Origin of the sequence: Bacteroides sp. BFG-637, assembly GCF_024793605.1 — a bacterium.
GTDB classification, from domain to species: Bacteria; Bacteroidota; Bacteroidia; order Bacteroidales; family Bacteroidaceae; genus Bacteroides; species Bacteroides vicugnae.
This window is the reverse complement of sequence record NZ_JANUPD010000002.1, coordinates 6,632,220-6,725,414: the sequence shown is the minus strand read 5'-3', so window position 1 is coordinate 6,725,414 and position 93,195 is coordinate 6,632,220. Positions and strand designations below refer to the sequence as shown.

The window sequence follows — 93,195 nt, the reverse complement described above, 5'->3', positions numbered from 1 at the left end:
AGTAACTTTTAATACATTTATTAATTAAGCAAAACTTCTACGTTTGCAAAATTGGGAATCTTATTCGGAAAAAACAAATCTATTTTTTCTTGTTTTTTTCATGCGAACAATAATGTGTTTACTTTCAATGACTTATGTATTTGTTGTCGGACACAGTCTGCTTACCCTCTCTTGCAATTTTATAAGTATTTGTATATTAATGTTTTACGTGCTTGAAATTAGCAATTTTCTCATCTTTGTACGTTTGTACGGGAATATTATTTCGGTTTATAGATAGACATTTGAAGAGCAATCTACTTTCTTTTGAAAGCTCCTTGTTATTTAGATAAAATCTATATAACAAGAATTTGCTACTTATCTTTCTTGCCGAATAATGAGAAGTGAACGTATCGTTTCGGATGCTCTTTCAGGTCCTCTAATAAGCTGGCTGCATTTTCTGTTGTAGCGTTCAGATTATTGTATAAAGTCGGGTCGTTGAAGAGCAGACCGAGCGTGTTATCTTTGCTGTTTAATTTTTCTGTAAGTATTTTTACGTTAGCCAGTGTTTCGTCTATTTTTTTGAAAGTGGCTGCATAATCTATCTCTTTCAAATTTCCGCTGATGACCACAAAGTTGTCTCCGATGGTATTCAGTTTACTTGTGAGTTGGGGAATATCGTTGCTCATTAGTCCTTTCACCTGTGAACTGACTACTGCCAGGTTGGCGGTTGTTTTTTCTATTGAGTGCAGTGTAGCAGGAATGCTTTTGTCACCTAAGATATTGTTCAGGGAGATGAGGATAGAGTCCAGCTTAGGCAGCATCTCTTCCACTTTCGGTATCAGTTGTGCTGCGCTTTCCATCATTCCGTTGTTTAGTGTGCCGGGAATGGTATCTCCTATGGCATATTTTTCACGTGGGTTGTTTGCCAGGAGAATATTCATACGTACGCCTCCCATAAGTTCGGATACGAGTTCGGCGGTACTTCCTTTAGGAATTCGCAGCTCGGTGTCCAGTTCTACTTCAACAATCACATTTCCGGGTTTGACATAATCATAATAGATGTCACGTACAATACCTACACGGACACCGTCGGCAAATACCGGGCTTGATTTAGTGAGTCCGTTTACGTTTTCAAATTTGGCATAGAAATAGCTGGAAGGCTGAAACATGTGTATACCTTTCAGCCAGTTGATTCCATATATAAGCACACATAGTGCAACGATACCTGCAATACCTATTCTGACTTCTTTTGTAATGTACTTCATTTTATCTTTTTATTTATTTTTTCTTTTCTTGAATTCGGCAATCGCTTCATTGATGTTCATTTTCTCTCCATTTCGGAAAGCGATGATGAAGGCATCCTTGAATTGTGCCGTAATGGTGCGCTTCGTACGCAACACCTTGTTGTAATCGGCGGAGGATCCATACGTGTATTTGTATATTCCCCCTTCCTTATAATAATCTACGTCTTTCAGTCCTTTCAGCCGTTTGTCGTTTTTGGCGAGAGGCTTGGAAGAAGTGAGTATCTGTATCTTGAACGTAATTTCACTGTCATTGGTTGCGCTTTCTGCTACAATTGGGCGCTTCGGTGCTGTTTTTGCTGTTGCGGCAGGTTTGGTTTTTGCTTCGGCTAGTAATTCTTGCTGTTGAGGAGCTGTGTTTAAGCTTTCAGTATCCTTTTGGGCAATTTCCGGGGCGTTGTCTTCTTCCTGCTCGGTTGGGATAATCGTTTTGCTGACTCCCGTAAGGCGTAACTCATGTTCTCGTTTGTAATTCAGGAAAGCCCGGTAAATACCTTTGGCCATACTTCCGGCCCCTTCTTCGGAATTCAGATAGCGTTCTTCTTCCGGAGTAGAAATAAATCCCAATTCTATTAGAATGCTTGGCATCGCACTTGCTTTTAAGACGAGGAATCCTGCTTGATGCACTCCCCGGTCTGCCCGTTTACAGGTTTGGCGGAACTGTTTTTGCATCAGCGAGGCCAAGTGTACGCTCTGTTCCATATATTTGTCCTGCATGAACTCAAATATAATATATGATTCGGCAGAGTTCGGATTGAAACCGGCATATCTTGTTTTATAATCACTTTCGTAGAGGATAACGGAGTTCTCCCGCTTGGCAACTTCCAGGTTAGCGTCTGATTTGGCCAAACCCAGCGTCCAGGTTGAAGCCCCTTTGGCTGTACGGTTGTTTGCCAGTGCGTTGGTGTGAATGGAAATAAAGAGATCCGCCTTTGCGTTGTTTGCAATTTCTGCCCGCCGGTCCAAAGGAATAAATACATCTTTGCTACGGGTGTAGATCACTTTGACGTCGTCGCAGTTTCTCTTGATTAGATTTCCCACTTTCAGGGCAACGTTCAGATTGATATTTTTCTCTTTCGAGATTTTGCCTATAGCACCAGGGTCATGTCCACCATGTCCGGCATCGATAACTACTACGAAATCTTTCCCCCATAAGTGGTTGGTACATGAGGGTAGAAAAAGTAGCCAGAGGCAAATGAATATGTATAATATGTACGGTCTATTCAGTTTCATATCTATAATACGGTGCAAATGTAGTAGAAATTTGTAGAAAACTCATGATTTGCCATTAAGTTTTGTGTTTTTTTCGGTTTAATGATAGCTTTTTTCCCGAAATCTCCGTTACTTTGTGCTTCGAAGTTAAAATGTACGACGATGCTTAAGTTTTTGAAGAATTGGACGTTACCTATTGCTATGCTGGTAGGTGCTGCAGGTTATCCGCTGTTTATCAGTCTTTCTTTTCTGACTCCCTATCTTATTTTTACAATGTTGCTATTGACCTTCTGCAAGGTATCTCCTCGTGATTTGAAGCCTAAACCTCTCCATATGTGGTTGTTGTTGATTCAGATTGGCGGGGCGTTGGCTGCTTATCTTTTGCTTTATCGCTTTGATAAAATAGTAGCAGAGGGAGTGATGGTTTGTATAATTTGTCCTACGGCTACAGCTGCTGCGGTGATTACTTCCAAGTTGGGAGGGAGTGCAGCCAGTCTGACCACTTATACATTGATAGCAAATATTGGAGCGGCTATTGCTGTGCCTATTCTATTTCCTTTGGTGGAGGTGCATCCTGATGTCACTTTTGGGGAGGCGTTTCTTGTTATTTTAGGTAAGGTATTTCCGTTGTTGATTTGTCCTTTTTTGGCTGCCTGGTTGTTGAGCAAGTGTTTGCCGAAAGTACATCAGAAGTTATTGGGTTATCATGAACTTGCTTTTTATTTGTGGGCTGTATCTTTAGCTATCGTAACTGCGCAAACATTGTATTCCTTGCTCAATGACCCGGCGGATGGTTTTACGGAAATCATGATTGCTGTCGGTGCACTGATTGCCTGTTGTTTGCAGTTCTTTTTGGGGAAGACAATCGGCTCGATTTATAATGACCGTATCAGTGGTGGGCAAGCACTTGGGCAAAAGAATACGATTCTGGCTATTTGGATGGCGCATACATATTTGAATCCATTGTCTTCTGTGGCTCCCGGTTCGTATGTGTTATGGCAGAATATAATCAATTCGTGGCAGTTGTGGAAAAAGAGAAAGAAAGAGATAAAATAGTGAATAATTAGGGATTATATGATTACTATAAGGATAGCTTTAAATACGGATATAGAGGAAATTCAGTCTCTATATCGAAACACAGTGTTAGTGATAAACAGGCGTGACTATTCACAGGCAGAGGTTGAAGATTGGGCATCGTGCGGAGATGATCTTTCTAAAATAGAGGATATGATAAAGACTCACTATTTTATTGTAGCTGTTAATCAACGGTCACAAATCGTTGGTTTTTCATCTATTACGTCTCAAGGCTATTTACATTCTATGTTTGTTCACAAGGATTTTCAAGGTAAGGGTATTGCCACGATGCTTTTGGAAGAAATAGAACGGTATGCAATTACAGCCGGCATTGTGCGGATTACATCCGAAGTGAGTTTAACAGCTCGTCCTTTCTTTGAAAAAAAAGGTTATGTAGTAGAGGGAGAACAAAAGCGCAAAGCGAATCAGCTTTCTCTTACTAATTTTAGAATGGCAAGGGAGGTGGCTAAAATTAAGTTATGATGGTCGTATTCCTGCTTGTGGTGTCTTTTGTGGGGGGCCATATATACGAGGGAAAAAAGACTTTGCAGAGGAGTCGAGCTAAATAGTTCTCGCTGTGAAAAATGCAAAACATTTATAATAAAAAGATTACAGATTGAGTTTAGTACGTTCCTTTGTTTATATATCCAAAACGGACTAAACTTCTTTGTCCTGACAGCAAGATAGGTGCTGGTGAAAAGAAAAAAATACCTTTGTTTTCTTTTCGCCAGCATTATTTTTGTACTTTTGTCGCATATAACAAAGCGCAAATGGGTATAAATCAGAATTATAGAGAAGCAGTAAAGACCATAAAAGAAGCTATCCTACGCAGCCAGTACCGTGCAGCCGCATCGGTGAACAAGGAACAGCTATCTCTTTATTACGGCATCGGACGTTACGTGTCGGAAAATTCTCGTACAGGCTTCTGGGGGAAAGGTGCGATTGAACAAATATCTTCTCTGTTGCAAAAAGAATTGCCGGGGCTAAGGGGATTTTCAGCAACAAGCATAAGAAATATGCGTATTTTTTATGAGGAGTGGGATAAGGTTTTAAATCATCCGCCGTTGGCTGATGATTTGGTGTTGAATGAAAAATTGCTTCTTGTAGAAATTCATCAGCCACTGGCTGATGAATTTAACTGGTCAGACTTCCTTTCAATCGGCTTTAGTCATCATACCGAAATAATATCCAAAGCTAAGACTTTGGAAGCAAGGCTGTTTTATATACATGAGTGCGCCACTCGCTATTGGAGTAAGTACACTTTAAGGGATTACTTAAAAGCAGACCTGTACAGCCATCGGGGAACTTTGCCTAACAATTTCGCACAAACATTGCCTGATACTAAGCAAGCTTTAAAAGCTGTTTGTTCATTTAAAGATGAATACTTGCTTGATTTCATCAATGTGGAGGAACTGAATGAGCAAGAAGAGGATTTGGACGAAAAGATAGTGGAAAAGGCAATTGTTGCCAATGTGAAGAAGTTCATCATGACCTTTGGGCAAGATTTCAGTTTTATAGGCAATCAATATCGCATGGAGGTTGCAGGTGAAGAAATGTTCATTGATTTGCTCTTTTTCAATCGGGAGCTTAATTCCCTGGTCGCGGTCGAACTTAAATCCGGAAAATTCCGTACATCTTATTTGGGGCAGTTGAATACTTATCTATCCGCCTTAGATACATATATCAGAAAGCCGCATGAAAATCCCTCTATAGGAATAATTCTTTGCAGGGAAATGAATCAAACCTTTGTAGAGTTTGCAGTTCGTGATTATAACAAACCGATGGGAGTTGCTACATACCGTGCGTCCAAGGATATGCCGGAGCGACTTCGTAACGCTCTGCCGGACATTGAGGATTTGAAAAAGCTATTGTAAGGAAAAAGTCTTATTTATTTTTTGAGCAGGTAATTGCCTTTTGTTACTTTTGCACACGAAGCCCACCACTAAACGAATTTCTTCGTTTTTTTGTTATTATTTTGTTACCCACTGTTAGTAATAGGTGGGCTTTTATTTTGATAATCAGGTTTGTATGCTATTATATATAATGTGGCAGAATATTATTAATTCGTGGCAGTTGTGGAAAAAGAGAAAGAAAGAGACTGAGATTTGTCTGTATAATACTAAAAAAACTGGGATTGAAATTAAGGGCAAATGTGATGGAGCAAAGGATATTTGAAATAGAAGACTTAAAAGAACTGGAAGAATTTTTGCAATCCCAATCAGAAATAGAACAGTTGCGCGAACGCTTGTTTGCCGAGTTTCTGAAATATGCGGATTATAAAAATGCCGGAGAATGGAATAAAGCCGTTCGTCTTTGCGAGAGCCTGGCTATTATCGGCTGGGGAAATCACGAACCTGTCGAAGCATTGAGAGGGCAATTCTTTAATGGAAACCCCGCGACTTGTTTTCAAAATAAATTTGGAGAAACTCGTTTTGTCGATGCCATTTGGTCGAAAAGAGTCAACGGTTTTACTATGGAGCAGGGAAGAACAAGCTATTGTTCGAGTCCTGACGACCCGAATCAAAAGCAATCTGTGTCTTGGAAATATGAGATAAAGGAAGATATACAAGATATAAGACTTGAAAGCCAGCGAAACTGGATTCCTAAAAATCCGGTTTGGATAAGGAGGACAATTGATAACTGTTATGAAAACTCCAAAGCAGTAATCGAGAGTGTTGATAAAGAATTGAAACCGGAGTTGGATAGAAGGATGCGCCCAGAGATGTACGGACGTACTATTAATCGAATTATAATTAATTGTTCGTATAGCTATTATGATCATGACCATTGTAAAACAAACTATATCATTGCTGATGAAAAGTTGAAATTGAAACAAAAAGATTTCTATCGGACATTGCTCACTATGTTTACCAGGCAAGAAATAGAGAAGAATGGATATTATCTTCGCAATCGTTTTGAATTTGGACCATTCAGGGCAGATACCGGGAAAATTAGAATCGGACTATGCCTTGAGAAAGAATTCAGTGAATTGAGTCATGCCAAACAGAAATCGAAGCTAAGTGAATATATTCTACTTGCTCTGAACCATGTTACCAACAAGCTGAAAAAGAAGAAGCTGGATTATGACTTTGACTTGATGCTTGAAGATTTTAATTCAATACTGGCTGAGTGGAAAGCATGAAAGATATTATAGAGTTATTATGCTTTGATGATATTATAATAACATGGAAGTAATCTTTTGTGTCAGTTATATTTTAGAATTGGTTTTGTTATCTTTGCGCCGAAATATTGTAACATACAAGAAAACAAAACATGAAAAAATAAAGCTGTTGTAGTCGTTGTTTTCTGCAAGAAAAATATGACGAACAAGGTCGGTCAATTGACAAGCGACCGGGATTTGAAATACTCTATAAAGATTTTCAGGACTACGAATATGATGCGAATGGCAACTGGATTGAAACAAAGAATTTCAAAGATTATGTTGATTCAGGCACAGGACTCGGACATATACTGAAACCTTATGTGGAGCGTGTCTTTACTTATTACGAAGAATAAAAACTTTAAATAGTTAGAGTTAAGGATTACCCCTAGAGTAGAAAACAACTATCATAACTCTCATTCTTTTTGCTAATATAGTTATTATCTGATGAATAAGAATGATAGATGTTTCTGAAATTTTGTATCTATCATATTTTCTTCATGAAATATGGGTATCTATCATTCTTATTCCACTGTTTTTGCTGTTTAATCTTTCATGGCATTAACCCGCACATAAATTTTATGACTGCCGCTTCCAATGGTGTCAAGTACTCCTTCCTTCACCCATCCGTTCAATTCATTCAGTGCTTTGTTCTTTAGTAGTCCCGTTAGTTGCGTATACTCTTTGCGTCGTATCATCGGTCGTTCATCCAGAAATTTCTCCAGCCTGCGCCGGCGTTCTTCCACCGGAACTTCGGCGGAATGTGCAAATCCCGACTTCGCTTTTTCCACAAATCCGCGAACCTTCTTTCGGAAAGAAGATGATGGACGAAAATTTACATTATCGAAATAAATGGACTGTGCATGTATCTCTTTGGCATCCATCACCGGGCGTGCTTTTAACTTGGCTGAAAAATATCCAAGGTTCCCCAACTGGACGTGGTGTCCGCTGACTAAATATTCGGATATTTTATTTTCAATAGCTAGCTGAACTCCTTCAATGTCTGCCGGTGTAAAACTGGAAGCTTGAGCGATCTCTTTTACAATTTGTTGAAAGTCGATGGTTCCGTTCGATACGATGCGGGGATATAACGGCTGTTCGTCTTCGTCTTCTTTCGAAGACGGCTTTTTGCGAAAATCATACTTTGCGTACATGTCTTTTCTATTATGGGTTAATGTAGCTAAAATGCCTTTTAAAAGGCATTTTAAATCTTGTTTTGCAGCAAGATAACCTACAATTGCAGCTTGGATAATCAACTTGAATCAGTCGCTTTTCTTGGGCACACATTCGTGGGCTGTAGAGCCCACAGATGTAAACTATACAGCCCGCATAGGTGGGCTGTACGGCACACTTATGCGGGCTGAAGTCTTACTGCCTGCAAAGATACATTATCCTGCCTTTATTCGCAAATTTAGTAAGCATTATTTCTATAAAATAAAGTCGTGTGGCGTGGCAAATAAAAGCGGTGAAATTTGTTTGGGCGAAGAGCATGTTGTATCTTTGTATGGCTGTAGTGCAGCTTTCCTTTACTGGAAATAATAATAAAAAAAGATGAGAATAACATTAGTCAGAGACGATGGCAAGGTAAAAACCTTACGGACGTTGAAAATGGAGCTCCTTTTGGAGCAGATGAAAACGGAAGTCAAGGCGCAGCCCGTCTCAAAGATGAGGGAAATATTGCGGTATACTCTTCCGGGAAATTCGATTGAAGAGGTGCGTAAAGTTCCCAAAGTGATGCCTGCCGCAGCTTTTGTCCGTAAAGAAGGGGTAATGACCCTGAATGAATATAACGGCATAGTGATGATGGAGGTCAATGATCTTTCGGGAAGAGCGGAAGCAGACGAAATAAAGGAACTGGTCAAAGAGTTTCCGCAAACATATCTTGCTTTCACCGGCTCTTCTGGCAAATCAGTAAAGATATGGGTACGGTTTACCTATCCGGACGACTGCTTGCCGACTTTACGTGAGCAAGCGGAACTTTTTCACGCGCATGCTTATCAGACGGCTGTGAAATATTATCAGCCACAACTTCCTTTTGATATCGAACTGAAAGAACCGTCGCTCGAGCAATATTGTCGGTTGACATACGATCCCGGACTTTATTTCAATCCGAAAGCAATGCCTATTTATATGGAAGCAGCCCGTCGGTCTTCCGTCCGAAGCGACTTTTATCAAACGAACGCGAGAAACCGATTCTCCTTTGCAGCGAATGGCACCCGGATATGAAAATTATGAAGCATTATCAGTACTTTTCTCCGCTGCATTCAACAGGGCGCTCGAAGAACTGAACGGATATCGGGAGGGAGACGATCTGCAACCGTTACTGGTGTGTTTGGCAGAGCATTGTTTTCGGGCAGGTATTCCCGAAGAAGATACTGTGCGGTGGACAAGGGCGCATTATCGGCTCCCCTCGGATGAGTTGCTGATTCGCGAAACTGTGAAAAGTGTCTATCGTTCCGCAAAGGGATTCGGCAAGAAGAGTAGTCTGACGACCGAACAGCTCTTCGCCATGCAGATGGACGAGTTTATGAAGCGTCGTTATGAATTTCGATACAATACGCTGACCACGGAAGTGGAATATCGCGAACGAAATAGTTTTAATTTCTATTTTCGTCCGGTAGACAAGCGGGTGCTGGCGAGTATCACGATGAATGCCATGTATGAAGGGGTGAAAATGTGGGATAGGGACGTAATCCGCTATTTGGATTCCGATCATGTGCCTGTTTATCAGCCGGTGGAGGATTTTTTGTATCATCTGCCTCACTGGGATGGTAAAGACCGGATTTTGGAACTGGCTAACCGCGTTCCCTGTGATAATCCGCATTGGGCGCCGTTGTTCCGTCGGTGGTTTTTGAATATGGTTGCCCATTGGAGGGGAATGGATAAGAAACACGCCAACAGTACGTCACCTTTGCTGATTGGCCCGCAGGCATATCGGAAATCGACTTTTTGCAGAATGCTTCTTCCTCCTGCTTTACAGGCGTACTATACGGATAGCATTGATTTCAGTCGGAAGCGGGACGCGGAGTTGTATCTGAATCGCTTTCTACTTATTAATATGGATGAATTCGACCAGATTAGTCCTACCCAGCAGGCTTTTCTGAAACATATTCTGCAAAAACCGGTGGTGAACACACGTCGTCCGAATGCTTCGGCGGTGGAAGAGCTTCGCCGGTATGCATCGTTCATTGCTACGAGCAATCATCGGGATCTGTTGACGGATACTTCCGGTAGTCGTCGTTTCATCGGTATTTATATGACGGGAGCTATAGATGTGTCGCGTCCTATTGATTATGAACAGCTTTATGCACAGGCGTTGGAGCTGCTTTATCATAATGAACGTTATTGGTTTGACTCCGAAGAAGAGGCTATCATGACGGAAAACAACCGGGAGTTTGAACAATCACCTGCCATCGAACAATTATTTATGGTTTATTATCGCGGGGCGGAAGAAGAGGAGGAAGGAGAATGGCTGCTGGCTATCGACATTCTGCGGCGGATTCAGAAAGCGAGTAAGATGACATTTTCTGCCAGGCAGGCTTCTTATTTCGGGCGTATCTTGCAGCGGCTCGGAGTGAAATCTAAACGGAAAACGTATGGTACGTATTATCATGTTATACCTTTGGAGGTAGAATAATCAAGTATGATAGATACCTCGTTTTTGATGGTCTAAGTATGATAGATACCGGAAATAATAGTTGTCTATCATACTTATTTTTTTAATTATAAGTGGTTTATAAAAATGAATGAGAGTATGATATTAGTTTTTTTACTTATAGAGAAGATATTTTTTTCTAATCTCTTTGTAATCCTGTAACTCTTTTTGCCAACTATTCCGGATAGCCTCTTCCGATTCCCCTTTGAGGATAGCCTTGCGTACGCTGTCAGTTCCCATCAGCAAATCAAACCATCGGGCACGGGAGAAGAAGGCTGCGTTTTCACCGGATAAGCGATAAAAGTTCAAGAAGTAGCGAAGCGTAAATCCATTCACATCGGTTACATTCCGGAGATCTTCCCCATAACAGGTGATACCTTTGTGCATTGGATTTTTGTCAAAACCGGGTAAGGAGCGGGGAGTAAAAGTGAAACTTCCGTATTTCTTATTAGGTGCGCCCAATACCTGGAAAGGAAAAGTTGTTCCTCGTCCCACGCTGATACGGGTGGCTTCAAAAGGACAGAGTGAGGCGTACAATCGGATAGACTGGTCGTTCGGGAGGTTGGGTGACGGTTTGATGGGAGGTGAATAAGGTTCTCCATGTTTCCACCCGATCATTGGAATTACCTTTAATGAACAAGGATTTTTCTTGTTGGCAATCCATCCTTCTCCGTTTATCATCTGTGCCAGTTCGCCGATAGTACATCCGTGAAGTACAGGAATGGGAAGCATGCCGACAAAGCTCCGGTAGGCAGGTTTGAGTATCGGACCATCCACATAGTCGCACGGATTAGGGCGATCCAGTACAATCATTTCTTTCTTGTTCTCTGCGCAAGCTTCCATCACGTAATACATCGTGCTTATATAGGTATAAAAGCGTGCTCCTACATCCTGAATGTCGAATAAGATCACGTCAACATCTTTTAGTTGGGTGGCAGACGGCTTTTTGTTATCACCATAAAGCGATACGATAGGAATACCGGTGCGGGAATCTTTTCCGTCTTTCACCGTTTCACCCGCATCTGCATTACCTCGGAAACCATGTTCGGGGGCAAATACTTTGATGATTTGAACATTTCTTTTTAATAAGGCGTCGAGAAGATGAGTTTGCTTTGCCCCTACAACGGAAGTATGGTTGACTACCATTCCGACGCGTTTTCCTTTCAACAACGGTAGGTATTGATCCATCTGTTCTGCTCCCGTGACAATTTGACTGTTTACACGCATTGGAAACAGCATAATGAACAGAAATATAAGAATGAAGAAAACTCTAGTTTGCATATCGGTGATTTTTTTTGTAATATTGCACAAAAATATTAATTTCTCGTCAAGAGAGCAAAAAATAAAGCACATGAATCCATACGAAATCATTGATAAATATTATCCGGAGAATACGCAGCAGAGACAAATATTAGTAATACACAGTTTGGCAGTGTCCGGAAAAGCAATGAAAATGCTGGATGCTCATCCCGAGCTACGTTTGAACCGGAGCTTTGTGAAAGAAGCTGCTCTGTTGCATGATATTGGTATTTTTCAGACCGATGCTCCAACCATTCAGTGTTTTGGTCCCAATCCTTATATCGCTCACGGATATTTGGGAGCAGAAATCTTGCGGGCGGAAGGTTTCCCCCAACACGCATTGGTGTGTGAACGTCATACGGGAGCCGGACTTTCGTTGGAAGATATCATTGCCCAGCAACTTCCCGTTCCTCATCGTGAGATGTTACCCGTCACTTTGGAAGAACAATTAATTTGTTTTGCGGATAAATTCTTTTCTAAAACCCATCTGGATGAAGAGAAAACAGTGGAGAAAGCCCGGCAAAGTATTGCAAAATATGGTGAAGAGGGTCTAAGTCGCTTTGATAGATGGTGTTCTCTCTTTTTATAGCACTAAAAAATAATTAAATAACGAAGATTCTGACTCATATTTGATGAAGTTTGCGTACTTTTGCCACTTCAAGCGTAAACTATTAGTTAATGGCGCCATTGAAAGCAAAAATACTTATATCATTCATACTGCTGATTGTCTTACTGATGCTTCCCGATGAGGCTACGTCTCAGCGTCGAAGAAGAGGAATGATTGCCTCCAATACCGCACAAACGGATTCCCTTCAAGGAAATGATTCGTTGAGAGCAGATACGGTAACGGTACGCATTGATTCCATCGCACCGGTAAAGAAGAAACAACCACTCGATGCACCGGTTGTTTATGAATCCAACGACTCCACTGTCTTTACTTTGGGAGGAGCTGCTACACTTTATGGTAGCGGAAAAGTTAATTATCAGAACATCGAACTCGCTGCGGAAGTTATTTCGATGAATCTGGATAGTAGTACTGTGCATGCATACGGTATCAAGGATACTACCGGAGTGGAAAAAGGTAAACCGGTATTTAAAGAAGGAGATACCTCCTATGATACGGAAACCATCCGATATAATTTCAAAACCAAGAAAGCGGGAATTACCGATATCGTCACCCAGCAGGGAGAAGGATATGTGACCGGAAGCAAGGCGAAGAAAGGAGCTAATGATGAAATTTTCATGGAGCATGGGCGTTATACAACCTGCGATCATCATGACCATCCTCACTTCTATATGCAGTTGACGAGAGCTAAAGTGCGTCCTAAAAAGAATGTGGTGACAGGACCTGCCTATCTGGTAGTGGAAGATGTGCCTTTGCCGTTGGCCGTACCGTTCTTTTTCTTCCCATTCTCCAGCAGTTATTCTTCCGGTTTCATTATGCCGACTTATATGGACGACTCCAGTCGTGGTTTCGGTCTGGCAGAAGGAGGATATTATTTTGCCATCAGTGATATTATGGACTTGAAGATGACGGGTGATATCTTCACGAAAGGCTCATGGAGATTATCCGGATTGACAAATTATAATAAACGCTATAAATATTCCGGTACGCTGCAAGCGGACTATCAGGTCACTAAGACGGGAGATAAGGGTATGCCGGACTATACAGTTGCTAAGGACTTTAAGGTAGTATGGAATCATCGCCAGGATGCTAAAGCCAGTCCGAACAGCACATTCTCCGCTAGTGTAAACTTCTCAACCAGTAGTTACGAACGTTCCAATATCAACAACCTTTATAATTCGCAGTTGTTGACTCAAAATACCAAAACATCAAGTATCAGTTATTCTCGTAGTTTCCCTGATATCGGTCTGACCTTATCCGGAACCACCAATATCGCACAGACGATGCGTGACTCTTCGGTTGCAGTCACTTTGCCTGACTTGAATATTACATTAAGCCGTCTGTTTCCGTTCAAACGCAAGAAGGCGGCAGGAGCTGAACGCTGGTACGAAAAGATTTCCATTAGTTATACGGGACGTCTGACAAACAGTATCCGTACAAATGATAATCATCTGTTTAAAGCCGGAATAAGTTCATGGGAAAATGCGATGAATCATAACATTCCTATCAGTGCTACTTTTACGTTATTCAAATATTTGCAGGTTTCTCCTTCGGTCAATTATACAGAGCGTTGGTATACTCGTAAGATCAATCAGCAATATAATGAGGTCGATCATAAGTTGGAGGCATTGCCGGGTGATACCCTGAACGGTTTCTACCGGGTATCCAATTACTCGGCAAGTTTGAGCTTGAGTACGAAAGTGTATGGTATGTACAAACCTCTTTTTGCTAAAAAGAAAGAGATACAGATTCGTCATGTAGTTACGCCGCAAGTAAGTCTTAGCGGTGCTCCGGGATTCAGCAAGTATTGGGAAGAGTATACCGATTATAATGGCAATACGCAATATTATTCTCCTTTCACCGGTCAACCTTATGGTGTACCTTCGCGGGAAGGATCGGGAACAGTCAGCTTCTCTATTTCTAATAACTTAGAGATGAAGTACTACGATGCAAAGAAAGATACACTTAAAAAGGTTAGTCTGATTGATGAATTGGGAGCAAGTATGTCTTATAATATGGCTGCCAAAGAGAGGCCTTGGAGTGATTTAAGCATGAACCTACGTTTGAAACTGACTAAGAATTATACGTTCAACATGAACGCATCGTTCGCTACGTATGCTTATACATTCGATAAAAGTGGTAATGTAGTAACCAGTAACCGTACAGAATGGTCGTATGGTCGTTTTGGACGTTTCCAGGGATATGGTTCTTCTTTCAATTATACCTTCAATAATGACACATGGAAGAAATGGTTCGGTCCGAAAGAGGGGGATGAAAAAGGGAAAGATAAGAATAAGTCGGAGGATAGCGATGATGAGGAATCCGATGGAACGGAAGGAGATGGCACTACGCCTAAGAAAGTAGAGAAAGCACAGGCTGACCCGGATGGTTATCAGGTATTTAAGATGCCTTGGTCATTGAGTCTTAGCTATTCGTTTAATATCCGTGAAGACAGATCGAAGCCTATCAACCGTTATTCCATGCGATATCCTTATACGTATACGCATAATATCAATGCAAACGGAAATATAAAGATTTCTAATAACTGGTCGCTCTCGTTCAACTCGGGCTATGATTTTCAAGCTAAAGAGATTACCCAGACTTCTTGTACAATATCCCGTGACTTGCACTGTTTCAACTTGTCCGCCAGTCTTTCTCCTTTCGGACGTTGGAAATATTACAATGTAACAATCCGTGCGAATGCAAGTATTCTGCAAGACTTGAAGTATGAGCAGAGAAGTCAGACGCAAAGTAACATTCAGTGGTACTAGGATAAATTGAGAGTTGAGAATTGAGAATTAAAAAATAAGAATAAAGTGCAGGGTATTAAATTCGGGTGCTTTAATGAGATTGAAAAAGGGACTGTCTGGCAAGTTGAAGACAGTCCCTTTTTTATGTTTGAGCCTCAATGTTTATTTACCAATTGATTTCCGTTTCTCCGTGTGCTTTCAGATAATCGTTTGTACGGCTGAAATGTTTGTTTCCAAAGAAGCCGTTGTAAGCAGAAAGAGGAGAGGGATGAGCGGAAGTGAGTACCAGGTGTTTGTTACGGTCGATAAACGCTCCTTTCTTTTGAGCGTATGATCCCCACAGGATAAATACCAGATTTTCTTTTTCTTCTGCCAAAGCACGGATTGCAGCATCAGTAAATGTTTCCCAGCCACGGTTCTGGTGTGAACCAGCTTGGTGAGCACGTACGGTCAGCGTAGCGTTGAGCAACAATACTCCCTGTTCTGCCCAGCGAGTCAGATTTCCCGTAGCAGGGGCATCAGTGCCAATGTCGGCTTTAATTTCTTTAAATATGTTCACTAATGAAGGAGGGAAAGGCACCCCGTCGTTTACAGAGAAACAAAGGCCATGTGCTTGTCCCGGTCCATGATAGGGATCCTGCCCTATAATCACAACTTTCACTTTATCAAAAGGACAAAGGTTGAAAGCATTGAAGATCAGTTTTCCCGGAGGGAAAATCTGATACTGGCTATATTCGCTTTTGACGAAATCGGTCAGCGTGCGAAAGTAGTCTTTGTCGAATTCTGGTTCTAAATGAGCTTTCCAGCTTTCTTCAATCTGTACGTTCATAGTCTATTATATAAGGTGTATATCAAGTTCTTCACATTCTTTGCGCATATCTTCGGGCCAGATACTGGCTTGTATTTCTCCGATGTGAGCTTTGCGAAGGTAGAACATACACAAGCGGGACTGTCCGATACCTCCTCCGATAGATAGAGGGAGAGTGTCATTCATCAATCGCTTGTGAAAATAAAGTTCCAGCCTTTTTTCTTCTTTTTCTTCTTTCAACTGACGTTGCAAAGCTTCTTTATCTACACGGATTCCCATGGATGACAATTCGATGGAGCGTTGTAGTACATCGTCCCACAGCAAAAGGTCGCCGTTCAGTCCGGGCAGATCGTTCAGTCCTTTGGTGGTGTAGTCATCGTAGTCTGGTGCACGTCCGTCGTGCTTCTTGCCATCACCAAGTTGACAGCCTATTCCTATGATAAACACAGCTCCGTATTTCTGACAGATGGCGTGCTCGCGGCATTTAGGTTCCAGGTTCGGATAAAGCTGGCGCAATTCCTCTGAATGAATGAAATGTAGCTTTTGTGGCAGGCAAGGTTTGATTTGCGGATACATTTCATATACCATATATTCTGTGCGGATCATAGCCGCATAAATACGGTTGACGATTTCCTTTAGGAAGTTCACAGTCCGGTCTTCATTGGTGATGACACGTTCCCAGTCCCACTGGTCTACGTAGAGAGAATGCAGGTTGCCCAGTTCTTCGTCCGATCGGATTGCATTCATATCCGTATAAATACCATATCCCGGTTCAATGTGATAGTCAGCTAAGGTCAACCTTTTCCATTTAGCCAATGAATGAACCACTTCGGCTTGCGCATCGCCCAGATCTTTGATCGGGAAAGAAACAGGTCGTTCTATTCCGTTCAAATCATCATTGATACCCATTCCTTTCAATACGAAAAGAGGGGCAGTCACACGTCTAAGGCGCAGTTCGGATGACAAGTTTAATTGGAAGAACTCTTTTATTTGCTTGATTCCCAGCTCGGTCTGTTTGAGGTCGAGTAGCGGCTTATAGTTCTTAGGTTTTATCAAGTAACTCATAGGTTTGTTAAATGTTAATTGTCGGCAAAGATAGGAATAAAATTGATATATGTAATGGGTATTGTCTAAAAGATTGTCAATTTGATAAAGTAAATGCTCTAAAGCATTTCAAAATAACAGTCTCCTAATATAGGGAAGTACCTTAAGAACTATAAAAAAAGGAGAATCATTAGGAAGATGAGAAGATTTTTTATACTTTTGTCCTCGCATTTAGAAAGAATGGCCCCGTAGCTTAGTGAATAGAGCGTCAGATTCCGGTTCTGAAGGTCGTGCGTTTGAATCGCACCGGGGTCACAGAAAAATCCCTTGATAATCAGTTGATTATTGAGGGATTTCTGTTTCTACTCCTGTGTGAATAAGGCTGGAAAACTAGCTTAAAGTCCATTGAAATGGATCGTTGTTGGCTAATTGTTGGTGTAAATGAAGACCTAACATGCTGACATTCAGGCTGGAAAATAGAAAGAGTAAAATGAAAAGCTTAGTACACATATCTGTATAACTTTTGAGGGCATTTCATTCTTAGTATTCTTTCTTTTATCTCGTAAGAGGTTCTGTTATTAGTCTTTCTTTGTATAAGAGTTACAAACTAATCGTCTATTTGGGGCATCCGGAAAATCCGGATTAGTTATTTGATTATAAAATTCCCAGTTTCTTTCAAGTCTTTGGGCTACATCTATATTGGCCGTATGGCAGATGTATTTTTTATTTGCTACATCCAGAATACCATAGGTAAGAATATCCTTTTCCTTTCCCTCCTTATTTTTATATACGCTTTTGCCCAATAATATCTTATATTTTCCGTCTTCCCGAGTACAGTATTCTTTATTGGTTTCAAGAGTATATGTACCGGAGACATCTGTAAAATCATTGGAGGCCATTTCTACGATAATCTGTTTGGGCTCTCCTGTTTCCGGAGTGTCTGTTGAGTCATCGTTGCATGCGGATAGCAAGATGACGGATAAGAATAATAGTTTAAGTAATTTCATCTTTATATTTTATTTGTTTTTGATCCTTTTTTTAGTCCAGTATATTCAATTGAGATTATTTATAGTGCAAATGTACAGTTTTTGTATGATATAAAAGCGGTAATGGATAAAATAAATATGTTTCATATTCTTGATATTTAGATTAATAATCCTTGGATAGTCAGTTGTGTATTTTACTTTGCATTTTCTCAAACACAGTTAGTTATTATTGTATGTAGTTGTATAATTTAGCCTAAATAGAAAGAAAAAGTTGATTTAAATAAAATATTTCTTGTGAGAAATGCTAACTTTGTAGATATGAAAAAGTAAAGAACGATATTCTGTAGTAGTATGTTCATAGCTTTCCAGATGTAGACATTTGACGATAAATTATATTAATCCCAATAAATATAAATAAGAATGGAAGAAGCTAGAAAAAAGAAATGGGCTAGTATTGCACTGGTTATCGGAGCTATTGGTTTTATCATTATTGTGATTTACTTTACAGTTATTTCAAGTCTCAACATGTAAAACAGATCATTATGGCATTGAAAAATTAAAGCTTGGACATTTCGTTTGAATCTGTCCAAGCTTATTTTTTATGATTCCGGATGATTGACCTGCCTTATGGTAACGCTTTCTCTTTAGCTTCTTGAAACCTGAAGTCCCTTATCAGAAAGAGTCATTTCTACAAAACGAGCACGGGAATTAGGGGCTTGTTCCGTTAGTATCCGTCGGATTTGTCCGGCTGCCTGCGGGTCTTTTGCTACCATATATAGATACCCCCCGCCACCTGCACCGGGGAGTTTGTATCCCAGGGTATAATCCTTGATTTTCTCAATAATGGCTGCTACTGCCGGTGGATTGGTTCCGCAATCTAATGCCTGATTCTGTATCCAGGTTTTGCCGACCAAACGACCGAAACTTTCGAAATTACTCCGTAAAATAGCTTCACTCATATCCATTGCATGAGCTTTCATTTCGGCCAGCAAACTTAGATGCGGACCGGAATTGAGGAACATGGAACTGACAATCTCTGCCAAAATACTTTTAGCAGTACGAGTAATTCCCGTATAATATAACAGATGACAGTCGCGGTAATCAGGATGAACAAAGAGCTGATCGGGTAACCAGCGTACTAACGGATTCTGTTCGAAACCTGCTTCAGATTGAAGCAACTTAATACCGGAAAAGACACCGCCATATTGGTCTTGCCAACCTCCCCCTGTGGTCAGGAGCTGTTCTAATACTAATGTGTAACTGCATATATCATTTTTATCCCAAGCCAGTCCGCAGAAATCATTGATTGCTCCGAGCACGGTAGATGCCAGTATGGAACTGGTTCCCAAGCCAGAGCCTGCGGGAATAGCAGCCAGTAGAGTAATTTCGATTCCTGAACCGAAATCTTCCAGCTGTTTAGCTAAAGAAGGATAAGATTCCGTAGAGAATGCCGGTGCAAAGCCCGCCAATGTAAGGGCGGCTTTCGGGATAGAGAATGGAGAACCTACCTTTTTATAATCTTGCAGTTCCTCGTAATTCCTTATCACTTCCATTGCACCCATGTCGATAGAGCGAAGAGTGATGTGATATTCCTTGCAAGGTTTCACATATACTTGTAGCGGCGGTTGGCCGTTCAGCTCGATAGCAAGATTTACAACACTTCCTCCTGAATAAAGAGAGTAGGGAGGTGTGTCTGTCCATCCTCCGGCCACATCAATACGCACAGGACTGCGTCCCCATACGATTTGGTCGGAATAAACATTGAGTATGGGATGACTTTTACGTTCGCTCATTATCCCCAATAAACCGTCGCGAAGCAGTTGAAAAGCTGCCTGTTCCTCTTTGGCACAATCCTTGTTTTCACGTAGTTTCATGATACGTGCACGAAGCATCCGGTTGTGTATCCGTAACATGGGGGCGGCATCTTCTTTCAATACGTCAGGCATATCTAAATTGAAACGTACAAATTCATTTGCGGCATCCAGCAAATCGAGTTGATAGAACACACTCTTCTCATAATTGGCTGCCAGTCCTTTCCAGTTCTCCTTGCGGAAAGCATTGCGTTGTTCGTAAAGACGCTTGAGGTTGGCGCTTGCGGATATTTCGTCTGCAGAAACTTTCTCTGCTTTCAACCAAAGTTTTTTCCCTTCTTCCAGTCGTGGTTCCGAGGTCATCCAGCGTACTAATATGCCTAAATCTTCCACAGAAGCTACTTTAGGGAAGATGGATGCCGATTGTAAATCATCTGTACGCCCTTTTATATCCTCCCAGGTAATTCCTCTATCTTCCATCCAACGGGTAAAAGGAATATTAAGATAAGTAGTCGTTATTTTGTCCAACGCTCCTTTGAATACATCATCCAATCCATACGGACGCGCAACAAACTCATTCTCACCGATAGGAATAATGTCGATGCAAACCCCATCCGGCAAATTGATGCTCCACTGATTTTCAGGAACTCCTGTAATAATCTGGCGGGAACCTAATTTCCATTCCTTTCCCACATGGCTATTCTCAATCCATAAATTGGCGTTGTCGGCAGAAAGAGAAATTTGTGTGATGGAATTCTGTATAAAGATAGCCGGATTCGGCTTTACTTTCCGGTGCATGATTCTTCTTTGGTCCCGTACCTTATCCTGTATGGCTAAAGTAGAAGAAATCAGTTCGTGACTTGTGCCGTAATGATAGAATTCTCCACCCGGCAACGGCAATATAGCTACGGACAACTGATTGATTTCTTCATCTTCCGTTTTAGGATGCTCTCCCAAAGCCAAACCATAGTCCGAGTATAAGTCATAATAAGTAATATCCTTCGTACCTTCTTTCAACGACCGTTTCATCAATACTTCTATGGCGCGGTCACTCAAAATCCAGATACCGATATCCATCAGGAAAAGATGAGTTTTCGACAATCCTTCCAACTCTTCCAGAGAAGGTTTCTGCAACATGAAGTCGAGCACCTCCGGTTTTTTCCGGTCGGAAACAAACACGCCATGATGAGTTGCCAATGACGGATTCACCCACAGCCCGTAGCATACTACGTCTGCGTTCGGAATATCCTGAAGCGGTTTTTCCGAACGGATATATACATCTCCGCTAGCAATCAGCGTATTCAGACCGGCCGGAGCCTGATTCATAATCCTTTCATAGAGCGGGAGCTGCAATGACAACAGATTCTGTCCCAGCTTTTGTCCTCTTTCCCAACTGAAGATCGGGATAGGAGTTAATATTTTGCCGGAAGGGCCGTAGCTGGGTAGCCGACGGCTTTGTCCGCCTGCATGGAGCAATATTCTTTTTTTATGTCCTATCCAGTTGCTGAAAGACTCTTGTGGAGCGAATGCCTGATGGCAAGCTTGCAATAACCATGTAGTTCCGCCGCCGGAGCCTAGTTTGCTCCCTATGGGGTCTGATGTACAAAACCAATCGGTATGGTTAACTTCTTCCAGTTCGTGGAAGCAATGGATCAAATTGGGTGGTAAAGATAATAACTTTTGCATAGTAGAATCTGCGTTGGCTTAGATAGAATCTAAGCGAATTAAACTCCCGTAAAAATACTATTTATATTCCTGCTTTTCAATATTTCTCTCCTGTTTTGAAGAATAAATTTTCTTTTCAGCTTTTAGATGTCATTTTCAGTCATCATGTCCCAGGTGTCATTAAGTGCCTGCATGGATGGAAATAATAAATCAGCCCCGGCATCCAGCAGCACTTGTCCGTTCAAAGGACCCGTATTGACTGCTATGGTGAAAATACCCGCATTGTGTCCGGCTTCCACTCCTAACGGAGCGTTTTCTACAACAACCGCTTCATCCGCTTTAATCCCTCCTTTTTTCAAAGCCATCAGATACGGCTCGGGATTGGGTTTGCCATATTTTACATCGAACGCTGTAACCATCAGTTCTTTGTGAAACATTCCCGGATAGTGGTGTTCCAGCCGTTCGAGCAGGGATAACTGACCGGAACCGGTGACCACCATCGGAATCAGACCGTCCTTCTTCACTTTTTGCAGCAACTCCCATGCACCGGGCATAGGCTTTGCTTCAGGATATGAATTGAACAAAACACTTTTCTCCTGATAGATACTTTCTATTTCCTCTTGTGTGGCTTCTCTACCCAATTCACGTTGAAAAACAATATTGATTGTTGAGGCTCCTGTCCGTCCTTCATGCATATATGCTTCTTCGCGACTAAGAGTGAGCCCATGAGATTTCATTACTTTATGCCAGGCTTCCGAATGGTAAGGCATAGAGTCAAAAAGTACGCCGTCCATGTCAAACAGGACGGCTTTCAGTTTCTTTTTCATACTTTGTACGTTGCGGAATCTTTTTAAGATAATATTTTATTTTTCTATAATCATTTTCTTTAGATCGGACTGGGGGATAATCACATCATATTGTTTTCCGGAATCCTTACCGATATATCTGTAAGCAATGTTTTTATTGTTCTCCACACAGGTTTTTATGAATATCTGGGTGGCAGGATCGGTCTGACTTGCCAGCGTGGACACAATACCCTCTTTCACTTCTGCTGCGTTTTCTTCAATCTGGCTGATAGGACACAACTTTTCGTCCACACTGCATATATAAACAACCGATTCACCTATGACTTCGATCTTTTCGACAATGACCTCTTCACTGGCCTGCATTGGAAATTGCAGATTCGCCATTTTCAGTTGCGCTTCAAGCTTTGTCTGTCCGCTTTGTGCCGGGGCGGCATTTGTATTGATCACCTCTTTCAATTCTTCGGCAGTAAGTTCGCAAACCGCTTGCTCGCCCGACTTATTCCCTACAAATATCATGTGTAATCCGGAATTACACTTAGCCATCAGCTTCAACATTTCCTTTACATCAGCAGCCGGATTTTGAAACATCATTTTGATAGATGATTTCATGCTTTCCGGATTATCTTTCAATATCTTAATATTGGTAATTTCCTCGTTCATGTTGAGAGTGTACACTACGTTATCTCCGTCGTAGATGATGCTGGTAATCTTGCCGACTTCCCCCATGTCCAGCGGGCACTGTTTGTTGGCTATCCCGATCACAGTTTTGAGTTTGGCTTCCTGACAACCGGTCATGACTATCATTAGCAATGATATGCTACATAGTAGCATGAGTCCATTGGACTTCTTTAATAAATTTCCTGCCATTCTATTTGTTTTTTAAGTTTGATTCGCTTCATCTACAACTGTATACGAGGCAAAGATAACGATAAAAAATGAGAGATAAGTTAGAAAAGGAAGATAGTTGTAAATGATGCTCCCAAGCGATTAACTATATAATTATTTGCTGTTTAGAGGAATATGTGTATTTTTGTAACGTTATAAACTCGACGATAGCATGAAAAAGAGAGTATTATTGTTGCTACCATTGTTTTTAGGTGCCTGCTCTGATAGTGGAGAAAGTCCTGTTATCAAGATAGAAAAGCTTTATGCAAAGATCGAATCGGACGGTGAAAATACCAGTTCCGGTGAAAAGGACTATGCGAATCAGAGGGAGGAGTTGCCGGCCTTGAAAGTGGGAGATGAAGTGAAAGCCTTTCTGCTTTTGGATGGAAATGGGGCAGAACTGAAAACCTTTAAACTTCAGAATGACGATGAAGTGGATACTAAACTCTTTTATGAGCAAACAGAAGTATCTACGGAGGGAAACTTGACGGATGTGGAGAAAGGACAGCTCCGTTTTAAGGATGGGGTGTCAAAGGCCAGAATTATGGTTATGGCGACCATTAAACAAGTCGATAAGAACGGTGATGTAAAATTAGAGTTCTATCTTTCTTCCAAAGCCGAATGTGAAGGAGCACAGGAAGAAATCGGCTTGAAGACGAAAGCCGAAGATGATAAATAAGAGTAATAATAAATAATGAACGGTGAACAAATCCATGCATATAGCATAGTTGTTCACCGTTCATTGTTTATAGTTTACCGTTTATAAAACGTTCTTGATTTATAGTTTTGCACGGATTGCTTTGGATTCCTCTTCATAACCCGGTTTGTCCAGCAAGGCAAACATATTCTTTTTGTATGCTTCTACACCCGGTTGGTTGAATGGGTTCACGCCCAGCAAATAACCGCTGATACCACAAGCCTTTTCGAAGAAATAGAGCAGACCACCGATGTTGTATTCGCTCAATTCTGGAAGTACGATGCGCATATTAGGTACACCACCATCTACGTGAGCCAGTTGTGTTCCCAGTTCGGCCATCTTGTTTACTTCGTCCACACGTTTGCCGGCTAAGAAATTCAAGCCGTCCAGATTTGCTTCGTCAGAAGGAACTTCCAGTTTGTGGTTAACCTTCTCTACTGAAATCACAGTTTCGAAGATAGAACGTTCGCCTTCCTGAATCCATTGACCCATAGAATGAAGATCTGTCGAGAAATCTACCGATGCGGGGAAGATACCCTTATTATCTTTTCCTTCCGATTCTCCGTAAAGCTGTTTCCACCATTCGCTTACATAGTGCAGTTTCGGGCAGAAGTTAACGAGGATTTCGATCTTCTTGCCATTTCTGTACAACTCATTGCGGGTAGCAGCATAAATAGCAGCCGGGTTTTCAGCAAATGCAACGTCCGATCCGCATACTTTTTCCATATCGGCAGCACCGGCAACCAGTTTGTCGATATCGAATCCGGCTACTGCGATAGGCAGCAAACCAACCGGAGTCAGTACAGAGAAACGTCCGCCTACGTTGTCAGGGATGATAAATGTTTTATATCCTTCTTTGTCAGCTGTAACACGGGCAGCACCTTTCTTTGCATCCGTCACTGCAACGATTACTTTCTTTGCAGTTTCTTTGCCGCGCTGATCTTCGCATTGCTTTTTCAGTAAACGGAAAGCAAGAGCAGTTTCCGTAGTAGTTCCTGATTTAGAAATATTGATGACACCGAATTTCTTATCTTTCAGATATTCAGTCAGTTCATACAGATAATCTTCGCTGATATTGTGTCCTGCATAGATCATGACAGGAGCCGTTTTCTTTTCCTGTAGCCAAGTGAAGCTGTTAGACAAAGCTTCGATTACGGCACGGGCACCCAGATAGCTGCCACCGATACCGGCAACGATTACTACTTCACAGTTATCTCTTAATACTTTTGCTGTAGCGTTCAGGTCGGCCAAGTGTTCTTTAGTGATAGAAGAAGGCAAATGCAACCATCCTAAAAAGTCATTACCTTTGCCTGTACCTTTTTCAAGCATTTCCTGTGCGGCTTTTACTTCAGCTTCGTAAGCAAAAACCTTTTCTTTGGAGATAAATCCAAATGTCTTTTCAATGTTTAAACTAATCATATCGTTCTTGTTTAAAGATTATCTAAAAGAGTCAGTCAGCAATTTAATCTCGATCATTGGTGAGATGCGTTCGTACAGGATGTTGTACACGGCGTCCAGTATCGGCATATTGACATGATGATGCTTATTGATTTCTTTGATACATTTCGTACCATAGTAACCTTCCGCAATCATTTCCATTTCAATTTGCGCACTCTTCACGGAATACCCTTTACCTATCATCGTTCCGAAAGTCCGGTTACGGCTGAAGTTGGAGTAACCGGTCACCAATAAATCCCCCAGATAAACAGATTCATCCACGTTTCTGTTCAACGGATGCACCGTGTTCAGGAAACGGTTCATCTCCTGAATGGCGTTAGAGATCAATACAGCTTGGAAGTTATCGCCATATTTCAGTCCGCTACAGATACCGGCAGCAATGGCATACACGTTTTTGAGTACCGAACTGTATTCGATACCCGCCACGTCATCACTGACAGATGTTTTGATGAAGCTGCTTCCCAGACGGCGTGCGAAGATACGTGCTTTGTCTTTATCAGGGCAGGCGATAGTCAGGTAGGAGAGGCGTTCCAAAGCCACTTCTTCTGCGTGGCAGGGACCTGCAAGGACTGCTATGTTTTCTGGTGGCACACCATATTCTTTTGTGAAGTATTCCGATACAATAACGTTGTCATCGGGTACGATTCCTTTGATAGCGGTGATAATGAACTTATCCTTAATCTTCATTTTCAGCTTTTTCAGATGTGCTTTCAGATAAGGAGAGGGGGTGACAAAAATCAGTGTATCGGATTCTTTCACAATATCATTGATATTGGAACTGAAGTTGATACGCTTTGTGTCGAATTTCACCCCTGTCAAATAGGCCGGATTATGTCCTAATCGTTTGAAATCGGCAATGCGGTCGTCTCGTCGCATATACCAATTAATAGAATCTTCCTGCGCCAGACACATCTTTGCGATGGCTGTGGCCCAGCTTCCTCCGCCCATTATCGCTATCTTACCGGGTAGTTTCATTTGTTTAATTAAAAATTAAGAATGAAGAATGAAGAATTATGAATGAAAAGCCGAAACGATTCTCCATTCTTAATTCTTCATTCTTAATTTATTTAAGTTTATTTATCCACTCGGTCACGTCGTTTACGGACGGATTGGTCAGTTCTAATTTATATTTCTTGTTAATGCCGCAGATATCCTGGTGTAGCTTCTGCGGATTGACATCTTTCATGTCGGCAACTGTGTTGTAACCGGCTTTTTGAATCACCGGAACCCAGTCTTCTGCGATTCCCAATTCCACATATTTGGCAGCAGCGTCTTTTTTCACTACTTTTTCCGGGCGCATTTGCGGGAAGAACAATACTTCCTGAATGGTAGTCTGTCCGGTCATTAACATCACCAGACGGTCGATACCGATACCGATACCCGATGTAGGAGGCATACCATATTGTAAAGCGCGCAGGAAGTCCTGATCGATAATCATCGCTTCGTCGTCTCCCTTGTCGGCCAAACGCATTTGTTCTTTGAAACGTTCTTCCTGATCCAGCGGATCGTTCAATTCCGAGTAGGCATTAGCCAGCTCTTTACCGTTCACCATCAGTTCGAAACGTTCGGTCAGTCCCGGTTTAGAGCGGTGCATCTTGGTCAGCGGAGACATTTCAACCGGATAATCGGTGATGAAAGTCGGCTGTATATATGTGCCTTCGCAGAATTCTCCGAAGATTTCATCAATCAGCTTGCCTTTACCCATCGTCTCGTCGATTTCTTCCATTTTCAGTTCCTTGCAGACTTGGCGGATTTCCTCTTCGCTCTTGCCGTTCAGGTCATATCCTGTCTTCTCTTTGATAGCGTCCAGAATAGGCAGACGGCGGTAAGGAGCTTTGAAGTTGATGGTTTTTCCGTCAACCACTGTTTCTGTGCTACCGTTCACTGCGATACAAATACGTTCCAACAACTTTTCGGTGAAATTCATCATCCAGTTGTAATCCTTATATTGTACGTAGAGTTCCATACAAGTGAACTCCGGGTTATGGGTTTTGTCCATACCCTCGTTACGGAAGTTTTTACCTATTTCATATACACCTTCAAAACCACCTACGATCAGTCTCTTCAGATAAAGTTCTGTTGCGATACGCAGGTAAAGATCCATATCCAGTGAGTTATGGTGAGTGATGAACGGGCGTGCGCTTGCTCCACCGGCAATAGATTGCAGGATCGGAGTTTCCACTTCCGTGTAACCGGCTTCGTCCAAAGCATTGCGCAATGTTTTCACCACAGTGGCACGTTTCAGGAATGTTTCTTTGATACCGTCGTTCACTACCAGGTCCACATAGCGTTGGCGATAACGGAGTTCGGGATCTTCAAAAGAGTCATAAGCTACCCCGTCTTTGTACTTAACGATAGGCAACGGTTTGATAGACTTTGCAAGTACAGTCAGCTTCTTAGCATGGATACTGATTTCACCCATCTGCGTGCGGAACACGAAACCTTCGATACCGATAAAGTCACCTAAGTCGAGCAGGCGTTTGAATACAGAGTTGTACAGTTCCTTGTCTTCTCCCGGGCAGATATCATCACGGGTGATGTACACCTGAATGCGACCTTTAGAGTCTTGCAATTCAACGAAAGATGCTTTACCCATCACGCGGCGGCTCATGATACGACCGGCTACGGAAACTTGGCGTGGCTCCTCATCGTCTTTAAATTCAGCTTTAATATCTGTAGAGAAAGCATTGGTTACATACTCTGCTGCTGGGTACGGATCAATACCCATCGCACGAAGCTCATTCAGGCTGTTGCGTCGAATGATTTCCTGTTCACTTAGTTCTAATATATTCATTTCGTTACGTATTAACTCAATTTTGGAGGCAAAAATACGAAACTTTTCTCATATATCCTGTAATCCATCTCTTTTTTGTATCTTTGCCGCCTCAAACTAATAGGTATGACAGGACAAAAGACACCCACTGCGTTGGGTACGGAAAAGATTGGGAAGCTTTTAATGCAGTATGCCATTCCGGCAATTATCGCCATGACGGCGTCTTCTCTTTACAATATGGTAGATAGTATTTTCATCGGTCACGGGGTGGGTGCGATGGCTATTTCCGGGTTGGCGTTAACTTTCCCGCTAATGAATCTTGCCGCGGCTTTCGGCTCACTGGTCGGTGTCGGTGCGGCTACATTGATTTCGGTGAAGCTGGGACAGAAAGATTATGATACCGCACAGCGGGTTTTGGGAAATGTGTTTGTATTAAACCTTATTATAGGTATTTCTTTTACGGTAATTGTTCTTCCTTTCCTTGATCCGATACTTTACTTTTTCGGGGGAAGCGATGAAACGGTGAAATATGCCCGTGAATTTATGCAGGTTATCTTGCTCGGAAATGTGGTTACTCATTTATATCTGGGACTGAATGCAGTGCTCCGTGCTTCGGGCCATCCGCAGAAAGCGATGATGGCAACAATAACGACAGTGATAATCAATATATTGCTTGCGCCATTGTTTATTTTTGTATTTGACTGGGGAATCCGTGGGGCGGCTACGGCTACGGTTTGTGCACAGTTGATCGCATTGGTCTGGCAGCTTCATTTGTTCTGCCGTAAAGACGAGCTGATACGGTTGAAAAAAGGTATTTTCCGTTTGAAACGGAAAATCGTGCTGGATTCATTGGCTATCGGTATGTCTCCCTTCCTGATGAATATGGCTTCTTGTTTTATTGTGATTCTGATTAATCAGGGATTGAAAGAATATGGAGGTGATTTGGCAATCGGGGCATTCGGTATTGTCAATCGCATCGTCTTTGTCTTTATTATGATTGTGTTGGGATTGAATCAGGGGATGCAGCCTATTGCGGGATATAATTTTGGTGCGAAGCTCTATCCCCGTGTGACGAAAGTGCTGAAAGCAACCATTTGCTGTGCTACTGTAGTGACGACGATTGGTTTCCTGATAGGTATGTTCATTCCGGAAATCGTATCTTCCATCTTTACTTCGGACGAAGAATTAATCAGCATTGCTTCTAAAGGTTTTCGTATTGTGGTATTTTTCTACCCGATTGTTGGTTTTCAGATGGTAGCTTCCAACTTCTTCCAGAGTATCGGAATGGCAAGTAAAGCCATTTTCTTGTCGTTGACGCGGCAGATGTTATTTCTGGTTCCCTGTTTGTTGATTTTGCCTCATTATTATGGACAAATAGGCGTTTGGGCCAGTATGCCTGTGGCAGATTTGGCGGCTAGTCTTATATCCGGAGGTATGTTGTGGTGGCAGTTCCGGCAGTTTAAGAAAGTAGCTTAATACATAGGATAGTAAAAGCCGGTTATTGAAAAAATCACTCAATAACCGGCTTTTACTATTGATACATTGTTCACATTTAGTAAGCACCTGACAATTTATATAATTCGCTTCCTGCCAATAAGAAAGCACCTACGCCATATACATCTGTTGCATCGAATCCGGCAGCTTTGGGTGCGGCACCAACAGGTTGTATATATCCCAACTTTCCATCAGAATGAACAGCTTTTACCAATGATTGCCAACCTTTTTCAAGTACAGGTTTGTAGGTTCGTTGGGGCAGGTAGCCATTACGGATTCCCCAGGCAATGCCAAAACACATAAAGGCAGAGCAACTATTTTCGGGCATATTATACGAATCAGGATCTAGTAAGCTGGTACGCCAGTCCCCGTCTTTGCATTGAGTTTTACGAACTGCTTCCGCCATTTCAGTAAATAGCCGGATATAGTAGTCACGTGAAGAACAGTTGAGAGGCAAATTGTCAACAATAAGAGGAAGTCCGGCAAATACCCAACCGTTACCTCTTCCCCAGAATTGTTTACTACCATTTTTCTCACGGAGGGGAATTCGTTTATTATCTCTATAAAAAAGATGTTCTTTCTTGTCATATAGTGAGTCTACACACTCTCTATATTCACTGTCCATATAATTCAGAAAGATTTTATCTCCGGTTATCGTGTATAGAGCCGCATAAACCGGAGGCGCCATAAACAAGGCGTCCGACCATGACCAACGTTCCGTTGTTCCCACGGCATCTGTCTTTTGTAGCGGAGCTTTCGAAGGATGGGAAGCCACATAATAAGCGCGTTCCATTACCGGTTGTAGCATACGCTTATCATCAAATCTGCGATACATCTCGATGAAAGCCTGCCCTACACAAATGTCGTCGGCATGATATACACGGTTCCACATATCCCAGTTATGTCTTTCACCAATAGTGCGGACAAAATCATAGCAGGACTGATTTCCGGAGACTTTTCCCCATTCAGTCATTCCGCGATATAAAGCGCCGTTTGTCCAGTCTAGTGGATTATGCTTTACTTCGTTGTGATGGCTAATTTGCCACTCGGATACGGCATTACAAACTTTAGTAATATCTTCTTTTTCCATCTTTGATGAAAAAAGCTGTTGAGCATTCAGGGTGCAATTTATTGATACTAAAAATAAGGCAAGAATCTTTTTCATTTATCATCTATTTTATCGGGGTTCTATAATTTTATTGCTTTATCCAATTTTACATCCGGATTACCTGACCAAATCTTTTTCCCTGTCCATTCCGCATAAGGGGCACTCCAGAATTCATCAGTGGCGGGAAGTCCCAATGCTGTGAATACAGTAGAGCATAAATACAGGCTACCAGTAGAAATGTATCTTTCAGCGATTGAAGGTTGATGTCCGGCAAACCCTAAAGTCAGCCATCCATGTTCGTCGAAATTTCCTTTTATAGCCAGATGTCTTTTTATGACAGCTGTTAGTCCGCATCGGACTTGTGCTTTAGTAATGGTAGTTGGCAGCAAATCATTTAGGGCTGCCAGTGAAAGTACATGGAAAGTTCCAAAACGATATGCTATAGAGCGTCCGGTTACAGGATATGCTCCATCCGGAGAGATCATTCTTTCCTGTTGTTCCGCATATCGGGAGAAACGTTGCCGTTCTTTTCTATAGAAGTCGACTTCGCCTTTACTGTGTTTTTGCATGATTTCCAGAACGTCTAAAAGCATTGGATGAATGACAAAACTATTATAGTAGTCTATATGTAGATTTGCTCCGTCACCATACCAGGCATCGCCTTTGTACCATTCCTTGAATCGCATGACAGCATACTCAATAGGATGCATATTGCATTTACCTGTTAATTCCAGCAAAGTAGCTTCGACCATAGCAGAAAAGAGTAACCAGTTGCTTTCTACCGGTTTAATCTTACTTACCTGTTGTAAGGCGTTTAGGATATTCTTTTGGGTTTCAGATGATAGTTTACTCCATATTTGTTTCGAGAGAACGCAATAGTCCCTGACAAAAGAATGCAGTATCTACCAGAGGTTGCCGAGTGACTGTAAAATTCAGATAATCCGGAGATTGGGGATTGAATCCGTGATTGATGGACTCAGTCATCAGGCGGATATATTTCTCACGTATTTGTCCTTCTTGTGTATTGTCCGGGCCGAGTTCCAGCCAAGGGGCCATTCCTACAAATAAGCGTCCTAAAGCTTCCAAATGAGTGGTACGCGCATTGGATGGATTAGGCATACCGGAGATAGTCTCTACAGGCATGTTCTTTTTTAGTTCTCCTTTACTCATATTATTTAATAATGGGTCTGCAATTTGAGATAACATGTTGACCCAATATGCCCTGTCTTCCTGTCCTGAAGTTGTTTGTGAATAACCTGTGAAGTTAAACATCAGAAAGGCAATAATCAAAATACTATATCTCATGATTTTATTTTATGGTTTAATAAACTTGTCTATTGGAAAATCTATACCGCCAAATGCTTTTATACTTGTCCATGGTTCAACCGGGTTACACCAAAAAGGGTTATTGGCAGGGAGTCCTAAGGGCAGGAAACCTAATGCACATAGATAAACACAAGGAGTAGACAGATAAATATCTCCTAGTTCTGGTTGTTCGCCACAAACTCCGATCGTCAGCCAACCTTCTTTATCGAAAGTTCCCGGCTGCTCAAAAAGACGCTTAAGCATGGCTGTCATGGCTCCACGTACTTGTCCGGGCTTCAATGATTCCGGGAGTTTTTCGAATAAGGCACATGCCCCCAACACTTGGAATGCTGCTGAACGGTAACTGACTGAACGGCCTAGTATCGGATAGCTGCCGTCGGGAGCTATCATGCGCTCTTGAATTTCGGCGTAACGAATAAATCGTATCCATTCTTCATTCAGAAATGACTGGAAAGATGGCCTCTGTTTTACTGTCACTTTCAGGATTTGCAGTAACAAAGGATGGATAACATAGCTATTATAATAATCTAAATGAAAATCTGCTCCATCTCCATAAACTCCATCTCCTTTATACCATTCTCTATGAGAAGTCAAGGCTCTTTCTACTGTCGGAAAATTCCATTCTCCGGAAAATTCTTTTAATCCGCACTCCACCATAGCAGAAAATAACAACCAATTATTATTTCCCGGTTTCATGGTGCGGGTCGATTTCCACTGTTCAATGAGTCTCTTGCGGGTGGTATCATCCAGATTTCCCCATAACTGTGTAGGTGCTTGTAATAAACCCTGTATTAAGAATGCGCTGTTTACTAATATCTGACGGGTAGCTGTGCTGTTGAAATAATCATTTGATTTCGGGTTTACAGAGTTTGCCAGAGCCTTGCACGTCATTTTAATATATTTTTCACGTAGCTTGCCTTCTGGAGTATTGTCTGGTCCAAGTTCCAACCAAGGTGCTATTCCTGCGATGGTTCTGCCTACAGCCTCCATATGAGTGATAAACTCCCGACTGCTGGCTAAAGCTGATGACGAACGCCCGACAGGAATATTTTTTTCAGTTGGTCTTTGCTAAGATTGCTTATCACCGGATCAGCTATTTTAACGAGTGTCTGAATCCAATATTGTCTGTCATCATTAAGCGTATCACGTACTTGTGCATATGGCATAGTAGAAGTTGATTGATACTTTTTCATCACTTCCTGCAGCTCTTTCACTTTGTCCGGATACTGTAGATGAAGATTATTCGATTCTCCGATATCCTGTTTTAGATTAAACAATTCGGGAACATCTCCTTTTTTAAACTTACTATTACCTGTTTTAGGCAAATAGACCCAATCACCTTTGCGTATACCGTGAACTTCACCACCTTTTACATAAACATATTCGTCACGTAATCGTAGAGAAGGATTTTTGAGAAAAGATGAAATATTTATACCATCAATCTTTTGTTTGAAGGATTGGCAACCTGCATAGTGCATGATTGTAGGGAAAAGGTCGATGCTGGCAATTATTGCGTCACTAGTTACACCGGTAGGTATACTCCCTTTCCAACGGATGATACAAGGAACTCTGACGCCTCCTTCATAATAAGAGAACTTACCGCCTCGTAACGGCTCAGCGGAACCTCCGTCTTCTTTGAAAGACAACCACGGTCCGTTATCCGATGCGAAAATAACTAAAGTGTTTTCTGCTAATTTCTTTTTGTCCAAGTAATCGAGTAAACGACCTACATTCCAATCAATTTCTTCTACAACATCACCGTAGAGTCCCCGTTTGCTTTTACCTTTAAATTGCTCGGAGGCAAATAACGGCACATGAGGCATTGATGGGGTGATATAGACGAAGAAAGGTTGCTCCGGATTATTTTCTATAAAATCTATGGCATGATCAAAATAACGTCGGGTGGTAGTAGACTGGTCGCAGGGATACTCAATAATTTTATCTCCTTCAAATAGTGGAGAAGCGTTGTTCAACCTTTTTTTTATATCTGCTCTACTGGAAGTCCTCACAAATTCTTGGTCTTCTTTAGCTTTTGACAGATTATAACCTTCCCTGAAAGTAACATTGGAGGCGAACTGCTGGGAGGGACCGATATACATATCATTGCTGTATGGGATGCCATAGTAGTAATCAAATCCTTGATCTGTAGGTAGATGCCCTTTCAAATCGCCTAAATGCCATTTACCGAAGCAACCGGTTGCATAGCCTTGCTCTTTCAACGCTTCGGCCAAAGTGATTTCCTCTGCAGGCATCCCTTCAGATTCGGGGAAAAATACCCCTTTTACTCCATTCCGTGTATTTAATCTGCCGGTCAGAAGTCCTGCACGCGAAGCACTTGATACGGAAGACGATACATAAAAGTCGGTCAACTTTATGCCTTCCTTTGCCATGCGGTCAATAGAGGGAGTCTGTATCAATGGCGAATCATAACAACCAAGGTCCTGGTAACCCTGATCGTCTGTAAAGATAATCACAACATTAGGTTTCTGCCGGGCTTGCAATAGCCCGGCAGAAAAGAGAGAGGATAAATAAGCAGTCTTTTGTTCATATCTTTTTATTCAGAGATAACGATGCCTTCTGTAATTCCACTGTCATTATAGCTGTCAACGCGGTAATGATACTGTACGCCTTTGGTAAGGATATGGAGCAGTAAACCGGTTGTCTCTTTATCTTTGACCTGGATACATTGATTAAGAAAATCAGGCTGATAACCAAAACGGACAAGATAACCATCAGCATTGGATACTTTATTCCAGCTAAGCGAAGCATATCTTTCATCGTCTTTGTTTCTTTTTACTGACAGTTCTTTAACAATTTCCGGTTTGTCCGAATAGCCAAAACCGAACACACGCAAATCCAATAAGGCAAACTTGCCTTTTTTGGGAGTATGGACATTTTCTATTTTAACAAAAGAAGTTTCCTATCGGTTTCGGAAATTCTACATATTCATGTGGTATGGCAACCATGTTCCTTGATTTATCCACTATTAGTTTCCAATCCCTTCCATTGTCGGATACGTACAGTTTATAAGCGTGATAATCCGTTTCTTTGGGAGCATCAGGGTTAATGTCTTGTTCTGCAAAGTTTATCTGAATGGAATTCATACGTACTTTTTTACCTAAGTTTATTACGAAATATTCACCTACTTTGCCACTTGTAGCCGACCACCAGGTGCGAACATTTTCATCCACTGCCTTTTCCGGTTCGAAACCCGGTAATGAAGAAGACGCTGTACTCTTTTTATGATATGATTGGAGCATCCAGCCAAAAGCGGAAATATCTTGAGGATTGAATTTCTTTTGCGGTAGTGATATGGGATAATCCCCTAATACAGTATGGGTTCTCATTCTTCCTTTATCATCAAAAGAAACAGGAAATAAACCAATTCTTCTTTCAAATTCGTCATGATTACCCACCCACATGGAGGTGACTTGCCACCAATTTTCGTATTTGTCTTTAAATACACAACTATGTCCGGCTCCTCCGATAAAACCACCGACTTTTAGAGATACAGGATTATAAGGTTGTTCTACAAAACCACCATTTACACTATCACTCTCCAGAACCACATCACAATACCAATTGCAGATAGTACCTGGAGTGGCATATTGCAGGTAATATTTATTTTTGTTCTTCACAATCCATGCACCTTCAGGACATGGTACTTTGGAAAAATTTCCCTGCCAGGCAGAGGCATCAATTTCATCATACAATTCTCTACGTCCAAAATGATAGCCTGATTTACACTGATTGATGTCTGTTACATATTCTCTCAAGACCTTTTTTGAGCCTTCTATTTCTTTGAATGTGGCAGGATCTACTTCGAAGAAAGTAGTAGATTGAGTTCCACCTAAACCATAATAGAAAAAGAAGCGTCCATTGTCAATAAATAAACAAGGATCGGCCATACGTCTTACTTCACCACATTTTTCCCATTTTCCATTTTCCGGATCGGATGAGCGAATGACATCTACCGTTTTCTTGGTACGGTCTCTGGTGAAATTAATGAAGTATACATAGTTTTCATCGGCTGCCACAGCGGGTGCCACATAATGATCGACATCAAGGGCGGATGTCTCTACTTCCGGATTGAAATATACATTTTTCCATGTAATTAAATCATCGGATACTCGATAGCCGCCAATGTCCATTGTGGTAAATAAATAGTATTTGTTTTTAAATAATACGATAACAGGGTCGGCTGCGGAACGGGCTTTCTTTTCTCTTATTTGAAAGTTTCCCCAACCATAATCCAGATTCATTGGATTACAAAAAGTCGTCTGTTTTTCAACAGCTTTGTTCTCCGAACAGGAAAACAAAGTTAGTGAAGCGAATAAAATAAATAGTATATTTTTCATGAGCATACTTCTTTCATTCTATTTTTTCAAGGCTTTATCCACATTCAAATCAACACCTGCCCAACCTTTTTTACAAGTCCAATCAGCAGAAGGAGAAGACCAAAACTCATCAGAATCCGGTAAACCAAGCGCGATAAATACGGCTGTACACAGATACAGACTACCTGTTGATATATATGTCTCACCGATATGAGGTTGATAACCGGCAAAACCTACTCGTAGCCAGCCTTCAGGGTTAAACGTTCCGGGCGCATTAATCTGACGATTGATTATAGCGGATAGAGCGGACCTTACTTGAGCAGGTTTTACTCTGTCCGGAAGTAATTTTCGATAAGCAACATCAGATAATGCATGAAATGCACCGAATCGATAAGCCAATGAACGGCCCACTATCGGGAATGTACCTTCAGGTGATATCAGTCTTTCTTGTTGTTCGGCATAGCGTGCATATCGTTCGACTTCAAGATCATAGGGTATGGAACTCTCTATACCGTTTTTCTTCATTATTTCCAGCACCTCGACCATCATAGGATGTATGACGAAGCTATTGTAATAATCCAGATGAAAATCAGCACCGTCACCATACCATCCGTCACCTTTATACCATTGTGCAAAACGATCGCAAGCGTACTTTACACGTTCATATTCCCATTCGCCGGTAAACTCTTTCAAGGCGGCCTCTACCATTGCTGCGAAAAACAGCCAATTGGTTTCAGAAGGTTTTATTGCTCTTGATGATTTAAGTTCCTTGATTACCCGTTCTTGAGTTGTCTTATCAAGCTTGTCCCATAATTGCGTGCGTGCTCTTAATAGGCCGTGAGCAAGGAAGGCGGCATCAACTAATGGCTGGCGTCCGTTATTGAAGTTTAGATAATCAGGAGATTGGGGATTTACTCCATTAGAAATAGATTTCAAGGCTAAATTAATATATTCGGCACGTAGTTTGCCTTCTATCGTATTGTCGGGTCCTAGTTCCAACCAAGTTGAGATACCGGTAATTAGCCTTCCTAAAGCTTCCAGGTGTGTGACTTCTTTTCTTTTTTGCATATCAGCGGCGATAGACTCAACAGGCATATTCTTTCGCAGTTCTCCTTTTGCCATATTCGTTAACAGCGGATAGGAAATTCGATGGAGCGAACTTAGCCAAAGAGAACGATCCGAATTTTCCGAGAAGGCTGTTATTGTTTCAACTACCGGACGATTTTCCAGTAGTTTTTTATATCTGATTAATGCCTCTATAAAATAGTAGTCTGCGTATGTCAGAGGAGCATCAATCTCGTATTGTTTTGCCATGAAACCTGTACTATGTTTGATAATGTAATGATTATTATCACCCACTTTCTTTGCGCGATAACCTGGAGAAGCTAACGACTTTATTTGTTGTTCACCTATCGCGAGGAATTGTTTGCTTAGTTCTCCTTCCACATAAGTGCTTAATTCCACATAGGCTGATGCCATGATAGCACCTGCAGAGGCATCACGGTCTTCTTTGGGAATATTGGGAGCATCAAAGTCCCAATAAGGAATCTTATCCTTGGGCAGGCGCGGATGATTCATAATGAACTTACCAATCTTAATAGCATGGTCCAAATATTCTTTTTTACCAGTTTGCCGATACATCATTGTAAAGCCATATAGTCCCCATGCTTGTCCACGTGACCAGGAGGATTGATCGTTTACCCCTTGATGCGTCACTTGATTCAATACTTTTCCCGTAATCGTGTCATAACTTACCACATGGTATGAACTTCCATCAGGGCGGAAATGATTAATCATTGTCCGGTCTGCATGCGACTTGGCCATATTATAGTAGGTGTTGTCTCCCGTTAGGGAAGAGGCTACATTGAGTAGTTCCAAATTCATCATATTATCAATGATAACAGAGAATTGCCATTTTTTGCTGTTCCAAGAACGGGTGCATCCCGTCACCGGATGAAAACGGGTAGACAAAGATTTTGCGGCAGTCTCTATTACTTCCCTGTATGTTTCATTATGAGTGAGGCGATAACCATTACCAAAACTGCAATTGATAATAAAACCAACATCATGGTTACTGGTTGTGTATTTCTGTTTTTCCACTCGTGAGGTCATCTCTTCTGCGGCGGCTCTTACTTGCGGGTCATTACTATACTCGTAACAGTACCAAAGGGAACCCGGATAAAAACCACTTGTCCACCAGGCAGATTCGCAAGTAATCATCTTGCTATCTTTCGCTGTTCTCGGAAGTATGCCTTTCTGATCTTTCATTTCATTGAACATGGACATTGACTGTTTGACCGAAAATTCAAGAGCTTCATCAACGACTTTCTTCATGTCTTTTGTTACTGCTCCTGCTGAATAGGTAAAACCGGTCAGCAGAGTCAGACCTATAATTAAAACTTTCTTTCCGTTATTCATTATCATCATTTTAAAGAATTGATACTTATGTCTTTTATTATGACCTATTCTAGTTGTCAAAGTATTCAATTAAATTATAGACATTGTAATTTACTTCCTGCATAAATTTGCTTAGGTAAGGATACATTTCATAATGATTATCATACACGCCTTTATTAGCCGGTTTCCCGCTGTTATCCGTCCCATCGTCATCCTGATATTTGAACCAGTGCCATCCCACACAGTTCTTTGCTTCAAGCAGCCCCAGTGTAAAATGCTGATAAGCATATGCACGGTCATTCTGGGTCGGAACCGTGAATCCGGCTCCTGATAAGTTATTCAAATCGGAATCCTGACCTTTTGTATAAAATTCGGTAACCAGAAACGGAGTATCTGCCCATTCTCCCCAATTTTTAACATAGGAGTCCAACTCCGGGCTCCAACGGCTATAGTAATTGATGGAAATGATGTCACAGTATTTGCCTGCAGCAGCCACTACATCCTTCATATATTTGGGAGTGCCATGCAGGCGTGTGCCCAGATACATCATGCCCGGGTCGGCTTCCTTAATGGCATCCTTCACTCCTTTATAATAAATCTCGGCTAGCCGGCCTGCAAATTCACTATTCAGGTTATCTGTCACACTTGTTGCCCCTTTTTCATCCATAAATTTCTTTGCCGCTAGATAGGCCACATTTGTTTTATCCGTAAGTGCCAGAAAACGGTCTAAAATTTTGGAGTTCTGTGATGAGAAGTTGATTTCATTGTCCGAGAAGAAGCCTAATACGTTGGCATCATTCAAATAAGGTGCCAAAGAGGTGTTTATATATGTTTTACAGAAATCTGCCCAGTCATCATAAAGTACCAACCCCAATTCATTGTCCGATGTATTACCTGGATAGGCATGGCCATTTTGTGTTCTGAATTGTCCCAAAAATCCGAATGAAGGAGTCAACGTTAACGGAGAATTGGGAATGGCAGAGTTGTGAGTCTGAATCTTTCCGTATGTATCCGTACAAAAGGCTCCCGTACCATGGAAACCAATACTAGCCAATTCTGCTTGTGATGTTGCTATCCATTTGGCGTCAGTGCCAAAGCGCTTGTTCCATGCTTCCTTATTGCGTGCCGAAGAACCGTAACGCATGGAAGTGACGCTCCTCTCATAATGCGGATAGCCTTCAGGATCGATAATCCACCAACGGCCGTTTATTTTTTTACGTAAAAACGCCCTGTGGCTTGTTGTTTGGCTCCTGAAGTGAAACTACCATACTTATTTGTTATGGCCTTGTAGTCACTTTCCGACTTGATAGCAGGTTTGTACTCTCCCATGTAAGCGACAATACGGGTATTACTCTCCGTCCATTTGGTCACTGGTGGAAACTCATTGGAATACTTAACTTTTATCGGACGATAAGGCTTACCTAAAAGTGAGGGGCTATAAGGCTGCATTTCTCCGGGAGTCGGTAGCCCTTCGATGATGTCATTATTACCTGTATCGTCATTAATGACAACATCCGGTGGCATAAAATTAGGATCTTTCACTACATAATCCGTACACGAAGCGAGTGCGATATTGCATATCAACAATGCTATGATATAGAATGAATTAACTTTCATGATTGTCTTCTTTAAAGGGTTTTATTTGGAAATTTTTCGGATACAACGTACATACCGTGCAGGCGATTTGGCATATTTGGCACCAGTTAAACCGGGGTTCCACTGTCCGAAACGCACATAGAATACTTTCGAAGCATCATCCGCTTCCGTACTGGTGAAATAGCTGTCACCAGCGGTATTGTCAGCTTTTTCGTTCATAACATCCCCTCCATTATCAGTGAGAATTTTATCCCAAGCTGCGCGAGCATCTTTTTCTTCCTGCTTAATAGCATCAGGTTTTACCCCGATACTTTGGGAAGGTCCGCCGTTGTATGCAGTAAAGACCGCTTCCATTTCATTTCTAGCAGGTAAATACCAGCCATCTTTACAATATTCCAGAATCGGAATATTAGCAGCTATGGCACTCTCTCTCATCTTTTGAGTATTAGCTTCACCATCTTCCTGATCTGTTAAACCTAATGCATCTATAAATCCTTCGTTAGCCCAATTTATGGCAGTGGCACTACGCTTTAAAGACAGAATTTTAGCATTGTTGCCCTCTACCCAAAATACGATACCGCCTTCAGCCAGTTCTGTATCACCATCCATCTTTACAAAATCTCCTATCTGGAAAGCAGGAGCTTCCGTCTGTCCTTTCTGTTGTCTTATGGTTATTGTCACTGTGGCTTGAGCATCACCGCTGCCAGCTGTTATCGTTACAATGGCTGTACGAACTTCGTCACCGTCATTCTTAGATAAAGCAGTAAATTTGATTTTATCTTCATTCTGTACAGCAGAAAGCCACGTATTACTGTTACCTTCAATGACATATGCAAATGACAGTTTATTTGTGCTAACTGTGACATCTGCTGTAGCCCCTTCTTCACTTGTCAGTTCTACCTGCGTTGGTGAAACAGATAAGGTAGCGGGCTCCTCGGGGAATTTATAGTCACCGATTGCTTTCATGGCACGTACAAAACGGCTCGTACCTGTCTTGGCACCAAAATCCATTCCATATTTCCCGAAACGTACATAGCGTGCTTTCTGGCCGTCTTCATTTTCCGTGCTCGACCAGTAACTTTCTCCGTTACCATTTTCAGCAGCTGCATTTATTACTGCCCCTCCGAGATCGGTTAATTTTTTATCAAATGTAGAACGGGAAGCTTTTTCTGCATCACTGATTTGATCTGGTGTAGCATTGGTAAATCCGTTATCGCGTGCTATGCCATTATAGATATCAAATAAATTCCCTAATTCTTCAGAGGCAGGCAGATACCATCCCTCTCCTAAATTTGTACATAGAGCAGCTGCGTCATTGGTACCGGCATCAGTATACAGAGCTGTATTTTCCATACCATTTACCATCGAGAAAGCATTGTGTAATTTAATGGATGCTTCAAACGGATTACCACCCCAACGCTCTAGTGAAATAGCCTTACCTACTTCTTGATTATCCGGATCAACCCAGAATATCATTCCGAGTCCGTCTTCTGTTAATTGTCCGACTTTTAATGTCTTTACTTCTGACTCGTCCTTCGCCAACTGCTTCACTGTCACTTCCATTGAAAAATCTCCGGCATTTAACTTGACGATGGCAGAGCGCACCTCACCGGTTTCATTAGTAGTAAGGGTTGTATAGATAATCCGTTGCTTGTTAGCATCTACCGAAAGCCAACTGGCATTATAATCTGCAGTAATTTCGTTCGCTGTAGTGGATATTACCACTGTTTTTGAGGAACCTTCATTTTTATAGAGTTCAATCTCTGTTTCACTATGATTAAATTCCGGCATAATTCTTACTTCACCATACTCTTTACAGGAAGTCAATATCATACTCAGAATCAATGATATCAATGTTAGTCTTTTCATACTATGATTCTTTTACAGATTTATAAATTAAAATCAGTCTCTTTTTATTTCCATGGATCACTTTGCGGAAAGACATTTGTTCCCATCAAGTCAATCTGCGTTTGTGGAATAGGCCATGTTTCATGTTTGCCTATTACGAAGTTCTGGCGGCATTCGGCATAGTCTTTATCCAGATAGGGGTCTTCCAGTACAAGGTCGCCTCCATGTTGACGAACACGTTCGCCCAAGATGCCAAGGCGTTTCAATAACGACCAGCGCACTCCTTCGAAGTGTAGTTCGCGGGCATATTCATCCAAGAGCATATTGAGGGTTAAAGGACCATTTTCATGAGTGTTACCTGCCCTTTCCCAAGTTTTGTTGTAGTATTCTATAGCTTTAGGACTGTCTCCACCATCACGGTGGAAATAAGCTTCACTACACATTAAGTAAGTTTCAGCCAAGCGATAAACAATCAGATCTTTGAAACTGCTGGTACGGTCAGGTTGCGTAGCATTGGTCCATTGGTCAAAGTGTTTTTTTGACATCGGGTGTAATCTTTCCATATAGCCGGCTGCTTTACCATATAAGTCTTTAGGGATTTCCTGCCCATAATTAGCCTTACTTTGGTCATTGTAGTAAAAAGTGTGGATGAAAAGATCCTTATAACGATTGTCTTTTTCTTGATCATATAGGCTGAATAAATAGGTGTTTGGATAAACACGTCCCCATCCATATCCCCCTTGGGCAGCTTCAAATGTACAATCGGGATTAGCTTGGGAGCGGGTCGTTGTAATGATGGCAGCACGATGTCCCATTAATGGAGTACCGGTTCCGCCTCCACCCATATTTTCAGAGAATTGATAAGACCATAAAACTTCGGTGGAACGCATGTCTGCACTGTTGAATACGTCCCCTGTTTTGGCCATCATAGAGTACATTGTTCCATCTCTAAATATATCCTCGCATTCTTCAATCGCCTTATCATAATCCTTCTCCCACATGGCAACCTGTGCTCTCACGTGCTTGGCAGTCGCTTTGGTAACACGGCCATAGTCATTATTGGGTATTCCCCAATCGAGTGCATTGATAGCATCATCCAAATCGTTTTTGACTTGAGTGAATATCTGTTCTGAAGTAACAGGATGGAAATCACGTTCCAGATTATTTACTGTAGTAGGAATCGTATTCAGATAAAGACGTTCAAAACGTTTCCATAGTTCAAAATATGCACGTCCACGGAAAAATTTAGCTTCACCCCATGCGCGGGTAGTTACAGGATCGTCAAATCCCAGTTGCTCCGCTCCGGTAATAATCTCATTAGCTTTACCGATAATGAAATAATAGTGTTGCCAGAATGATTCCACATCACTATTATTGGGCATGAAATTCTGTAGTTTCGCAATGGCAGTACTTGTTCCTGCACGGAAAGCCATAATATCAGTGCTGTAATCACACATCGTCACAATATAGAGGTTGCTACCACCACTTCCGTCTCCTTTTGCGAGTTCTCTGTCCAAACTGTATAATCCTATCGCTGCACGATACAATCCGTCAGGGGAAGTGGTCAGATAATCTGTAGTAATATCCGTTTTTGATTTGAGGTTCAGAAAATCTTCACAAGAAGATAAGAACGCAATGGAAGATATTGCCAGAGCTGTTATATATAATTTATTTTTCATATTCTGTGGGATTTTATTAGAATGAAACATTAATTCCAAATACATACTGTTTTGATTCAGGATATGCACCCGGTGTCAACTCCGGACTATAAGACAAAAAGTCTGTAAATGTCAGAAGATTGGTTGCTGTAGCGTATACTCTAAGTTTTTGAAGTTGAAGTTTCTTTATCCAAGTTACGGGGAAGGTGTAACCCAGTTGCAAAGTGCGCAAGCGAATGTAAGAAGCGTCTTGAATCGCTAAAGAACCATGATAAGTCACATTTGTGTTATGACTAGGTCGCGGGAATTCATTAGAGGGGTTGAATGGAGTCCAATAATTTACCTTCACGCCATTTAGTTTCCCTTGTAAAGAACCGCCACTATTGGATTCGGAGAGATATCCATTTCTAATTTTACGACCGGATACACCATACCAATCCATATATAAATCAAAACCTTTCCATTTGAGAGTTGTATTTAGGGAAAGTGTGAAATCTGGATCTCTTGAGATAGGTGTACGGTCATCGGCATTTATTTTTCCATCGCCATTTACATCCTTTATTTTAACAGATCCCGGAGCGACATTATCCTCGCGTGTCAATGCTTTATCAGCTATACCATCGCCGTCAGTATCAATTGTCGGTTTCAATGTGTATTCCAATTTGCCGTAAGCATTTCTTTTTATATCGAAATCTTCATACTGGTAGATGCCATCCGGTAAATAGTCATAATAAACATTTATGGGTTTACCTACAAACCAGCTATTACCCGGTTGACTCAATGGCTTGCCGTTTTCATCGACTTGATTGTCAATTTTTACGATCTCATTAGCATACTGGCTGAAATTGGCTCCCAGACTCCATGTAAAATTCCTTGTACGGAAGACGTCGCCGTTGATACTGATATCAATGCCGTGTGATTTAGTTTCTCCCAAATTATCAAGCATTTGTTCATAGCCTAAAACTGAGTTTAATTCGCGCTTGACGATCAGATCTGTTGTTCTAGTATTATAGTACTCGATCGTACCTGACAAACGATTGTTGAAGAAACCAAAGTCAACACCAACATTGGCTGTACGTGATTGCTCCCACTTTAAATTGGGGTTTGAGAGTTCTTTTCCGGGGAGATACCCCATATAGGAGTTGTCACCAAACTCATAACGTTCCTGATCTGTCAAGCCAAGCGTTGTATAGTTACCAATTCCATTCTGGTTACCTACAATGCCATAACTCAAACGGAGTTTTAAATTATCAATCCAGGACACATTGCGCAGGAAACTTTCTTCGTTTGCACGCCATGCCAGAGCCACAGAAGGGAATGTACCCCATTTGTTGTTTTTTCCGAATCGGCTTGAACCATCCCGTCTGATAGCCACATTCATAATATATCTATCCATAAATATATAAGAAGCGCGGCCCATGAATGATACCAGATTATTTTCAGAGAATGTTCTAGTAGGTGTGCCGGAGAATTGGCCATTGGATATAAAATCCCAGTCCATATCTACAGGTAAGTCACTGGTCGAATATCCTAGTCCTTTAGTTTGAGAGTGGTCTACTGACTGTACGGCAGTAAGGGTCAGTTTATGTTGCTGTTTTTTGATTGGAACTTCATAAGTGAAGATGTTTTCTATCAGATAATTTCTCTGTTCATTATTTGTCAATTTGGCGGTAGCTCCTCCACCGGGATAATTGACACCTTTCACTTCTCCATCTTCTTGTTGTCTGTTATAGAAAGAAGTATTTAAACGATAATTAAACCCTTTGAAAGGTTTTAATTCCAGAAAAATATTGACGCGGTAACTGTTGTTCGTTATTTCGCGTGCATAATTTTGTGCTCTATAAAGCGGATTAACATCGTTGGCAGTGTCGATATATTTAGTATAACTACCATCCGCATTGTATACTTTAGCTAACGGAGTGCGGGTAATGAACTCCGTAAAATTTCCATCTTCACGTTCACTTTTGGATAATGCGTAGGAAGTATTCACACCAAAACTTGCCCATTTGTTTACTTTGTAGTCCACGTTCAGACGGAAAGCTGCTTTTTTATATCCCGAACCGGTAGTCACCATACCGTCTTGATCAAAGTAATTGAGACCTGCTGATACACGGAGTTTGTCAGTTCCGCCACGTACAGTTAAATCATGGTTTTGGTAAAGAGCATTCTTTAACATTAGATCTTCCCAGTTGACAAACTGACCGTTTGCCCAGACTTCACTCATAATTTCGTCACTCAAAGCTTCTGCAACAGAGATTTCGCGGGCGTCAATAATGCCTTTGTCGTTTGCCATTGCTTCACGTCGCAGCATCATATACTCTTGTGGAGAGTAAAAATCGAAGTTACGCCACAAGGACTGAATACCTACATAGCCGTTATAACTCACTTCCATTTTACCTTGCATACCACGTTTGGTAGTTACAAGAATTACACCGTCACTGGCACGTGCGCCATAAATGGCTTGAGAAGCTGCATCTTTCAGGATTTCGATAGACTCAATGCTTTCTGCGCTTAAAGTACTGAATTCCTCACTGCTTGATACAGAACCGTCAATAACGTACAACGGAGTATTTTGCGCACTGATAGAACGGTTTCCACGGATGGTAATGGTAGGAGCGGCCCCTGGTCTGCCGGATGAGCTTGTTACATTAACTCCCGCTACACGTCCACGGAGCATGTCACCCACATTTCCTGCCGGAAAACTTTTCATTTCATCAGTTTTGACGGAAGCAACGGAAGTAGCGATATCGCTTTTCTTTTGATAACCATAGCCTACTACCACAATTTCTTCCAGCAATTTGGAATCTTCGGACATGGTTACATCAATAACTTTCCGATTCCCGACTTTATGCTCCTGATCTGCATAACCTATATAAGAGAATACGAGTGTAGTATTAGAAGATACCTCGATGGAATATTTACCATTCATATCGGTAATCACACCGGTTGTACCTCCTTTCACATGAACGTTCACTCCAATCAATGGGCCTTGTGTATCAGACACAATACCTGTCACTCGTACATTTTGCGCATGTATGCCTACCATAATCATTAGAAATATAGCCAGCAAGATTGTTTTTAATTGATTGTTTTTCATTTATACATAAGATTTAATTATTGAATATGCTGAACAAAAGTCATCAAAAAAAGAAATATAACATAAAAGGATTGTACGAAAAGAAAGCAATATTATACGAATGCTTATTTCATGTCACCAAATAGATAATACAGGCTTATTATTAGATTCCTTCGTATCAAAATAGCAGCTTCTTTCATTGTCCGAGTCATCGCCCAATTGTCTGAGTTCCCTTATCAACGCAAAAGTGATCTCTTTCTGCTTGCACTTACGGACCAATCCGGTAACATCGAGCTGATGATATGAAGCATTTTTATCGACTACGATTTCTCCCGCTACATGTGCGGTGTTTCCTACCTGGGTTATGCGCATTTGTTCCCTATCTAAATTAGGAGCATTATTCCAATTTAAGGACATTTCATTCCAATCGCAGTTGTCTAAGGCGTAGACATGGAAACGATATGAATGCTTGTCCGACGAATTACCATAAATCTGCAGTAGTGCCGCATTTATATTATCTACTTTGGACAAGTCGAATTTGATGTAGCTGACCTGATTGTGATTAATCTGTGAAGCGTTCATTTCTACACTCATCTTTTTTATTTTGCCAAAGTTCTTTTCGCTATTACTGCCACTCTTTATAGTAGCGTCTGCTGTAGCAATCAAAGTGTAAGGCGTACTTTGGCAAGCAGGGATGGTAAGAAGCATCACACTTTGAGCCGGTAGTTCGAACGATAGTTGTCCGTTTTCAGAAATATCTTTTGACCACACCACTTCGCCATAAGCATCCGCACTTACTTCTTCGGCAAATACCTTTGTACCGGTGGGGAGGTTTAATGATTTTAAATTCAAAGTCAGCGTGTTTGGCGAGAGTTTACGTTGTACAAGCCATATATAATATCGCATTTCTTCCGGGTTGTAAGAGGTTAATGCATCTACCTCATTATCGGGGACTGATTTCACCGTTTCCAATAGCGGTCGTTCGTCCTTAAAACCTTTTGCAAAAAGCCGGACTACCTGTCCCGTCCGCTGAATGCCACTGATGTCATAAGATTCCGGGATGTTTTTTACTGATTCTTCATCAAACAATTTTATCTCCCTCACCTTGATACTGCCCTTATCGGTAGCAATAAAACGAATTCTCGAACTTGTCACAGGAGTCTTAAATAGAAAGAATGATTGTGTGTAGCGGGCATTCTCTTCAATCGTTTCTTCAATGTCTCTCCAACCGGTACCCTCCCAATATTGCAACCGGAAATTCTTCACGCGGTCCGGACCTGTGTAGACTCCGTATTCCGAGCCTGTATAAATCACAGCTGCACCCAAAGAATAACTCTTTCCCAAATCTATTTCGAGGCATTTCTTTTCGTCTGTATTCACAGATGTCCACATGGAGACATCGGTCTTGTTGCCGTCGGTGATCACTTTCACTTGTGCAGGATGTGAAGAAGTCAAATCAATGACTTTCTTCCCCAATGCTACGTTATTGTAAGCATCTTCCACGATTCTCTTGCCTTGCCAGATAAAATGATGTCCCGATTTAATGCCACGCGGATAGGTGTTGCTGGTTGTGTTGGCAAATTTGAAGGCCCACATACCATACCCCTGGTTAAGGGTATTGTTTGTATATTCACCTGCCCATTCGGTAAATAGGGAAGGGGAGTCCATCGTCTCGTATTTGTCAATAAGATAGGCATTCATCCAACGCCCGGTTTCAGTATACACTATCGGAAGAGAGCGGTTTAAAGGATGATTATCTACTATGATCTTCCGTATGTCCGAAACCTTGGATACATATCCTGCTGCCGGAAGATTATAAGAGTGTGTCGAGAATATGTCCAGCAAGTCTCTGTCGGAAGGTAATCCCCGATAATCAATACGCAGGCTTTTCACAACCTCCGCCCACCAGTTAGCGTTGGAGCCTGCCGTAACAGGACTTACAAAACGTGATTTCAGATGTTTTCCATAGAGTTTGTTTACATCCTGTATAGCACAATATATAGCATCTGACACAATTTTCATGGCATCTACATATTGTGTGATTTTCATCGGACCGGAATGTCGGTGATTAGGTTCGTTCTGCATGGCGAACATTGTCACGTCACCCGTTTTGGCTGCATAAAATGCCAGGGCATAAAAACGTTGCCATTGTTTCCATTTATTGCTCCATGTATTGTCAAAGTCTGTTGAATTCATCTGTAGGACTACATCTATGTTCAAACGTTTCAATTCTAGTAAAGCATATTCAAATACCATTGAATTGGTTGAGAATTGTTGTTTGCGACATCTTTCCAAAATTGGTTTCCATTTGATGAAGTTATTTTTTTCGGGATTGCTTCGTAATTCATGTTTGTACGATTCAAACTCTTCTAGTGTATTCAGGTTCTTTTGATAATTCACAGCTTCTTCGGGTACATAATCATTCATAGATGTCCATACGCGTAAACTGTTTACATTGGAATATTCAAGCCAACCTGATATGTTGCTGCCGGGCATATAATATCCTTGATTGTAAGCCACGTATTTCATGGTATTTCCTACTACATTTTTATTGACTGTTACAAGCATGTCCTTAGGAAATTCTTTATGAACTCTGTCTGGCAGTTCATTCTGAATAACAGGAGCAATCATATTTTTCTTTTCTTTGCCATATACTTCAAACTCATTGATGGTAACAGGTTCCCCATCAGTAGAGATTAGTCGAAGCTGGAAAGTAGTAAGTTGTGGAGTAAATGTGAATTCTATTTTGTCCAGCCTGTTTTCTGTACATTCCGTATTGGGTAAGTCTGTCCAGTTTGCGTCGTCCCAATATTGAATCTTGAAATTCTTCATTGCCCAGAAGCCGGGAGCTTTTCCCTTCTCCTGTTCTGTCTTTTCCGATTCAGGGATTCCTGTGTGGATAACTACCCTGTCAATATCATAATATCTCTGCAAATTGACATCAAGAATATGCGGAGCACGGGCATTTGGGTCACTTATCCAGGAAGATTTACGTGAAATGACTCCGTCAGTCACATTTGGTGCTGGAAACTCTTTTTGTTGTGAGGATGCTATTACCGGTTTATGTAATGCTACATTCACATTGTCAGCTGATATACTTGTAAAAGGTATAGTTATGGCTCCATAAACTAAAACCAAACATTTTCTAAGGTACATAAATCTTTTGTATTTTATGGTATGTATTTATTTTCCGGAGTAACAAGCATTATAGGTAGCTTCTGCATATCTGCGTCCCAGAATGATCTGGCTGTCTGCGCTGAAATGAGGGTCACTTTCATTAATCAGAGGAACTAATTCTTTGGATGACACGCAATAAGAATAAGGAATGTGTTTTGGAACCGTGCGTAACATTTCATTGAATGTTTCCGATGTTCCATTCTTTCTCCATTCTGCCAGTTCGCCTACAATAAATGGGAGTTTTTCATTATTTAGGTCTTTCCGTAAATTGGCTATCAGTTCTTGTAGTTTCGGCATATATGTTGCCGGGTCATTACTGTCGCTTTCTCCTTGATGCCAGATGATGGCTTTTAGTGTACCGAACTTCATCGCTTGACGTATACGTGACAGGGTTTCATCATAATAATTATCTTTTGCTCCCTTCATCCATGAGTTGATTGAACTGCCTCCACGGGCATTGACTACCAGTCCTAGTGGACGTCCGGTTCTTTCTGTGATTGATTTTGCAAATGAATAGGCAGGTCCTACTCCTTGTAAACCCAATCGTTTGCGGATCGTAGAATATTTATTCAGAGGATTGCGTGCCGGTTCCATACTGCCGGTGGGAGTAAGCAGATATGTGTTTTTAATATAACCTTTATAGTTATCTGTGATATATCCTCTTCCGGCCATATTGGACTGACCGATGAAAAGAAACAAATCAAGGTCAGGAATTTTTGGTTCAGGATTAATATGGACACCTTCTGTCATCAACTGATATTTGTCTGTACGGAAAGGAACTGCCGGAAAACCCTCTTCATTAAATAAGTTCATATCGGCACTATTCACCCAGAGGTAACGGACATCTACGGGATTTGTCACCAGATTATTTTTCACTTTTACTTGATTTTTGCCTACAATTATTGCTTCAGCGGGATAAAACTTGCCGTCTTTACCCGCAACAGTGAAGCTTGAAAGTGTTGCTGCTTTGTCTTTGCTAACGAGTCCTGTACCGGTATTGGCAAAATCAAGTAGCAAAGAGCCATCGGCAGTTTTCGTCATCTTTTTGAACTCCGGTCCTTGGCAAACCACTTTTTTACCGTAAACTTTTCCTAGTGCTAATTGAGACAACCGCCAGCCTACCGTGTCTTTCACTATGGGATGAATATCTTTCGGATTACCCTGATCGAAAGCGACAACCATTGCTGTATTTTTTACATGGAGTGAGGTGAGGTATTGCGCTTCACGTAGTTCATACCAATAGCGTGTTTTCGTTTCGAATCTGGGTAACTGAATAAAGAGAAAAGGAATATCTCCCTGTCCCCAAGCAGTTCTCCATTCCTTTATCATGGCAGGGAACAGTTTGCGGTACTGCGCTCCGCGGGCTGTGTTCGACTCTCCCTGATAAAAGAGGAAACCTTTCAATGTGTAAGGGATAACAGTGTTTAGCATTGTCTCGGACAACCCTATCGGCCTATGGAAATTCTTTCTTCCCATAGGTTCTACCGGTTTGTCTATATATTTCTTTTGTTCTTCGCTCAGCTGGTGATATTCTGTCAGGCTTGAAACATAACGGTTGTATAATTTCTCGTACCCGTCCGGTCCGTAAGAATTCACTATACTGTCATAATGCTGTACTATCGGCTGGAAGTCTTTGTCCGACATCAGCAGTGTCCTGCTTGTCCAGGCCTCCACCGTGGTTCCTCCTACCGGAGTCTGAATGATACCGATAGGAACATTCAACTCTTTATGTATGTTTCTGGAAAAATAATAAGCGATAGCAGAAAACTCCGGTGCTGTCTGCGGTGAACATACCCTCCATGATGCTTTGGACACTTCCTGTTCCGGGTAGAATTTTCTCGGTACTTTATAATAACGTATTTGTGGATAGTCTGCCAAACTAATTTCCGTTTGAGCATCTTTTACCCTGCGTAAAGCGAATTCCATGTTCGACTGACCACCCGCCAACCATACGTCACCTATTAAAACATCCTGAAAACTAACCTTATTATTACCGTTTATAACTTCTAATTTATAGGGTCCTCCGGCTTCTCCGGTCTTCAATGTCACTTGCCATTTTCCCTGAATGGCTTTTACTTTCTGAAGCTGCCCTGCAAACCGGACCTCAACCAGTGAGCCGTTTTGAGCTTCTCCCCATATCTTTATTATGGCATTTCGCTGCAACACCATATGGTCCGTAAAGATATCTGCTACCGTAAATCCGTCTGTTGCAAAAGTCAGTATTGCTATCAGAGATAAATACAAAGAGAATAATATGCGTTTCATAGTTTGCCTGATTAAAATTCATTGGCAAATATCCTGCTTTTGTACATTATAAGATATAAAAATCGTTCTTTTAAGAAGTAACATCGTACGGAAGTTAACTTTTCGATTTGCTTATTATCGTCTTTAACAATATGGTACGCCTGTCTCCTTTCAGCATCACCTTCATACTGTCTTTTAAATGAGAGATATTTGTTCTGATAACCAACTGCTGTTTAGGTTGAATAACATACTCTTTCCATTCTCCTTCTGCAACCGAAAGACTGATATTAAGAGGTTCTTCTACCGGGTTCTCCAATACGGTAATCATAGTCTTCGCTTTTCGGGGAAGTGCCAGATAAAAGTAACCTTCTCCAATAGTGGACGACTTATCGATTATAGGGCTTCCACCACGCGAGAATTTGAATGGGGCCATCGGGCGTCTGCCATAAGGAACGTATTGTACTCCCGGTTTCGAATTCCAGCCTCCGTAGGAACCTGCATACTGATAGCCATATTCGTCAATCTGCACTTTATACTTAGGCAGTTCTTCCTGTCCCTTAGGAATGATAGGAACCGTGTTTACCATCAGGCCGTTGCAGGGAGCATTGACGATTCCTCGTTCGGAGGCATAGTCTCCCCAGATAATGGAATCGTTTACGGCTACATATCGTTCGTGCTTCTTATCGACAGCCATGTATTGAATCATGTTGGACAAAAGTTTGTCAGCTACTGGATCTGTTCCGCAGTGGTCTATCAAGTCAAATCCGGATAAAAGGATGGAACCTTTACCTATAAATATTTCGGATAATGCCGTAGCAGCCAGAGCACGGCTATAATTGGCAAGAACAGCTACATCCTTCATGGAGGGTGATTGCAGGTCATAACCGGCTTTTACAGGGTAGATGGCCGGAAAACCATTCTTCGACTCATCATAGGATGTATAGTCAGACCATAGCCTGAACATACGGGGATTTAATCCTTTGAAAATCGGATGATAGGGACGTTCCAGGTTAATATTCATTCCGTCTTTATATGCCAGAGAAGGTGACAGATAGACCGGGTCGTTATTACTGTGCTGCAGAAATTCAATCTTTATAGGTGACCAGGATTGGTTGAAGTCTGTTTTATCCTGCTCCAGACAAATTATGCGGCCACCCTTATTGATATATGCTTTCAGTTCTCCGGTCTGCCTGTCAAGATTATCATTCCATGAGTTTTTGCCGATGACAAGCGTGGAGTTTTGGGTGAGTTCTGTTATTGAACGTACTGGTTTCACCGAATATCCGTTTCTTTTCAAACAATTCAAAGTCTGTTGTTCCGGTGTGGTGTCATATACGGAAATCGTAGCTGTTGCATCAACTGCGCTGTTCCAGTCCTTTCCGGCTATAAATAATTCGCTTTCATTATATGACACTTTTTTGCCTTTGGAATAAATCTCTCCTTTTAATAAATAATCTCCCGTAAGCAAATTGGGGGGGATATTGATAGTCAGAGGCAATTTACCGGTTCCGTAATAAGGTACAAACGGAAATTCATTTTCTCCCGATATCACTTTCCTGCCTTCCTGTTCAATCCACCAATGCAGGCGGACATCACTCAATGCATTGCAGTAATCGTCATCATTTACCACATGAGCCACCACTGAAAGTTTGTTTCCTGCATATATCTGTGATTGCCAGTTTTCCCAGCTCAATAATATGGGCTGATAACTAAGTTGATATTGTCCGGCAACCGGTTTTGGCTTCATTTCGGCAAAAGATTTCACTCCATCCCAATTATGAAATACAATTGTGAAGGGCATGGTGCCTGCCAGACAATCGTTTTGGCTTCTCAAACGCCGGAATAGTTCCGTGGCATTTTTTAGGACAAACGCCTGATAGGCCATGGCTGCTTCTGCCTGTTCCGTATCAGGCAAATGCCCTGTCCAGCATTTTTGAGAACCGGGTTGTTTGGTTCTTGAACAAAGGTTAAAGCGTCCGTCTATACCGGTATAATTGCCAACACATTCCGTAAAGGTGATCGGCTGTACTTTGCCCGGATTCTGCCACATATCCTTATCGCGCATATTCAGGTAAGTAAGAAAAGAGTTGTAATACCATCCCCAATATCTGTGCACGTCATAAATGTCTGCAGATTTCCCCAGACCATAGCCTGCATTACATATATACAGGCGGGTATTATCCCATTTTTTGAGTTCCTGATACATTCGGGTGAGAAAATCTCTGTATAAATCACCCGCCTTTCCTTCGTAAGGCATTTCGTTGGATAAGATATAAATCACAACAGAAGGATGGGAGGCGAACGGGCCTAAATCTATTTCCTTATAAGTTTTGAGCGATAGTTCAAAATCTTTCGGAGGAGCTGTTTGGGTTGCATGTTTGGGGCGACCGTACCGGCCGGCGAATATCATCATTCCTTCTTCGTCGCATACGTCCATCCAATTTTGGTTATCAGGGATACGGATGATATTTATATGGAGGCTTTTCATATATCGCACATAGTCACGGGCAAACTCTTTACTTTGTTCCAGTTGTTCCGGTATGCCACGTTCCGGTGGATTTATGGCATTGCCTCTCAGGTAGATCGGGTTGTCATTTAAATAGAAGATGCCGTTATGCATCTCGAACTTTCTGAATCCGATTTTCTTCTGAAAAGTCTGCTCCCCGGCTTTTAGTGTCAGATCATAGAGTACAGGTGAAACCGGACTCCACAATTTAGGAGTCAGTTGGCCTGTCTCCAGTACTACTGTCGTATCGGTTTTATGAGTAAAGAGATATTCTTTGGAAAAGCTGCATAGTTTCTCTTTATTCTGTGAACCGACAATGGTAGCATCAAATAATAACCGTTCACCTGCCTCTGCTGATAATGCTACTTCTATCTTGACACTCTTATCAGAGGTGACAGGAGTTATTCTTTGAATATTGGCTGCTGTCAATAATAATGGGAATAACAGGCCAAAAGCACCTAATAGCTTTGTTTTCATAGTATGATTATTGTATTTAAAATGGATAATAAATTTATTCCACGTATTGATAAATTCAGATAAAGCACCGCTAATCTGGAAAGTGCTTATTCGGGAGTCTTTTTTTCTTCTCCTTTCTGGAACTGCGCCGGTGTCATTCCAAACAATTCCCTGAATCGTTTAATGAAATAGCTTGGAGAGTTGAAACCTACTTCATAAGCTATTTCTGAAATTGTTTTAGTGTCAGACTGGATCAGCAGCATTTGTGCTTTTTTCAGTCTGACGTTCAAAATAAAATCATTCGGTGTCTGTCCTGTTATTCCTTTCAGTTTCAGGAATAACTTAGTGCGTCCGATGTTTAAAGCCTGTGCAAACATATTCACGTCAAAATCGGGATTATCGATGTTCTGTTCGATACAGGTCACACATTGTTCCATAAATTGCTGGTCTGCCCCATTGGTTGCCAGAATATCTATATTATTATCCATTTGTTTAGCATATTTTTTCTGTAACAGCTTTCTGCCGTTCACCAAGTTATTACAACGCATAAACAAATGTTTCACATTAAAAGGTTTGGTGATATAGTCATCCGCCCCCATTTTTAACCCTTGTATAGTAAATTCTTCCGCAGTCTGTGCTGTGAGCAGTATTACAGGAATGTGTGACGTTTCAAAATTACTCTTAATCATCCGGCACATTTCTATACCGGACATTTTGGGCATCATGATGTCACTAAGCACAATATCGGGTTGCACTTCTTTGGTTTTTTCAAAACCTTCTTCACCGTCTTGTGCTTCATAAACCGAATATACTTTGGAGAATAACCGTACTAGCAGTTCTCTTAACTCTTCGTTATCTTCGACAATCAGTATTTTATTCGACGGTTCTTCCTTACTGTCGGAGTTGTCGTCATCCGGCAGTTCCTCCGGCATCTTTTCATCATCCATCTTCAGTAACGAGATGCAGTATGAATCAATATCAGGAGTCTCTATCTTCTGTGAAGCCGATATGTGGCTGTCTCCCAAAGGCAACTCGACGACAAATGTCGTTCCTTTTCCCTCCCGGCTTCGGGCGCCGATTTTACCTTGGTGAGCTTCGATAATACTTTTTGCAAGAGCCAGCCCGATGCCCGTACCTTTCTGGTTATCCAAGCTGTCGACTTGATAGAAGCGGTCGAATATCTTGTCCAAATTTTCCTCGGCAATGCCGATTCCCGTATCTGAAATAAGTATCATAACGCTGTTTTCATACTCTTGTACTGACAACGAAACCGTACCTCCGATAGGTGTATATTTAAAGGCATTGGACAATAAATTATAAATAACCTTTTCCAGTTGCACCACATCAAACCATACATCTAATGAACGGTCTTTGTTGAAGTATTCGAAAATAATCTGTTTGCCTCTGGCATATTCCTTGAAGGATAGATAAATTTCATCCAGAAACGAATAGATATTCTGTTTGCTATATTTAAACTTTTCGAATCCCTGCTCTTGTTTCCTGAAGTCAAGCAATTCGGTTATCAAACGTTTCATGCGCAGTGTGTTTCTATGGATGCCTATCAGTCTGCCATATACTAGCGGTTGAATATCATTCCGTTCCATCAACATTTCCAGCTGACTCACAATCAGAGTAAGCGGAGTACGGAATTCATGTGATATATTAGTGAAAAATCGGAGTTTGGACTGGTTCAATTCTTCTATCTGCTTTTTTTCTTTCTTCTCATATTCAAGTGAGGCCCTCAATTTCAACTTGGAAGAGTAGAAACTCACTATTATATAGAGAGAAATAATCATGATAACGACATAAGAGCAGTACGCCCATGTCGATTTATAGAAAGGCGGTTTTACAATAATGTCTATTTCTTTGCAAATGCTTTCCCTTCCGGAATATTCTTCGGAGCTTTTTATCATTAGCTTGTAGTTACCCGGATTCAGGTTCGTATAAGTGATACCTTTGCGATAACCGGCACTCATCCATTCTTTATCAAAGCCCTCCAGTTTATAGTAAATCCGATTTCTTAGTACTGATACATAATTTGATAATGAGAAATTAACAGTGAGTATGGAATGGTTGTGGTTCAGAGTGATTTGCGGTTGATATAAGATAGACTCGGAAAGGATACCGGAACCATCATTAGGCAATATGAGTTTATTGTTCACCTCCAATGAAGTAAAGTTCAGTTGATAAGGTTTAACGTAAGAATTCAGTTCCTTTTCAAAGAAAGATATCATCATCTTAGGACCGGATAGGAAGATCTCATTATCATGGGCAACAAACAATCCGTAAGGATTCAACGCTGTCATCGGGAAACCATTTTGTTTGTTATAGTTATAAAACCGCTCGTTTTCCATGTCAAAACGAGAAAAGCCCTGGTTGCTTGCTATCAGAAGGTAACCGGAAAGAGATTCGTTTATATCCAGGATATAATCGTTAATCAAGTCTGAATTTTGTGAGTTAAACGACTTGAATGTATTAGTATCAGGTTGGTATAGAAATATCCCGTCTCCGGAAGAACCTGCCCATATGTTTCCTTTTTTATCTTCAAAGAGTACATTTATAAGGTTGCTTCCTATGACTCTTCCGGAGGTGTTGGGAACAAAGTATTCATCCCGTTTATGGGTTTCAATATTATACTTTACCAGCCCCCGGTAATAGGAAAACCATAGATTGTCATGCTTGTCGAGATGCATATCGATGATCTGCCTGTTGTTGAGTTTGCTGTCCATTAATAGTTTGGTACATTCTCCGGTTTGCGGATTAAATAAACCGATACCGTCGTGGGTGGCCAGCAACAAGTTTCCTTTATACGGAATAATTTTCCGGACTATATCGTTAATCAATGTATTCTCCTTGCCGGGAATATGTCTGTAGTTGGTGAATTTCTGTGTTTTCAAATTTAGCTTATCCAATCCTCCCTTTAGCGTTCCTATCCATAGGAGCTGGTTCTTCTCATCCAGATATAGAGCTTGGATTGCATTGGATGTAAGAGAATTACTATTATTACTATGTTTATATTCGATGAAGTTTTTTGTTTTTCTATCGAGATAATTCACTCCTCCGCCTTCTGTTGCGATCCAAATGCCGCCTTTGGAGTCTTCTTTCATTCTTCCGGCGAAAGGAGAAGTCAATTTTCCTTTCTGCGATTCATCCGGATAATAATAGGTATAGATTTCATAATCCGGATTAAATAGGTTGATTCCTCCATAGTAGGTACCTATCCAGAAGGTCCCCTGCTGATCTTTCATCATACAAATGATAGAAGAGTTGCTTAGGCTATAAGGCTTGTTGTCTTCACTGTAATGAGTAATATTGGTGGAGACATCCAGCTTGTCCAGCCCTTTAAAAGTGCCTATCCAATAATTCCCCCAGCTGTCTTCCATAATGCAACGGATATAATTACTGGAAAGCCTGTTTTTATAAGGTCCGTCCTTGTAGTTGGTTTGTACACCGTTTCTGTCTAGCCGGAAAAGTCCGTCATCCTTAGTCCCTATCCAGATGTTTTTCTTGGAATCTTCATAAATACAGGTTATATCTTTATCGGGAAGATAATTAAGCCATTTCTTGTTGCTGTCTATCATGTACAAGCCTTTATTCATGGTTCCTACATACAGGTTGCCTTCATGATCTTCAGTGACGCATGATATGCGCACATCGTCCAGATTGTAATAATATTCCAGTTTATCTTCCGCACAATTATATGTAAATAATGAGTCTCTGGTACAAACCCATAAACGTGTGTTGCCATACGTGATAGCCTGAACATTATTATTGCGGATAGTATGGAAAACATTTTTCCTGATATCATATTTCACCACTGCATACTTGCAACGGATATAGATGTGGCCGTTTTTATCACCACAGATAGTGCCTATATTATTATTGTACAAACTGTTCTTATCGTTCTCTATCGGACGGAAAACATGGAAGTCAGTGCCGTTATATCGGTTCAGGCCATCTTTGGTTCCTATCCAGATGATACCGAATTCATCTTGATAAATAGATGTTACTGTAGGTTGTGAAATACCATTTTCTACTCCGAGCGCTTGAAAGTGAATATTTTGTCCAAACGAAAGAGTAGAAATAAATAATAAAAGAAATGGGATATACTTCTTATACATACAATGGACTCCTTTAATACAAAACAAACTTATGAATTATTTTTGGAGTATACCAAGTAAAACGGCTTGTTTAACTAATGCAATCTTCCTGAAATAATTGGTTGGCAACAAAGGTAATTGCAGGCAGTTATTATCAATATAAGAATAGGACGATTATATATCAATATTGTACGCGGCTGGTGAATTCTCAACGATACTCATCCCTATGAGAAAAAATACTCATACCTATGAGAATATATTCCCATTAGTATGAGTATTTTTTCTCATAGGGTGAGTATTATCCCTTGTCAGAATATTCGGAAACGCCACTTTATAGCCTTTCTGATAAAGGTTTTACCAATCGAATAAATCGATATATTGGTCGAATTCTGGTTTATTTTCGATACCATGTTTTAGAAAGACAGCGACAATCTGCTTTTGTTCGTCAGGATGTAGCATTCGTTCTTTGTTGCGGATGCGGTAAAACATACTGCGCCCCATCAAAGAATATAATTCTTTGCGGATGGTGACAGCCGTAGAATAGGGGAGGTTGTCCAATATGTGGTCTATTCCGCATGCAAAGCGTGAAGTGCAGTATGGTTTGAAAAAGTTGCAGTTGTCTTCGTTTCCTATTATATGGTTGGGATTGACTGTCCGGAAATCAGGAACGTTTTGCGGTATACAGAGCGTAGCTTGATAGCGTAGGCATTTATTACGGCGCGGACATTTGCTGTGGGTGCAGTATAAATAATTCTTTGGGACGTCGTTAAAGTCAATTTTTGGGTTCATGATTTTTATATCTTATCAATGATACAAATATAGGTGTTTTTTATCCTGTAGACAAGATAAAAATGCTATTGTTTTATCTTGTGAATGGGATGAGGCGATAAATAGTCAATTCTATTTGTTTCAAAAGTAGCCTATTTTTACAGGAGAATCAATAGAGAAAGTAGCTGGTCGGCATCGAATTACCTATGGAAAGACATTGCAAATTTATAACTCTATACTTAAAGGGGTGAAGCTGAAGAAAGATATATTGGCTACTTATCGAAAGCGTGCTATCAATGCTCATTTATTATCCAAACTTCGGATGATAGGTGTTGTGATGAAAGTCTGGACCGGATTCTTGCCGGACACTCTATTGATAAGTCTAATAATAAATGATAGATGAAATAATAGAGAGAATCCAGTAATATTTAATATAGAATAATCCAATCTTTTTCTTATCAACCAATCATATAATAAATAATAAATCTTATCTTTGTATATTATATGATAGATTACGATTATGACAAAGAGTACGATGGGAACTAAACTTCCCCGCAAGTTGATTTCGAAAATGCAGATTGTAGGCGAACAAATAAAATTGGCTCGTTTGAGACGGAATTTGAGTATTGCGCAGGTAGCAGAACGCGCTACTTGTTCGGAACTTACGGTCTCACGGGTGGAAAAGGGGTTGCCTACTGTTTCTATTGGTATTTATTTGAGAGTACTCTATGCTTTGCAGCTGGATGGTGATATTCTTTTATTGGCAAAAGAGGATAAAATGGGCAAAGCATTGCAGGACTTGAGCTTGAAGCAACGGGAGAGAGCGTCTAAAAAGAAAACTAGTCAATGAAAAAGATAGGAAGTATATGCCGATTTTGATTGGCTGAAAGATATAGGAATTGATTGGTGAATTGAGCTATGAAGTGCTTCGTGGTTCAGAAACGTATGGATTTCAGTTTAGTAATGATTGGCTGAAAAAATATGGGGACTTGTTTTTAAGTGAAGATTTGAATAACTATCCCGGAATACAATATACCCAACAAGGCAAAGGTATCTTTGGATGTTTTTCTGATGCTTTACCCGATCGCTGGGGACGAGCTTTACTGAACAGACGTGAGCAGTTGTTGGCAGCAGAAGAAAAACGTGCTGTACGTCGACTGACTTCATTTGATTATCTAGTGGGCATTGATGACTTTTCTCGGATGGGTGGTTTTCGTTTTAAAGAGAATCCTAACGGTGATTTTATCAATATCTGTAATAAATTGCGAATACCTCCACTTACGGCTGTCCGGGAACTGATGTATGCCAGTCAGGAGATTGAGAAAAGTGAAGAACAGAATCTTTTGCCAGATAAAAAATGGCTGATTCAGCTAATTCAACCCGGTACCTCTCTTGGAGGTGCACGGCCAAAAGCGAGTGTGACTGATGAACAGGAAATATTGTATATCGCTAAATTTCCATCCCGGAAAGATGATTATGATGTCGGTCTATGGGAACATTTTTGTCATCTTCTGGCAGCGAAAGCTGGAATCAGGGTAGCTTCAACCGGAGTACTTGCTACAGAAAGTAAATATCATACCTTTTTATCCAAGCGGTTTGATCGGAGAGATGATGGAAAGCGCATTCATTTTGCTTCCGCTATGACTCTGCTTGGATTGATGGATGGAGCTAATGCTGGTACAGGGAATGGTTATCTGGATATTGTTGACTTTATGATACAGGGTTGTACGAATGTAGAAGTTAATCTTCAAGAGCTTTATCGTAGAGTAGCATTCAATATCTGTGTGGGTAATACGGATGATCATTTTCGTAATCATGGCTTTCTATTAACTCCCAAAGGGTGGACTCTTTCTCCGGCGTATGATATGAACCCGACTTTGAATGAACAGCAAAGTTTGCTAATCTCCAGTTCTTCTTGTGAGTCGGATTTGACGATTTTGTTGGATGCTTGTGAGGATTATATGCTTAGCAAAGACATGGCTGTAAAAATAATTTCCGAAGTAGTTGACACTATGAAAGGTTGGCGTCAATTGGCTATGAGGCTCCAAATTTCGAAGCGTGAGATAGATTTATTTGCCCACCGTTTTGATAGATACAGTTCCTTTGTTTTCTCTGCTGTTTGAATGGGCTGTAGTGTTATCAGGACAATAAAATTCAACCTCCTTTTCCCTGATGGTAAATTCTACTCTCGCTCCATTAATGAGCGGCAGGTTATGAGTCACGTGTCCTACCGGAAAATTGAAATAGACCGGATGATCTCTTCTGCAATAATACACGAAAAAAAATGATGCCGGATATGTTTCCTCATTAAAACAGGATTGTGTAAACTTTAAAACGATTCGAATAACCGGCTTTTTTTAATACAATATTCTGTCTTTGATTTTCACTAAACATTTGCGGCTTTCTTTTGTTGTTTTCCGAAAAGTATTTGTACCTTTGTCATTGGAACGTAGCATGCCTTTGTGGTGTGCGATTGTGCGTTTCCTCGGCTAACAGGAAATTGTAACGGATTTTTTAACTCACGCCGGGAAGACGCCTGTACTTCTATGACTTCTCATAGGGTACGGGCTGTCTGCCCGTGTGCGTTGGGTAGCCGTTACTACCTCCTGTTAGCGGGATTGTGACAGCTCCGTACTTTTTTATAATAAAAGGTACGGAACTAGTTAATATTATTAATCTAGTTCCGTTTTTTTATGGCAAATTGGCTCACAACAAAACAGATGTCCGAAAGACACGACATCCAAGAGGCTATTTTAAAGAATTGGGCAAATCTTGGATACATTACGAGTTCCCGAATCAACGATCAGTTGTTTTTGGATGATGAGAGTTTGGATGCTTATCTGGAAGCTCACAAAAGACTTGGTTTAGAAGCAGATTACCTTTCTAAAATCGTAGAAGAAAAGAAATTGGAACGTGACTTTATCATTTCCAGATACGATGATCTACTATATGTATTGAGAACACAGAAGACCTGTAAACCGCTATATGAAATAATCATTCGTGAACTGGCAGCATTGATTCTTCACCCTGTTGCCCGCAATATTTTCTATTCTATTTCTACAGGAGAATCAGTAGAAAAAGTGGCTGGTCGGCATCGAATTACCTATCAAAAGACATTGCAAATTTATAACTCTATACTTAAAGGATTGAAACTGAAGAAAGATATATTGGCTACTTATCGAAAACGTGCTATCAATGCTCGTTTTTTATCTTTGGCAGACAATAATAAGAATATAAATGTTGAGCAGGAAGAGTGGATACTTCAATTACCCGTTTGCAAAGTAGCTGATACCCGGTTGGGTAATGTTTTGTATAATCAAGATGTTCGAACGGTAAAAGATTTACTGGAAATCGTATCGGGAAGAGGTTGGAAAAGTCTGTTAAGAATAGAAGGAGTAGGAAAAACTTCCTACTATCATTTATTATCCAAACTTCAGATGATAGGTGTTGTGGATGAAAGTCTGGACAGGATTCTTGCCGGGCGCTCTATTGGTAAGTTTAATAATAAATGATAGATGATGGATAAAGCATAATGCAAAGAAATGGAATGCAAAAAGACTATTTTAAAAGAAGATAAGAGTTCCGGTCTTTAAAATATTCTTTCTATGTTGTGTATGTATGAACATACTCTTCATCTTTCCGCCTCTATTGTATAAGTAAAACTGTCTGCGCGGTAGTATCCGATGTTGTATTCAATCGGCATTCCGTTCACATCATAAACAAATCTTTTCCTTATTAATATAGGATCGCTGGATTTTATTTCCAGCTTTTCTGCGATAAATTCCCCTGCAAGTCTGGCTGAAATCTCCTCTTTGCTGGTTTTTACCACTATATTATATTGAGTTTCCAGCATTTCGTATAATGGGCGTGTGTAGTCTTCTTCTCCAGTCAATGGAATGTTAGGGTTGAAATAAGAGATAAAGTAGACAAACGGGTATTCCTTTTTTCCTCTGACGCGCTCCATTACTACGCAGCGGGCATCAGGATTAGAACCTAAATTAAAGAATATGCCGATTTCTTCAGTCGGACGTTTCAAGCTGATATGTAGTTCGAAATTACGTATTTCGATACCTAACATCTTCATTTCCTGCGAGAAACTAAGCCAGTTCTTTACTCCGCCTACGATACCTTTCTTTACCACCTTCGTTCCGTATCCTTTCTTTCGTACCAGAAGTCCCTCAAACACGAGTTTGTTGATAGCTTGTCTTAATGTGTTCCTTGAAATATGTAATTGTTCAGACAATTCGACTTCGTTAGGAAATAGCTTTCCGTTTTTGTACTCTTCAGATTCTATGAGCCTTCTAAGTATCTCTTCTGCCTGAATGTGGAGGGGTTTATCGCTGCTATGGTCTATTTTCATATCTATCCGGATTGGTTTATTTCCAGCAAATATAAGATTTATCAAAAAATAATCCAAGTTTTGTTTGGAATAAAAATAAAATCTATAAATTTGCACAATTTAAAATATGTATGAACATATAAGATTGAAAACAACTATAAATATGAGAAAAGCTAATTATGATAAATTTCCTTCAACGAAGTTGACGGGGATGCTTGTTCAGGGTTGGGATGCTGTCATTTCTGTGTTAAAAAAGCGAATGGATACAAAAAAAGTGCTGGCAGTGGATTTATATACTGGAGTATATGAAGAAGAAGTGCTGGATGCTTTTTCAAAAGAATTCTCCGGAAAGGTGATGAATGTACGTGATTTGATGAAACCGGAACAAGAGATCCAAACTTTGACGGAACGCTTCATGACAGAAGATGTGTTGTTTGGCTATGTGACCAATTTGAAACTGGAAGATTATTTGGATGCGGATAAATTGGCTGCTGCCCAAAAGCAAATTAGTGAAGCGGAGGATACTATTGTAATAATAGGTACGGGAGCTGCCATGGTGGCTCCGCAGGATGCGATGATTGTATATGCGGATATGGCACGTTGGGAAATTCAACAACGTTTCCGTCGGCATGAGGTAAAAGCTTTAGGGATAGACAATCGGAAAGATGCCGTTTCTTTGCAATACAAGAGAGGCTATTTCAATGATTGGAGAGTATGTGATAGGTATAAGGAAAGATTGTTTGACAGGGTAGAATTCTGGATTGACACCCATGTGGCCGGAACACCGAAGATGATTGATAAGGATACTTTCTTTAAAGGGGTAGAGGCAACGGTGAACACGCCGTTCCGGGTAGTTCCTTTCTTCGATCCGGCTCCCTGGGGTGGTCAATGGATGAAAGAAGTTTGCGATTTGGATCGTGAACGCGAAAATTTTGGTTGGTGCTTTGACTGTGTGCCCGAAGAAAACAGCCTCTATTTTGAGGTGAACGGAGTGCGCTTCGAACTTCCTTCGGTCGATTTGGTGTTGCTGAAAAGTAAAGAGTTGCTTGGCGAACCGGTGGAAGCACGCTTTGGAAAAGACTTCCCCATCCGTTTCGACTTTTTGGATACGATAGGTGGAGGTAATTTGAGTTTGCAGGTGCATCCTACCACTCAATTTATCCGTGATAGTTTCGGTATGTATTATACACAGGATGAAAGCTACTACATGGTAGATGCGGAAGAAGATGCCGTAGTTTATCTGGGAGTGAAAACGGGTGTTGATAAAGAAGCGATGATCAACGATTTGCGTAAGGCACAAAAAGGTGAATTGGTGTTCGACGCAGAAAAGTATGTCAACAAGATTCCGACAAAGAAACACGATCACTTTCTGATTCCGGGAGGAACGATTCATTGTTCCGGTGCGAATAGCATGGTGCTTGAAATCAGTTCGACTCCGAACCTCTTTACTTTCAAACTATGGGACTGGCAACGTCTGGGACTGGATGGAAAACCACGCCCAATCAATGTGGAACGTGGTAAATGCGTAATCAACTGGAACCGGGATACGGAATATGTAAATGAACATCTTCGCAATCAGTTTAAGGAAGTGGCTTCCGGAGATGGGTGGATGGAGGAACGTACCGGATTGCATCCGAATGAATTTATCGAAACCCGCCGTCACCGTTTCTCGTCACCGGTGCTGCATCACACAAACGACAGTGTAAATGTGCTGAATTTGCTGGAGGGAGAAGAGGCCGTCGTTGAGAGTCCTACTCACGCCTTTGAACCTTTCGTGGTGCATTATGCGGAAACATTTATCATTCCTGCTGCGGTGAAAGAGTACACCATTGCCCCGTATGGTAAATCGGCAGGAAAAGAATGTGTAACGATAAAAGCCTACGTACGCTTTTAATAATGAAATAATTCAATTATCTAATATCTTGAAAACTATGTATGAACATGATGAACGAATCGTAATGACGCTTGATGCGGGAGGCACTAATTTTGTGTTTTCAGCCATACAGGGCTGTAAGCAAATAATATGTCCAGTTTGTAAGGCAGCTGTAACTGACAATTTGGAACGATGTTTGGATGTATTGGTAAAAGGATTTGAGGAGGTGATGAAACGACTGACTCGGAAGCCTGTAGCAATCAGTTTTGCTTTTCCCGGACCGGCAGATTATAAGAATGGTGTTATTGGTGATCTGCCTAACTTTCTAGCTTTTCGGGGTGGTATTGCTTTAGGAGAATATTTAAAACAAAAATTCCATTTACCGGTTTTTATTAACAATGATGGTAATCTTTTTGCTTATGGAGAGGCGCTTGCAGGAGTCTTGCCTGCAATAAATAAAATGTTGGAAACTTCAGGAAGTAAAAAACGATATAGAAATTTGTTGGGTATTACCATAGGTACAGGCTTTGGTGGTGGGGTTGTTATTAATAATGAGTTGTTATCTGGCGATAATGGCTGTGGCGGTGACCTTTGGATATTTAGAAATTATTTTTACGAAGATAAAATAGCGGAAGAGAGTGTCAGTATTCGTGCTGTAAATAGAGTTTATAAAGAAATATCAGGGGATGAAAGATGTCTGACCCCCAAAGATATTTATGAGATTGCTGAAGGAAAAATGATGGGTAATCAGGTAGCGGCCATTGGTAGTTTTTCTTCTCTGGGAAAGGCTGCAGGAGATGCGGTTGCCTATGCTTTAACGGTTATTGATGGAATAGTTGTGATTGGTGGGGGGCTTTCCGGAGCCTCTAAATATATAATGCCTTCATTTCTGGAAGTGTTGAGAGGTAAACTTACTACTTTTTCTGGTCGTTTCTTATCCAGATTACAGATGGAAGTTTTTGATTTGGACGATTCTGAAGATTTGTCCCGTTTTTTATCGCAAAAGTTGACGGAAATTCCAGTTCCGGAATATGGAACTTTGGTATCATGTGATTTGAATAAATATGTAGGAGTAATGAAAACTAAGCTAACTACTAATGTCGCTATTTCTGTAGGAGCCTATGTGTTTGCATTAAATGAATTGGATAAATATTTATAGTATCTATATTAATATGTAATAATCAACAGCTTGAAATATTCACTATCGCGTATTAGGGGCATAAAGAATATATAATTTTAATAATGTGACATATGAAACGACTTTTTTTTTCTTTTTTGTTGATAATTTTTGTAGTCTTATATGTTAGAGCCGATAAAACATTATGGGAAATAGGTGAGAAAAATAACTCTTCGGCTGAATTTGCATTAGGACCTTCAGGATATACAAAATTTCTGGCTAATGATTTCGGATATGAAGATCGTTATTTTTTAATTGGAGGTTCAGATGTAAGTAAGGACTTTCCATATGTGTTACCGGGACCTGCAGATCAGTGGGGAGGTACGGGAGGAACTTCTGGATGGCGGACGCATGATGCGACCATTCTTTTTGATTTGGCAAATGTTCCCAAATCTAAGGATTGGAAATTGGTTGTAGATCTATTGGGGGGCGAGTCCTATAGGGGCAGTGGTAAAGATTAGAATAAACTCTGTTGACAAAAGATTTGTTGTAGACGGGGGAGTGAAAGAAGTTTTAGAAGGTGATTTACGGAATGCTAAAAATAGTGCATTAATATTTCCTATTCCTGCTGATGAATTAAAAAAAGGGGGAAACACTGTTGTTATTTCAGTTTTAGAAGGTGGATGGATTGTATTTGACCAGATACGATTAGTGGGGCCTGAAAAGGCGGGCTTGGGTAAATTAAACAAAAAAGTATTTTTACGTGGTGTTTCTCCAGCTCCTTATGAAATAGAGGAAAATGGACGAAGATATCAGCCTTTGTTAATTGACGCAGAACATTTGGCAGGAAATCCTAAACTAAGGGTAGAATTGGACGGACTAGAAATCTTTTCTGCTGATATGGATACGGCTCGTTATCAATTTGAGGCTCTTATGCCTGCTGTTTATGGACGTCAGAAAAGCATGTATAAAGTTTGGGCTGATAATGATCTGCTATATTCGGATATAGTGGTTCGTAATCCTCAACAATTGCAATCGTGTGCCGATTACGTGGACACAAAGATAGGGACAGGACATTCTCGTTGGATGATTGCTCCGGGACCATGGATGCCTTTTAGTATGGTTAAGCTGAGTCCTGATAATCAAAATGCAGGATGGCAATCAGGCTATCAACCTACTTTTGAAACTATCGGCTGTTTTAGTCATATACATGAATGGACGATGGGAGGGCTTGGCATGATGCCGACAAATGGCGAACTTCAAATAAGGGTAGGGGATGAACTAAGACCGGATGAGGGTTATCGATCTCGTATAGATAAAAAAACAGAAGAGGCACCATTGGGGTATTATAAGGTGTATATGACTGATACGAAGATATGGGTGGAGAATACGGCTACCACTAGGGCATCTTTTCAAAGGTATACTTTCCCTAAAGATAAGGATGGGCGTGTAATGATTGATCTTCAGATTCCTACTGAATATGATTATAAACTGATGGATGTAGAAATAAAAAAAATCAGTGATTATCGAATTGAGGGATACAGTCATCAGTTATCTCCTCGACCTAATGTCTGGAGTGGAGATGCTGATCAGGAATATGTCGTAAATTTTGTCATAGAATTTGATACCCCTATTAAAAATGTAGGAGGATGGGTGGAAGATAAGGTGTTGAATAGGGATCATATTGAAGGCAAAGACTTGAAATATGCTGGTTTGTATGTAGAATTTGATACTAAACAAACACCGGTTGTTCAAGTTCGTACAGGTATTTCTTTGGTTAGTATCGCTAACGCATCGGAAAATCTGGAAGAAGAAATTTCCAGGAAATTTGGTTGGGATTTTGCTTCTATTGTACAAAACCAGAAACAAACATGGAATGAGATTTTGGGTCGTGTACAAATCACTTCCAATGATCGTCTGGAAAAGGTACGCTTTTATACAAATATGTATCGTTCTTATTGTCGGAATATTTGGAGTGATGTGAATGGTGAATGGATGTCGGCAGATAAAAAGGTGCAAAAACTGGCAGATCCGAATCATAGGGCATTAGGTTGTGATGCTTTTTGGAATACATTTTGGAATTTAAATCAAGTGTGGAATTTGGTAACTCCGGAGTGGGCTTCCAGATGGGTTAATTCTCAATTAGCTTTATATGAAACAAATGGATGGTTGGCTAAAGGACCTGCTGGTATGAAGTATATTCCGGTTATGGTAGCCGAACATGAGATTCCGTTGATAGTTTCTACTTATCAGATGGGGATTCGGGATTATGACGTAAATAAGGCTTTTAGGGCTGTAAAGAAGATGCAAACTACTCCTGCTACACATGTTGCTGGCGGATTTGCGGGAAACAGAGATCTTATACCTTATTTACAGTATCATTATGTACCTATTGAGAAAGGGAGATTCTCCAATTCTTTGGAGTACTCTTATGATGATTGGACAGTTGCTCAGTTTGCAAAATCATTAGGAAAATATGAAGATTATAAGATGTTCAGCCAGCGAGGTTCATGGTGGAAAAATGCTATTAATCCAAAAAATGGATATGTTCATATGAGGGATACACTAGGAAATTTTGTAGAAAAATTTGATCCCTTTAGATCTGGATGTAATATACATTATGTGGAAGGAAATGCTTGGCAACTTAGTTTCTTTGTTCCGCAGGATATACCTGGCCTGATTGATATAATTGGGAAAAATAAATTTGTGAATCGGCTGAATTGGGGATTTTCTGCTAGTGAACCATGGCGTTATAATGCTCCTAATGATCAATATTGGGATTTTCCTGTAGTTCAAGGTAATCAGCAGTCTATGCATTTTGCTTTTTTATTTAATTGGGCAGGGCAGCCTTGGTTGACACAGAAATGGGTCCGTTCGGTGATTGATAGATATTATGGTTATGGAATTGCTAATGCATATTTAGGTGATGAAGATCAAGGACAGATGAGTGCATGGTTTGTGATGGCTGCTATAGGTTTGTTCCAGACAGATGGAGGATGTAAAATGGATCCCGTATATGAGATAGCAAGTCCTTTGTATGAAAAAACTGTCATTAAATTGGGAAGACTTTACAATCGGGGGGAACAGTTCATGATTGTTGCTAAAAATGTTTCAAGAAAGAATAAATATATTCAAAGTGCAGTGTTAAACGGGGAGAAACTTGATCATTTTTATTTTCCGGCATCAGAATTACTAAAAGGAGGTGAATTGATATTGGAAATGGGAGATACACCTAATAAAGCTTGGGGAGTCGTTAAATGAAAACACAAAAATCTATATATGCCGCCCTTCCCGTTCTTTTCGGGTTCTTTGTTATGGGCTTCTGTGATATAGTCGGCATTTCTTCCGATTATGTTCAACGTACTTTCAATTGGTCTCCTGCGATGACCGGATTTGTTCCTTCGTTAGTTTTTATCTGGTTCCTGTTTTTGGGTATTCCTATTGGAAATCAGATGAACAAATGGGGGCGTAAGAATACGGTCTTGCTTAGTATGGGAATAACGGTGATAGGTATGCTTCTGCCTTTGGTTATTTATGATAGCATGACTTGTATGATTGCGTATGCGTTGTTAGGTATAGGTAACGCTATTCTGCAAGTTTCACTGAATCCGTTACTGAGTAATGTAGTAACTGGTCAACGATTATTAACCAGTAGTCTGACGGCAGGACAGGTAATCAAAGCAGTATCTTCTCTTGTCGGACCGGAGATTGTATTGCTGGCTGTAGCACACTTTGGAGACGACAAATGGTATTATTGCTTCCCTATATTAGGGTTCATCACGTTATTGTCCGCTGTTTGGCTGATGGCTACTCCTGTTAAACGGGAAGATTCTAGTGCCGCGACCCAACAACTTTCTATCAGTGATACTTTTTCTCTTTTGAAAGATAAAACGATTCTGCTGTTATTTTTGGGTATCTTCTTTATTGTCGGTGTAGATGTTGCTACCAATTTTATCAGCTCCAAACTGATGGCGGAACGATTTGACTGGACGGCAGAACAAGTGAAGTTTGCTCCACAGGTTTATTTCTTAAGCCGTACGGTAGGTGCTTTGCTGGGTGCTTTCTTGTTAGCCCGTATTGCTGAAATGAAATATTTCCGTGTGAATATTATTGCCTGTATGATCTCTTTGCTTATTCTGGCCTTTGTGAAAGATGATATGATAAATCTGATTTGTATCGGTGCTGTCGGTTTTTTTGCTTCATCGGTATTCTCTATCATTTATTCGATGGCTTTACAGGCAAGGCCGGAAAAAGCAAACCAGATTTCAGGGCTGATGATTACTGCTGTTGCCGGAGGTGGAGTAGTTACTCCAGTGATTGGATTTGCGATTGGAACAGTAGGTATTATTGGAGGCGTTTTTGTCACTTTAGCTTGTGTGGGTTATTTGACTTATTGTGCTTTTGGGGTGAAGACCGCGAAAGCATAGTATTATTGCGGAGAAGATGCTATCTTCGCCCGAATCCTACTTAGCGACTGCGGAGTTATCCACAAGTAAGACGCAATATGTTTTAAAGGTACATATTGTAATAATTCCGGAGTCTCTTTGATAAGGTTGAGATAGCGTTCTTTAGCCCGTGGGCTTCCCGAACTGATAAGCCAGTTTTCCTGTTGAAGAAACTGATGATCCATGAGGCGGAGCCCCAAATTAGCGAGTCCGATGGATGAGGCGAATAGCTGATTCAGAGCTGTTCGGGAAATACAATAGGCCACACTGTCACACATGACCTCAATATTTATTAATGAGTAGGCATTATCTACATAACCCCAGACGGAGAAAGCAGCTTCTCCGTCTGAAGCAAACCAGATGGTAGTGTCCACTCCGTCTTTATGATAATAGGCTCGCCATATTCCTGTCTTGATAAAATAAAGATTACAGTTCTTTGTCCCCTCGCGTACTATTAAATCTCTCTTTTTGAAATGCACCTCTTCCATACAGTTCAGTAGAGACTGTACATCGGTTTTTGATACCTTGTATCTATCGCAAAGTTTTTCAATGAATGTTCTCATATTGCAAAGATACTTATCGTCGGCAGACAATGAAACGATCTTTCAAATAAATTCCGAAAATATAGAAAGTGGTTAATAACTCTGCCAATGGTACGGCTAGCCAGATACCCGGTGTACCCAATACCGGAGGGAGCGCAAAGAATCCGATCAACATAAACACTACTCCCCGGAGAAGAGTGATAATTGTTGCCCGCTGACCTCTTTCGACACTCTGGTAATAACCAATGCCAATCATGTTGACGGCAAAGAAGATGAATCCTGCTCCAAAATAAGGAAGCCCGTTTACTGCTATATCGAATGCAGCGTAACTGCGGTCAATGAATAGCGAAACAATGTCACGACAGCATAGTACGGTAAGAATGAAAAAGCTGATACCGCAGATTAAAGCGGTCCGAATGGCGAGATGCAGTGTCTTTCGTACACGTTCGGGCTGTCCGGCTCCGAAGTTATAACTGATAATCGGTTGTGCGGATTGTGCAATGGCATTATAGACCATGAAGATGATGGGGAAGAAGTAACAGGCAATACTGAATGCTGCCACTCCGTCTTCACCGAGATGGTGGATGAAAACGTAGTTCCCCAGAAACATCATACAGGCAATGGAGGCTTCACTGATAAAAGCAGAACTTCCCTGTTTAATCATATAGCCGATGTTGCGAAGAGTCAGTAACAGACTTTTGATACTTAATTTTATCCGGCATAGATGGAGGGTACGAGAGAAACGGAGGAGGTAAATCAGTGTCATCAGCCCTCCTACAACAGTCCCCAGACTGGTGGCAAAAGCTGCTCCCATCATTCCCCAACCAAATTCGAAGATAAATATATAATCCAGTATGATATTGAGTATGGCTGCAACCGCATTACACATCATGGCATAGGTGGGCGAACCATCCAGGCGGATGCAGAACATTCCTATATTTAATACTTCGTAGAATACGAGAAAAGGGATGTACCATGCCATATATTCTATGGCTAACGGTAATAACCGGTCCGAACTACCCAATAATCTGGCTAATGGCTCTATAAAATAAAGACACAGAGCAGACAGGATAAGTATGAGCAATGCGGAAAAAGCAATTGCCTGAGTGATATTAATACTTGCCACTTTGCGTTTTCCCTGAGATAAATGAATGGAAGCCACCACCGAAGCTCCCACTCCGAACATCAGTCCAATCCCTGCTGCAATCATAAAAAGCGGTGCAGTGATATTTACTGCTGCCAGTGCGTCACTGCCAATTCCTTTTCCTACAAATATACCGTCCGTAATAACGAACAGAGCCGAGAATACCATCCCAAGTACTGTAGGAATTAGTAACTTACGGAACAACGTGGAGATGTTCATACTGCCGAAATCAATACTATCTTTCATAACTTTCTACCTTTGTCATTGAAAATGGCGACAAAGGTAGGCTTATGAGAGGAGATAAAAATTACCAAATGGTAATTTTTGCTATATAGTAATAAGATAAGAAGAGGCACTTTGTTGATTCGTATGCTGATATGCAAGAAGTAGGGTATTATTATCCCAACGACAGAATCAATATTTGTGCCGTCAATACTCGCAGAAACATGGTGAGCGGATAGACCGTAGCGTAACCAACGGCAGGAGCATCACAAGAGGTCAGGTCATTGGAGTAAGCCAATGCCGGCGGATTGGTGGTAGAACCTGCCAGAACACCGATAAGCGTGAAATAATTCAGCTTGCAATAATATCGTCCTATCAATCCTGTAATCAGAAGTGGCAGGATGGTTATAATGACTCCGTAGCCTACCCATACATATCCTCCGCCATGAATGACTGTGTCTACAAAGCCTTCGCCTGCTCCCAAACCTACGCAGGCGAGGAAGATGGAAATACCGATTTCACGAAGCATCAGGTTGGCACTCATGGTGGTATAAGTAATCAACTTGTATTTCGGACCGAAACGGCTAATCAGGATAGAAACGATGAGCGGACCGCCTGCCAGTCCTAGTTTCACAGGTTGCGGGATTCCGGGAAATGCGAAAGGAAGACTTCCCAGAATACATCCTAAAGCGATACCTATAAAGATAGGAATCAGGTTCGGGTGATTCAAGCGTTTCATGGAGTTGCCAAGTACTTTCTCTGCATGAGCAACAGCCAGTTCGGAACCTACAATGGTGACACGGTCTCCCATTTGTAACTGTAATTGTGGAGAAGCTACCAAGTCTACTCCCGAACGATTGACGCGGGTGATGTTTGCTCCGAAGTTATTTCTGATTTTAAGTTGTGAGAGTGTTTTCCCGTTCAATTCCGGTTTAGTAATCAGGATACGGCGTGAAATGAGTTCTTTGTTCAGTTGTTCCCATTCCATTTTGATTTCCTTTCCGAAGAATACAGTGATTGCTTCCACGTCAATCGGGGTAGAGATCACTAATATGATATCCCCTACATGTAGGGTTGTCTCGGAATTAACCAATTCGGTTTCTCCACCTTCGCGGTGTTTGATGCGGGAAATGACAAATTTACGGTTCAGTAACGGGCGGAGTTCTTTAATCTTGATACCGTCTACCGATTCGTTTCTCACCTCGATGGAGATAGGGCGTACAGTAAGTTCCTGAAGATGTCCCAGACCGACTTCTGCATCTTTTTCTTCTTGAGCAGTATTGATGCGCAGGAGATATTTCAAAGCAAGCAGTGAGAGGATGATACCTACTACACCCAGCGGATAACTGACAGCATATCCTAAAGCAATTTCGGGAGCGTCTATACCATTCAAATCACTGTTGGCCTGTTGTGCGGCTCCCAGTCCCGGAGTGTTGGTGACGGCTCCGGACAGAATACCTACCATTGTGGTAATCGGAGTTCCGGTGGTGAAGTGCAGGATGATAGTAATGGTTACTCCTAATACTACTACCAGCATGGCCAGCATATTCAAGGTGAAGCCACCCTTTTTGAATGCCGAAAAAAAGCCGGGCCCCACTTGCAGGCCAATTGAGTAAACAAACAGAATCAATCCGAATTCTTTCAGAAAGTGGAGCAGGTGTTCGTCCAGATTCATGTTGAAATGACCGAATACGATTCCGACAAAGAGTATCCAGGTAACTCCCAGAGATACTCCCCGCACTTTGATTTTTGCAAGGATGATTCCAAACGCTATGGTTAGTGACAGAATCAGTACGGAGTGTGCTACTCCGCCGCCCCAAAGATTGGGGTAACCTTCAAATAAATTTCTTAGAACTTCCATTGTGATTATTATATGATGATATTTAGTTTGGCTAAAAAGTACCCCCGGAGAAATCACTTCTGCGGGGATACGCACACATTGAGCATGACGGTTTAATGCCGTCCTTTTGATATTTTAGCTAGAGAGAATTTATCCTCCTTCAATCATTTCCGATGTCATGACTACCCGATTATTTTTTTTACAGTCTGCCGTTTTCCTATCCCACGAGTAAAAACAGCTATTAAGGTATGAATGGCAGGTCTTCTGACTGACTCCCTTCCTGATTCCTTCCCGACCTTGACTATCTATCATACCCGGTCAGTGGTAAAAGTAAAGGCAGTGAATACTAAAGTTACACCGCATTGTTTATTATAACTAAAAGTTATACCGGAGGAAAATCCTCCGGTACTTAATTGGTTGCTAAGATAGCAAATTATTTCCGTACAAACAATTACTTTTTGGTGAATCCTGCCAAGAGTGTGCAGGCTCCCCAGATACATAAACAAACAATGAAACCCATAATGAAAAGATTTAAGGTTCGTCACGACCTACAACAGTACTACCATTTATCGTTATTTGAGTATTTCCTCCCTTTTTCAGTGGAAATACTTGTTGAACCCATCTATTCCCAATAGTAATTTTAACTTTAGAAGCATCAGGTTGAGCCGTAAAGCTTTCTTCATACCCTTGTTTACATTCTACGCTAGTGTTAAAAATCTTATCTCCATTGTCTGTACATTCGTAAATCCTGACTGTTTCAGCATAATTTCCCACAGTACTAGCATTGTAGACTAGCGTGTAAGTTGTTTCATCATCATCGCTTGAACACGCAGAGAACGTTAAAAACATAGCTGTAAGTAACAGCGTCATACTTAAAAACTTTTTCATAATCACATTTTTTTAGTTATACATAAGTGGAATAAAACCCTCCGTTCATTCAGCAATAAACACCTTACGTAAAACCATAAAAAAAGACGTAGTGCTACTGCCATACGTCATCAAGGCTCACCACAAGCCCACTTACTCAATGGCAGCGCACCACGCCAGTATATGACGAAGTACACTTTACCCAACGAGTAAGTTCATTTATAGCCGTGTTCTGTTATCCGAGGTGGTGATTCTGATGACGATTAGGCTATTTTATACACGTGAAAAATTGGATTTCTCCCCAATTTTTCGTATCTTTAGTGCAAAGATAGTATAAATCTTGCATTTCAAACTTTGAAAATTCAAAAAAATGCAAAGAATAAAGTACATTACTCATTTTAATTGTTTTAATTTGCAGAAAAAAGGAGGAAATATGAGGGTTACTTCCAGTTTACAAAAAATAGATTCCATAATGTTATCAAATTATATATTGAAACATTATGGTCCTATGTCGCATTTGAAATTACAAAAATTATTATTTTATTGCGACGCATATCATCTTTCTTATTTCGATCAGGAGCTTATTAGTGATAAATTTGAAGCATGGGTACATGGTCCTGTTAGTCGTAAGGTTTTTGATTCACTCAAGGATAAATCACTATTATATAGTGATATTGAATATATTAATAATGGCGAAGATGTAGACAAAGAATTTACATCATTGTCGTCTCTTCAACAAGAACTTTTAAAAGATATTTTGTCTAATCTATCAACGTGGACCGGAACAGAATTAGAAGCATCTACTCATAGTGAAAAACCGTGGCTTGAAGCTAGAATTGGCTATGGAGAAGCTGACCGATGCCATGTACTAATATCCAAAGATACAACTCGCGTTTTCTATAAGAAAGATTTACATGGTTAATTTTCGCAAGGATAAAAAAACGTTATTAAACAAGGAAAAGATTAGCGTACAAGACACAACTAAAACGCAAAATTTTAAAATCTCTTTTCAATATTTAGATACTTCACAAAAGTATGCTTCATCATTTAAGGACTGGCAAAAAGCAGGACTTTTAAGTTCTGCATTGAAGACCTTGCAAGGTTATTGTTGTTCACCTTTATTGGAACAAGTTGATGGACAAAAATTTGCGATATATGGTTCTTTCCCTAAGAAAGAACGAACTAAATTTGAATATCCACAAGGTGTTCCAGAAGATGCTAAGTGGGCTAGAATCCATATACTTAATCGGACTGTAATAATTGGACATGTTGTTGGAGACACCTTTTATGTTGTATTTTTAGATAAAACGCATAAATTTTATCTAACAGGGCGCGATGTTAATAAAAAATAAATTTGTTAGGATATAGAATGTGTCCTTTTTACTCTTTTTCGGGATTTGGTTTGCTCATTCCTAGCAGCGCTTCTTTTAGCTTATCTTCGGGTATAGTGAGAACGAAGCCTTGTATTTCATATACAGGTTTCCTCTTTTTCTTCTCCTTCTTAGGTTTGTCCTTCTTTATGTCTTTGTTATTTGCCATAATATCTAAGCTGCTGCATATTGCAAAAGTAATTCAATTCTTTCATTTCTGCTAATTTTTCGGGTGTTAAATCTGAAAACAAATTCGTCAACGTACTTTTGTAGATACTTCTTGCTGACATGAATATACGTACCTTTAATCGTTCTTTTGAAAACAGACCATGCGTTTTCGATTCTATTTGTTGTGACTTCGATAATCTCTCCGTCATCGGTTACTAAGAGCATCCCATAGAATTTCTTACTATGATCTACTGATAACTGTCCATATTCCTCTTCTAATCCTTTGTAGCTCCATCCGTCAGTGTAGATTGTGCTTCCTACTTCAACATTCTTCTTTACAATAGGAACTAGGGTACTTGCTTGGGTGTTCGGAACAACCATTGCGAAAATCTTCCCGTTTCTTTCCAAAGCACCGAATACAGGAACTTTATCCTTATAGCTACGTCCTTGACTTTTTTCGACTTTCTTATCTTTGTGGCGATTAATATTCTTTCCACCTACAAATGTTTCGTCAATCTCAACTTCACCGGATAACTTCTGATTGTTCTCTTTAGCCATTGAAACTCTTATCCTATGAAGCATATACCAAGCCGTTTTTTGTGAAATCTTTAAATCATCGGCTAGCTGATATGAAGAAATACCACCTTTATTATTGATAAGCATAGAAATAGCGTATAACCAATCTCTAAAATCCATTTTGGAATTAGCAAAGAATGTTTTAGTTCTATAAGTGAAGTACTTCCCAGTATTCTTGCACTTGTATTTACCGTTCTTGCATTTGTACACTTTAGATGTCGGATCGAATGGGGAAACCACTCCATCTTTCCATCTTATTTTCTCATAGAATCTAATTGCGCTTTCTTCATCGGGGAAGGAAGCTCTGAACTCTATAATGCTTTGTCTTTCCCTTCTCTTTTTCATAACGCTTATCTTTTAATCTGTTACAATATAGTGAAAATAAACGAGATATGCAAATAATATGGTAAATATTTTCGTAGAAGAATAGAAAATATTATCTTTGTATCAATACAAAAAAAGGATGCCATAATAGCATCCTTATAATTAAAAGTTATAGTAAACTAATGCGGTGTAACTTTAGTATTCACTGCCAAAGTAAATATCAAGAAGTTGAATAGAGTTTCACAGCAGCGGGACTGTCCGGGATTTACACCCGATTCCCTTTTAATTCAGATAGTTGATATGGCTATCTGAAACCAATTCGGGGGCAAAGATAGCGAATTTATATAGAACCCAAATGAATGCTACCTATTTATTTTATACACAGTCTGATTCTTGTCGGATATCTGTTTGTTTATTTGATGCGTACTCTCATCTCCTGCGCATCGAACGTGACTGATTCATTGCGGAAAAGTCTTTCTATATGTCCGCTGGTCACCATTTCCTGAGTAGGTAGTGTGTACATCTGCGGATTATCTATGAGCATGATGGAGTCGCAGAGCGATAAGGCGATGTCGAGGTCATGAGTGGAGAACAAGATGCATTTGCCCTCGTCCTGTGCCAGTTTCTTTAAAAGTAAACAGAGCTCGTAGCGGTTGGGTAAGTCCAGGAAGGCGGTCGGCTCATCAAGCAGGATGACGGGAGTATCCTGTGCAAGGGCACGGGCAATCATGATTCGCTGACATTCGCCATCGGACATTTTGTCCATTGTCTTTTCTGCATAACCGGACATACCGACTAGCTGCATAGCGTCGTCCACTCGCTTTTGGTCTTCCGGTTGCAGTTGACCGATCCAGTTGGTGTAGGGAGCACGTCCTAAAGCTACTACATCTTTACAGCGGAGATTGGCGATGCGTACTTTATCGGTGGTGACAAAGCTGATATTCCGGGCTAATTTTTCCGGTTTCAATGAAGCTATGTTTTTTCCTTGCAGAGTAATTTCTCCTGATTGAGGCTTTTCCAATCCCATCATAGCACGGAGCAGGGTACTTTTTCCCGTCCCGTTACGTCCCAGCAGGGCGACGAGTTGTCCGCCCGTGATTCGGGTATTTACGGTTTCCAACAGCGTGCGCTGTCCATATCCTAATGTCAGTTCTTTAAGCTCTATCATTTGAATCTACGCAAGTTTTTGGTGATTACCCATAAAATAACCGGAACACCTAGCAAGGCGGTGATGCAGTTAACCGGAAGCTGGAATTTCTTGGCGATGATGTCGCAGAGAAGCATACTGATAAGTCCTGTCAGCATGGTGCCGGGGACAAGTATCCGGTGGTCGGCATTGTTGAACAGCAGTCGTGTGACGTGCGGTACTGCCAGACCGATAAATCCTACCGGACCACAGAAAGCGGTGACCGTTCCTGTCAGCAGTGCGGTAGAAACAAAGATGAACGTGCGTGAACGTTTTATGTTCATTCCCATCGTTCGTGCATAGTTTTCACCGAGCAGTAGCAGGTTCAGCGATTTGATACAGGCTACGGAAATCAGTAAGCCGATACATAACATAGGTAGCATAATTCCCAGTTGGGTGGCTGTGATATGGCTAAGAGATCCCATTGACCAGAGTGTGAACATTTTCAGTTGTTCGGCAGAACTTAGGTATTGCAGAATCTGGATAATGGCGCCTGCCACATAACCTATCATAACTCCCATAATCAGTACACCGAGAATGTTTTTTACTTTCCGGCTGATAATGGCTACTCCCAATAAGATTACAGCAGTTCCTATCCAGCCCGAACCAACGATACCTAGTGACTGAAGAATTGGAAACTCCGCCCATCCAAGTAATGGAGCACCTAGTATGAACAGAGCTACGCCCAGTCCTGCACCGGAACTTACTCCCAGCAGGTAAGGGTCTGCCAACGGATTCTGGAATACTGTTTGCATCTGTAAACCACTAACGGAGAGTGCTATTCCTATCAAAGCCGCTACCACTACCCGTATGAAGCGGATAGAAAGGAGAATATTACGTGTCATTTCATCACATTCGCCTCCTGTGAGTACAGTCCATACCTTGGTGATTGGAATATATGTATCTCCCGTTGCCATATCTATCAGTAATAACAGTATGGCAACTATACCCAGTGTAATGAATAAAAAGGGAGTACGTTTATCAGGTTGTTTCATTCCAGATGTCTGTAATAGTAAAGTGAATCGGATACGAGTTCGGGGTGAAAGATATGAATCAGGTCACGCAATACGATGTCGGGACGTACCACTGCAGATTCCCAGTAGTCATTGCCTCCTGTCGGCGTTGTTCGTAAATTGTTGTTGTAAACAGTTTTTTCGCGTACTGCCTTGGCATCTGCGAATTTAGGATTGACCGTCTTTAGTTCATCCAACGTAGAAGCCATGCCTACATTAATCCAGTAGTCGGCCTTTTGTATCAGTTTGTAAGCCGTTTCCAGTCCGATGGGAGTGGAACTGTTAGAAGTGTTTTCTTTGTAGATGTAATCCGCACCTGCATCAGTTACCAATTGTGCCATGTAACTTTGTGTGGAAGGCATCACCCAACTGTCGTTCCACGGGGTATTGAACATAACGGTAGGACGTTGCTTGACGGAGTCTGTAAGTGTTTTTAGTGCATAATAGCGTTTGGGGATTTCTCTGAATATTTCCATTCCTTCCTCCCGCTTGTCCGTCAGCTCCGAAAGAACAAGCATCCATTCGGCTTTGCCGAGTGGTGATTCTTCCAGATACTCTCCCATATACAAATAGGGTATAGAGAGTTCTTTTAGTTTATCCGTCACAGCGGTTTGGGCATCACCTATTCCATATAATAATACCACATCAGGCTTTAGGCTGATCAATAGCTCGTAATTCATTTCCGGTCCCAGGTCCTTGATCGAATCTTTGTGGGCAAGAATATAAGGATTGGCAATGTAATCGATACCTGACACTCCGACAATTCTGTTTATTTCTCCCAACGCGTCGAGCATGGCAATGTAAGAAGAAGACATGCATACGATTTGTTTCGCTCCGGCAGGAATTATAGGTCCATTGAATCCGGCGGGCGCTTGTTCACCGTTGCGTGAAACGAAATAGGACATTGTTATGTCTTTAGCCCCTTGCCATGGATTCGTTATCTGTATAAGGGTGCTGGCAAAATTCTCTGCGCCTAGAATCTTGAATCCTGAAGCATATTCGGGGATATATATATTTTGCTTAAATACCTCCAGAGATGTTTTATTACGAGATATACAGCTTGCCAAAAAGAAGAGGCATAGTAATGCGATAGTTGAGATTGGAGATTTCACTTTTATACGGCTTTTAATTAGAAAAAATAATAGTGGATGCTCTCGGGGGCAAAGATAGGACTTATTATTAGTTTGTTTTTATTTTAATTCGAATTTTCTTCTGATTTATTTCTATTTAGTGTATATTTGCCACAGAAATTTTGGTGTCACTCGTCCGATGCTACGGAAGAGTGGTGAAAAGGGAATCAGGTGTAAATCCTGAACAGACCCGCTGCTGTAAGCTCCGCCAATAGTTTTCCTACAATACTCAAATCCACTGTCTCACTTTGGAGAGATGGGAAGGGCGTTAGGAAAATGGAGTAAGTCAGAAGACCTGCCAAAGTTGAATTCTTGAAACTTTCTGGGATTAGAGTTTGAAGAGTGCAGTTTTTTTATTCAAAATACATCTTTATTGATGATGTGAAGTTCCGGAAGGGAATAATATGCCTTTTTGAATGTGCCATTATACGGGAAAGAAGTACGTATATGTGTTTGAGTGTGTGGAAAATTGCATCCTTGCTGTAACCCTATGAAAGTTTATTATTTTAATTAATAAACAGGAGGATTATGTTCGGGCAGATTCATTTTAGGATATTTTGGATAGGATGCTTTTTGAGTATGGTTTCATGGTTGTCAGCACAAAGCAAGCTGGACAGTTTACATCATCTTAATGAAGTAGTAGTCACTGCTAAAATTAATAAGGAAGTGATTCCTGTTCAATCTTTATCAGGAGATAAGTTAGAAAAGTTGGCGGTACATTCAGTTGCAGATGCCATACGTTATTTTTCAGGAGTGCAAATAAAAGATTATGGTGGAATAGGTGGTTTGAAGACCGTTAATATTCGAAGTATGGGGACGAATCATGTCGGAGTGTTCTATGATGGCATTGAATTGGGGAATGCTCAGAATGGAGTTATTGATTTGGGGCGCTTTTCTTTGGATAACATGGAAGCTGTCACTTTATATAATGGTCAGAAAAGTGCAATTTTTCAGCCGGCAAAAGATTTCGGCTCTGCGGGATCTATCTATCTGCAGTCAAGAACGCCTGTGTTTCAAGGAAATAGAAACTATCATGTAAGAGCGACCTTTAAAACGGGATCTTTCGGAGTTGCCAATCCCTCTTTGCTTTGGGAACAAAAACTGAGTGAGAATGTGAGTGCATCACTTAGTACCGAATATATGTATACAACCGGAAAGTATAAATTTACTTATGCTGTAGCCGGGGGATATGATACTACGGCAGTCCGTCGCAATGGAGATGTGAATGCTTTACGTGCCGAAGGAGGCTTATATGGTAAAATGAAAGGTGGATACTGGCGTACGAAAGCTTATTTTTATAATTCGGAGCGTGGATATCCTGGTGCTGTTGTTCGGAATCGTTTCTCACATGAAGATCGCCAGTGGGATAAAAATTTCTTTTTTCAGTCTTCTTTCAAGAAAGATTTCGGTGGAGTATATAGTTTGTTGTTGAACACCAAGTATGCGTATGATTATTTGCACTATTTGGCAGATCCCAGAAAAGAGGAGGCTACTATGTATGTGGACAATACATATCGTCAACAGGAAGTTTATTTGTCAATGGCTAATAGGGTAACTCTTCTTCCTTTTTGGGATGTGAATCTTTCAGCGGACTATCAATGGAATAAGTTGGATGCTAATCTGACTGATTTTCCTTATCCCCAACGGAATACGACATTAATAGCAGCAGCTACTTCTTTACATTTTGAGCGTTTTAAGTTGCAAGCTAGTGTTTTAGGAACTTTCGTACAGGAAAATGTTGCTTCGGATACTACTTCAGCCGGGAATAAAATGGAATTTACTCCTACTTTCATGGCTTCCTATAAGCCTTTCAAGAATATTGATTTTAATTTACGTGCTTTTTATAAACGGATATTTCGTATGCCGACATTAAATGATTTGTATTATACATTCATAGGAAATATAAAATTAAAACCTGAATATACGAATCAATATAATGTAGGGTTTACTTATCAGAAATTATTTGCTGGAACGTGGCTGCAAGCTTTAAATGTTCAACTGGATGCATACTATAATGAGGTGGAGAATAAAATAATAGCAACTCCTACCAATAATTTCTTTCGTTGGACAATGGTTAACTTGGGGCTTGTCAAAATAAAAGGGGTGGATGTCGTTTTGCAGGGAAATTGGAAATTGGGTGATGATTGGATGTTTGATAGCCGATTGTCATATACTTACCAAAAAGCACAGGATTTTACTGATAAGCTGGATAAAGATACGTATGGAGGGCAAATAGCGTATATACCCTGGCATAGTGGTTCGGCCATACTGAATGCTGAATACAAATCATGGGAGTTGAACTATAGTTTTATATATACGGGAGAACGTTATGATGTTTCTGCCAATACTCCGGAAAATTATCACCTTCCTTGGTATACAAGTGATTTATCTTTTGCAAAGAATTTCAATTGGAAAAAGTATGATTTCAAGTTGGCTTTGGAAGTGAATAATATTTTTAATCAACAATATGAAGTCGTAAGGTCTTATCCGATGCCCGGAACTAACTTTAAATTCATTTTATATTTAACTATATGATGGTGAAGAATATTCTTTTGCATGTCTTGTTTGGAATAGTAACAAGTTGCTGTTTGTTTGCTTGTCGGGGAGAACTGCCGGTTTTACCTTCTGATGAGATAGAAGTTGGTAAGGATCCGATGGGGGGATCCGTATCAAAGGAATGTATCTTCTTAATGAAGGAAACATGGGGAGCAATAAATGTACGCTTGATTTTTATGATTGTACTACCGGTAAGTATCATCGCAATATTTATGCTGAACGAAATCCGTCTGTGGTAAAAGAATTGGGAGATGTTGGAAATGATTTGCAGATTTATGGGGATAAATTGTATGCTGTAATTAATTGCTCAAACTTTATAGAAGTGATGGATGTGGAAACAGCGCAACACTTGGGGCAAATAGATGTAACGAATTGCCGGTATATCACTTTTAGCGATGGAAAGGCGTATGTTAGTTCTTATGCAGGGCCTGTCGGAATAGACCCTAATGCACGCCCGGGAAAAATAGTTGAAGTAGATACGACTAATTTGGCTATAACCCGTGAAGTGGTGGTCGGTTATCAGCCCGAAGAAATGGTAATAAAAGATGGAAAACTCTATGTCGCCAATTCCGGCGGTTACCGTTTCCCGGATTATGACCGGACTGTATCAGTCATTGATTTGAAGACCTTTAAAGTTATTAAAACTATTGACGTGGCTATCAATCTTCACCGTATGAAGTTGGATCGTTACGGGCGTATATATGTGAGTTCGAGGGGGGATTATTATGGAACCGGGTCAGATGTTTTTATTATAGATACTCAAACGGATCGTGTGACAGGGAGTTTGGGACTTGCTGCCAGTGAGATGTGTATGAGTGGAGATTCTATCTATATGACAAGTGTGGAATGGAGTTACGTTACGGAAAGTAATACTATCACTTATACTCTTTATGACGTGAGACAAAAATAAAATAGTTTCTCACAATTTTATTACTGATGGAACAGAAACAGAGATTGCAATTCCATATGGGGTGGCCGTAAACCCAGAGACAAAAGAAATTTTTGTAACAGATGCAAAAAGTTATGTAGTGCCCGGATATCTTTATTGCTTTAGTCCTGAAGGAAAGAAAAGATGGAAAATCAGGGCAGGAGATATACCGGCTCATTTTGCTTTTACAACGAAAACATTTCAATAACTAACTGATAATTAATAAAAATGGAAAGGAAGATTTTAAGACTAACATGGGGCATTGCAGTTTTTTTATGTTGGGGAACTGTATTCACAGGGTGTGGTGATGAAGAAGATACTTTTGAAAATATAGAACCTACTCCTGAAGGGGCTACGGCCTATATCACTAAAGTTTTTGATTTTGTTCCGGCCGTAGGACAATTTACTAATTCGTTGCCGGAATATGAGGAAGGTGATACACAAGAGGCAATGAATGAGAAAGTGTTGGCTGCTATTGGTAATAATAAAAAAGGAATGATTTCGTTAGGAGGATTCGGGGGATATGTTGTGGTAGGTTTTGATCATACGATCGCCAATGTTGTTGGAAAACGTGATTTTCGAGTGCTTGGCAATGCTTTTTATTCTGCGGATAATCCTGATATCAATGCACCGGAGGGAGGAAGTTGTGAGCCGGGAGTGATCATGGTAGCTTATGATAAAAATCAGAATGGTGTGCCGGATGATGAGTGGTATGAAATTGCTGGTAGTGCTCACGAAAACCCTGCATTAGAATTATGGTATGATAAGGCTGTAACTGCTGGAAATGATGTGAAGACTTATCGAAACTATGAAATTACATACTATCGTCCGGAAAAAGAGCCGACCACTTCGGAAGAAAGGGAGAAATATATCTGGTGGGAAGATAATCAGGGAAACTCCGGATATAAAGTGAAGAATACATTTCACAAGCAATGTTATTATCCGGAATGGATAAAAGAAGATAAAATAACTTTTAAGGGAACTTGTTTACCTCAAAATGCTGTTGACGAAAGTGGGCAAGGTAGTTATTTTGTATTGTATAAATTCCGTTATGGTTATGCTGATAATGAATTGAATACAAAAGACGAGTCTGCTATTGATATAGATTGGGCAGTAAATTCAAAAGGTCAAAAGGTGCATTTACCCGGGGTTGATTTCATAAAGATATATACTGGAGTCAATCAGGGAAATGGGTGGTTGGGGGAATGCTCCACTGAAATATCAGGAGTTGAGGACTTACATATTTTAGGAGTTGATATTGATACACGTAAATAAGTAAAAAATAATTTATAATAATGAAGATAAAAATGAGAAAGTATTTAGTATTGGCAACTGTTGCCTTGAGTTTAGCTTTTGCAGCTTGTGATGATGAGAATAATGTGAACTCATCTGTATTGATTGGGAACGGATCGGGAAGTAATGTGTTAGCGCAGCTGGATACATTATACTTAGATGCTCGGATTGAAAATCTGTCAGGAACAATGAAATATCTGTGGACAGTAGATGGAAAAGAAGTGTCAACCGCTTCAACATATAAATTCTCACAACCTAAGACTGGAGAGTATGTTATAGGCTTGACTGTATCAGACAGTAACGGCGAGACCTTTCAAACGAATATGACTGCCAAGGTGGAAGGACGGTTTGGTAATGGCGCTTTTGTTTTGAATGAAGGAAATATGAGTAATGAGACAGGAACTCTGACCTTTGTTGATTCAAAAGGAATAGCGGTAGATAGTGCGTATTATCGGGTAAATCAGACTTTGCTCGGTAATGTCTGTCAGGACTTGTTTATTAGTGATAACCGAATTTATATACTTTCTCAGAATGGCGCAAAGAATGGGGGTGAAGGATTATTGACTATTGCTGATGCAGATAATTTGGAGAAAGTGAGAGTGTATAATAATACGACTTTATCTTGGCCGACTAACTTGGCTGTGGTAGGAGAAAATCTCTATATTCGTGATAACAAAGGAGTTTATATGTTAAATACTTCTACAGATGTTTTGACTTTAGTTGAAGGCACTAGCGGAGCTTTGAAAAATCGTATGGCTGTGGTTGGAGAAAAAACTTTTGTAATGGGGAGTAAAAAGCTTTTCGTGATTCAGAATGGAGTTGTTGTACATACGATTTCATTCGAAGGTGCTTTATCCGGCGTCGCTAAGGCGTTTGATGAAAATTTGTGGGTATCGTGTACAAGTCCGGCAAGTATTATAAAAATTAATCCGGTTGATTATACAATAATTGATTCTCATCAATTAGATGTCAGCATCGGTGCTGGCTGGGGAGTTGCTCCTGCCTTTTCTGCGAAAGATGATATTATTTATTTTAGCAATGCCGGCTTTAAGTTATATCGGCATATTTTCTCTCAAGATAAGACAGAAGAGGTTGCTAATATAAAAGATTATGTGGAAGATGCCGGCATATATTATAATAGTTTGGGAGTTGATCCAGTAAGCGGAGAAGTCTATTTTGCGACTTTAAAAGGATATGCAGAGTATAAAACAAATGATATTGCTATTTTGGATTTTACTAAGTCGCCGGTTTTGCAGACTGATATTAAAAATAAAAATAGTTTTCCTGCAGGAGTTTTCTTCACGGAAAATTTTAAGTAAAAAATATAGTTTATAATCTATTACGTTGAATGATAGAGGCTTCCTTGTCCGAGAAAAGAATGTCCTTTTAAGAAGTATATTTTTTGATTGGTAAGGAAGTCTTCTTTTTGTTTGGATATATTGTGACCTTGTGTGATTGGAATGTAATTAGTTTTAATAAAATGGATAAAGTAGTATGCTTTCAAGAAAACTCCTTAATTTTGTGTCATAATTTCGACAGAATTAAATATTAGACTTGACTACTATTGATATGAAAATTAGCAGACTATGCGGGGGCTTTTTATTAATCTTTTGCATGCATACAATAATGTATGCTCAACAAGTGAGAACTGTGCGAGGAAGAGTGCAGACTGTGGAAGCCGGCAGTAATGAGAAGCGGGCATTGCCATCTGCCAGCATTGTTATTTTGGCGAAGAGCGATTCTGCCTTTATCAAGGGGATAACAAGTGATAAGAATGGGCGTTTCGTTCTTAATTATCAACCGCAGAAGAAAAAGAAATACCTGTTGAAAGTCTCTTTTATGGGAATGCAATCTGTATACCGGGCACTGGAAGACTCTATATCGGTGAATATCGGTACAGTGGTATTGAAAGATGATGATATTCAGATTAGTGAAGTGACGATAACGGGAAAATTGCAGGAAGTAGTGATGGAGGGAGATACTACGGTTATCAATGCTGCCGCTTTTAAGACTCGTGAAGGAGCTTATCTGGAAGATTTGGTGAAGCGTGTTCCCGGATTGGTATATAATAAGAAAGATAATTCGTTGATATACAACGGACAGCCCATCAGTGAAATCAATGTAAATGGCGAAGCTTTTTTCGCCGGAGATAAAAAGACGGCACTCGAAAATCTTCCGGCGGACCTGATTAGTAAGTTGAAAGTATATGATAAGAAATCGAAAGAAGAGGAGTTCACCGGAATTAGTTCAGGAGAAAAGAAATATGTACTCGACTTGCAGACTAAGGATGAATTGAACAAAACCTGGCTGACAAATGCAACGGTAGGATACGGGAATAACCAGAAAAAGGATTTGGAGGGACAAGTGAATTATTTTAGTAAAGACGGAGATAATCTTTCTTTCATCGCGCAGTCTACCAACAGATACCAGAATAGTACTTACAAGGATAATATCAACAATTCGGTAGGAATGAATATGACTCATAAATTCGGTAAGAAATTCTCCCTGACCGGAAGTGTGAACTATAATTTGAACCGGAACGGAAATCTTTCTTCCATTTATCAGGAACAGTATTTGCCGGCAGGTAATCAATACTCTGCGTCTACTAACGAAAGTAACTCTAAGGGGCGGTCGATTAGTTCTAACTTCATGGGAAGTTGGGAAGTGGATAAGCGTACACGCATACATTTCACCGGTAATGTAGGAATCTCTCCCAACAGGAATGAAAACAGTAGCCAGAATGCATCCTTTGATGCTCCTCCCGGCATAAGTCATGAGAGCTTGTTTGATGACTTTGAATCTATTCCTCGGAATATAAAAGTGAATCGTAGTGAGAACCGGTCGCGTTCGGAGAATCAGTCGAACCGTTATAGCTGGATGATGGGTATTATGAGGCGTCTGAATGAAAAAGGTACAACGCTGGCATTGAATATCCTGAACTCGGATTCGTGGGGAGATAATGAAAGCTTTTCGCTTTCCAAAACTACTTATTTCCGTCTCAAAGATAAATTGGGAAATGATTCGGTGCTTTATCGTAACCAGTATTTGAAGTCGCCTCAAAAAAATAATTCATGGAGAGTCGGGATTACCTTTGCCCAGCCTATTGGTAAGAAGATGCATTTCCGGGTAGCATATAACTGGGATACTAACTATGAGCGTGATAATCGTGATACGTATGAATTATCTTCTCTGACGAAGTCGGAAGTTTTTGGTGAGCTGCCTCCCGACTATGGAAGCAGGATATGTGGATAGTTTGAGCAATCGGAGTCATAGTCGTACGAATGGACATAACTTGGATGTAGGGCTCAATTACTCCGATGATACCTGGATGTTTAATGCCTCATTGGGAATGACCCCGCAAAAACGTGCCATTGAACGGAAAATGGGAAAGCTCTATGCGGACACTACCATGCATACTATCGACTTCCAGCCTATGATATGGGTGAATTGGAAAAAGAAAGAGGCGCGGATCACTTTCAATTATAGCGGTAGAACCCGGCAACCCTCTTTATCTGATTTAATGTCGCTGACGGATAACAGTAATCCGTTGTATATCACCCGGGGAAATCCGGATTTGAAACAGATGTTTTCTCATAGTGTCCGTGTGGGCTTTCAACACTCAAAAAAAGGTATATCTGCGAATATCGGCGGGCAAATGGAACAGAATAGCGTGACGCAGGTAGTGCTATATGATGCACAAACCGGTGGACGTGAGACATCTCCTATTAATATTAACGGAAACTGGAATGTATATGGAAGTGCCAACTGGTGGAAGCGTCTGGGACATTTTTCCTTGCGGTTGGATATGAACGGTAATCATAGCAATCGTGTCAGTATGATTAATGAAGACAAGAGCCTCGAAACGAAGAAAAGTACGACACGTGATACCGGATTGGGGTGTGACGCGAATGTATCTTATCAGCCCACGTGGGGAGGCATTGATTTCTCTACTTCCTGGAATTATCAGTATTCGCTTAATTCTATCAATGATAACGATACCTATACACGTAATTATAGTTTCCGTCTTGAGGGATACGTTGACCTTCCTTTTGGTTTGCAATTACGGACTGACGGGGCTTATTCTTTCCGTAATGGTACGAATATCCGTAAGGGCGAAGATGACCAAATGTTGTGGAATGCAAGTGCTAGCTGGCGGTTCTTGAAAAAGAAAGAAGCGGAATTATCTGCCTATTGGGCGGATATTCTCGGAAAGAGGAAGAGTTTCGGGCGTACGACTACTTCTGATGGTTTTTATGAGTTCCGTAACCAAGAAATAAAAGGATATTTCATAGTCACTTTTAAATATAACTTTCGTTTGATGATGTGATTTTTAGAAAAAAGTCGTATGTTTGCTACAGAACCATAAAACAAAATGTACTATGAGCGGTAATTACGTTATCAATATCGGCCGTCAGTTAGGTAGCGGTGGAAAAGAAATAGGAGAGAAGTTGGCTGCCCGTTTGGGGATCAACTTCTACGACAAGGAACTGATCAATCTGGCTTCAGAGGAAAGCGGATTGTGTAAGGAGTTTTTTGAAAAGGCTGATGAAAAAGCTTCGCAAGGTATTATTGGCGGACTGTTCGGTATGCGTTTTCCTTTTATCAGTGAGGGAGCTATGCCATGTAACAACTGCTTGAGCAATGATGCCTTGTTCAAAGTACAGAGTGATGTGATCCGTCATCTGGCAGCAGAAAGATCTTGTGTCTTTGTAGGACGTTGCGCAGATTATATTCTGCGGGAACATCCTCGTTGTGCGAATGTTTTTATTTCAGCCTCTAAAGAAGATCGCATAGCACGGTTGTGTAGTATGCATCATATTGATGCGGAAGCTGCAGAAGAAATGATGGAAAAGGCGGATAAGAGACGTTCGGAATACTATAATTATTATAGCTATAAAACGTGGGGAGCAGCAGCTACTTATCATTTGTGTATCGATTCTTCTTCTTTGGGAATTGAAGAGACAGTGCGGTTCATTGAAGAATTTGTGGTAAAGAAATTGCAGCTTGTATGATAGGGTGATAGAAAAGTAGATTGAAAAAATAAATAAAGCCGGCATATTTCATTAGGATATAGCCGGCTTTATTCTTTATGTGCTAAATTTGATTTACATCATTGTTAATAATATCATCTGTCCTGTCAGAATACGGAGGAACATCGATAACGGATAAACTGTAGAATAACCCACTGCCGGAGCATCTCCGGAGGTTGTTTGGTTGGCGTAAGCCAATGCGGGGGGATCGGTATTGCTACCGGCTATCAATCCCATTAGGGTGAAGTAGTTTACCTTATAATATAATCTTGCGATAGCACCGATAATAAGTAGCGGGATGACGGTGATCAGGAAACCACAGCCTACATAAAGCAGACCGTCACCTTCAACTACCGTTTGCACGAAATTGGCGCCGGCATCTATACCTACACTGGCAAGGAAGAGTACAATACCGATTTCGCGAAGCATCAGGTTGGCACTCATGGTTGTATAGGTTACTAAATGTAGCTTATGACCAAAACGTCCGATAAGAATAGCCACTACCAGCGGCCCGCCTGCCAAGCCTAATTTTAAAGGAGTCGGCATGCCCGGAAATGCAATCGGAAGACTACCCAGAAGGATACCTAAGAAGATACCAACGAAAATTGTGACAATGTTCGGTGTATCCAAGCGTTTCAATTGATTACCCAGTACACCGGCTACGCGTTCTACTGCATCTTGCTGTCCTACTACCATTACGCGGTCACCTACTTGAAGTATCAGGTTCGGATCGGCAAATAAATCCATACCGGAACGGTTGATACGGGTAATATTCACCCCATACATGCTACGGAAGTGCATAGAACCTAATGTTTTACCATTGATTTCCGGTTTAGTGACCAGAATACGGCGGGAAACCATTGGAAGATCTTGTTTCTCCCAGTCGAGTTCCACTTCTTTTCCGATAAATACAACAATTGCCGGAGCATCTTCTTCCGAGCAGACGATAAATAACTGGTCGCCTACATTAAACACTGTTTCATGGTCGGGAATACTTACATGACCATCATGGCGGATTCGAGAGCAAACGAAGTTACGACCCAAGAACTGCTTGATTTCAATCAGGGTTTTTCCACTGATTGATTCGTTCCGAACTTCCAGGCTCATCATGTGAGGTTTGTGGTGTGCATCACCGCTTTGAGTCTTTAAGTTC

The 93,195-nt window shown here is 40.8% G+C and carries 56 protein-coding genes, 1 tRNA gene, 12 pseudogenes and 2 riboswitches (1 of these 71 cut by a window edge); of the genes and pseudogenes, 29 read left to right on the top strand and 40 right to left on the bottom strand.

What is annotated here, in order from left to right:
• Nucleotides 1–350 precede the first annotated feature (350 nt).
• Both NXX38_RS26540 and NXX38_RS26535 read right to left on the bottom strand, forming a co-directional pair.
• Nucleotides 351–1,244: an MlaD family protein gene (locus NXX38_RS26540; RefSeq protein ID WP_074638127.1), complete on the bottom strand. Its 894-nt coding sequence runs from the start codon at nt 1,242–1,244 to the stop codon at nt 351–353.
• Nucleotides 1,245–1,253: 9 nt separating this feature from the next.
• Entirely contained in the window at nt 1,254–2,513 is a 1,260-nt protein-coding gene (locus NXX38_RS26535) for an N-acetylmuramoyl-L-alanine amidase (protein WP_258981805.1), read from the bottom strand.
• A gap of 81 nt (nt 2,514–2,594) precedes the next feature.
• Here NXX38_RS26535 and NXX38_RS26530 point away from each other — a divergent pair, with 81 nt between their 5' ends.
• The 5 genes from NXX38_RS26530 (at nt 2,595) to NXX38_RS26510 (ending at nt 7,041) form a co-directional block, all read left to right on the top strand.
• Nucleotides 2,595–3,548: a bile acid:sodium symporter family protein gene (locus tag NXX38_RS26530; protein ID WP_217721247.1), complete on the top strand. Its 954-nt coding sequence runs from the start codon at nt 2,595–2,597 to the stop codon at nt 3,546–3,548.
• An 18-nt stretch (nt 3,549–3,566) separates the two neighbouring features.
• Nucleotides 3,567–4,049 (top strand): GNAT family N-acetyltransferase, encoded by a 483-nt coding sequence (locus NXX38_RS26525; RefSeq protein ID WP_195649131.1) that lies wholly within the window; start codon nt 3,567–3,569, stop codon nt 4,047–4,049.
• 287 nt (nt 4,050–4,336) lie between these two features.
• Complete coding sequence (locus tag NXX38_RS26520; RefSeq protein ID WP_148365214.1) at nt 4,337–5,440, top strand: YhcG family protein; 1,104 nt, start codon at nt 4,337–4,339, stop codon at nt 5,438–5,440.
• Between the two features lie 281 nt (nt 5,441–5,721).
• Entirely contained in the window at nt 5,722–6,708 is a 987-nt protein-coding gene (locus NXX38_RS26515) for a hypothetical protein (protein ID WP_309569443.1), read from the top strand.
• Between the two features lie 177 nt (nt 6,709–6,885).
• The gene (locus NXX38_RS26510) at nt 6,886–7,041 is read left to right on the top strand and encodes a hypothetical protein (RefSeq protein WP_258981801.1); all 156 of its coding nucleotides are present in this window, start codon (nt 6,886–6,888) and stop codon (nt 7,039–7,041) included.
• Between the two features lie 230 nt (nt 7,042–7,271).
• On the opposite strand, the gene NXX38_RS26505 is transcribed toward NXX38_RS26510, so the two are convergent.
• Nucleotides 7,272–7,880: an HU family DNA-binding protein gene (locus NXX38_RS26505; RefSeq protein WP_004306640.1), complete on the bottom strand. Its 609-nt coding sequence runs from the start codon at nt 7,878–7,880 to the stop codon at nt 7,272–7,274.
• A gap of 103 nt (nt 7,881–7,983) precedes the next feature.
• Here NXX38_RS26505 and NXX38_RS26500 point away from each other — a divergent pair, with 103 nt between their 5' ends.
• Both NXX38_RS26500 and NXX38_RS26495 read left to right on the top strand, forming a co-directional pair.
• The gene (locus NXX38_RS26500; RefSeq protein ID WP_258981799.1) at nt 7,984–8,265 is read left to right on the top strand and encodes a hypothetical protein; all 282 of its coding nucleotides are present in this window, start codon (nt 7,984–7,986) and stop codon (nt 8,263–8,265) included.
• Nucleotides 8,266–8,277: 12 nt separating this feature from the next.
• Nucleotides 8,278–10,363: pseudogene (locus NXX38_RS26495) on the top strand (BT4734/BF3469 family protein).
• Nucleotides 10,364–10,495: 132 nt separating this feature from the next.
• Here NXX38_RS26495 and NXX38_RS26490 read toward each other — a convergent pair.
• Entirely contained in the window at nt 10,496–11,662 is a 1,167-nt protein-coding gene (locus tag NXX38_RS26490; protein ID WP_258981797.1) for a DUF1343 domain-containing protein, read from the bottom strand.
• Nucleotides 11,663–11,732: 70 nt separating this feature from the next.
• Here NXX38_RS26490 and NXX38_RS26485 point away from each other — a divergent pair, with 70 nt between their 5' ends.
• Both NXX38_RS26485 and NXX38_RS26480 read left to right on the top strand, forming a co-directional pair.
• Nucleotides 11,733–12,269 (top strand): HDIG domain-containing metalloprotein, encoded by a 537-nt coding sequence (locus tag NXX38_RS26485; RefSeq protein ID WP_074638688.1) that lies wholly within the window; start codon nt 11,733–11,735, stop codon nt 12,267–12,269.
• Between the two features lie 89 nt (nt 12,270–12,358).
• Complete coding sequence (locus NXX38_RS26480; protein WP_074638687.1) at nt 12,359–15,076, top strand: putative LPS assembly protein LptD; 2,718 nt, start codon at nt 12,359–12,361, stop codon at nt 15,074–15,076.
• 145 nt (nt 15,077–15,221) lie between these two features.
• Here the strand turns inward: NXX38_RS26480 and ung are convergent, their stop codons facing one another.
• Both ung and asnA read right to left on the bottom strand, forming a co-directional pair.
• Nucleotides 15,222–15,884 carry a uracil-DNA glycosylase gene (gene ung / locus NXX38_RS26475; protein ID WP_074638686.1) on the bottom strand — a complete coding sequence of 221 codons (663 nt, stop codon included), beginning with the start codon at nt 15,882–15,884 and terminating at the stop codon, nt 15,222–15,224.
• Between the two features lie 6 nt (nt 15,885–15,890).
• A complete protein-coding gene (gene asnA / locus NXX38_RS26470; RefSeq protein WP_074559127.1) occupies nt 15,891–16,928 on the bottom strand; it encodes an aspartate--ammonia ligase in 1,038 nt (345 codons plus the stop codon).
• 221 nt (nt 16,929–17,149) lie between these two features.
• Here asnA and NXX38_RS26465 point away from each other — a divergent pair.
• Nucleotides 17,150–17,222, top strand: a tRNA-Arg gene (locus NXX38_RS26465).
• Nucleotides 17,223–17,485: 263 nt separating this feature from the next.
• Here NXX38_RS26465 and NXX38_RS26460 read toward each other — a convergent pair.
• The 4 genes and pseudogenes from NXX38_RS26460 to NXX38_RS26445 form a co-directional block, all read right to left on the bottom strand.
• A complete protein-coding gene (locus NXX38_RS26460) occupies nt 17,486–17,914 on the bottom strand; it encodes a hypothetical protein (protein ID WP_258981793.1) in 429 nt (142 codons plus the stop codon).
• A 623-nt stretch (nt 17,915–18,537) separates the two neighbouring features.
• Nucleotides 18,538–21,393 (bottom strand): annotated as a pseudogene (locus NXX38_RS26455) (bifunctional fucokinase/fucose-1-phosphate guanylyltransferase); the annotation flags it as partial.
• A gap of 119 nt (nt 21,394–21,512) precedes the next feature.
• The gene (locus NXX38_RS26450) at nt 21,513–22,196 is read right to left on the bottom strand and encodes an HAD family hydrolase (RefSeq protein ID WP_004312359.1); all 684 of its coding nucleotides are present in this window, start codon (nt 22,194–22,196) and stop codon (nt 21,513–21,515) included.
• A 36-nt stretch (nt 22,197–22,232) separates the two neighbouring features.
• Entirely contained in the window at nt 22,233–23,042 is an 810-nt protein-coding gene (locus tag NXX38_RS26445) for a hypothetical protein (RefSeq protein ID WP_258981790.1), read from the bottom strand.
• A gap of 190 nt (nt 23,043–23,232) precedes the next feature.
• Here NXX38_RS26445 and NXX38_RS26440 point away from each other — a divergent pair, with 190 nt between their 5' ends.
• Complete coding sequence (locus NXX38_RS26440) at nt 23,233–23,739, top strand: DUF5035 domain-containing protein (RefSeq protein ID WP_195649124.1); 507 nt, start codon at nt 23,233–23,235, stop codon at nt 23,737–23,739.
• A gap of 99 nt (nt 23,740–23,838) precedes the next feature.
• Here the strand turns inward: NXX38_RS26440 and NXX38_RS26435 are convergent, their stop codons facing one another.
• The 3 genes from NXX38_RS26435 to lysS all read right to left on the bottom strand — a co-directional run bounded on the left by NXX38_RS26435 (nt 23,839) and on the right by lysS (nt 28,009).
• A complete protein-coding gene (locus NXX38_RS26435; protein ID WP_004299377.1) occupies nt 23,839–25,176 on the bottom strand; it encodes a glucose-6-phosphate isomerase in 1,338 nt (445 codons plus the stop codon).
• A gap of 18 nt (nt 25,177–25,194) precedes the next feature.
• The gene (locus tag NXX38_RS26430; protein WP_148365204.1) at nt 25,195–26,190 is read right to left on the bottom strand and encodes an NAD(P)H-dependent glycerol-3-phosphate dehydrogenase; all 996 of its coding nucleotides are present in this window, start codon (nt 26,188–26,190) and stop codon (nt 25,195–25,197) included.
• Nucleotides 26,191–26,278: 88 nt separating this feature from the next.
• Complete coding sequence (lysS, locus tag NXX38_RS26425; RefSeq protein ID WP_258981789.1) at nt 26,279–28,009, bottom strand: lysine--tRNA ligase; 1,731 nt, start codon at nt 28,007–28,009, stop codon at nt 26,279–26,281.
• Nucleotides 28,010–28,114: 105 nt separating this feature from the next.
• Between lysS and NXX38_RS26420 the strand changes: the two genes are divergently transcribed.
• Nucleotides 28,115–29,464 (top strand): MATE family efflux transporter, encoded by a 1,350-nt coding sequence (locus NXX38_RS26420; protein ID WP_258981787.1) that lies wholly within the window; start codon nt 28,115–28,117, stop codon nt 29,462–29,464.
• A 76-nt stretch (nt 29,465–29,540) separates the two neighbouring features.
• Here the strand turns inward: NXX38_RS26420 and NXX38_RS26415 are convergent, their stop codons facing one another.
• From NXX38_RS26415 to NXX38_RS26340, 15 genes and pseudogenes are all read right to left on the bottom strand, one after another.
• Nucleotides 29,541–30,647 (bottom strand): glycoside hydrolase family 105 protein, encoded by a 1,107-nt coding sequence (locus NXX38_RS26415; RefSeq protein ID WP_148365201.1) that lies wholly within the window; start codon nt 30,645–30,647, stop codon nt 29,541–29,543.
• Between the two features lie 23 nt (nt 30,648–30,670).
• A pseudogene (locus NXX38_RS26410) lies at nt 30,671–31,895 on the bottom strand (DUF2264 domain-containing protein).
• 9 nt (nt 31,896–31,904) lie between these two features.
• Nucleotides 31,905–33,082 (bottom strand): annotated as a pseudogene (locus NXX38_RS26405) (DUF2264 domain-containing protein).
• Nucleotides 33,083–33,160: 78 nt separating this feature from the next.
• Nucleotides 33,161–34,390: pseudogene (locus tag NXX38_RS26400) on the bottom strand (sulfatase); the annotation flags it as partial.
• A gap of 80 nt (nt 34,391–34,470) precedes the next feature.
• Nucleotides 34,471–36,274: pseudogene (locus NXX38_RS26390) on the bottom strand (family 43 glycosylhydrolase).
• An 18-nt stretch (nt 36,275–36,292) separates the two neighbouring features.
• Nucleotides 36,293–38,677 carry a DUF2264 domain-containing protein gene (locus tag NXX38_RS26385; protein ID WP_309569442.1) on the bottom strand — a complete coding sequence of 795 codons (2,385 nt, stop codon included), beginning with the start codon at nt 38,675–38,677 and terminating at the stop codon, nt 36,293–36,295.
• A 43-nt stretch (nt 38,678–38,720) separates the two neighbouring features.
• Nucleotides 38,721–40,267: pseudogene (locus tag NXX38_RS26380) on the bottom strand (hypothetical protein).
• A gap of 21 nt (nt 40,268–40,288) precedes the next feature.
• On the bottom strand, nt 40,289–42,115 hold the full coding sequence (locus tag NXX38_RS26375) for a BACON domain-containing protein (protein ID WP_148365196.1): 1,827 nt from the start codon (nt 42,113–42,115) through the stop codon (nt 40,289–40,291).
• Between the two features lie 44 nt (nt 42,116–42,159).
• Nucleotides 42,160–43,773 (bottom strand): RagB/SusD family nutrient uptake outer membrane protein, encoded by a 1,614-nt coding sequence (locus tag NXX38_RS26370; protein ID WP_258981776.1) that lies wholly within the window; start codon nt 43,771–43,773, stop codon nt 42,160–42,162.
• Nucleotides 43,774–43,789: 16 nt separating this feature from the next.
• A complete protein-coding gene (locus NXX38_RS26365) occupies nt 43,790–46,849 on the bottom strand; it encodes a TonB-dependent receptor (protein ID WP_148365194.1) in 3,060 nt (1,019 codons plus the stop codon).
• Between the two features lie 114 nt (nt 46,850–46,963).
• Complete coding sequence (locus NXX38_RS26360) at nt 46,964–49,984, bottom strand: DNRLRE domain-containing protein (protein ID WP_259011593.1); 3,021 nt, start codon at nt 49,982–49,984, stop codon at nt 46,964–46,966.
• 27 nt (nt 49,985–50,011) lie between these two features.
• Complete coding sequence (locus tag NXX38_RS26355; RefSeq protein WP_258981772.1) at nt 50,012–52,270, bottom strand: sialate O-acetylesterase; 2,259 nt, start codon at nt 52,268–52,270, stop codon at nt 50,012–50,014.
• Nucleotides 52,271–52,364: 94 nt separating this feature from the next.
• Nucleotides 52,365–55,232 carry a glycoside hydrolase family 2 TIM barrel-domain containing protein gene (locus NXX38_RS26350; protein ID WP_148365191.1) on the bottom strand — a complete coding sequence of 956 codons (2,868 nt, stop codon included), beginning with the start codon at nt 55,230–55,232 and terminating at the stop codon, nt 52,365–52,367.
• Between the two features lie 86 nt (nt 55,233–55,318).
• Entirely contained in the window at nt 55,319–59,332 is a 4,014-nt protein-coding gene (locus NXX38_RS26345; RefSeq protein WP_258981769.1) for a two-component regulator propeller domain-containing protein, read from the bottom strand.
• A gap of 333 nt (nt 59,333–59,665) precedes the next feature.
• On the bottom strand, nt 59,666–60,100 hold the full coding sequence (locus tag NXX38_RS26340; RefSeq protein ID WP_074559465.1) for a DUF6078 family protein: 435 nt from the start codon (nt 60,098–60,100) through the stop codon (nt 59,666–59,668).
• Nucleotides 60,101–60,233: 133 nt separating this feature from the next.
• On the opposite strand from NXX38_RS26340, the pseudogene NXX38_RS26335 reads away from it, so the two are divergent.
• From NXX38_RS26335 to NXX38_RS26325, 3 genes and pseudogenes are all read left to right on the top strand, one after another.
• Nucleotides 60,234–60,473: pseudogene (locus NXX38_RS26335) on the top strand (hypothetical protein); the annotation flags it as partial.
• 126 nt (nt 60,474–60,599) lie between these two features.
• Nucleotides 60,600–60,929 carry a helix-turn-helix domain-containing protein gene (locus NXX38_RS26330; protein ID WP_074559463.1) on the top strand — a complete coding sequence of 110 codons (330 nt, stop codon included), beginning with the start codon at nt 60,600–60,602 and terminating at the stop codon, nt 60,927–60,929.
• Between the two features lie 33 nt (nt 60,930–60,962).
• Nucleotides 60,963–62,202, top strand: a pseudogene (locus NXX38_RS26325) (type II toxin-antitoxin system HipA family toxin).
• A gap of 21 nt (nt 62,203–62,223) precedes the next feature.
• Here NXX38_RS26325 and NXX38_RS26320 read toward each other — a convergent pair.
• Nucleotides 62,224–62,337: pseudogene (locus tag NXX38_RS26320) on the bottom strand (LD-carboxypeptidase); the annotation flags it as partial.
• 462 nt (nt 62,338–62,799) lie between these two features.
• On the opposite strand from NXX38_RS26320, the gene NXX38_RS26315 reads away from it, so the two are divergent.
• Nucleotides 62,800–63,591 carry a hypothetical protein gene (locus tag NXX38_RS26315; protein ID WP_148365188.1) on the top strand — a complete coding sequence of 264 codons (792 nt, stop codon included), beginning with the start codon at nt 62,800–62,802 and terminating at the stop codon, nt 63,589–63,591.
• Between the two features lie 119 nt (nt 63,592–63,710).
• On the opposite strand, the gene NXX38_RS26310 is transcribed toward NXX38_RS26315, so the two are convergent.
• The gene (locus NXX38_RS26310) at nt 63,711–64,439 is read right to left on the bottom strand and encodes a GntR family transcriptional regulator (RefSeq protein WP_258981765.1); all 729 of its coding nucleotides are present in this window, start codon (nt 64,437–64,439) and stop codon (nt 63,711–63,713) included.
• Between the two features lie 142 nt (nt 64,440–64,581).
• On the opposite strand from NXX38_RS26310, the gene NXX38_RS26305 reads away from it, so the two are divergent.
• From NXX38_RS26305 to NXX38_RS26285, 5 genes are all read left to right on the top strand, one after another.
• A complete protein-coding gene (locus tag NXX38_RS26305; RefSeq protein WP_258981763.1) occupies nt 64,582–66,312 on the top strand; it encodes a class I mannose-6-phosphate isomerase in 1,731 nt (576 codons plus the stop codon).
• Between the two features lie 37 nt (nt 66,313–66,349).
• Nucleotides 66,350–67,450, top strand: coding sequence for an ROK family protein (locus NXX38_RS26300; RefSeq protein ID WP_258981761.1), 1,101 nt, complete (start codon nt 66,350–66,352; stop codon nt 67,448–67,450).
• A gap of 92 nt (nt 67,451–67,542) precedes the next feature.
• On the top strand, nt 67,543–67,929 hold the full coding sequence (locus NXX38_RS26295; protein ID WP_258981759.1) for a polysaccharide lyase family protein: 387 nt from the start codon (nt 67,543–67,545) through the stop codon (nt 67,927–67,929).
• Between the two features lie 40 nt (nt 67,930–67,969).
• A complete protein-coding gene (locus NXX38_RS26290) occupies nt 67,970–70,669 on the top strand; it encodes a GH92 family glycosyl hydrolase (protein ID WP_258981757.1) in 2,700 nt (899 codons plus the stop codon).
• Nucleotides 70,666–71,835: a sugar MFS transporter gene (locus NXX38_RS26285; protein WP_258981755.1), complete on the top strand. Its 1,170-nt coding sequence runs from the start codon at nt 70,666–70,668 to the stop codon at nt 71,833–71,835. The genes NXX38_RS26290 and NXX38_RS26285 overlap by 4 nt, the downstream gene beginning before the upstream one ends.
• A 2-nt stretch (nt 71,836–71,837) precedes the next feature.
• On the opposite strand, the gene NXX38_RS26280 is transcribed toward NXX38_RS26285, so the two are convergent.
• From NXX38_RS26280 to NXX38_RS26265, 4 genes are all read right to left on the bottom strand, one after another.
• Nucleotides 71,838–72,416 carry a Crp/Fnr family transcriptional regulator gene (locus NXX38_RS26280; RefSeq protein ID WP_074637578.1) on the bottom strand — a complete coding sequence of 193 codons (579 nt, stop codon included), beginning with the start codon at nt 72,414–72,416 and terminating at the stop codon, nt 71,838–71,840.
• 13 nt (nt 72,417–72,429) lie between these two features.
• Nucleotides 72,430–73,785 (bottom strand): MATE family efflux transporter, encoded by a 1,356-nt coding sequence (locus tag NXX38_RS26275; protein ID WP_258981752.1) that lies wholly within the window; start codon nt 73,783–73,785, stop codon nt 72,430–72,432.
• A gap of 151 nt (nt 73,786–73,936) precedes the next feature.
• Nucleotides 73,937–75,622 (bottom strand): putative transporter, encoded by a 1,686-nt coding sequence (locus NXX38_RS26270; RefSeq protein ID WP_217723646.1) that lies wholly within the window; start codon nt 75,620–75,622, stop codon nt 73,937–73,939.
• A gap of 510 nt (nt 75,623–76,132) precedes the next feature.
• The gene (locus tag NXX38_RS26265) at nt 76,133–76,489 is read right to left on the bottom strand and encodes a hypothetical protein (RefSeq protein WP_258981750.1); all 357 of its coding nucleotides are present in this window, start codon (nt 76,487–76,489) and stop codon (nt 76,133–76,135) included.
• Nucleotides 76,490–76,838: 349 nt separating this feature from the next.
• Here NXX38_RS26265 and NXX38_RS26260 point away from each other — a divergent pair, with 349 nt between their 5' ends.
• Together NXX38_RS26260 and NXX38_RS26255 are read left to right on the top strand one after the other, a co-directional pair.
• Nucleotides 76,839–77,390: a Panacea domain-containing protein gene (locus tag NXX38_RS26260; protein WP_258981748.1), complete on the top strand. Its 552-nt coding sequence runs from the start codon at nt 76,839–76,841 to the stop codon at nt 77,388–77,390.
• Nucleotides 77,383–77,820, top strand: coding sequence for a hypothetical protein (locus tag NXX38_RS26255; protein ID WP_120079879.1), 438 nt, complete (start codon nt 77,383–77,385; stop codon nt 77,818–77,820). The genes NXX38_RS26260 and NXX38_RS26255 overlap by 8 nt, the downstream gene beginning before the upstream one ends.
• A gap of 28 nt (nt 77,821–77,848) precedes the next feature.
• On the opposite strand, the gene NXX38_RS26250 is transcribed toward NXX38_RS26255, so the two are convergent.
• The 5 genes from NXX38_RS26250 to NXX38_RS26230 all read right to left on the bottom strand — a co-directional run bounded on the left by NXX38_RS26250 (nt 77,849) and on the right by NXX38_RS26230 (nt 82,217).
• Complete coding sequence (locus tag NXX38_RS26250) at nt 77,849–78,007, bottom strand: hypothetical protein (RefSeq protein WP_258981744.1); 159 nt, start codon at nt 78,005–78,007, stop codon at nt 77,849–77,851.
• A gap of 5 nt (nt 78,008–78,012) precedes the next feature.
• Complete coding sequence (locus NXX38_RS26245) at nt 78,013–78,927, bottom strand: IS1595 family transposase (RefSeq protein ID WP_258981742.1); 915 nt, start codon at nt 78,925–78,927, stop codon at nt 78,013–78,015.
• Nucleotides 78,928–79,085: 158 nt separating this feature from the next.
• Nucleotides 79,086–79,240, bottom strand: a riboswitch (cobalamin riboswitch).
• A gap of 78 nt (nt 79,241–79,318) precedes the next feature.
• Nucleotides 79,319–80,074: an ABC transporter ATP-binding protein gene (locus NXX38_RS26240; RefSeq protein ID WP_148365171.1), complete on the bottom strand. Its 756-nt coding sequence runs from the start codon at nt 80,072–80,074 to the stop codon at nt 79,319–79,321.
• Nucleotides 80,071–81,087: an iron ABC transporter permease gene (locus tag NXX38_RS26235; protein ID WP_074637528.1), complete on the bottom strand. Its 1,017-nt coding sequence runs from the start codon at nt 81,085–81,087 to the stop codon at nt 80,071–80,073. The genes NXX38_RS26240 and NXX38_RS26235 overlap by 4 nt, the downstream gene beginning before the upstream one ends.
• Nucleotides 81,084–82,217 carry an ABC transporter substrate-binding protein gene (locus tag NXX38_RS26230; RefSeq protein WP_195649108.1) on the bottom strand — a complete coding sequence of 378 codons (1,134 nt, stop codon included), beginning with the start codon at nt 82,215–82,217 and terminating at the stop codon, nt 81,084–81,086. The genes NXX38_RS26235 and NXX38_RS26230 overlap by 4 nt, the downstream gene beginning before the upstream one ends.
• Before the next feature lie 124 nt (nt 82,218–82,341).
• A riboswitch (cobalamin riboswitch) is annotated at nt 82,342–82,553 on the top strand.
• 210 nt (nt 82,554–82,763) lie between these two features.
• Here NXX38_RS26230 and NXX38_RS26225 point away from each other — a divergent pair.
• From NXX38_RS26225 to NXX38_RS26200, 6 genes and pseudogenes are all read left to right on the top strand, one after another.
• Nucleotides 82,764–84,770, top strand: coding sequence for a TonB-dependent siderophore receptor (locus NXX38_RS26225; protein WP_258981738.1), 2,007 nt, complete (start codon nt 82,764–82,766; stop codon nt 84,768–84,770).
• Nucleotides 84,767–85,927 (top strand): annotated as a pseudogene (locus NXX38_RS26220) (DUF5074 domain-containing protein). The gene NXX38_RS26225 and the pseudogene NXX38_RS26220 overlap by 4 nt, the downstream one beginning before the upstream one ends.
• 20 nt (nt 85,928–85,947) lie before the next feature.
• Nucleotides 85,948–86,994, top strand: a complete 1,047-nt coding sequence (locus tag NXX38_RS26215; protein WP_195649105.1) for a hypothetical protein — start codon at nt 85,948–85,950, stop codon at nt 86,992–86,994.
• Between the two features lie 32 nt (nt 86,995–87,026).
• Entirely contained in the window at nt 87,027–88,331 is a 1,305-nt protein-coding gene (locus tag NXX38_RS26210) for a DUF5074 domain-containing protein (RefSeq protein WP_195649104.1), read from the top strand.
• 250 nt (nt 88,332–88,581) lie between these two features.
• A pseudogene (locus tag NXX38_RS26205) lies at nt 88,582–91,339 on the top strand (outer membrane beta-barrel protein).
• A gap of 52 nt (nt 91,340–91,391) precedes the next feature.
• Nucleotides 91,392–92,024, top strand: coding sequence for an AAA family ATPase (locus NXX38_RS26200; RefSeq protein ID WP_138274543.1), 633 nt, complete (start codon nt 91,392–91,394; stop codon nt 92,022–92,024).
• Between the two features lie 93 nt (nt 92,025–92,117).
• Here the strand turns inward: NXX38_RS26200 and NXX38_RS26195 are convergent, their stop codons facing one another.
• Nucleotides 92,118–93,195, bottom strand: the 3' portion of a protein-coding gene (locus tag NXX38_RS26195; protein WP_148365151.1) for a putative transporter. 587 nt of this gene lie beyond the right edge of the window; 1,078 of the gene's 1,665 nt are visible here — the last part of the coding sequence; its start codon lies beyond the right edge, outside the window — the gene reads right to left on this strand; it ends in the stop codon at nt 92,118–92,120.

Excerpts from the sequence above, each read along its gene's own strand:
- NXX38_RS26540 (WP_074638127.1), bottom strand. The coding sequence starts at position 1,244 with ATGAAGTACATTACAAAAGAAGTCAGAATAGGTATTGCAGGTATCGTT.
- NXX38_RS26535 (WP_258981805.1), bottom strand. The coding sequence starts at position 2,513 with ATGAAACTGAATAGACCGTACATATTATACATATTCATTTGCCTCTGG.
- NXX38_RS26530 (WP_217721247.1), top strand. The coding sequence starts at position 2,595 with ATGATAGCTTTTTTCCCGAAATCTCCGTTACTTTGTGCTTCGAAGTTA.
- NXX38_RS26525 (WP_195649131.1), top strand. The coding sequence starts at position 3,567 with ATGATTACTATAAGGATAGCTTTAAATACGGATATAGAGGAAATTCAG.
- NXX38_RS26520 (WP_148365214.1), top strand. The coding sequence starts at position 4,337 with ATGGGTATAAATCAGAATTATAGAGAAGCAGTAAAGACCATAAAAGAA.
- NXX38_RS26515 (WP_309569443.1), top strand. The coding sequence starts at position 5,722 with ATGGAGCAAAGGATATTTGAAATAGAAGACTTAAAAGAACTGGAAGAA.
- NXX38_RS26510 (WP_258981801.1), top strand. The coding sequence starts at position 6,886 with ATGACGAACAAGGTCGGTCAATTGACAAGCGACCGGGATTTGAAATAC.
- NXX38_RS26505 (WP_004306640.1), bottom strand. The coding sequence starts at position 7,880 with ATGTACGCAAAGTATGATTTTCGCAAAAAGCCGTCTTCGAAAGAAGAC.
- NXX38_RS26490 (WP_258981797.1), bottom strand. The coding sequence starts at position 11,662 with ATGCAAACTAGAGTTTTCTTCATTCTTATATTTCTGTTCATTATGCTG.
- NXX38_RS26485 (WP_074638688.1), top strand. The coding sequence starts at position 11,733 with ATGAATCCATACGAAATCATTGATAAATATTATCCGGAGAATACGCAG.
- NXX38_RS26480 (WP_074638687.1), top strand. The coding sequence starts at position 12,359 with ATGGCGCCATTGAAAGCAAAAATACTTATATCATTCATACTGCTGATT.
- ung (WP_074638686.1), bottom strand. The coding sequence starts at position 15,884 with ATGAACGTACAGATTGAAGAAAGCTGGAAAGCTCATTTAGAACCAGAA.
- asnA (WP_074559127.1), bottom strand. The coding sequence starts at position 16,928 with ATGAGTTACTTGATAAAACCTAAGAACTATAAGCCGCTACTCGACCTC.
- NXX38_RS26460 (WP_258981793.1), bottom strand. The coding sequence starts at position 17,914 with ATGAAATTACTTAAACTATTATTCTTATCCGTCATCTTGCTATCCGCA.
- NXX38_RS26450 (WP_004312359.1), bottom strand. The coding sequence starts at position 22,196 with ATGAAAAAGAAACTGAAAGCCGTCCTGTTTGACATGGACGGCGTACTT.
- NXX38_RS26445 (WP_258981790.1), bottom strand. The coding sequence starts at position 23,042 with ATGGCAGGAAATTTATTAAAGAAGTCCAATGGACTCATGCTACTATGT.
- NXX38_RS26440 (WP_195649124.1), top strand. The coding sequence starts at position 23,233 with ATGAAAAAGAGAGTATTATTGTTGCTACCATTGTTTTTAGGTGCCTGC.
- NXX38_RS26435 (WP_004299377.1), bottom strand. The coding sequence starts at position 25,176 with ATGATTAGTTTAAACATTGAAAAGACATTTGGATTTATCTCCAAAGAA.
- NXX38_RS26430 (WP_148365204.1), bottom strand. The coding sequence starts at position 26,190 with ATGAAACTACCCGGTAAGATAGCGATAATGGGCGGAGGAAGCTGGGCC.
- lysS (WP_258981789.1), bottom strand. The coding sequence starts at position 28,009 with ATGAATATATTAGAACTAAGTGAACAGGAAATCATTCGACGCAACAGC.
- NXX38_RS26420 (WP_258981787.1), top strand. The coding sequence starts at position 28,115 with ATGACAGGACAAAAGACACCCACTGCGTTGGGTACGGAAAAGATTGGG.
- NXX38_RS26415 (WP_148365201.1), bottom strand. The coding sequence starts at position 30,647 with ATGAAAAAGATTCTTGCCTTATTTTTAGTATCAATAAATTGCACCCTG.
- NXX38_RS26385 (WP_309569442.1), bottom strand. The coding sequence starts at position 38,677 with ATGATAATGAATAACGGAAAGAAAGTTTTAATTATAGGTCTGACTCTG.
- NXX38_RS26375 (WP_148365196.1), bottom strand. The coding sequence starts at position 42,115 with ATGAAAAGACTAACATTGATATCATTGATTCTGAGTATGATATTGACT.
- NXX38_RS26370 (WP_258981776.1), bottom strand. The coding sequence starts at position 43,773 with ATGAAAAATAAATTATATATAACAGCTCTGGCAATATCTTCCATTGCG.
- NXX38_RS26365 (WP_148365194.1), bottom strand. The coding sequence starts at position 46,849 with ATGAAAAACAATCAATTAAAAACAATCTTGCTGGCTATATTTCTAATG.
- NXX38_RS26360 (WP_259011593.1), bottom strand. The coding sequence starts at position 49,984 with ATGTACCTTAGAAAATGTTTGGTTTTAGTTTATGGAGCCATAACTATA.
- NXX38_RS26355 (WP_258981772.1), bottom strand. The coding sequence starts at position 52,270 with ATGAAACGCATATTATTCTCTTTGTATTTATCTCTGATAGCAATACTG.
- NXX38_RS26350 (WP_148365191.1), bottom strand. The coding sequence starts at position 55,232 with ATGAAAACAAAGCTATTAGGTGCTTTTGGCCTGTTATTCCCATTATTA.
- NXX38_RS26345 (WP_258981769.1), bottom strand. The coding sequence starts at position 59,332 with ATGTATAAGAAGTATATCCCATTTCTTTTATTATTTATTTCTACTCTT.
- NXX38_RS26340 (WP_074559465.1), bottom strand. The coding sequence starts at position 60,100 with ATGAACCCAAAAATTGACTTTAACGACGTCCCAAAGAATTATTTATAC.
- NXX38_RS26330 (WP_074559463.1), top strand. The coding sequence starts at position 60,600 with ATGACAAAGAGTACGATGGGAACTAAACTTCCCCGCAAGTTGATTTCG.
- NXX38_RS26315 (WP_148365188.1), top strand. The coding sequence starts at position 62,800 with ATGTCCGAAAGACACGACATCCAAGAGGCTATTTTAAAGAATTGGGCA.
- NXX38_RS26310 (WP_258981765.1), bottom strand. The coding sequence starts at position 64,439 with ATGAAAATAGACCATAGCAGCGATAAACCCCTCCACATTCAGGCAGAA.
- NXX38_RS26305 (WP_258981763.1), top strand. The coding sequence starts at position 64,582 with ATGAGAAAAGCTAATTATGATAAATTTCCTTCAACGAAGTTGACGGGG.
- NXX38_RS26300 (WP_258981761.1), top strand. The coding sequence starts at position 66,350 with ATGTATGAACATGATGAACGAATCGTAATGACGCTTGATGCGGGAGGC.
- NXX38_RS26295 (WP_258981759.1), top strand. The coding sequence starts at position 67,543 with ATGAAACGACTTTTTTTTTCTTTTTTGTTGATAATTTTTGTAGTCTTA.
- NXX38_RS26285 (WP_258981755.1), top strand. The coding sequence starts at position 70,666 with ATGAAAACACAAAAATCTATATATGCCGCCCTTCCCGTTCTTTTCGGG.
- NXX38_RS26280 (WP_074637578.1), bottom strand. The coding sequence starts at position 72,416 with ATGAGAACATTCATTGAAAAACTTTGCGATAGATACAAGGTATCAAAA.
- NXX38_RS26275 (WP_258981752.1), bottom strand. The coding sequence starts at position 73,785 with ATGAAAGATAGTATTGATTTCGGCAGTATGAACATCTCCACGTTGTTC.
- NXX38_RS26270 (WP_217723646.1), bottom strand. The coding sequence starts at position 75,622 with ATGGAAGTTCTAAGAAATTTATTTGAAGGTTACCCCAATCTTTGGGGC.
- NXX38_RS26265 (WP_258981750.1), bottom strand. The coding sequence starts at position 76,489 with ATGAAAAAGTTTTTAAGTATGACGCTGTTACTTACAGCTATGTTTTTA.
- NXX38_RS26260 (WP_258981748.1), top strand. The coding sequence starts at position 76,839 with ATGCAAAGAATAAAGTACATTACTCATTTTAATTGTTTTAATTTGCAG.
- NXX38_RS26255 (WP_120079879.1), top strand. The coding sequence starts at position 77,383 with ATGGTTAATTTTCGCAAGGATAAAAAAACGTTATTAAACAAGGAAAAG.
- NXX38_RS26250 (WP_258981744.1), bottom strand. The coding sequence starts at position 78,007 with ATGGCAAATAACAAAGACATAAAGAAGGACAAACCTAAGAAGGAGAAG.
- NXX38_RS26245 (WP_258981742.1), bottom strand. The coding sequence starts at position 78,927 with ATGAAAAAGAGAAGGGAAAGACAAAGCATTATAGAGTTCAGAGCTTCC.
- NXX38_RS26240 (WP_148365171.1), bottom strand. The coding sequence starts at position 80,074 with ATGATAGAGCTTAAAGAACTGACATTAGGATATGGACAGCGCACGCTG.
- NXX38_RS26235 (WP_074637528.1), bottom strand. The coding sequence starts at position 81,087 with ATGAAACAACCTGATAAACGTACTCCCTTTTTATTCATTACACTGGGT.
- NXX38_RS26225 (WP_258981738.1), top strand. The coding sequence starts at position 82,764 with ATGTTCGGGCAGATTCATTTTAGGATATTTTGGATAGGATGCTTTTTG.
- NXX38_RS26215 (WP_195649105.1), top strand. The coding sequence starts at position 85,948 with ATGGAAAGGAAGATTTTAAGACTAACATGGGGCATTGCAGTTTTTTTA.
- NXX38_RS26210 (WP_195649104.1), top strand. The coding sequence starts at position 87,027 with ATGAGAAAGTATTTAGTATTGGCAACTGTTGCCTTGAGTTTAGCTTTT.
- NXX38_RS26200 (WP_138274543.1), top strand. The coding sequence starts at position 91,392 with ATGAGCGGTAATTACGTTATCAATATCGGCCGTCAGTTAGGTAGCGGT.